This window comes from Neorhizobium sp. LMR1-1-1.1, assembly GCF_040675795.1.
Lineage (GTDB): Bacteria > Pseudomonadota > Alphaproteobacteria > Rhizobiales > Rhizobiaceae > Neorhizobium > Neorhizobium cellulosilyticum.
In genome coordinates this window covers 169,587-277,976 of record NZ_JBEGHE010000047.1, presented here as the reverse complement: position 1 = coordinate 277,976, position 108,390 = coordinate 169,587, and the positions used below count along the sequence as shown (strand labels likewise).

General features: G+C 58.9%; 124 protein-coding genes and 1 other annotated feature (2 of these 125 running past the window's edge). Of the genes, 50 read left to right on the top strand and 74 right to left on the bottom strand.

All coding sequences use genetic code 11. From position 1 onward, the window contains the following. The 7 genes in view from MRBLMR1_RS24680 to MRBLMR1_RS24650 are tightly spaced (at most 49 nt apart) and all read right to left on the bottom strand, a layout consistent with a single transcriptional unit that may run on beyond the window. A protein-coding gene (locus MRBLMR1_RS24680) for a hypothetical protein (RefSeq protein WP_500066850.1) crosses the window boundary here: on the bottom strand, positions 1-110 show its start. It extends 193 nt beyond the left edge of the window; only the first 110 of its 303 coding nucleotides appear in the window; it begins with the start codon at positions 108-110; its stop codon lies off the left edge, out of view. Continuing rightward, a complete protein-coding gene (locus MRBLMR1_RS24675; RefSeq protein WP_500066849.1) occupies positions 92-517 on the bottom strand; it encodes a hypothetical protein in 426 nt (141 codons plus the stop codon). The genes MRBLMR1_RS24680 and MRBLMR1_RS24675 overlap by 19 nt, the downstream gene beginning before the upstream one ends. Then, positions 514-1,266 (bottom strand): lysozyme, encoded by a 753-nt coding sequence (locus MRBLMR1_RS24670; RefSeq protein ID WP_500066848.1) that lies wholly within the window; start codon positions 1,264-1,266, stop codon positions 514-516. The genes MRBLMR1_RS24675 and MRBLMR1_RS24670 overlap by 4 nt, the downstream gene beginning before the upstream one ends. A gap of 49 nt (positions 1,267-1,315) precedes the next feature. Then, positions 1,316-1,615: a hypothetical protein gene (locus MRBLMR1_RS24665; RefSeq protein ID WP_500066847.1), complete on the bottom strand. Its 300-nt coding sequence runs from the start codon at positions 1,613-1,615 to the stop codon at positions 1,316-1,318. 22 nt (positions 1,616-1,637) lie between these two features. Then, on the bottom strand, positions 1,638-2,780 hold the full coding sequence (locus tag MRBLMR1_RS24660; RefSeq protein WP_500066846.1) for a phage late control D family protein: 1,143 nt from the start codon (positions 2,778-2,780) through the stop codon (positions 1,638-1,640). Between the two features lies 1 nt (position 2,781). Further along, complete coding sequence (locus MRBLMR1_RS24655) at positions 2,782-2,994, bottom strand: tail protein X (protein WP_500066845.1); 213 nt, start codon at positions 2,992-2,994, stop codon at positions 2,782-2,784. A gap of 3 nt (positions 2,995-2,997) precedes the next feature. After that, positions 2,998-3,447 carry a phage tail protein gene (locus tag MRBLMR1_RS24650; protein ID WP_500066844.1) on the bottom strand — a complete coding sequence of 150 codons (450 nt, stop codon included), beginning with the start codon at positions 3,445-3,447 and terminating at the stop codon, positions 2,998-3,000. A gap of 89 nt (positions 3,448-3,536) precedes the next feature. On the opposite strand from MRBLMR1_RS24650, the gene MRBLMR1_RS24645 reads away from it, so the two are divergent. Next, complete coding sequence (locus tag MRBLMR1_RS24645) at positions 3,537-4,313, top strand: DUF4339 domain-containing protein (protein WP_500066843.1); 777 nt, start codon at positions 3,537-3,539, stop codon at positions 4,311-4,313. Positions 4,314-4,317: 4 nt separating this feature from the next. Here MRBLMR1_RS24645 and MRBLMR1_RS24640 read toward each other — a convergent pair whose 3' ends face one another. The 32 genes from MRBLMR1_RS24640 to MRBLMR1_RS24485 form a co-directional block, all read right to left on the bottom strand. Next, positions 4,318-6,438 (bottom strand): phage tail tape measure protein, encoded by a 2,121-nt coding sequence (locus tag MRBLMR1_RS24640; RefSeq protein ID WP_500066842.1) that lies wholly within the window; start codon positions 6,436-6,438, stop codon positions 4,318-4,320. 127 nt (positions 6,439-6,565) lie between these two features. Next, the gene (locus MRBLMR1_RS24635; RefSeq protein WP_500066841.1) at positions 6,566-6,832 is read right to left on the bottom strand and encodes a phage tail assembly protein; all 267 of its coding nucleotides are present in this window, start codon (positions 6,830-6,832) and stop codon (positions 6,566-6,568) included. Positions 6,833-6,856: 24 nt separating this feature from the next. Next, complete coding sequence (locus MRBLMR1_RS24630; protein ID WP_500066840.1) at positions 6,857-7,366, bottom strand: phage major tail tube protein; 510 nt, start codon at positions 7,364-7,366, stop codon at positions 6,857-6,859. 13 nt (positions 7,367-7,379) lie between these two features. After that, on the bottom strand, positions 7,380-8,843 hold the full coding sequence (locus tag MRBLMR1_RS24625; protein WP_500066839.1) for a phage tail sheath C-terminal domain-containing protein: 1,464 nt from the start codon (positions 8,841-8,843) through the stop codon (positions 7,380-7,382). A 94-nt stretch (positions 8,844-8,937) separates the two neighbouring features. Beyond that, a complete protein-coding gene (locus MRBLMR1_RS24620; RefSeq protein WP_500066838.1) occupies positions 8,938-9,414 on the bottom strand; it encodes a hypothetical protein in 477 nt (158 codons plus the stop codon). Next, complete coding sequence (locus tag MRBLMR1_RS24615; protein ID WP_500066837.1) at positions 9,411-10,439, bottom strand: hypothetical protein; 1,029 nt, start codon at positions 10,437-10,439, stop codon at positions 9,411-9,413. Before MRBLMR1_RS24615 ends, MRBLMR1_RS24620 begins: the two co-directional genes overlap by 4 nt. Positions 10,440-10,448: 9 nt before the next feature. After that, on the bottom strand, positions 10,449-13,691 hold the full coding sequence (locus tag MRBLMR1_RS24610) for a DUF4815 domain-containing protein (RefSeq protein ID WP_500066836.1): 3,243 nt from the start codon (positions 13,689-13,691) through the stop codon (positions 10,449-10,451). Next, positions 13,691-14,812, bottom strand: a complete 1,122-nt coding sequence (locus MRBLMR1_RS24605; RefSeq protein ID WP_500066835.1) for a phage tail protein — start codon at positions 14,810-14,812, stop codon at positions 13,691-13,693. Before MRBLMR1_RS24605 ends, MRBLMR1_RS24610 begins: the two co-directional genes overlap by 1 nt. Further along, positions 14,812-15,693 carry a hypothetical protein gene (locus tag MRBLMR1_RS24600; RefSeq protein ID WP_500066834.1) on the bottom strand — a complete coding sequence of 294 codons (882 nt, stop codon included), beginning with the start codon at positions 15,691-15,693 and terminating at the stop codon, positions 14,812-14,814. Before MRBLMR1_RS24600 ends, MRBLMR1_RS24605 begins: the two co-directional genes overlap by 1 nt. 15 nt (positions 15,694-15,708) lie before the next feature. Then, on the bottom strand, positions 15,709-16,083 hold the full coding sequence (locus MRBLMR1_RS24595; RefSeq protein WP_500066833.1) for a GPW/gp25 family protein: 375 nt from the start codon (positions 16,081-16,083) through the stop codon (positions 15,709-15,711). Next, the gene (locus MRBLMR1_RS24590) at positions 16,034-16,246 is read right to left on the bottom strand and encodes a hypothetical protein (protein WP_500066832.1); all 213 of its coding nucleotides are present in this window, start codon (positions 16,244-16,246) and stop codon (positions 16,034-16,036) included. Before MRBLMR1_RS24590 ends, MRBLMR1_RS24595 begins: the two co-directional genes overlap by 50 nt. Before the next feature lie 5 nt (positions 16,247-16,251). After that, positions 16,252-16,788 carry a phage baseplate assembly protein V gene (locus MRBLMR1_RS24585; protein WP_500066831.1) on the bottom strand — a complete coding sequence of 179 codons (537 nt, stop codon included), beginning with the start codon at positions 16,786-16,788 and terminating at the stop codon, positions 16,252-16,254. Beyond that, positions 16,766-17,338 carry a hypothetical protein gene (locus tag MRBLMR1_RS24580; protein ID WP_500066830.1) on the bottom strand — a complete coding sequence of 191 codons (573 nt, stop codon included), beginning with the start codon at positions 17,336-17,338 and terminating at the stop codon, positions 16,766-16,768. The genes MRBLMR1_RS24585 and MRBLMR1_RS24580 overlap by 23 nt, the downstream gene beginning before the upstream one ends. Before the next feature lie 565 nt (positions 17,339-17,903). Further along, complete coding sequence (locus MRBLMR1_RS24575) at positions 17,904-18,119, bottom strand: hypothetical protein (RefSeq protein ID WP_500066828.1); 216 nt, start codon at positions 18,117-18,119, stop codon at positions 17,904-17,906. Between the two features lie 29 nt (positions 18,120-18,148). After that, positions 18,149-19,177 carry a major capsid protein gene (locus tag MRBLMR1_RS24570; protein ID WP_500066826.1) on the bottom strand — a complete coding sequence of 343 codons (1,029 nt, stop codon included), beginning with the start codon at positions 19,175-19,177 and terminating at the stop codon, positions 18,149-18,151. A gap of 14 nt (positions 19,178-19,191) precedes the next feature. After that, positions 19,192-19,563, bottom strand: coding sequence for a head decoration protein (locus tag MRBLMR1_RS24565; RefSeq protein WP_500066824.1), 372 nt, complete (start codon positions 19,561-19,563; stop codon positions 19,192-19,194). A gap of 15 nt (positions 19,564-19,578) precedes the next feature. Then, on the bottom strand, positions 19,579-20,628 hold the full coding sequence (locus tag MRBLMR1_RS24560; protein ID WP_500066822.1) for a head maturation protease, ClpP-related: 1,050 nt from the start codon (positions 20,626-20,628) through the stop codon (positions 19,579-19,581). Positions 20,629-20,638: 10 nt separating this feature from the next. Then, entirely contained in the window at positions 20,639-20,902 is a 264-nt protein-coding gene (locus tag MRBLMR1_RS24555) for a hypothetical protein (RefSeq protein WP_500066820.1), read from the bottom strand. Then, a complete protein-coding gene (locus MRBLMR1_RS24550) occupies positions 20,902-22,542 on the bottom strand; it encodes a phage portal protein (RefSeq protein ID WP_500066818.1) in 1,641 nt (546 codons plus the stop codon). The genes MRBLMR1_RS24555 and MRBLMR1_RS24550 overlap by 1 nt, the downstream gene beginning before the upstream one ends. Continuing rightward, on the bottom strand, positions 22,539-24,671 hold the full coding sequence (locus MRBLMR1_RS24545) for a terminase gpA endonuclease subunit (RefSeq protein ID WP_500066816.1): 2,133 nt from the start codon (positions 24,669-24,671) through the stop codon (positions 22,539-22,541). The genes MRBLMR1_RS24550 and MRBLMR1_RS24545 overlap by 4 nt, the downstream gene beginning before the upstream one ends. After that, positions 24,668-25,291: a hypothetical protein gene (locus tag MRBLMR1_RS24540; protein ID WP_500066814.1), complete on the bottom strand. Its 624-nt coding sequence runs from the start codon at positions 25,289-25,291 to the stop codon at positions 24,668-24,670. The genes MRBLMR1_RS24545 and MRBLMR1_RS24540 overlap by 4 nt, the downstream gene beginning before the upstream one ends. 222 nt (positions 25,292-25,513) lie before the next feature. Then, on the bottom strand, positions 25,514-26,092 hold the full coding sequence (locus MRBLMR1_RS24535; RefSeq protein WP_500066812.1) for a hypothetical protein: 579 nt from the start codon (positions 26,090-26,092) through the stop codon (positions 25,514-25,516). Between the two features lie 125 nt (positions 26,093-26,217). Next, a complete protein-coding gene (locus MRBLMR1_RS24530) occupies positions 26,218-27,021 on the bottom strand; it encodes a hypothetical protein (protein ID WP_500066810.1) in 804 nt (267 codons plus the stop codon). A gap of 311 nt (positions 27,022-27,332) precedes the next feature. Then, positions 27,333-29,162, bottom strand: coding sequence for a DNA primase family protein (locus MRBLMR1_RS24525; RefSeq protein WP_500066808.1), 1,830 nt, complete (start codon positions 29,160-29,162; stop codon positions 27,333-27,335). A gap of 9 nt (positions 29,163-29,171) precedes the next feature. Then, positions 29,172-30,401 carry a DUF7146 domain-containing protein gene (locus MRBLMR1_RS24520; protein ID WP_500066806.1) on the bottom strand — a complete coding sequence of 410 codons (1,230 nt, stop codon included), beginning with the start codon at positions 30,399-30,401 and terminating at the stop codon, positions 29,172-29,174. Between the two features lie 130 nt (positions 30,402-30,531). Further along, positions 30,532-30,861, bottom strand: coding sequence for a hypothetical protein (locus MRBLMR1_RS24515; protein WP_500066804.1), 330 nt, complete (start codon positions 30,859-30,861; stop codon positions 30,532-30,534). Continuing rightward, a complete protein-coding gene (locus MRBLMR1_RS24510; RefSeq protein ID WP_500066802.1) occupies positions 30,858-31,079 on the bottom strand; it encodes a GIY-YIG nuclease family protein in 222 nt (73 codons plus the stop codon). The genes MRBLMR1_RS24515 and MRBLMR1_RS24510 overlap by 4 nt, the downstream gene beginning before the upstream one ends. Positions 31,080-31,081: 2 nt before the next feature. Further along, positions 31,082-31,528: a hypothetical protein gene (locus MRBLMR1_RS24505; protein ID WP_500066800.1), complete on the bottom strand. Its 447-nt coding sequence runs from the start codon at positions 31,526-31,528 to the stop codon at positions 31,082-31,084. Continuing rightward, positions 31,525-34,137: a DNA methyltransferase gene (locus tag MRBLMR1_RS24500; protein ID WP_500066798.1), complete on the bottom strand. Its 2,613-nt coding sequence runs from the start codon at positions 34,135-34,137 to the stop codon at positions 31,525-31,527. The genes MRBLMR1_RS24505 and MRBLMR1_RS24500 overlap by 4 nt, the downstream gene beginning before the upstream one ends. Continuing rightward, the gene (locus MRBLMR1_RS24495) at positions 34,137-34,478 is read right to left on the bottom strand and encodes a helix-turn-helix domain-containing protein (RefSeq protein ID WP_500066796.1); all 342 of its coding nucleotides are present in this window, start codon (positions 34,476-34,478) and stop codon (positions 34,137-34,139) included. Before MRBLMR1_RS24495 ends, MRBLMR1_RS24500 begins: the two co-directional genes overlap by 1 nt. Beyond that, on the bottom strand, positions 34,478-34,675 hold the full coding sequence (locus tag MRBLMR1_RS24490) for a hypothetical protein (protein WP_500066794.1): 198 nt from the start codon (positions 34,673-34,675) through the stop codon (positions 34,478-34,480). Before MRBLMR1_RS24490 ends, MRBLMR1_RS24495 begins: the two co-directional genes overlap by 1 nt. A 4-nt stretch (positions 34,676-34,679) precedes the next feature. Beyond that, a complete protein-coding gene (locus MRBLMR1_RS24485) occupies positions 34,680-35,183 on the bottom strand; it encodes a hypothetical protein (protein WP_500066792.1) in 504 nt (167 codons plus the stop codon). A 186-nt stretch (positions 35,184-35,369) separates the two neighbouring features. Here MRBLMR1_RS24485 and MRBLMR1_RS24480 point away from each other — a divergent pair, with 186 nt between their 5' ends. Beyond that, positions 35,370-35,636 (top strand): immunoglobulin domain-containing protein, encoded by a 267-nt coding sequence (locus MRBLMR1_RS24480; protein ID WP_500066790.1) that lies wholly within the window; start codon positions 35,370-35,372, stop codon positions 35,634-35,636. Between the two features lie 5 nt (positions 35,637-35,641). On the opposite strand, the gene MRBLMR1_RS24475 is transcribed toward MRBLMR1_RS24480, so the two are convergent. Next, the gene (locus tag MRBLMR1_RS24475; protein ID WP_500066788.1) at positions 35,642-35,869 is read right to left on the bottom strand and encodes a hypothetical protein; all 228 of its coding nucleotides are present in this window, start codon (positions 35,867-35,869) and stop codon (positions 35,642-35,644) included. 48 nt (positions 35,870-35,917) lie between these two features. Between MRBLMR1_RS24475 and MRBLMR1_RS24470 the strand changes: the two genes are divergently transcribed. From MRBLMR1_RS24470 to MRBLMR1_RS24375, 20 genes are all read left to right on the top strand, one after another. Beyond that, entirely contained in the window at positions 35,918-36,625 is a 708-nt protein-coding gene (locus MRBLMR1_RS24470) for a LexA family protein (protein ID WP_500066786.1), read from the top strand. A gap of 103 nt (positions 36,626-36,728) precedes the next feature. Beyond that, a complete protein-coding gene (locus MRBLMR1_RS24465; protein ID WP_500066784.1) occupies positions 36,729-36,959 on the top strand; it encodes a hypothetical protein in 231 nt (76 codons plus the stop codon). Positions 36,960-36,962: 3 nt separating this feature from the next. Further along, positions 36,963-37,148, top strand: coding sequence for a hypothetical protein (locus MRBLMR1_RS24460; protein ID WP_500066782.1), 186 nt, complete (start codon positions 36,963-36,965; stop codon positions 37,146-37,148). Positions 37,149-37,152: 4 nt separating this feature from the next. Then, the gene (locus tag MRBLMR1_RS24455; RefSeq protein WP_500066780.1) at positions 37,153-37,842 is read left to right on the top strand and encodes a hypothetical protein; all 690 of its coding nucleotides are present in this window, start codon (positions 37,153-37,155) and stop codon (positions 37,840-37,842) included. Beyond that, entirely contained in the window at positions 37,839-38,105 is a 267-nt protein-coding gene (locus tag MRBLMR1_RS24450; RefSeq protein WP_500066779.1) for a hypothetical protein, read from the top strand. Before MRBLMR1_RS24455 ends, MRBLMR1_RS24450 begins: the two co-directional genes overlap by 4 nt. Beyond that, positions 38,105-38,257 carry a hypothetical protein gene (locus MRBLMR1_RS24445; RefSeq protein WP_500066777.1) on the top strand — a complete coding sequence of 51 codons (153 nt, stop codon included), beginning with the start codon at positions 38,105-38,107 and terminating at the stop codon, positions 38,255-38,257. The genes MRBLMR1_RS24450 and MRBLMR1_RS24445 overlap by 1 nt, the downstream gene beginning before the upstream one ends. Continuing rightward, positions 38,257-38,598, top strand: coding sequence for a hypothetical protein (locus MRBLMR1_RS24440; protein ID WP_500066775.1), 342 nt, complete (start codon positions 38,257-38,259; stop codon positions 38,596-38,598). The genes MRBLMR1_RS24445 and MRBLMR1_RS24440 overlap by 1 nt, the downstream gene beginning before the upstream one ends. After that, positions 38,598-39,092, top strand: coding sequence for a single-stranded DNA-binding protein (locus tag MRBLMR1_RS24435; RefSeq protein ID WP_500066773.1), 495 nt, complete (start codon positions 38,598-38,600; stop codon positions 39,090-39,092). Before MRBLMR1_RS24440 ends, MRBLMR1_RS24435 begins: the two co-directional genes overlap by 1 nt. A gap of 12 nt (positions 39,093-39,104) precedes the next feature. Then, positions 39,105-39,461, top strand: coding sequence for a YfdP family phage-associated protein (locus MRBLMR1_RS24430; RefSeq protein ID WP_500066771.1), 357 nt, complete (start codon positions 39,105-39,107; stop codon positions 39,459-39,461). 28 nt (positions 39,462-39,489) lie between these two features. Next, positions 39,490-40,404, top strand: coding sequence for a DUF2303 family protein (locus MRBLMR1_RS24425; protein ID WP_500066769.1), 915 nt, complete (start codon positions 39,490-39,492; stop codon positions 40,402-40,404). A gap of 53 nt (positions 40,405-40,457) precedes the next feature. Then, on the top strand, positions 40,458-41,558 hold the full coding sequence (gene dnaN / locus MRBLMR1_RS24420) for a DNA polymerase III subunit beta (RefSeq protein ID WP_500066767.1): 1,101 nt from the start codon (positions 40,458-40,460) through the stop codon (positions 41,556-41,558). Between the two features lie 11 nt (positions 41,559-41,569). Then, positions 41,570-42,376: a hypothetical protein gene (locus MRBLMR1_RS24415; RefSeq protein WP_500066765.1), complete on the top strand. Its 807-nt coding sequence runs from the start codon at positions 41,570-41,572 to the stop codon at positions 42,374-42,376. Next, positions 42,373-43,479 (top strand): DNA cytosine methyltransferase, encoded by a 1,107-nt coding sequence (locus tag MRBLMR1_RS24410; RefSeq protein WP_500066763.1) that lies wholly within the window; start codon positions 42,373-42,375, stop codon positions 43,477-43,479. The genes MRBLMR1_RS24415 and MRBLMR1_RS24410 overlap by 4 nt, the downstream gene beginning before the upstream one ends. Next, the gene (locus MRBLMR1_RS24405; protein ID WP_500066761.1) at positions 43,476-43,700 is read left to right on the top strand and encodes a hypothetical protein; all 225 of its coding nucleotides are present in this window, start codon (positions 43,476-43,478) and stop codon (positions 43,698-43,700) included. The genes MRBLMR1_RS24410 and MRBLMR1_RS24405 overlap by 4 nt, the downstream gene beginning before the upstream one ends. Continuing rightward, positions 43,697-43,909, top strand: a complete 213-nt coding sequence (locus tag MRBLMR1_RS24400; RefSeq protein ID WP_500066759.1) for a hypothetical protein — start codon at positions 43,697-43,699, stop codon at positions 43,907-43,909. The genes MRBLMR1_RS24405 and MRBLMR1_RS24400 overlap by 4 nt, the downstream gene beginning before the upstream one ends. Positions 43,910-43,997: 88 nt before the next feature. Further along, complete coding sequence (locus tag MRBLMR1_RS24395; RefSeq protein ID WP_500066757.1) at positions 43,998-44,468, top strand: ASCH domain-containing protein; 471 nt, start codon at positions 43,998-44,000, stop codon at positions 44,466-44,468. Then, on the top strand, positions 44,461-45,021 hold the full coding sequence (locus MRBLMR1_RS24390) for a DUF1643 domain-containing protein (protein ID WP_500066755.1): 561 nt from the start codon (positions 44,461-44,463) through the stop codon (positions 45,019-45,021). The genes MRBLMR1_RS24395 and MRBLMR1_RS24390 overlap by 8 nt, the downstream gene beginning before the upstream one ends. Continuing rightward, the gene (locus MRBLMR1_RS24385) at positions 45,018-45,200 is read left to right on the top strand and encodes a hypothetical protein (RefSeq protein WP_500066753.1); all 183 of its coding nucleotides are present in this window, start codon (positions 45,018-45,020) and stop codon (positions 45,198-45,200) included. Before MRBLMR1_RS24390 ends, MRBLMR1_RS24385 begins: the two co-directional genes overlap by 4 nt. Further along, positions 45,197-45,502 carry a helix-turn-helix domain-containing protein gene (locus MRBLMR1_RS24380; RefSeq protein ID WP_500066751.1) on the top strand — a complete coding sequence of 102 codons (306 nt, stop codon included), beginning with the start codon at positions 45,197-45,199 and terminating at the stop codon, positions 45,500-45,502. The genes MRBLMR1_RS24385 and MRBLMR1_RS24380 overlap by 4 nt, the downstream gene beginning before the upstream one ends. After that, a complete protein-coding gene (locus MRBLMR1_RS24375; RefSeq protein WP_500066749.1) occupies positions 45,388-46,563 on the top strand; it encodes a tyrosine-type recombinase/integrase in 1,176 nt (391 codons plus the stop codon). The genes MRBLMR1_RS24380 and MRBLMR1_RS24375 overlap by 115 nt, the downstream gene beginning before the upstream one ends. A gap of 288 nt (positions 46,564-46,851) precedes the next feature. Here MRBLMR1_RS24375 and MRBLMR1_RS24370 read toward each other — a convergent pair whose 3' ends face one another. The 7 genes from MRBLMR1_RS24370 to MRBLMR1_RS24340 all read right to left on the bottom strand — a co-directional run bounded on the left by MRBLMR1_RS24370 (position 46,852) and on the right by MRBLMR1_RS24340 (position 52,085). Further along, positions 46,852-47,334 (bottom strand): BA14K family protein, encoded by a 483-nt coding sequence (locus MRBLMR1_RS24370; protein ID WP_183827118.1) that lies wholly within the window; start codon positions 47,332-47,334, stop codon positions 46,852-46,854. 116 nt (positions 47,335-47,450) lie between these two features. Further along, the gene (locus tag MRBLMR1_RS24365; RefSeq protein ID WP_183827121.1) at positions 47,451-47,987 is read right to left on the bottom strand and encodes a MerR family transcriptional regulator; all 537 of its coding nucleotides are present in this window, start codon (positions 47,985-47,987) and stop codon (positions 47,451-47,453) included. Positions 47,988-48,319: 332 nt separating this feature from the next. After that, positions 48,320-48,658 carry an integration host factor subunit alpha gene (locus MRBLMR1_RS24360; RefSeq protein WP_139673127.1) on the bottom strand — a complete coding sequence of 113 codons (339 nt, stop codon included), beginning with the start codon at positions 48,656-48,658 and terminating at the stop codon, positions 48,320-48,322. Positions 48,659-48,776: 118 nt separating this feature from the next. Beyond that, complete coding sequence (locus tag MRBLMR1_RS24355; protein ID WP_148145325.1) at positions 48,777-49,748, bottom strand: beta-ketoacyl-ACP synthase III; 972 nt, start codon at positions 49,746-49,748, stop codon at positions 48,777-48,779. Between the two features lie 19 nt (positions 49,749-49,767). Next, positions 49,768-50,814, bottom strand: coding sequence for a phosphate acyltransferase PlsX (gene plsX / locus MRBLMR1_RS24350; protein ID WP_206826334.1), 1,047 nt, complete (start codon positions 50,812-50,814; stop codon positions 49,768-49,770). A 145-nt stretch (positions 50,815-50,959) separates the two neighbouring features. After that, positions 50,960-51,526 carry a YceD family protein gene (locus MRBLMR1_RS24345; RefSeq protein ID WP_500066745.1) on the bottom strand — a complete coding sequence of 189 codons (567 nt, stop codon included), beginning with the start codon at positions 51,524-51,526 and terminating at the stop codon, positions 50,960-50,962. A 19-nt stretch (positions 51,527-51,545) separates the two neighbouring features. Then, a complete protein-coding gene (locus MRBLMR1_RS24340; protein ID WP_500066743.1) occupies positions 51,546-52,085 on the bottom strand; it encodes a ubiquinol-cytochrome C chaperone family protein in 540 nt (179 codons plus the stop codon). Positions 52,086-52,304: 219 nt separating this feature from the next. On the opposite strand from MRBLMR1_RS24340, the gene MRBLMR1_RS24335 reads away from it, so the two are divergent. Further along, on the top strand, positions 52,305-52,820 hold the full coding sequence (locus MRBLMR1_RS24335) for an outer membrane protein assembly factor BamE (RefSeq protein ID WP_500066916.1): 516 nt from the start codon (positions 52,305-52,307) through the stop codon (positions 52,818-52,820). Between the two features lie 72 nt (positions 52,821-52,892). Here the strand turns inward: MRBLMR1_RS24335 and MRBLMR1_RS24330 are convergent, their stop codons facing one another. The 4 genes from MRBLMR1_RS24330 to ribH form a co-directional block, all read right to left on the bottom strand. Further along, complete coding sequence (locus MRBLMR1_RS24330; RefSeq protein ID WP_500066741.1) at positions 52,893-55,034, bottom strand: sodium-translocating pyrophosphatase; 2,142 nt, start codon at positions 55,032-55,034, stop codon at positions 52,893-52,895. A gap of 188 nt (positions 55,035-55,222) precedes the next feature. Continuing rightward, positions 55,223-56,446, bottom strand: a complete 1,224-nt coding sequence (locus MRBLMR1_RS24325) for an MFS transporter (protein WP_500066739.1) — start codon at positions 56,444-56,446, stop codon at positions 55,223-55,225. A 13-nt stretch (positions 56,447-56,459) separates the two neighbouring features. Next, a complete protein-coding gene (gene nusB / locus MRBLMR1_RS24320; protein WP_148145332.1) occupies positions 56,460-56,933 on the bottom strand; it encodes a transcription antitermination factor NusB in 474 nt (157 codons plus the stop codon). Continuing rightward, positions 56,933-57,394 carry a 6,7-dimethyl-8-ribityllumazine synthase gene (ribH, locus tag MRBLMR1_RS24315; protein WP_148145333.1) on the bottom strand — a complete coding sequence of 154 codons (462 nt, stop codon included), beginning with the start codon at positions 57,392-57,394 and terminating at the stop codon, positions 56,933-56,935. Before ribH ends, nusB begins: the two co-directional genes overlap by 1 nt. Before the next feature lie 288 nt (positions 57,395-57,682). Between ribH and MRBLMR1_RS24310 the strand changes: the two genes are divergently transcribed. After that, on the top strand, positions 57,683-58,837 hold the full coding sequence (locus MRBLMR1_RS24310) for an HD domain-containing phosphohydrolase (protein ID WP_500066736.1): 1,155 nt from the start codon (positions 57,683-57,685) through the stop codon (positions 58,835-58,837). Between the two features lie 12 nt (positions 58,838-58,849). Here MRBLMR1_RS24310 and MRBLMR1_RS24305 read toward each other — a convergent pair whose 3' ends face one another. The 5 genes from MRBLMR1_RS24305 to MRBLMR1_RS24285 all read right to left on the bottom strand — a co-directional run bounded on the left by MRBLMR1_RS24305 (position 58,850) and on the right by MRBLMR1_RS24285 (position 64,355). After that, a complete protein-coding gene (locus MRBLMR1_RS24305) occupies positions 58,850-59,464 on the bottom strand; it encodes a riboflavin synthase (protein ID WP_404945258.1) in 615 nt (204 codons plus the stop codon). Next, entirely contained in the window at positions 59,464-60,552 is a 1,089-nt protein-coding gene (gene ribD, locus MRBLMR1_RS24300) for a bifunctional diaminohydroxyphosphoribosylaminopyrimidine deaminase/5-amino-6-(5-phosphoribosylamino)uracil reductase RibD (protein WP_500066734.1), read from the bottom strand. Before ribD ends, MRBLMR1_RS24305 begins: the two co-directional genes overlap by 1 nt. Continuing rightward, positions 60,549-61,040, bottom strand: a complete 492-nt coding sequence (gene nrdR / locus MRBLMR1_RS24295) for a transcriptional regulator NrdR (RefSeq protein WP_148145335.1) — start codon at positions 61,038-61,040, stop codon at positions 60,549-60,551. Before nrdR ends, ribD begins: the two co-directional genes overlap by 4 nt. A 9-nt stretch (positions 61,041-61,049) precedes the next feature. Next, positions 61,050-62,339: a serine hydroxymethyltransferase gene (gene glyA, locus MRBLMR1_RS24290; RefSeq protein WP_500066732.1), complete on the bottom strand. Its 1,290-nt coding sequence runs from the start codon at positions 62,337-62,339 to the stop codon at positions 61,050-61,052. A 687-nt stretch (positions 62,340-63,026) separates the two neighbouring features. Further along, entirely contained in the window at positions 63,027-64,355 is a 1,329-nt protein-coding gene (locus MRBLMR1_RS24285) for a L,D-transpeptidase family protein (protein WP_148145337.1), read from the bottom strand. A 517-nt stretch (positions 64,356-64,872) separates the two neighbouring features. Between MRBLMR1_RS24285 and MRBLMR1_RS24280 the strand changes: the two genes are divergently transcribed. Continuing rightward, entirely contained in the window at positions 64,873-65,073 is a 201-nt protein-coding gene (locus tag MRBLMR1_RS24280) for a hypothetical protein (protein WP_148145338.1), read from the top strand. 147 nt (positions 65,074-65,220) lie between these two features. Here MRBLMR1_RS24280 and ldtR read toward each other — a convergent pair whose 3' ends face one another. Further along, positions 65,221-65,733, bottom strand: a complete 513-nt coding sequence (gene ldtR, locus MRBLMR1_RS24275) for a transcriptional regulator LdtR (protein WP_148145573.1) — start codon at positions 65,731-65,733, stop codon at positions 65,221-65,223. 233 nt (positions 65,734-65,966) lie between these two features. Beyond that, complete coding sequence (locus MRBLMR1_RS24270) at positions 65,967-66,410, bottom strand: DUF6163 family protein (RefSeq protein ID WP_500066729.1); 444 nt, start codon at positions 66,408-66,410, stop codon at positions 65,967-65,969. Between the two features lie 124 nt (positions 66,411-66,534). Between MRBLMR1_RS24270 and hemB the strand changes: the two genes are divergently transcribed. From hemB to MRBLMR1_RS24235, 7 genes are all read left to right on the top strand, one after another. Continuing rightward, a complete protein-coding gene (hemB, locus tag MRBLMR1_RS24265; protein WP_404945256.1) occupies positions 66,535-67,545 on the top strand; it encodes a porphobilinogen synthase in 1,011 nt (336 codons plus the stop codon). Positions 67,546-67,625: 80 nt separating this feature from the next. Next, entirely contained in the window at positions 67,626-68,084 is a 459-nt protein-coding gene (locus MRBLMR1_RS24260; protein WP_148145341.1) for an RDD family protein, read from the top strand. 145 nt (positions 68,085-68,229) lie between these two features. Continuing rightward, positions 68,230-69,000, top strand: coding sequence for an arginyltransferase (locus MRBLMR1_RS24255; RefSeq protein ID WP_183827150.1), 771 nt, complete (start codon positions 68,230-68,232; stop codon positions 68,998-69,000). A 9-nt stretch (positions 69,001-69,009) separates the two neighbouring features. Continuing rightward, positions 69,010-69,882 (top strand): DMT family transporter, encoded by an 873-nt coding sequence (locus MRBLMR1_RS24250; RefSeq protein WP_500066727.1) that lies wholly within the window; start codon positions 69,010-69,012, stop codon positions 69,880-69,882. Positions 69,883-69,940: 58 nt separating this feature from the next. Beyond that, positions 69,941-70,162, top strand: a complete 222-nt coding sequence (locus MRBLMR1_RS24245; RefSeq protein ID WP_500066725.1) for an AbrB/MazE/SpoVT family DNA-binding domain-containing protein — start codon at positions 69,941-69,943, stop codon at positions 70,160-70,162. Then, positions 70,162-70,551 carry a type II toxin-antitoxin system death-on-curing family toxin gene (locus MRBLMR1_RS24240; protein WP_500066723.1) on the top strand — a complete coding sequence of 130 codons (390 nt, stop codon included), beginning with the start codon at positions 70,162-70,164 and terminating at the stop codon, positions 70,549-70,551. Before MRBLMR1_RS24245 ends, MRBLMR1_RS24240 begins: the two co-directional genes overlap by 1 nt. Before the next feature lie 75 nt (positions 70,552-70,626). Continuing rightward, positions 70,627-70,869 carry an AbrB/MazE/SpoVT family DNA-binding domain-containing protein gene (locus MRBLMR1_RS24235; RefSeq protein WP_312403352.1) on the top strand — a complete coding sequence of 81 codons (243 nt, stop codon included), beginning with the start codon at positions 70,627-70,629 and terminating at the stop codon, positions 70,867-70,869. A gap of 52 nt (positions 70,870-70,921) precedes the next feature. Here MRBLMR1_RS24235 and parC read toward each other — a convergent pair whose 3' ends face one another. Continuing rightward, a complete protein-coding gene (gene parC, locus MRBLMR1_RS24230) occupies positions 70,922-73,177 on the bottom strand; it encodes a DNA topoisomerase IV subunit A (protein ID WP_500066721.1) in 2,256 nt (751 codons plus the stop codon). Positions 73,178-73,370: 193 nt separating this feature from the next. Here parC and MRBLMR1_RS24225 point away from each other — a divergent pair, with 193 nt between their 5' ends. After that, positions 73,371-74,561: an aq_1923 C-terminal domain gene (locus MRBLMR1_RS24225; protein ID WP_500066719.1), complete on the top strand. Its 1,191-nt coding sequence runs from the start codon at positions 73,371-73,373 to the stop codon at positions 74,559-74,561. Positions 74,562-74,615: 54 nt separating this feature from the next. On the opposite strand, the gene MRBLMR1_RS24220 is transcribed toward MRBLMR1_RS24225, so the two are convergent. The 4 genes from MRBLMR1_RS24220 to aspS form a co-directional block, all read right to left on the bottom strand. Beyond that, positions 74,616-76,097: a SulP family inorganic anion transporter gene (locus MRBLMR1_RS24220; RefSeq protein ID WP_500066717.1), complete on the bottom strand. Its 1,482-nt coding sequence runs from the start codon at positions 76,095-76,097 to the stop codon at positions 74,616-74,618. A gap of 67 nt (positions 76,098-76,164) precedes the next feature. Beyond that, positions 76,165-76,222: a sequence feature (sul1 is cis-regulatory element that is thought to sense ions involved in sulfur or methionine metabolism; They are found in Alphaproteobacteria), on the bottom strand. Between the two features lie 116 nt (positions 76,223-76,338). Then, entirely contained in the window at positions 76,339-76,659 is a 321-nt protein-coding gene (locus tag MRBLMR1_RS24215; RefSeq protein ID WP_148145350.1) for a DUF1236 domain-containing protein, read from the bottom strand. Positions 76,660-76,832: 173 nt separating this feature from the next. Then, entirely contained in the window at positions 76,833-78,938 is a 2,106-nt protein-coding gene (locus tag MRBLMR1_RS24210) for a methyl-accepting chemotaxis protein (RefSeq protein ID WP_500066715.1), read from the bottom strand. Positions 78,939-79,136: 198 nt separating this feature from the next. Next, the gene (gene aspS / locus MRBLMR1_RS24205) at positions 79,137-80,927 is read right to left on the bottom strand and encodes an aspartate--tRNA ligase (protein WP_148145351.1); all 1,791 of its coding nucleotides are present in this window, start codon (positions 80,925-80,927) and stop codon (positions 79,137-79,139) included. A 246-nt stretch (positions 80,928-81,173) separates the two neighbouring features. Between aspS and MRBLMR1_RS24200 the strand changes: the two genes are divergently transcribed. The 4 genes from MRBLMR1_RS24200 to rnd all read left to right on the top strand — a co-directional run bounded on the left by MRBLMR1_RS24200 (position 81,174) and on the right by rnd (position 84,724). After that, complete coding sequence (locus MRBLMR1_RS24200; RefSeq protein WP_148145352.1) at positions 81,174-81,545, top strand: hypothetical protein; 372 nt, start codon at positions 81,174-81,176, stop codon at positions 81,543-81,545. A 44-nt stretch (positions 81,546-81,589) separates the two neighbouring features. After that, a complete protein-coding gene (locus tag MRBLMR1_RS24195; RefSeq protein WP_500066712.1) occupies positions 81,590-82,048 on the top strand; it encodes a DUF411 domain-containing protein in 459 nt (152 codons plus the stop codon). A gap of 211 nt (positions 82,049-82,259) precedes the next feature. Then, positions 82,260-83,498: an MFS transporter gene (locus tag MRBLMR1_RS24190; protein ID WP_183827174.1), complete on the top strand. Its 1,239-nt coding sequence runs from the start codon at positions 82,260-82,262 to the stop codon at positions 83,496-83,498. Between the two features lie 80 nt (positions 83,499-83,578). Beyond that, positions 83,579-84,724, top strand: a complete 1,146-nt coding sequence (gene rnd / locus MRBLMR1_RS24185) for a ribonuclease D (RefSeq protein WP_500066710.1) — start codon at positions 83,579-83,581, stop codon at positions 84,722-84,724. A 26-nt stretch (positions 84,725-84,750) separates the two neighbouring features. Here the strand turns inward: rnd and MRBLMR1_RS24180 are convergent, their stop codons facing one another. Further along, the gene (locus MRBLMR1_RS24180; RefSeq protein ID WP_148145355.1) at positions 84,751-85,158 is read right to left on the bottom strand and encodes a DUF2000 family protein; all 408 of its coding nucleotides are present in this window, start codon (positions 85,156-85,158) and stop codon (positions 84,751-84,753) included. Between MRBLMR1_RS24180 and MRBLMR1_RS24175 the strand changes: the two genes are divergently transcribed. Both MRBLMR1_RS24175 and MRBLMR1_RS24170 read left to right on the top strand, forming a co-directional pair. Continuing rightward, on the top strand, positions 85,157-86,050 hold the full coding sequence (locus tag MRBLMR1_RS24175) for an AraC family transcriptional regulator (RefSeq protein WP_500066707.1): 894 nt from the start codon (positions 85,157-85,159) through the stop codon (positions 86,048-86,050). The two genes, MRBLMR1_RS24180 and MRBLMR1_RS24175, sit on opposite strands and share 2 nt — an antisense overlap. 131 nt (positions 86,051-86,181) lie before the next feature. Continuing rightward, positions 86,182-87,540, top strand: a complete 1,359-nt coding sequence (locus MRBLMR1_RS24170; protein WP_500066705.1) for an esterase-like activity of phytase family protein — start codon at positions 86,182-86,184, stop codon at positions 87,538-87,540. Between the two features lie 60 nt (positions 87,541-87,600). Here the strand turns inward: MRBLMR1_RS24170 and MRBLMR1_RS24165 are convergent, their stop codons facing one another. Continuing rightward, positions 87,601-88,545, bottom strand: coding sequence for an EamA family transporter (locus tag MRBLMR1_RS24165; RefSeq protein ID WP_500066703.1), 945 nt, complete (start codon positions 88,543-88,545; stop codon positions 87,601-87,603). A 305-nt stretch (positions 88,546-88,850) separates the two neighbouring features. Here MRBLMR1_RS24165 and MRBLMR1_RS24160 point away from each other — a divergent pair, with 305 nt between their 5' ends. Continuing rightward, a complete protein-coding gene (locus tag MRBLMR1_RS24160) occupies positions 88,851-89,294 on the top strand; it encodes an SRPBCC family protein (protein WP_148145359.1) in 444 nt (147 codons plus the stop codon). Positions 89,295-89,345: 51 nt separating this feature from the next. On the opposite strand, the gene ppx is transcribed toward MRBLMR1_RS24160, so the two are convergent. The 4 genes from ppx to MRBLMR1_RS24140 form a co-directional block, all read right to left on the bottom strand. After that, a complete protein-coding gene (gene ppx / locus MRBLMR1_RS24155) occupies positions 89,346-90,866 on the bottom strand; it encodes an exopolyphosphatase (protein WP_500066701.1) in 1,521 nt (506 codons plus the stop codon). 5 nt (positions 90,867-90,871) lie between these two features. Beyond that, the gene (locus MRBLMR1_RS24150) at positions 90,872-93,070 is read right to left on the bottom strand and encodes an RNA degradosome polyphosphate kinase (protein WP_500066699.1); all 2,199 of its coding nucleotides are present in this window, start codon (positions 93,068-93,070) and stop codon (positions 90,872-90,874) included. 62 nt (positions 93,071-93,132) lie between these two features. Continuing rightward, a complete protein-coding gene (gene hdaA / locus MRBLMR1_RS24145) occupies positions 93,133-93,840 on the bottom strand; it encodes a DnaA regulatory inactivator HdaA (protein WP_500066697.1) in 708 nt (235 codons plus the stop codon). A gap of 6 nt (positions 93,841-93,846) precedes the next feature. Continuing rightward, positions 93,847-95,013: an AI-2E family transporter gene (locus MRBLMR1_RS24140; RefSeq protein WP_500066695.1), complete on the bottom strand. Its 1,167-nt coding sequence runs from the start codon at positions 95,011-95,013 to the stop codon at positions 93,847-93,849. A gap of 197 nt (positions 95,014-95,210) precedes the next feature. Here MRBLMR1_RS24140 and purM point away from each other — a divergent pair, with 197 nt between their 5' ends. The 4 genes from purM to MRBLMR1_RS24120 all read left to right on the top strand — a co-directional run bounded on the left by purM (position 95,211) and on the right by MRBLMR1_RS24120 (position 97,681). Next, positions 95,211-96,284, top strand: a complete 1,074-nt coding sequence (gene purM, locus MRBLMR1_RS24135) for a phosphoribosylformylglycinamidine cyclo-ligase (RefSeq protein ID WP_500066693.1) — start codon at positions 95,211-95,213, stop codon at positions 96,282-96,284. Positions 96,285-96,310: 26 nt separating this feature from the next. Then, positions 96,311-96,976: a phosphoribosylglycinamide formyltransferase gene (gene purN / locus MRBLMR1_RS24130; RefSeq protein ID WP_500066691.1), complete on the top strand. Its 666-nt coding sequence runs from the start codon at positions 96,311-96,313 to the stop codon at positions 96,974-96,976. Between the two features lie 70 nt (positions 96,977-97,046). Then, positions 97,047-97,280, top strand: coding sequence for a type II toxin-antitoxin system Phd/YefM family antitoxin (locus MRBLMR1_RS24125; protein ID WP_500066689.1), 234 nt, complete (start codon positions 97,047-97,049; stop codon positions 97,278-97,280). Next, entirely contained in the window at positions 97,256-97,681 is a 426-nt protein-coding gene (locus MRBLMR1_RS24120) for a type II toxin-antitoxin system VapC family toxin (protein WP_500066687.1), read from the top strand. Before MRBLMR1_RS24125 ends, MRBLMR1_RS24120 begins: the two co-directional genes overlap by 25 nt. Before the next feature lie 11 nt (positions 97,682-97,692). On the opposite strand, the gene MRBLMR1_RS24115 is transcribed toward MRBLMR1_RS24120, so the two are convergent. The 3 genes from MRBLMR1_RS24115 to MRBLMR1_RS24105 form a co-directional block, all read right to left on the bottom strand. Beyond that, positions 97,693-98,862: an alpha-D-ribose 1-methylphosphonate 5-triphosphate diphosphatase gene (locus MRBLMR1_RS24115; protein WP_500066685.1), complete on the bottom strand. Its 1,170-nt coding sequence runs from the start codon at positions 98,860-98,862 to the stop codon at positions 97,693-97,695. A gap of 98 nt (positions 98,863-98,960) precedes the next feature. Further along, positions 98,961-99,572 (bottom strand): NUDIX domain-containing protein, encoded by a 612-nt coding sequence (locus MRBLMR1_RS24110; RefSeq protein ID WP_183827243.1) that lies wholly within the window; start codon positions 99,570-99,572, stop codon positions 98,961-98,963. Between the two features lie 40 nt (positions 99,573-99,612). Continuing rightward, positions 99,613-101,745: a molybdopterin-containing oxidoreductase family protein gene (locus MRBLMR1_RS24105; protein WP_500066683.1), complete on the bottom strand. Its 2,133-nt coding sequence runs from the start codon at positions 101,743-101,745 to the stop codon at positions 99,613-99,615. Positions 101,746-101,828: 83 nt separating this feature from the next. Between MRBLMR1_RS24105 and MRBLMR1_RS24100 the strand changes: the two genes are divergently transcribed. Then, positions 101,829-102,698: a 23S rRNA (adenine(2030)-N(6))-methyltransferase RlmJ gene (locus tag MRBLMR1_RS24100; protein WP_183827249.1), complete on the top strand. Its 870-nt coding sequence runs from the start codon at positions 101,829-101,831 to the stop codon at positions 102,696-102,698. A 15-nt stretch (positions 102,699-102,713) separates the two neighbouring features. Here MRBLMR1_RS24100 and MRBLMR1_RS24095 read toward each other — a convergent pair whose 3' ends face one another. Next, positions 102,714-103,697, bottom strand: coding sequence for a lysylphosphatidylglycerol synthase domain-containing protein (locus MRBLMR1_RS24095; RefSeq protein ID WP_148145370.1), 984 nt, complete (start codon positions 103,695-103,697; stop codon positions 102,714-102,716). 134 nt (positions 103,698-103,831) lie between these two features. Here MRBLMR1_RS24095 and MRBLMR1_RS24090 point away from each other — a divergent pair, with 134 nt between their 5' ends. The 4 genes from MRBLMR1_RS24090 (at position 103,832) to MRBLMR1_RS24075 (ending at position 106,689) form a co-directional block, all read left to right on the top strand. Continuing rightward, a complete protein-coding gene (locus MRBLMR1_RS24090; protein ID WP_500066680.1) occupies positions 103,832-104,530 on the top strand; it encodes a ribonuclease T2 family protein in 699 nt (232 codons plus the stop codon). A gap of 21 nt (positions 104,531-104,551) precedes the next feature. Beyond that, complete coding sequence (locus MRBLMR1_RS24085) at positions 104,552-105,148, top strand: glutathione S-transferase family protein (protein ID WP_148145371.1); 597 nt, start codon at positions 104,552-104,554, stop codon at positions 105,146-105,148. 160 nt (positions 105,149-105,308) lie between these two features. Then, a complete protein-coding gene (locus MRBLMR1_RS24080; protein ID WP_281388851.1) occupies positions 105,309-105,437 on the top strand; it encodes a hypothetical protein in 129 nt (42 codons plus the stop codon). 262 nt (positions 105,438-105,699) lie between these two features. Next, positions 105,700-106,689, top strand: coding sequence for a Bug family tripartite tricarboxylate transporter substrate binding protein (locus MRBLMR1_RS24075; protein WP_183827251.1), 990 nt, complete (start codon positions 105,700-105,702; stop codon positions 106,687-106,689). Positions 106,690-106,763: 74 nt separating this feature from the next. On the opposite strand, the gene MRBLMR1_RS24070 is transcribed toward MRBLMR1_RS24075, so the two are convergent. After that, positions 106,764-107,402, bottom strand: a complete 639-nt coding sequence (locus tag MRBLMR1_RS24070) for an outer membrane protein (RefSeq protein ID WP_183827255.1) — start codon at positions 107,400-107,402, stop codon at positions 106,764-106,766. Between the two features lie 582 nt (positions 107,403-107,984). Between MRBLMR1_RS24070 and uvrC the strand changes: the two genes are divergently transcribed. After that, positions 107,985-108,390, top strand: the start of a protein-coding gene (gene uvrC, locus MRBLMR1_RS24065; protein WP_500066676.1) for an excinuclease ABC subunit UvrC. 1,661 nt of this gene lie beyond the right edge of the window; only the first 406 of its 2,067 coding nucleotides appear in the window; it begins with the start codon at positions 107,985-107,987; its stop codon lies beyond the right edge, outside the window.

Sequence of the window (108,390 nt, the reverse complement as noted above, 5' to 3'; positions counted from 1 at the left end):
TCACCCTTGGCGACAGCTGCCTGTTCGGCGCGCCGTTCGAGCGTTTGGCATCCGTCTGCGCTCATCAGGAGGAGCGCGATCGGCACAAGCATCAATGCCTTTCGTACCATTTCAGCTCCTCCTCGCTCCATCCGGGCAGTTTGTCCTTAGCCGCCTGCTTTTGCAGACGGACAATCTCAGCGTCAGCGATCCGTCGCTCGACCTCGATCGCATCGGCACGCTCCTGCGCCAAAGCACTTGCAACCTGCGCGATGATCCTTTCGCGGCGTTCCTTTTCGAATTGCGCTTGAAGAGCATCGAACTCGAACTTCGCCACCATGCCAGCAGTCGCAAGTCTGACCTGCTCATTAGCATAGCTATGGGCGCGGCCGGTCGTGAGATCGCCGAGGATCGGGATCGAGGCCAGATAAGGGACGCGGGATGCACCGGGGATACCCCAATCATAGATCCAGAGGCCGAGGAATGCGCAGCCGCCTATCCCGATAGTTCGGATGAGCCAGGTGAAAAGGACGGTCACGTTAGCCCCTTCATGCAAAGAGCCTTTTCCCGATTGCGACGAAGAGTAAGCCCCCGGATTACGCGCTGACCCGCTTTGTTCCACCAGGTCAGCGCATCGCAGCCGCCGGCGATATCACCGGCATTCAGGCGCTTGGTGGCAGTGCTATTGCCGATCGCGGCAATCCCTGCATTGAACGCGACCGACGTGTAGCCAGCATCTCGCCACGGCGTCAGGTAATAATTGATCGTGTACTGCCTAAAAAACCGGTGAAGCCCGGCTCGATATTCGGCCACTTCCAAACGGAGAAGCGCCCGGCATTCTTCCTGCGTCTTGCGCATGCCGAGCTTCACGCCCCGCGTCGAGCCCGAGCAGATCGTCGGAACGCCGACAATGTCGAGGTAGGCAACAAGCCGCTCCCCTTCCTCCTGCGCGATGAAAGGGACCGCCACGGCGAGCGTCTGCTCTTCAGAGGGAGGCGCAGCACGCACGGTCGTGGCAAGTAGCATGGCGAGAAGGAAGATAACCACGGCAACGCCGCCGATCCGAACCCACTCCCTCCATTTGGAAGTGCCTTGCTCATAGAGCCGGCCAAGAATGCCGGCGACGAGGAGCAGAACGCCGAGCCACCAGAAGAGGACAGGATCAGAGTCCTGACCGGTCCAGGCGAATTTTAGTTCCGGCCAGATCAGGACCAGGAGGCCCGCAACCTGCATCCAGAAAGACAAAGAGATAGCGACAACACGCCGCCAGTTCGGCACGAGGTTCATAAGTTTCTCCGATGTAAAGGAAATCAATCAGTGCGGCCGCGGCTGCGCGTCAGGCGAGGATGACCGCGATCTTCTGGCCTTCCTTGGCCGCATAGGTGTATGGGATGCCTGCGCAGAGAAGGCGTCCGCTTGTTGCGGTGACGGTCGGGTTTTCCGCGAAGTGCACACGCACATTGGTATCGAATGCAAGTTCCCAGAAGTCGTCATCGCTTTCGGCGACGATACCGAGCAGCTGGCCGGTATTCGTCAGCGTCACATCGAGGGGTCCGGCCTTCGCCTGCGCCTGAAGCACCGGCATGGGAACGGAGCCCCCGCGTCGCTTCGAGAGGGTCACTGTACCTTTGGGCATAAGAAGCTCCTGATTTTAGAGGTTAGTTGTCGTCGATGCGGCCATAGCGCCGCGTATCGTTCCATTGCGAAGGCGTTGCAGGGGTTCCGGCCGGGGCATTCGGCGCGATCTTATCGGAGGGCGTGTTGCCCGTATCGGCCTCACCGTCTTCACCCCCACCGCTCTTTCCAGACTTACCGTCATACAGCTTGGCGCTGATGGCGGTCCGATAGCCTTCGGTTTTCGAATACGAATGGGTGGCGGTATCGATAATGTAGGGAACACCATCGAGGCCGGGGCGCACCCCCTGAAACAAGAGAGGGGCACCAGCGCAGATGGCGGTATCGCCGACAACAGTCACCGACGCGGCACCTTCGCCGCGCTTCAGGTCCTTTGCCTTCGCCTGCGCCGCCTTGTCCGCCTCGGCCGCGTTCGCATATGGCTCAGGTATGCGATAGACGCTGTCACCATCCGCATCAGATTCCGCCTCGATCTCGACGCGCTGCGCCTGGTCGCGATCCTGATAATAGGCCACGACTTTCGAGTATTTGGTCCGGTCGTTGGCCTCGAATTCACATGAACCGAGAATGATGCGGGATGGCGACACAACGACGGAACCAAGGAAAGCCCCGGAAGCCGAGTTACCCGAACCCCGTTTCGAGAACACCAGCCGGCCGTCCTTGACCTTGAACAGAGCATTATGCCGCTCTGCCAAGCGCCGCAGGAGATGGACGTTGGTTTCGTCCTGCTGACCGAACCAATCATATTCGTGCTCACCGATCTCCGGGTCGACAGACGCCGAGAGCCCCACTTCGGATGCGAGATCATAGACAATGTCCTTGACCTTCGCCTTGTCCCAGTGCCGCTCTTGACGTTCCTTGAACTTGCCGTCGCGCATATCTCTCGCCTTGCCCGATATGGACATCGAATATGGCAGGCACTTCGGCTTCACCTTGTCGACGACAAACTGGCCGAGAGAGCGCGCCGCACCGTAGCCAAGACGGATATCGACGACCGCGCCTTTGCGAGGGATCGCAAGATATTGAGGCGGCCCATCATCCAGAACCATGTCGAAGGTATCGGAGGCGAAGCCCTCCTTGTCGGTGATAGAAACCGATATGAGGCGTTCATAGAAGGAACCCGCAACGGGCTTGCCGTCGATTGTGATTTCTATTTTCGGCTGCATCTTAATCCCACAGGCTGATCAGCGGGGCCGCCGCAGTCGACAGTTCAAGATTCGGCATGACAATCGTTGTGCCAAGCGGCAGGACGACGTCGAGCAATGACAGATCCGGGTTGGCATCGAGGACCGCTTCGACAGCGTCGCGCGTGCGGCCATAGTGGTTCCAGCAAGCGATATCGACCGTCTCGCCCTGCTTCGTTGTGTAGATTTCAGACATGGCTCACCCGAACAGACTGAGGATCGGCACAAGGTCTGCGGCTACGCCGGCATTTCCTTGGCCGTAGCGCTTCAGCGAGATCGAATAGGCGTTGCGCCGAGGCGCACCCCTGGCGTCATGGTAACTCCGATCCTCATCGACCGACTGGACGGTATAAGTCCCATGAATAACGCCCTGCACGTCATTGCCGGATACCAGCATGAGCGGGACGCCCCCCAGTGCCGAGCCGATCAAGCCATCGAGCGAAGCCTGCCCGCCGAATTCTACCGGAAACAAGACGCCTTTGATCACAACCTCATCCGAGGTTGGCCCGGTCCACTGCTGCTGGTTTAACGTCTGGGCAACGGCGATTTCCGCCCACGGAGTTTGGACGCGGCGAGAAACGCCGTCGTAGCCAAAGCCAATCGCCTCAAAGGCAAACGGCCCAAGCGTCATAGGAACAGGACCTGACATCGTTTCACTCTTAGCAACTTGAGAGAGCAATCGACCACTTTTCCGAGCTGTGGGATTGCGATAGATAAGCCAAAGGCTCGGGGGACGTGATGACTGATTGGCACTACAGCGCGAACGGACGGAAGTTCGGACCATTTAGGCGGGAGGATCTAATGTCCCTTTTCGCGGATGGTCGAATTACAGGCACAACGCTTGTTTGGACGCCGGAATTTGGTCCTGCCTGGAAACAATATTCCGATGCCATCATGGATCATCAAGGGAACACACCCCCACCACTTCCCGCATCAGCGGTCAGTGATTTCTGGGCATGGTGCCTCACCATTGTGCCAATTGCCGGCGCCTTGGTCAAACTGGTGCTTCAGCCTGGCGAAGAAGCGCTGACCTTCATCTTAATAGCCTACGCGGCGGTCAACGGCTTAATCGCCTTTGCTGACCAAAAAGCATTAGAGAACAGCGGGAGGAAGCTAGCACCCATTTGGGCAGCCATCCTCATCGTTCCTCTCTATTTATACCTAAGAGCCAGACGGTTAGAAAAAAAGCAGATCACGCTTGCCGTATGGTGCCTCTCGTTTGCCACCTCGATCTACGTGACGAACGGCTTCCAAAACCCTTTGAATGGCTTTGGAGTGCCATCGTGTTCAGCTAAGATCTCAACACAAAAGGTGTCGGAACTATTCCCTCAAATCCCAGTGAACTTTGTAAAACTTCAGGTGAAGGAACTCAGAGACATTCGTGAATTGTCCAATGCCAATGGGACGAGAGAATGCACCGCGCAGGTGTTGTCTAGTAAAGACTCTATCCACGCGGTGAGATTTACGATCGAGAGCCGGGGCGCGGAATTCTATTACATGCTCTACCTGAACTAAGCGATCAGTCTGTGTCAGCCGCATCATAGGCTGACCGCACCGCATCACCGAGCCGCGCAGCAGCGGCGGCCGCTGCAGCTTGTGGGTCGGAAACACCGGTGATCGAGATTGGGGCATGTACAGTGAGGTTCGGAGGTTGAGGGTTCGTCACCCTTACATCCTGTGTACCTGCCGGCCGCGACATCTCGGCGATGCTCTGAGCGTCAATTCGAACGACATCATCTGCGGCCTTGCCGGGCAAGGCGTCCGTCGTGCCACCGCCGAAACCCATCGCCCTTGATCTCCGCACGTTGTCGAGAGCGAGAGTATCAGCCACCCCAGGAACGGGCGACGACTGCCCCCATGCCCAGAGATTTCCAGCCTTGTTCAGGGCATCCGTCGGGCTGGGCAGCAACGCCTGTCCACGGGCGTAAGGCGTATCTCCGGTGTATGCCTCGCGTCCAGCGATGACGCCACCAGCTAGCGCCATGCCGCCAACGCCGAGCCTGGTTGCTCCGAGGAGCCTTGCCGCAAGACCACCGGTACCGATGGCAGCAGCAGCACCGCCGACGGTGGCGCCGGTCGCAGCCGAGCCGCCGCCAACCAATGCGGCGATTGCCCCGACCGTCTTCAGAGTACCTACCAGTGCCGAGGCGCCAGAGAGGACGAAGAGAGCCCCGGCCAAGCTGCGAACCGACCCGGCAAGCAATCCTATCCCCATCGACCAAGCAGCAATCTGCAAGCCATAAGGTGCAATATCCCCAAGGAACCGGCCAATCGGGTTCTCAGCGATGGCGCGCGTCAGATACCCGACATCGTCCCCCCATTCGCGGAACTGTTGGAAGATCTGACCGGCCTGATCAGCCGCCTTGCTGCCGTCCTCGACACCGAAGATGAAATCCCGCCACTCTTTTGCGATCGCGGTAATTTCACCATCCTTGAAGCCCAGCCCACTGACAAAGCCTTCGCTCGCGATCCGGACACGGTCGAAGACTGTGACACGGCTGTCGAGCGTGTTGAGGACGTCGGCCACATACGAGGCGGCGTCGCCGACGGGCTGCAACAGGCGACTGCCTATCGACGTTCCAAGGTTGGAAATCCCGATCTGGAATGCTTTCACCTTTTGGTTCGCGTCATCCATGCGGCGCGCATAGGCATCCGCGATCACACCGTTCGCCCGGTCCGCCTCGCCGCGAATTCTGAGATAGTCTTGAAAATCGGCAAGCATTGGCCGGACGAAACTCAGAACCTGTTCATCGCCAAAGATCTGGCTGACCAGGTCGCTGCGACCGCCCTTGGTGACCTTGTTCAGCACCTCGATAAAGTGCTGGATAGGCGAAATCCCCTTCTTGTTCGCCTTCTCCAGTTCCTTGGTCACATCGACACCGAACTTCTTGAAGTTCTTCGATGTCTGCGGGCTGATGATCTTGCTCATGAAGTTCGACAGGTTCGTCGCGGCCGAGGAGGCATCACCAGCGCCACGACGGGCGATCTGCAGGGCTGCAGCCATGTCGTTTACGGCCGGTACGCCTCGCATGCCGAGCGCACGGGCAGACGCCGTCAGCTGCGGAAAATACTGCGCCATGTCGCGCATCTCGAATGCACCGGCATTACCCGCTTGCGCCATGCCTTCCAGCATCTGCTGGATCTGCGCCGGCATGACGTTGAGGTTCTGCATGGCCGAGACAGAAGCGCCGGACAGGTCAGCGATCGCGGAGCCGGTCGCGGTCGCCGTTTTGCCGATCGCCGGGATAGCACCGGCTGCTTCCTGCGCCGACGCGCCCATCGTGGTCATCACGTCGACGCCTGCGAGCAGATCGGTCGTGGTCTGGTTGACCTGCGGTGCGAGAGCTTTCAACTGAGTCTGCAGCCGGCCGAGTTCATTGCGCGAAAGATTGGCCTTGATGCCAACTTCCGTTAGAGCCGCCTGCGTATCGGCTGCAGCCTTGTAGGTTCCCTGAAACCCGCCCGTCACGCCCATGTAAGCGCCGATCAACCCGCCTGCCTGAAGGGTCAGCGACCGCAGCGGGTTGACGAACTGTGTGCTTTGCGCGTGAAGGCCCCGCAGCGAGCCGGTGATCGCCTTCGCCCGCTTACTGACATCGTCGAGCAGCGAGACGCGAAGGGTAGACTGTAGCGTTGCCATCAGCGTTTTCCGTATAGGGCCTGCCGCAGCTCGTGCGCGGACTGATAGTAGGCCAACAGCTTATCGGGGGACCACCGCTCGATCACATCGAGCGGTGTGTGCAGGACGTGGGCCACGAAGCTGGCGATTATTCGCCAGTCGTGTCCGGATCGTTTCCCATCAGTTCCTTGATTTCATCGTCTCCCATGATCCGCTTGAGGTCGCGGACCTTGAGCTTTTTCATGGCAGGGTAAGGTGTGTCGCACATGGCCGCCAGCAAGGCGAGCGCCTGCGCGTTCGGGCCGACATTGCTTTCGGCGGCGATGACGTCACCGGCCTCGGCCTCACGGAAGGTCAACTTCGACACCTCCGCGTCGCCGACGGTGATCGGCTTCAAAAGAGTGATAGTTTTCATGATGTTTCAACTTCCGACGAAAGGTTACAGGAGAAGGGCGTTTCGAATGTCGCCGTACTGGGAGACGCCACCGACCTTGAAGTCGAAGTCGTCCATTTCGTAGATCTCTTCGCCGTTGATCTCCAACTTGTAGTAGTTGACCGAGACGGCGTAGTCGTTTTCAGCGAGATCGCCACCCTTCCAGGTGCCGTGGTCGGGCCGGTAGGGAACTCCTCGGATCGACATCACGGCGGAATGTGTCGTGCCATCCTCGTCGACCAGGGCGCCGGTGATCATGAACGGCGCTTCCGTTCCCGGCTTCAGGCCATGAAGCCTCAAGACTTGAGGGTCGAGACCGGGCATCTTGAAACTGAAGTCCATCGCCTCATAGCCCATGGAAACCTTACGGGGCTTGATCATTCCCGAGTTTCGCATCTCCTCCATTTTGGCCGCCGGCACGGGAGGTGTGATATCACCGATCTGGCCGAGCTTGCTTTCGCGGTCGGCCCAGAGCGTGCATTCGCGCAGCAGCATGCGGGGAAGGTTGCTTGCCATTGATGGGTTCTCCTTACGCCGCTACCGTGAGCGGGCCATTGTCGATCGCGCCACGAACCTCATCCAGCAGCAGCTGGTAATAGAGGATGTTGCGGTAGGTGGTGATGTTGATCTGTTCCATGAGTCCGACCGGCTCGAACTCGATGTTCAGGAAAACCTTGCCGGCAGCGTTGAGGATCGGCGTGTTGGTATCCGCCAGCCAGACCTTGCCGCCGAGGATATCGTTGTTGTTCTTGAAGACACGCAGAGCGGCGTTGCCGTCCTCGATCATCATCTTCAGGTTTGCCTTGGTGAATTTCTTGTCCACGTAGGCAAAGTACAGATCTTCCAGAGCCTCGTTGATCATGTCGGCCGAGGCGCGAACGCTGTCGAACTGCCAGAGTTCGTCATCGGTTGCGAGGCGCGAACCCCACGTACGCAGTCCGCCGCGCTCGTTGATGACAGTCGAGACCTGGCGCTCGTTCAGATAGTTGCTGTCGGCTGGATACTGGATCGTCCGCGCCACGCCGTCGAGCGTGCGAATGATTTTGTTGGATACCGAGCCCGAAACACCTTCAGCCGAGGCCACCACGCGAGCACGCACACCGGCAAACACTGGAGCAATCGGGACAGTGACAGGCAGACCGTCGACATTCTTGATGCCCTTCGGATCGATGACGAGGATGCGCCCGCCGTTGATCGTGTTGCGGAAGCGAACGGCCTCGGCATTCGTGGTGTTCGGACCAGCGATGTAGGCCCGCGCCCGGATCTGGGGCAGAATGACATTGAGCGCCGAAACGAACGGGTTTGCGACATCGCCGACATTCGCGATCGCCGTCGGCAGCACCTTTCCTGCATCGCTACCGCCGCCCGAAAATGCGATGGTCGGAGGCGTCGAGAGCTTTTCGCCGGCCGTGAGGATCGTGATCTCGACAACCTTTCCCGCGTTGGCGCCAGTGCCAAGGACCGCCTGCGCAGTCGGCAGCACCTTGTCCGGATCGGACCCGCCACCCGAAAAGGTCACGGTCGGCGCGGCCGTCATGTTCGAGCCATTGCTGCCAATCGTGACGGACACTAGGCCGTCGTCGATCCATTCGCCGGTGTTGCCGGCCGTGACGATGACGCGAGGCTGAAGACTGAGATGCGATTTCGCACGCAGAGCAGCGTAGAGGCCTGTGCGCTGCTCGGCGTCACCGATCAGATTTGAGCGAAGGATCGCAGCGTCTGCATCGTGAGCAACACGGTTGACGATGACCATTGAGGCACCCTCGCCAAAGATCGTCTTGAGATCGTCAGGCAGCGTACCGCCTTCACCAAGGCCAGCGGCGGCAGTCACCGAGGTGACGAGGGTCGGAACGTTGAGTGGAAAAAGCGCAGCATCGGCGTTCGGCGCGGCGCCATTCAGGAACGTCACGCCGAAATTGCTGACGCGAAGCAATGCCGGGGCATCTGCGCTCTCGGCAAGATTGACGCCATGGTAATAGGATAGGTCGGCCATAGAGGTCTCCATGATGGGCAGGTTCAGGATGTTTGGATTGATCGGAGGCGCTCGATTTCGATGAAGGTATGAGCGCCTCATCCCCGAGGGGAAATCAGGACGAAAGGGCTTGAGACCACATGCCGTCTATTTGCTCCTGACTGATAGACAGGGCGGACGCGATGGAGTTGAGGGTTGGCGAAACTCGCTGGAATTCATGGGCATACTCCCATTCGATCAGCGCTTCGTCCTTCTGAGTGCCTTCAGGGAGACCGGAAATTGCGGCATCGACCGAAGAGAGAGAAAAGCCGTTACGGACAAGTGTGAGGCGAAGCTGGCGTGCCGAAACGTTTGGCATGGCTGCGCGGCGCTGCTCGTCTGTAAGCGGAGGCGGAGGGACATATGGGCCAATCTCCGATGCATGCTCGGCGATCCAATTTGCGAGGAACGCACCGACTACCCCCGCATAAGGATCGTTCGGACGATAGACGTTGCTTACGGTTTCTAGGCCAGCCTCGCCAACCACCAGGAGTTCGAAAAAGACCTCATCTCCCTCTCCATATGCGGCAGATTTTACGAGAAGATCACTCATGTCAGAGTCCTCTGAAACACAGCAACGCCGTTGCCTATGTAGCCACGGCAGCGCCAGATCCCTGACAATGCTGCGCCCGATCCGCCTATCCGATAGTAGACGTTACTATCGGGATTAAGTCTGATTGTTGCCGAGGCATTCCGGTCGATCTGCCCCCCCGTATCCGCAACATTGATGTAAGAGCCAACGGGAAAGTTGGTGTTACCCGCCGACGAGCCGGTATAAAAAAGGTCGGAAAGTTGCAGGGTTTCAGCAACAGCAGCAGTCACGAAGGCAGTGGTAGCGAGGCGGGTCGAGTTGTTCCCCACGGCCTGCGTTGGTGCCGTCGGGTTTCCGGTCAGCGCCGGAGACGCGAGAGGAGCCTTTGTGGCAATAGCCGCGTTTAGCACCGCCTCCGAAGCATCAACGACTGCCTGAACGAACGCCGTCGTCGCGATGCGCGTCGACTTATCTGTCGCTACTTGCGTCGGAGCCGTCGGAGTTCCTGTAAGAACAGGAGACGCCAACGGCGCTTTCGCCGCCAGACTATTGGTCATAGTCGTCGCGAAATTCGGGTTATTCCCCAGGGCTGTCGCAATTTCCGCCAGCGTATCCAAAGTGGCAGGGGCGGCCCCAACCAAGGCGGAAACCTGAGCCGCGATAGCAGCCGTCAATCCGACGATGTCGGCTACGGCGTGCTGATGCTGACCTAGAACAGCCGCCGCAGAAGACGGCACCCAAAACCCCTGCGCGGTCTTGGCGAGGATGTAGTTCGTCGCTGCGTCGGTCGCGCCTCGAACGTCGAGGAGATCGTCGAGCTTGAAAATCTCGCCGATCCCCATTTTTTCTGCGAGAGCCTCAGTGAGCCCCGCGATGTCAGCCATACCATGGCCGTGGAGGGCGGCAGCCTTTTGCGACAAGGAGACAAGAACGCCGGCCACAATCGCGTCCACCAGATCCCACGCCTCGCCGAGACGAAAGAATTCCTCGTCGACTTGTGCGTCAGGATCTGGCTTGGGAATGCTCAGATTAGCGGTTACTGGCATGTTGGTTCCTTAGAAGATGCCGGCGCCAAGATCGCCAATGATGAGCCTTGCCGCTGGGCCACCGCTCGCCATGATACGGAGCCTCACGAGAGCACCTGTCTGATTGGTGATTTCGTATTTCCGCTCTGTCCACAAAGGGAACGAGAGGGCGTCGGTTTTTGTCAGCGTCAGGTTCTGCCACGCGGCAAGATCACGCGAGATCGCAACGGAGGATATCGACGCTCCACCCGGTAGATACGCCTTGAAGTAGGCCGCCACGCGGACAGCTTCACCCAAGGTCATCGATCGAGTGATGTAGGTGAGAGACGTGTCGATCTTGCCGGCGACCAGCTGGACTGGCGCATATAGGATCGGAGACAGTTTCGAGGTACCCTTCAAAACAGCTCGCAGCTGAACCGTTTCAGTGATGAATTCGGTTAGCTGCAACACCTGAAATGGCAGGAGCTTGTAGATCGTGCCATTCGGTCGCTCGATTTCGAAGACGACGCTGCATCCGGAGCTAGGCAATTCCACAGCTGCCCGGACCTGAAGGTCAGAGGCCTGCGTCAATGCGAAGGTGCCCAAGTCCACGGTTTTGGTCGTGACCGGATATTTCACCGCAATAACGCTGAAGGTTAGAGCCTCGTCCTGGTGTGCTGTCCACGTCGCAGCATTGACGCTGTCGAACCGGGGTCCAGTCACATATGGATGCGACGTCACCTTCTGCTGACGGCTGGCGTCGAAGCCACCAAGTTTCGCCAGAGACACAGAGTGCTCGTTGTCATCGGTCTTGATGACGAAAGCATGTTTCCGGTCGGAAGGCGTGGTGACAGGCAGCGGGTATCTCGCCGACTTCCACCCGAGGACGGCGTTTTTCATCGAAACCGGGATCTGAGCAACAACATCCGTGGTCGGATACCCGTTATCTATCGTCACCTGGTTGATCAGCAGCCCCTTGTTCGGATCGCCGATCTTGCAGAGACGGAAATCGACACCGATGACCTGACGCAATTCCGGAACCGCAAACATCTGCGCCTGCGGATCGCTGTCATTGTTTCCACTCCCGCCATCGTTATTGCCACCCCAAGGATTGGGAGGCCTGACGTTCGGGGTGGAAGGCGGCATTTGCACGAGCTGCGGCTCTGTCCAAGACTCTATCGTCGTCACGCGCCGCATGACATCGACTTCGAGAGTGCCTTGCCCCGTGAAGAGCGCCGAGGCGGTCGTACCGCCCTGACCCTTCGCGCTGACAACCTTGCTACCAGCCGTGACATTGGCGGGTATCGTGAAATTCCCGCTGATGATCCCGTCGGAGTTTGCCGTCTGCGTTCCCGGAGGCTTCACATTCAACCCGTCGAAGGTCAGGGTCTGCAGGATCTCGCCGGGCGAAAAGCCGCTGATGCGAAACACGACAGCAATCTGTCTTAGGAACGTCAGTTGCTCGACACGATTGTCGACCAACTGCTCATCCGTCGAACGCGTTTCCAGTGGACCACCGTCAGTGCGAACACCGCGATTGAACTCTTGTGTTTGCGGAGAAAGCCACGTGGTTTTGCTTTCCGTCCAGAAGTCGACGGCCGGCGTTAGCTTCAATGCGCCAGGCAGCGGAAGGAAGTTGGCGTAAGGGTTGATCTTCACACAGCCGGTTACAAGGGGCTGCGATACGATCTCTTCCTCGACATAATCGAGCATGACAGCATCGACCAGTGTTGTCGTGTAGAAGGTCGGCCGGATGGCCAGCTGCAACATTCCTTCACCGATCGACCCCGTCTGAGCTGACCCGGCATCGCGATACGTATCGTCGAGGAAGGGATCAACGAACATCCCTTTCTTGGCAACCGGTTCTTTCGAATCTATCGCACTCTTTCCGCGCTCCAGCTGAACCAGCCGGTCGAGATCAAGGATGCGATTATAGAAACGCCATTCCTGTTCCTTCGTCAGAGCCAGGACTAATTCGTTGGTCACGATGGGATCGGATATCCAGTCATTATAGATCTGGCAGAGCTTCAGCGCATCGGACGGAACGGCCGGAGGCATGGGCCCAACGCGGGCCGGGATGCCGTTGATGTAGATCGGCGACCCGTCCTGCTGGAGGCAGAGCCGATCCACCCGAGGAAGCTTGCGCGTGTAGGCAATGATCACATCGCCGCCAGTTGCACCACCCGAAACCTTGAACGTCGTATTCGTGAATTCGTCGGCCGTCACAAGCGCCCGATACCGATAGGTAACGGAGTAGGTCGATCCGGCCGCAGGCTCGGCACCCGCTGCGGCCCAGTCGATATTGCCACTGATCAGGCTGTAGCTGGCAGGCGAAGCAAAGACCGTGCCGCCCTGCGAAACGTTCGAGACCGAAACGATACTCGAGTCTGGCAACGCATCCGCACCATTGACGATGGCACCGCGGGTCAGGGTAACGGTCTTTTCCTTCGTCAGGAGAATTGAGTTGATCACGCCGATCGGCGCCTGGTCGACGGTGAAGGTGTTTGAAGCGCCACCGGTATAGGTTTTGGTTTCTCCGGGAATTGCGAGTTCTTCCCACTGCATCTGCTGGCTATGGCGGATTGCCGCCAGGCGCGTCCGCTTGAAACCGAAGATATTCGCTTCGCCCGCTTCAATGGAAAAAAGCTGCTGACCGGAATTGGTGCCGAGGAAGGTCACCCGGCAGCCAGACACAACGTAATTGCCATTCGGGCGGTCGTAGGACGCAAGAGCCTGCATGGCAGGTTCGAGGATCGACGGACCCGTCTGGTCGAGGATCGTACCGTCCAACAAAGCATAGACGCTGAAGAAGTCGCCTTCACCACCGTCGCCTTCCAGAGCCCATGCGATCGAAGCCACTTCTCTGGCGGCACCCGGCTCACCTTCGGCAAGAGATCCGGGGACGAGGCCGACCAAAGACGGATCATCCTCATGGGTAAGGTAGGTTGTGGTAAGGCGCACGCCGATCTCGACGCGACCAGTCATTGGAACGTCAGTCAGAACAGCAGCCGCAACCGGCATGATGTCGCCAGCGACGTAAATGCTGCCCTCTGTGAGAGCCACCGACTGCGCTTCACCATCGACGACGGCATCCGCCCGTTCGATCCGGTCACCGTCCCCGGCGACAAGACGGCCGAGACGATCATGGCGCCCCCGGATGATCGCCTGCATGTCGTTCATCTCGGCGCCCTGAATAAAGGGACGCTCGCCATAGAAAACAACAGACTGCTGCTCGGGCTTGCCCGATGCGCGATCAAACGCAAACGGCAAGCCGCTTTCGTGTTCGTGAGCCATTAGAACCTCAAAAGAATTTTTACTTGGTCGCGAACAGTTTTTCGCAATGGAAGAGAGACAGCACCGAGGGCGAGCGAAGATCCGCCTACCAACTCGTCAGGCGAAAGCCAGAGCTTTCCGGCCTTCACTCCGGATGACAGCGTCGGCCCGATCGTTAGCTCGATCGACGCGGCGACAATGTCCGAGGCATCCCCAAAGTCGGTCATTGCCTCGATGTAGACATTCGGTCCACCCGCCTCAGGGCGATAAGAGTTGCCCTCGATCGAATACAGGCCTTCGCTAGACTCTCGCACGACGCGGTTTGCACGGGCACGGCGATGGCCGATAACGGCGCCAGCCACCGTCTTGAACGTCAGATAGATCGCCCGCTGCGGAAACCATGCGGCCATCAGTGCTCGACGCTGAGACGCCGGATTATTTGCCCACTGAAACGTGGCGGTCACCCATGGATATTGCATGGATGCCCACATGAGGCCGGTATCGTCGACCGGCGCAAGCCAGTTCCCGAGCGCAAGACCTTCCTGCTCGGTAAGCATGTGGACCATCTCGGTCTGCCGGCCGAATGACCACAAGGTTTCCGCGTTGGTCGCGACAACCCCGCTCTCACGATCGAGCATGCACCCATCAAAAAAACTGCGGTCAGCCTCGCAAGCCCCGACGTCATAGCCGTGCACCACCCGACGTAGATGCGATCGCAGAGGCAGCGAAAGGCGGGTTATGCCTTCGATCTGCTCAAGATCAGGACTATCTCTGGAGGGTAACGCGTCCAGCGTCAGCTGAGCGCTATTCCAGAATGCCCGGCCGTGCCAAGCATCCTGAAGAGTTCCGGACTGCGAGATCCAGCCGAGCCCCTTCGAAACAGCAGCTGGTGTCCCGCGCAAACGCTGCCAGTTCACGCCCTCACGCTGAATGATCAGCGTGTAGAGGTTCGAGATATACGGCGTCAGCTCTCCAAGCCCGTACTCGTAGATGAGAAACGGAAGAAATGAGATCGGTGGATCGAACTTGATACCCCGAACCGCATCCGCACCCTCCGCAAGGACAGCCCAACGAGGCTCGATCGACGCTTCTAGCGTCAGCTCGAAAATATCCGAGCTTTGAGAGGGGAGAAGCGAGACCATCAGAATGCACGACCTTTGTTCGTAAGTACGACAGTGCCGATGGAAACAGCCGAGGCAGGCGGAACGACGATATCGCCGACCGTGGTCGCCTTGACCTTATGGACGCCCGCGATCATCAGCTTCGAGGTCCACCAGCTCTCCGTCAGATCCCGACCCAGCGCGCGAGCAGTCGCCCATGCAGAACGGAGATTTTCCTCAGCTCTCGCGAGCGTATCGGCATCAGCATCGGGCAGAAGCCAGATGTCGGCCGAAAGATTGACAACGCTGAGAACCGCACTTTCGACCTGAATGGTATCATTGACCATCCGGACCGCCGGGTCCTGCAGCGCTGCATCAACCTTGGCAAGCAGGTCCGCCGACGCGACCCCGTTGGGATCGGTCGAGTAGACCGCCACATGGATCAGCGGGCTACGCCCGACCACATAGACGATGACATCCCGAACGCGCAGATCCGCCGCCATGGCGACAGCCTGATATCGCTCCGCAGTGCCACCGGTAGAACGCCCTTGCAGGGCAAGGATGACGCGAGTGAGGAGCCGATCATCCAACTCGCCAGGAAGACGGACCACGTCATAAAAAGCCGCGAGGTGATCAAGGTCCCCCCCGCGTGCAAATGCCAGCAGGTTGGCCTTGCCGACCTCGTTGATGCGTGCCCGCAGCAGCCTCTCACGATAACTTTCCGCCTGGTTGCCGATCACAATCGGATCGGTTTCCAGCATCAGGACGTCATAGTCAGGCAGGTTCAGCGATGGATTGGCGTCCCTGACCGCTTGCCAGAGAACGGCGAAAGTCGCCTTCTGCCGGCCTACAATGGTTTCATAATCCAGCACTTCGACGATGGTCGGAGCCGGAAGCAATGACAGGTCGAGGCTGCCACTCATGACCGCTCCCCAAATTTATCGAGTAAAAAGGACCCTCGCGGTGCGATCTTCGGAAACTGAATAGTCCCCCAGATGCCCCCTTGGGAAATAGACGCCCGTGACGACCAGGTGCAGAAGCCCGCCCGCGGTCGCGCTCAAGACCTGACCTCGCTTCATCCGGAAGCGCGGTTCCCATTTTTCAATTGCCGTGGCGGCCGCGGCGTAGACGGCGAGAATGTTTCGCGGCGTCATCTTTTGGTCGACCAGATCAGGAAGGTCGGAGCCAAAGTCGCGCCGCATCACGCGAGCGCCGATCGGCGTCTTCAGGATCTTCCCGATAGATTGCTCGACGTGCTGCCAATCACTCAGGCGCTTTCCGGTTACGGCGCTTACGCCGAGCGAGCTTGCCATCAACTTCATCCTTGTCGCCGGTTATCAGCTCGACCACATGACCGAAGGGCGGCGCCAGTTCCTGCGCCTGCCGGTCAGTCAAAGAAATGGTCGCGCCCTTCTCTCTCCAGACGCCCGCAACCTCGCCGGCCCGGCGCACCCGATAGTCTTTGATCTCGCTCATGCTCTTCAGCCTTTTGGTGGACCGGTGAGCGAACCGCCGCTCTCGACGCCGGTGTGTTGATGATCAGCACCGATATTTCTGTCGTTGTGGGTAAGGATCGCGCCGGTAATCTCGACGTCGCCATCGATCTTAAGGCGTCCGGACTTCAGCGTGATCTCATCGCCGCTCATCTCGAAAACCGTGCCCCCGATCTTGACAGAGAAAGGCGCGCTCGAATTGGTGCGAGGGTTCTTGTCGGAGTAGGTGCTCAAATCGATCTGAGCATCGGTCAGGTCGCCGCTTTCCGACACGACATCGACCTGCTCATCCTTCGAGAGAAGCACGTCGATCTTGACTTGTCCCGCCCCCAACTGCCGGGGCTTGATCCAGCCGGTAAGAAAAGGCGTTTGCCCTTGTTCCGAGAGCCTGACCCGATAGAGACCCTTCTCATGGTCGATCTCGGCCACAGTCCCTGTGCGCCTTCGGTTGCGGCCACGACGCTCAATCTCGGCAATCCGATGATAGATATCGGCAATCTGTTCAGGCAGAAACTTCGGTATCATTTTTGAAATCATCGACCAGCATGGCCGACCCCTCATCCTTCGTAAGACCGTAGCGACGCGAGGGCGTTCCCCAAGCTGCAGGATCAGGGTTGATCTGGGATTTCATCGCAGCGATGTATTTGATCATCGTCGGGTCGATCAGCTCGTCCGCCTTGGCAAAGAAGCGCGCCATGGCCGACGTGGGCTTCAACGCCTCGCCAGCAACCGGGTCGTTTACCAGCAACGCCGTAACCTTCATTTGCCGACCAGCCAGGCGGACACCCTGATCGGTCCCGCCAGTCCTGGCATGCTCGATTTTTTCGAAACGCTGGATGAGGAGGCGGAAAATCTCTGCCCACTCGTTGTCCTTATCAACAAGGATATCGCCGATCTGGCGTGTCACCATGTCGAGACTAAACTCGAAAGAGCGGTCCGTGGCCGGAACCCCGACGCCGATCAGCACCGAAGCATCGGTGTCTGGATCAGTATCTGTCATCGCGGCGGTTACCCCCGCCTCAAACAAGATTTCGGTCGCGCCGTTCACCGCGAAACCGCGCAGCGATATGTCCATATCCCGCGTCGTCGCCGCATCGGTATAAACGCTGATGAAAGGAGCATCCTCGTCTGTGCGAAGATTTCCATCAGCGTCGACCTGGAGCGTGCCGATCTCGCTGTCCAGGACGTTATCGCCGAACAAGGTGCGCCCGCGGATAGCCTCGATCGCAGCAATTCGGACGGCAATCCTGACGATGCTCATTTTTCACCCAAAGCTATGATGAGGCGGACGTGGTTTCGATCGTCCACCGCGAGGACCTCGAATGCAGGTTCTCCGGCGCGGCTCGTCGCCCTCACTGCATCGCCCTTTCGCAAGACAACGTTCGGATACTTGACCCGGTCTATATGCAACTCGGCAGTACCGGCCGTGAGGCTACTCCTCCATGACCGGCTTCGCCCACCTTCAAGACTGCCGCCTTTGCTGGCACCAGTCCGGAGAATGGCGTCGATGGTGGTCTGAGGCCGATCCGCATCAGGGCCACCACCTTTCATGGGTGATAGCCGCACGGGCTCGGCGAGCTTGTCGTCGACGGTGGCGACCACCCTATTTCGAAGCTCGTGAAACCGTGCGGCTACCGGCATCAGGAATCGCCTGCAGCTTCGATGGCAAAGATGATCTCCGCCTTCGTCTTGCTTGGATCGACTTCGACATTCCGGGCGGTGGCTTCGGCGAGAAGCTCGTCCTTGTTCATGCGGTCGAGTTTCTTTTCTTCCACCTCGTCGGACCCGTAGGTCTGACCAGGCTTGAGAAACTTGCCGCCATAGAACCCGGCCTCGGTCACTGTCTTCAGGGGCATGTCCGTTCCCTCGCTTGTTGGGATTTGCGTTACTGCGACTTGGCGCGCAGTAGCATCTCGGGCCGCGTGCAAATGAACAGCGGATAGCTGTACAGTTCAACACGATCCCACTCGTCGCGGCCCGAAGGATCGGTAAGCACCAATCCATAGAATTCCTGACCGCGCTTGTTGAGATAAGGCTTGAACTCGCTTGCCGGCGCCCAACCAACCTGGAAGGCATTGCGAACACCGATCGGGAAAAAACGAGCTTTCTGGCTACCGATGGCGATCGTCGTGCCATCATCGGTACCCTGATGGTTGATGAACGTGATGCCTTCCACCTCGATCGAGGAATATCCCTCGATGTTCTCGAGAACAGGCGCCCGCTCCGTGCCGAGTTTGGTTTCTTTGATCTGCGGGTGATTGACCAGCATATCGAAAAATTCGTCCCCGACGAGCGCGCCCACGCGAGCGTTGGGGGCCCAAACGCCCTTCGCCGCCTTTTTCATCGCCCGCTTGACGTCACGGCACTTCTTGCGCACGTCTGTCGTTTCGACATTGAGGGCGAAGTTGATTTCGGCCGGCTCGGCGATACCCCAGAAACTGTACCAGTCCACCAGCACCGTCGTACCGTCGGCGTCCATGACTTTGCCCTGGATAGCGCCGAAACGCATGTTTTCCCAGGTCAGCTCCATATCTTCTTTGATGTCACCGGTGCGATTGGTGACCTCGTCAGATACCTCGACCGTCTGCTCATCGAACGGCAAAGCAAGAATGCCGGCCAGTTCGATTGCGTAAATCGTGGACCCCTTGGCGAGACGTACAGCCTCCATCGTCCTGACCTTGGCACCCTTCGGAATGAGCTCTTCCGGCGGGGCGCCGTTCGGGGAGGTCGGAATAAGCATCCGAGATCCGTTACGGTCGACGATGGCAATGGTGCGCGAACGCGAGTAGATCGGCGAAAACAGACCAAGGGTGCCGAGAAGCTGCGGCTTGAAATCGACGCGTTCGACGATCTCCTCCTGCACCTCGATGACACCCCAGGCGTTCTGGTTGAAAATGTCAGCAACAATTGCCATAGAATTGCCCCTCCTTAGCGGGCTGCAATGCCGAGCGCAGCAAGCTGGGCAAGCGCGGCGGTTTTCTGGACATCGGTGACGCCGGCAGGCCAGACCAGAACGGCAGCCTGCACTTCAGCATCGCGCGAGGTGATAGTGCGCCGCACATCTGCGGCTGTTGCATCACAGGCCTCAAAGAGAATGGCAGCGGCGTTTTGAGAACCATCAGACGCGGCCGGCGCAATCGGGACTAACTTTTTGCTGGCGGTGATACGGCCGAGCACGAGGCCGGCTTCGCATTTTCCGCTTCCCGTTGCGATGAGGCCGGTATCGCGTGACCGGTATCCGTTTGCTTCGGAGACGAGGTAATGACCAGTGGGGCGAAGCCCCTGAGTAAGTGTCGGCATGTGTCAGGTCTCCAGTTAGCGACGCTTGTTGGCGCGTTCGACGGAAGCGGAAAGGACTGAACGATCGCCCTTTTTCGGCTTATCGTTGCCAGCGCCATTCATCCCCTGAGCATTCATTCGGCGCAGCGGCTGGAACTCAGGCTCGTCGTCGCCGGGCTCTGCAGCAGAAGCTTTCGGCGCGACCGCCAGGGTGGCCTTGATGGTCTCGACGGTCATCTCCGTCTCGTCGATGAGATGCTCAGCGAGCGCCTCACGCCCCTTGGCCTCATCCAGCGCCATGACCGCCTTGCGGCGACCCTGATAGGCAGCGACGGCGGACTTTCCGGCTTCGGCCTTGGCCTTCTCGATGTCGGCGGTGTCATCCCCGCCGTTATTTTGACCAGACATATTTTTCTCCATGGTCGGTGGTCGGTGGGATGCAGCGGCCGGGGCCGTGCGGTTTTCTGCGTCTGGGAGACGCCAGTTCTTGCGAGCAGCCAACGCGGTCAGTCGCTTCGGCGCATGCGCGTAGGCGCGATAATCGAAGGCCGCGACCGGAACGGCCTTGTCCTCCGTTGTGTCGTCAGCAAAGCCCTCTTCGACCGCCTGTTCAGGCGTGAACCAACGCTCGGCTTTCATGATCGCCCGGCATTGATCAGGTGTATTTCCGGATTTGGCGGCATAGACTCGAGCATAGGCGGTCGCCAAAGCTTCGAGCGCCTCGATGCTCTTGCTGTGATCGCTGGAAGTGCCGAAGGTGTAGCCACTTGGATCATGGATCATCATGACCGCACCAGCTGACATGGTGACGGTCTCGCCCGCCATGGCGATCAACGATGCGGCGGAAGCTGCAATGCCTTCGACAACAACATTGGTGGTCCCGGTTCGTGCCGAGAGGAGAGCATGGATCGCAGCGCCCTCTGAAGCGACGCCGCCGCCTGAATTGATGTGAACGTCGAGATCGGCATCATCATCAATCTGCGCAAGAGCGAGCACAACATCAGACGAGGTAAATCCGTCCTCGAAGTAATAGTCGCCGACATAGCCGGAAAGCCGAAGCTTTCCGTCTTCAAGTATTGCAGCCATAATGGAGACCTCAGTAAGGGCGCATAATCCCGCGAGCGGCAAAGCGAATGCGCGCCGGTTTTTCTCCGCGGGATATCTGGCAGTTTCGGATTGCTTCGTTCAGCGCACGCTGCACTTCGACAAGGCTAGCATTGGTATATCTGCTCATATCCTCACCGAAGCGTGCTTCGGTGACCATCTCGCCAGACAACAGAGCCTCTTCCACCTTGCGAAGCTTAATGGCTCTTGCACACCAATCCACGGCAATAGGATCAATCGAAAGCTCGTCTGCCATCACGCAGCCTCCTTCGCGGGATCTCTGTTACCTTCGACGGCTGCGCCCTGCGGTCCGCCACCACCTTGGGTGCGCCCGAAGGGTGCAGGGACATTCGCGTTGTCGAACATCTTTTTCTCACGGCCGAGCTGCGCGATCTGCTCTTCGCCGTTTTTGCCGCGACGCGCACAGACATCGAAGAAGCTCGATATGCCAAGCTCCAGTTCGATCTTGTCCGCCATCGCAGTTTTGTAGTCATCAGCTGATGGCGCAGCTGGCCCCTGCCATTCAGCCTGGAAGACGCTCTCGCGATCACGCTGGAATGCGACGTAACCGCCCTTGAAAGCGATTCTCTTGCGGAAAATCATTTCCTCCAACCAGCGCTCAAACACACCCTGCATAAAAGGTGCAGCAATGCGCATTCGGCGACGAAGTACGATAGGCCAGATGCTGGCGACGGCCATGCGCACCGACGAATAGGTGGCATTGCTGTGATCCATTGATAGGCTTTCGAAGGTGACGCCCAGGCAACGGGCCACTTCGCGAAGTAGGTTCTGGAAGAACGGCAGATATTGCGACCCCGGCGTCGCGGCCGTGTGCATCTGAAATTCTTCGCCTGGACCAAGATGATTGATGCGTGCAGAATCTGCCATCGAAATGCCTTTGTCCTTCAAGGCATTGATGCGCATATCCCATACATCGAGAAGGTCCTGCTGAAGGCCGCCGATAAAGGCCCCCCATCCCTCCGTATCACCTTCATATCCCGCTGGAGCAGGCATTTCACTCAACTGCTCTATAGCCTGAAAAGCGTCAGCGCTCGGTTCCGGGCTCTTGATCGTGGCAGCAAATATCGTTTGCATCAGCGCGGTTGCCAGTGTTGCGTCTGCAAGTTGATCGGACTGTGCGATGACCTTCAAGGCAGGTGCAAGAACCGAAATTCCTCTTGGGCTATTGAGGTTTTCACCACGGTCCATGACGTGGATCACATCGGCCGCGTCGATATCACGGTCTTCCTCGATGCCAGCGTTTCGTACCCTGAAACGATACTTCAGCGCCCGACCATATGCATCATGGAAGATACCTTGCTCCAGTCCTTCAAATTCGTTGGACTTGCGCGGGCAGCGATGCGAGGCGATCAGGGACACCTTTGTCCCGGTCTCAATTCCCAGCCTGCGCTGCTCACTCAGGGGCAAGTTGTCGAGAACGCCAAACCCTTCACCGGTAACAAGGTCTGATCGAACGATTGCGTCGACCATCTCGGCAATGGTCGCCTTGCCAGCAAGGTCGCATTCCTTCGGGTTCCATGCCCAGCGCCGCCATTCTTCTTCGACATTGCGGCACCAAGCGGATGCTTCCTCTTCGCTGTAACCAAACTTAAGAAGCTTTGCGCGGCAATTGAGCTTCAACTCCTCGCCGATCGTGTCGCAGAGGATTTGCTGCACCACACCAGCAATCCAGCCGGAGTTTTGCAGAAAATCGGTAGCGAGAGCCGAAGCGCGTTCTGCAGATTCCCTGACATCGAGTTTCGCATCACGGGTAATCGCCCGCCGCATGCCAAGTATGCCGGCTCTATCACCTCGCAGATAGCGCATCACGGCTTTGCCGTGGCGCGCCTGCTGCTTGCCGCGAAAGCGGTCGATGAACCGGGCGATAGCGCTCATTGATAGGCGTTCCACTTTTTGCGGGGCCGAGGTTTCGGCTGGTCAGTGCCATCCCTCCGCACTGTCGGTGAGGGTGGCGGCTTCACGAACGGGTTTTGCTCTGCAACCTCGAAGAGATCGGCCGGCGGTTGATTGTCACCATGCAGATCACGGACGAGGTCAGCCCACCGGTCTGAGGTCAAACGGCGTTTGTTCTGCAGGTGCCAGGCGAGCGCAAAGGCATAAACGGTGGCGTCAAACCAGTCGTTCTTGCGACCTATAATCTTCATCCACTTCTTGCCGGCCTTGGGCTTGATCATTCGCCGGGCGCGACGATTGATGCTCGCCCTCGCCTCCTCCTCGGCGTCAACCAGCTTTTCGCCCGTCAACTCCATGGCGAATTCCTGATCGCAAAGATCGGGAGGAAGGTGGATCGTGTTGCGAGGCCACTGATCGTTTTCCTTCGATCGACCCTGCACCAAATTGGCCATGGCGGCAGTCACAGCCGTCTTCACGTCGTAAAGACCGACTGGGTAAAGCAGAACCTTCGACACCACGCGCTTGCGCTGGTCTTTGATATCCCTTTTCACGGGTGTCCCGAGCCAAGGCAAACCGACAGGCTCTCGACCATCGAGCGCATAGACATTGGCGCGACCGGAACAGAACCGGTAAACGCGGTCGGTTGCCCAACCAGAGTCTACGCCCGAAAGGTCGATCCCCTTTTCGCGGTGGCCGCTCTCGGTCGGGTATGTCCGGGACAACGCGTCGGAAAGGGCAATCCACGGTTCGTCATCCTTGTCGGGAGCGCCCTCAAACACCTCTCGATCGACGAGCTGTATCTGGTCGCGTGGGCCGATCGCATACGTGACCCACTTGATGCCGTAACCCTGAACGTCTGCAGCTGACACCAACAGCGCCGCCCAGGATGGCACGACGCCAGACGGAACCTGCCCAAGTTTTGCAGCCTCGACGATCTTTTCCCATTCGACGGTAACGCCAGCCGGATCGTATGGCCGCGCCAGATCCTGTTGGAAGAACGTTCGTTCCTTTGTCGTGTCCCCCTCGGCGTCAATCCACCTCTGCCAAATCTCAGACCACTTTTCGCGGGGCGCGTAAGCAGCCCATAGATCGTAACTCGGCTCCCAATCGCGGCACCTGCCCTCTTTTGGACGGCAATACCAAGTGTCGATTTCTGCCGCCGGAATGGCGAGCGGTACAGGATCCGCCCCTTCATGAACACGCCTGGCTATCCATTTCGCCCGACGCTGCATCTCCGGCTTGTGGCCATCGAGGATGACACCGTCGCAAGACATGCACCGCATGTGAACCGGCAGGCCGGCCTCGGCGTCCGGACCTCGCATATTGTCGAAGTCGAAGGCCTGAAACGTATCGCAGTGCGGGCACGGCACATAAAAGAACCGCTGGTCACCGCTCTCAAAATCATCCGAGATCGCACATTCGCCAGCCATGCCCGGCGTCGATCCCTGCCATTCCTTGGCAAGATCACCGTACATCTTCTGTCGAGCGCGTGCCTGATCGCGAGGTGAGCCGCGACCATCGACATCTTTCGGGTAGCCGGTCACCTCGTCCATTGCGAGGTACTTGATCGACACCATCTGCAGGCCTTTGGAGGAACCGGCATTGACGATTTGGCAGAAGCCACCAGCGTATCGCTTGAACGCCGTGGTCGATCCCTGTTCATCGCGGCTCGACACCGGCTTGACCTTATGCTCGATCCTCGGTGAGGCGTCGATCGTCGGCTGCAACTTGACCCGGTTGAACTTCGTCGCCTCGTCCAGTGTCGGGAGGATGATCATCATTGATCCAGGTGCCTGATCAACGATGAAGCAAAACCAGTTTTCCACCATCGTCGACTTACCGAGCTGAGCCGCCCAACGGCAGGTAACACGCCGCGCCGGATGATCCGGATGCAGGCAGTCCTGCGGCTCCCGCAAATACGGGACGCGATCGGTGAAGAAATCACCCGGCCATGGCGATCCAGATTCTGCCGAGACCTTGCGATAACGGTCAGCGTGCTCGCTGATCGTAAGGTCTTCGGCGGGCCGACTGGCGACGGCCATGCCGCGCAGGAGCGCCATCGCACCGTTCGGCAGATGCGGGAAACGCAGTCGCGTGTCGTGGATGGTCATTGCAGCAGCGATGATTGCTCTTCGTGTGTCGGATCGTCGTCACCGGCATCGTCCTGCCGGCGCATGGCATCCAGTTTTTCTAGGACCAACCGATTGAAAACGGCCAGTCCAGCCTTCGAGAAATTCTTCAGGGCCAAGCGAATGACCCGCTCTTCCCACCCGTATTTGAGCGAGAGCGTTTGCGCCTCGTTCTCGACCGCCCGTTCGAATGCGCTTTGCATCATGGCAACAGCATCGCGGCCCGCCTGGTCAACCTCTGCGTATGGCGTCAGCTCCTTGCGGCGTTCCGCAAGATCCATCTCGCGCATCTCAGCGTCCGCCTGCGCCTTACGAGCAGTGCCATCCGACTGAGATCCGGCAAACCGTCCTGCGGGAGATGTGCCGCGAGAGGTAGACGAGGCGACTGTGACGGTGGGAGCCGTGGTCCTGATCCTGATGTTCTCACCACGGTGAGCGACTAGTGCGACGAAGTCGACAAGGTTCGATTTCCCGTCAGGCTTCAGCGGCAATGCTTCGGCATGCTGCTTCAGGTATCGGGACAGCGTCGACCGATCGACACGGTCACCGGCATTCGTCAACCGGGACGCGGCTTCCGTGATCGAAATCCATTCCTCGTCCATCGTGCAAGGTCCCGTGCATCGTGTGCGTCAGCACGTGTATTCGTGTACCGCTTGCGAAGAGGCACACTGGTAAAATCCCGCAGTCGCGCGCTTCCGTTCCGGTCGAAAACCGGGGGTACGGTCCCTGAATGGGGGGGTACCCCTACCCTCGGGGTCGAGGGGTCGGAGGGTCGAGGGCGACGGCGCAGCGTTGGCTGACCTCGCCTACCCGCTCGCATGCCTTCAGCTCAACAGCTTGGCAGCCAGCGCTTCAATCCTCTGCGGCAGCGTCGTTCTGACTTCGCCCTGGAAAGCCTGAGCCGTCATCCCTTTGATCATCTCGGCGGGAATGAACACACCGGATCGTGCAAAGGTGTAATGCCTGCCGCTACTGCGATTGCGGAACATGACGTGGCCGTTGAATGCTGGCACGTTCTTCCGGTTCGGGAATACCCCACCGCGCATGAAAGCGCCGGGATAGAGCGTTCGCTTACCGAAAGGCTTTGCCACGACGCCCGCCTCGGTCTCTCTCGGCTGGAGATATTTCAGCCTGACGTTCCCGCCTCTCGATCGAAGATCATAGGCCAGCTCACCGGTGAAGGCTCGCTTCGTCTGGACTGCCCTACGGATAACCGCGCGCTCCAGGCCTGTGGCATTGGTGAGTTCGCGGACAACTTTCGTTCGCGCCCTGTCACCCACCTGGTTCATCAGCCGAGGCAAGGCCTTGGGAAACTTTTCATTGAGATCGCGCAGTTGGCGCTCAAAACGCCTAATACCGCGAACATCATCCCATGTGACGACAAGGTCCATGCCTGCAGCCATCACGCAAATCCCAGAAATGCAAAACCCGCCGTGCGTTTCCGCCAGCGGGTCGATTTTGAACCTTTTTCAGTGTGGTTAAGATACGTCAATCAACTGCCGCAACGCAAGAGGGTCGACCGAAGATTTCACGAAACGTTTTCAAAGGCTTGCAAATCCGCATGCATTTTTCTCTGCCTCACCCATGGCTGCCTATCCGGGCGGAAGGGCTGCAACTCGAAGCGCTTGAGTTGCGCCGGGAGTGCTTCAGAGAGCGAGAACAGCGCATCCTGCCATAGCTGCCAGTCTAAACGAGCCTGTGCGACGCCGGTCACGACACGATCCATCTCGAATTTCCGGTAAGCTCCGGGCATAGGCCTGCCCTTCTTGCGATCATAACCGTCAGCTTCAAACTCGTAGACGCGATTGAGACTGTCCTTCCGCTTCTGCTTCACGAACCAAGCTGGCTTTCCCCGGCGCATCTGCGTCGTAACCACAGGCATCTCACCGGTGAAATTAGGACCACGGCCAAGGACAGCATGCCGAGTGACCAATGTCACGACATACCGGCCCTGAGAACTAACCGCCCGGAACAAATCAGCCGCGATATCCGCCTCTGCCGCCAAGAGCGCCTGTCCGATCTCATCGAACTCGCCGGCCCAATCCAGAAACGGGTTCCAGCCAGCCGGGATATCGAAGTTCCCTCGCGCAGCAAGCTCCTGCACGGCCTCACCGACGACAAGCGCATCATGGTGAGGCGCGGTCGTCATGACGAAATCAGGAACAACGCCGTAGCAGTTCGGCGACCGGTCCACGATCTGGCCGAGAATGGCAGCCTCAGACATCATGCTCCAGGCGCTGCTGAACCCTTGGCCCAGAGCTTCCTCAACGCCGACCTTTGGCAGTTCCTGCGTGAAGGCCCAGTTCAAAAGCTCTTCAATCGACTTTTTCATGACAATCCCCATTCAGCGATAGTTTGCGATAGTTCTGCGATAGTTGTTGCGATAGTTTTTATTAATGTTTTCAGTCACTTCGATAGTTGCGATAGTTTTCCCTATTACATGAGGGATTTTTTAATCCCCCTTCCCCCGCTTTTTTCATGCATATAGCGCGCGAAAACTATCGCAACTATCGCAAGTCATTGATTTCATTCACCCCAAACCCCACCCCAACTGTCGCAAAACTGCCGCTAAAACTATCGCAACTGTCGCAAAATTCTCGCCAGTTCAGAGGCCCGCGGCGATAGCGGGTGGGGTTGCGGGGATCACGGGAAGTCATCAGGAAACGGCTCATCGGACGCAAAGCGGCCCGCAGGCGGCTCTGCCGCTTGTCCGGACGCATCAGGCACATCTCGCAGGCGGATGCCGTTGTAGAAGTGCAGACGCTGGCTGGTGTCCTTCTTGAACTTCTTGCCCATCGCGCGCCCGAAGACCGTCACGTTGATCGGCTTGCCGCCCTCGTCCTCGGTAAAGCGGCAATAAGCGGAATAGAGGTATTTTGCCTGTAACGGCTCCGCGTTTTCGTCGCGCACAATACATCGAGCAACGAAAGCCGACGTTCGGTCCATGTCGTCACGATAATCCTGAGTGGCGCTGCGCACAGCATCAGGAATGACTAACCCTTCTTTGAGGTAGATCTTAACTCCCTCGATCAACCAGTTGAGGATGCCGGGATATTCCTCGCGGAAATAGCCGATCATGTCCTCGAATTCGCGCCTCTCCTCGACCGGAACTTTCACGGGCCAATGAATGACCGCCATGCGTCGCCAAATACCATCGTCATTCCCGGTGATCTTGGGATAGCCGTTTCCGCTCATCATGACGACGAAGATCGGATCGAAATCCATGTATCCTGCGAAAAGGTCGCGCGCCGTGATCGTCTCGCCGCCGGTCAGCTCCTTGACAAGGTTCTCTTTCAGGTCCTCGCCTTCAGGAAGCTCCTTCACGCGTAACAGCCGCCGTCCGAGCAACCGGGCAAGGTCCGGTGAGGCCCCACCTGATGATCCGCTCTCGCCTATAAGACTGGTTGCCGGAAGCGTCACGGCCACCTCGCCGAGGATCCTGCAGATCGTCTCCATGTAGACGGATTTGCCGTTGGCACCATCACCATAGTGGAAGAACAGATATTGCACCGTGATCCCGACCAGGCCGAGGCCTGACGACACCTGCACCAAGCGGCGGACATCCTTGTCCGGCAGCATGTTTTCGAGAAAGCGAAGCCAGCGCGGGCATTTTGCACGAGGATTGTAATCCACCGGCGCGACATGCGTGATCAGGTCTGCACGTTTGTGGCCGCGAGAGGCTTTCAGGTTTGCTTCCACGCAGATATCTATGGTTTCCGGTACGTTCGGTGTCTCCTCCCGGCTTACAAATTTCGGGTTATCCCGTCGCTCCATCTTCCGCTCGAATGACAGCGTTGCATTGCCTGTGGCAAACTTCATCCGGTCCGAATTGAAATCATCCGGCGACCGGATCACATGCGGCGCGGCACAAGCGAGCGCCGCATTCATTCGAGCGATGTTCTTCGAGGACACGCCATGGTCCAGGCGGCGCTTCACGCGTTTGCCGAAGGCTTCCAGCGCCTTTTCCCGTGCGGCGATCAGCCGGCGCTTGGCGACATCGATCTCCTCGCCACGTTCATCGGCTTCCGCCGCAAGCTTTCCGGCATCAATATGCGACTGCTCGTCCTTGGTCGGCTTAATGTACAGCCGCTCAAGCATGATCCGGTCGCCGAGTTGCTGAGCGATCGCCAGCGCCTTCGGCCCACCATTGCTGATATCCCAATGAGTGCCGGTCCAGACGGCGAAGAGAGCTGCTTTCGCCTTTTCCTGAGAAACCACAAGCAGATCCTGACCGAAATGCTTCAGCAATCGCTTGCCATTGTCCGTGTCGGAATGGTCGAGACCGGCGCAGAATTCGAGGATCTGCTTGGCTTCCTCACCATCTGGCGGCTGAACATTCCCGTCGTCGACAGTTGAGCCGTCATCGTCGTGCGAGGGTGGGGTTTCGGGGTCATCAAGGCCACGCTGAAGCATAGCTTCCTGCATGATCTGCTTCAGCCCGTCGGGCATTTCTGTCGATAATGTCTGCTGCACTGTAAGTCTCTATCCCCGTTGTCCTGCAAAAAATCCCGCCCAGTCGGCACCTGGCGGCGGCCACCAGATGCCGATCGAGCGACCGTCGCGCGTCGCCCGGGCCTTTGCGCGCGCCATGGCATTGGCCGTAAAAAAGAAATCGCTGTCGCCATCGGCGAGCAGAACGAGGGCGTCGACATGGCCCGGTATCGCCACCGCATCGACATCTCCTGCCTTAGGAACAGGCCCCGGCACCATGACGCGCCGTGGACGGCCATTGCGGTCAGGCTTCACCTGATCAGGATGCGCGATCATCTTTTCGGCCTTGCCGGAAAGATTGCCGAGATCGCCGCCGGCGAAATAGAACGTATCCTCGCGGAACCCCTCGAAGCCTGCCATCGCTGCCACGTTCTCGATTCCTTCAGCACCGACCCAGCGTGCGGCCGCGAGGTCGCCAAGCACCGGAATGAGCGATCCAACCTTGGTGCCGCGCATCTTCTTTGTCGGATAAGCGACACCCTTCTCGTCCTTGCCGAGATCTGGCCGGAACTTCGGGCTGCAGCGCAAATCGATCCAGGTCTGGTGACAACCGGTCACCTGACCTTCAAGATTGATGAAAGGAGCAACCATGGCATAACCCACATATATCTCGGTCTGGTGACCACGATCGTCCTGCTTGTCGCTCCAATAGGTCAGTCTGGGATTGAAGCGGATATTGGAAAACATCGCGTCCGGCATGCGATAGCCGGTCCGGCGGCGTAGATACTCTCTCAGGTCATGATCGCCGTCAGCAGGAGCCTCACTTGCATTGAAATAAATGCCCCGTGCCTTCATCACGGCACGCTCGCGAAAAGCGTTTTGGTCCCGCTCTTCCTTTTCACGGTCGCGCTCGGCCGCTTCCAGCGCCGCCGTCATCCGCGCCTCGCGCGCTGCCCGCTTCTCATCGGTTTCGCCGGCGGCATCATCCGGTATGCTTTCATTCAGCAGAAGGGCGGACGCCTCCAGCAGTTCCGCACGGTCATGCAGGTCAAAGCCCCGCACATGCGCGACAAGCCCCAGGCCGTTTTTGCCGCCACCGCAATTCCGGCAATTCCACACGCCCTTGGTGGGGTTGACCGCAAAACGGTCTTTGCCGCCGCAGCGCGGGCACGGCATGCCGGCATCGAGTATCTTCGGCAGCTTCAGGCCAAGGGTTTTCGCAGCGCTCTTGACCGAGACCAGTGATGCTCGCTTGATGAAGTCGGAAACAACCTCGCTCATCGAACTTCCTCGCCGCAGGCCGCGCAATAAAATCGCTGGCCTTTGATCACCCAGCCGAACATGCGGGCGAAGAGGCTGCGATTGGAACCGCAAAAGCAGAGTTGCTTCGGGCATGTGTGGCAAGTCAGGATCATGGATGCGCGCTCCTGAATTCGAAGCCACGCGCCTCACTGGCGACAGAAAAGGTACCGCGCAAATCGGCGAGATCGCGTTCGTTCGCAATCCTCAACTGCCCCTTTGCAGTGAGCGCGTGTAGTACGAGGTCGAGATCTTCGGGCCAGCGAAAACGGTCCTGCGCGATGAACGGCGTGCCACGGGACCACCCACGCAGGTGGTAAGGGTTCGAGATGAAGCGCATGCGCTCGGATTTTCCAAAATCCAGACCGAATTCCTTGGCAGTCGCGTGGCACAGGAGCGCTGTCGGCGCAATGATCAGCAAAAGCTTCGACTTTTCCCTCATGACGCAAGCGCCTCGAGCGCGTCGTAAGCTGGCTCCGGAATACGGTAGGAGTGGCACTGCTGGGCGCAGCGGGCCATATCAGGGCGGAGGTTCCGCTCGTCGTCGGTCTGACGAAGCCGCTCCTGAATGAGCAACGCCATCTCGGTGCGCGTATGCGGCTGCATCTGCTCAAACTCTTTACGCGTCATCTCAAAATCACCGAAGGCGTGGAAACCCATCGTCAGCTCCATCTCGATTTGGTGGGAAATTTCTTGATTGTCGCGCTCTCGCTTGCGCGCTGTGCGGCCTGCGCCTGCACGAGCTCGTCGAACGTAATCACACCCTCCTGATCCGACATCTCCGCGAGCGCCTGCCGCAGGATCTCGCGTTCGGCCGCGTCACGCTTGTCAAGCCAGTCCGTGACACGGTCGAAATGCCGGCCGAAATCATCATCGAGCTTGACGGCCTGCCGCCGTTCCCGCCAGGTGATCTCCGCCAGCGAGACGACGCCTCGCTTCTGAGACCAGAAAGCCATGCAGGGCGTGCCATCTTCGAGCTTGGCAATCGTCTGCCAGTCGGTCATCACCAGAACCCAGCCCGGCAGCTGCGAAATCGCCATGCCGAAGATGGCTGGCGCGGCACGCTCTGGGCAGTCAGTGACGATGACGAGGCGGATCGGCTGGCTCACTCTGCAGCCTCCAGCAGATCGAACAGCGTCGGCATCGACATTTCGCGTGCAGCCGCTTCGACATATTTGCAGCCATCGAGGAAATAGGCCGGGTTGAGTTCGACGGCCCTGCCCTTGCGGCCGAGCTTCATGGCCCGGAAGGGTACGGTCATAAGCCCACCGAACGGGTCGAAGACGGTTTCCCCCTTCTCCGAATATCGGGCGATGCAGCGGTCGACGATATCGAACTGCAGGGGGCAAAGGTGCATTTCGCGACCCTGCTGCGCCTGGAGCGTGTTCATCGACAACATGCGTGTCACGTCCGTCCAGACATCGTCATGCTTGGAATGCGGCGGCAAAAGCATGAAGGTCGACGGCAACATGCCTCGCTCTTCCAGCGCCTCTGCAATCTTCACATGGTGCTCAAAATCATAGACTGCATCGAGGCTGTAAGCCTTCCACAGTTTGAAGATCTGATGAGCCTCAAGCCCCAAAAGCTCATCGGGCCGAAGCTGGCGATTGCCGGATGACGGCATGTAGGCATGCGCATCAAGCTGCCAGCGAGCGCGGGAATAGCCGTCGTCGTTGGTCCAGCCGGAATTCGGGCCGGATACCCATTCCTTCTTGTCCTTCTTCACCGGCTTGTCAGCATAACCATTCGAGGCATCGGAAGGCGGCTTGCGGAAGATCAGAAGATATTCCGGCAGGCCGTCACCCATGCGGCTGCCGTCCTTGCACTGCTCGGACCAGCCGAGCCGATAGGTCTGGTTGTTTTCCCGCACCACATCGGTGGTCACCGGCTTGCGCGAGATGAAGGCAAACCCATGCTTGCGGAAAGCCACCGTGCAGTCATCAGCGAAAGGATAGACGGTCTGGAAGCCGAGGCCGGTCATACCGCCCGGCACGATCCGGTCTTTCACATGTATGACAGCAACCCGGCCCGGCGCCAAAACGCGGTAGAGTTCGGGGATCAGGAAATCCATCTGTTGCCAGAAATGGCCGTTATCGTCCGTGTGTCCGAAATCAGCGTAGTTCGGCGAATATTCGTACTGGGTTGAGAACGGGATCGAGGTGACGATCAGATCAACACTGTTCTCAGCCATCGACCGGCATTCCGGCACGCAGTCGTTGTTGACCAGGCAATAGCCCTCTCCCGTCACTTCGATGCGCTCGACGCCCATGGCGCGCTGTAGGCTCGATGCCATGGCAGCAGCCGAAAGGCCGTATTCCTTGATGATGTCGGTCATGATGGCTCTCTGCTCGATATGGCGCCGCCATTTGGCCTGCAGGCTGTCTCGCACCGGCCGCTCGGCTTCGGTGTAGATCAGGTCGAGACGCACCTTGTGCGTCTGCAGGAACCGCTGGATGCGGTGCACGGCCTGGATGAAATCGTTGAATTTGAAGCCGATCCCGAGGAAAATCGCCCACCAGCAATGCCGCTGGAAATTGCAGCCTGACCCCATAATCGAGGCCTTGCCGGCAAGCTCCCGGATACGGCCATCGGAAAAGTCGATGATCGCCTGCTCACGCTGGTCGAGGTCCTGCGAACCATAGACGGTCACAACGCTGCGGATCGCCGCTTCAATCGCATGCCGCTCGGCTTCCAGATCGTGCCAGATCAGCCGATGAGCATCGGGATCCTCGGCACGGATTTCCATCATCTTGGCGACGCGAGCCGGCAGGCTCTCACGCTTCTCGCGAGCGGTATCTGAAAGCGACGCGGCCGCGTTGCGCAGCAACCGGCCCTGTCCGTTCTTCTCTTCACCTGCAGAGGCGTGATCGGCCGGGATTTCATGCCAGTTGATTTCCATCTCCGGCAGGTCATAACCCTCATCGGAAAAGCCGATATCGGACGGCTTTTCGACGAACAGACCCCAACTCGCAACCCACAGCCAGAACTCACGCTGCTTGTGCGGATGGATGGTCAGGCTGTCCGCCTTTTCCGAATTGCGCTTGAAGAACCGCGTCTTCGCCTGACCGATGTCCATCACCTCGAGGAACGCGGAATAGGCCAGAAGCTCGATAAACTCGTTCGGGCTCGGAGTGGCAGTCGCCACGAACTTGAACCGCACGCCCTCGAACAAGCGCATGAACTCGCGAAACGTCTTCGATCCACCTAAGCCGCGCAGGCATGAAGCCTCGTCTAGGCTCGCCACACCGAAATCGCGCGGATCGAGCTTGCCGTCGCGCACGGTCTCGTAGTTCGAAAGATAGATGCCGGTCTCGCCCGCCTCGCGGATCGAGCGGATAAACGTAACCGAAGGCACGCGCTCCGGATGGCCTTTCTGCCAGGCCGCAAGTTCTGCTCGCTGCGCATCTGTAATCTTCGGATGATCACCGGTCGCCAGCATTTGGCAATCGCGGCGGAATTCCTGCCGCACACCGAGTGGAATAACGATCAGGCCGCGTCCGCCGAAGCGAGCGAGCACGATGCGCACCAGTTCGATCTGGATGACGGTCTTTCCAAGCCCGAAGGCTGCAAAGATGGCGCGGCGGCCGCCGGCGCAAGCCCAAATGATGATCGCTCGATGATGCGGCAGCATGATCGGATTGATTTCGTAATCGGCGACTGTGAAGCCACCCTCGGGCGCCATCTGGATCTTGTTCGCAAGAAAGCTCTGGTAATCCATCAGGACGCCTCCGCCTGGTTACGCACGAGCTTCCAGCCGCGGCCCCAAATGGTTTCGATCGCGAAACCGTGAGGCGCTATCTTCTGGCGCAGGTGAGACATGAAGACGTCGAGAATATTGTAGCTACAGGGAGCGGCGCGACGATCGGCATAGAGCAGTCCACGAAGCTGGGCGCGGTTTGTGATCTCGCCCAGGCACAGATGACGAAAGATCGCCAGCTCCGACGGCGTAAGATGGCAGCCGGCCGGCGCGGAAATACCTGGGTTGAGAGCTTCTTCAAGCTGCCGCACCTTCTCGCGCAGCGTCGCGTTCTCATCGCGAAGTCGGGCGTTGATATCCATCAGCGGCCACCGCACCGTTTCGCGCCTGCATTCCTGACATGAGCTGCAGATTCGATGACGGCCATGGCGATCACATCCTCGATCGTGCCGTATTCGGTGACCGGGCCATGATCGCTGTCGACCACGTGAATGACCGTGACATCTGCCATGTTGTTTGCCGGATCGGGGTCGACAGGGCCGCGCTGCAGGTTCTGCACCGGATCACTCCCCAACGATCTTGAGCGGCGGCGAGTTATCGCCACCCTTCGCGATCACCTCGGCGTAACGGCTCATCTGCTCGGTAGATTCGTCGATTAGCTTCTGCAGATCTCTCATGCCCTGCCGAGCCTCTGCGACCGTCACCTTCAGATCGGAATAGGCGACCGACGCATTTCGCTGGTACTCGTTGGCGGCAGCGCCGATATCGAGCGAGCCGCGCAGGAGGCAGGTTCCGTCGCCCTGTATCTGTTCGGGGTCGGTAAGCTTGCAGCCGTGGAGACCGGCCATCACACGGGTGACGCAGGGATCGCCGCATTCGGCTTCGAGGCGCAGCACCGCCGGAAGAGGCAGAAGCTCGGTATCGCTATCAGCGTGGCACCGCCCAACCTGACTTTTAGACAGGGAGCAGATGACAGCCGCATCCTCGATGCCGCCGTTTTTCTTGATCAGCAGGCGGTTCGCGGCCTTCAGCTTGTGAAACCAGGCGTTGGTCAATGCTTCCTGCATAGCCTTCTCCAGACAATAGATTTCCCGCGCCGGGAAATTGCCCGCGCGTTTCCCATGGTGGGAAAGGTTCAAGTTTGAGAGTGTCAGCGCATCAGATCACGGCGGACCGCAGCACATGACAGGCGGCTCCAGTCCGCCACCAACAACGATGCGCCGATAGGCTGCTTCGAGACGAGAGGCACAGTTATGACCGATACCACCCTGAATTCGATGATCGCCGGCTTCACCGTGCTGGAGCAGATCGTCATCGACCTGACCCACCTTGTGAGCAGCGAGTTTCACGATGAGCGCAACGTTCGCGCCGGCATCGTCGACCACGTCCGGTTTCGCCTGGAAAGCCTGCAGAGGATCCCCAGCCGGGAAACGCAGTCCCTCGCCTGCATGGCGCTGGAGCATCTCGACCGGCTGGAGCCGCGAATTATGGGAGAGGATGTGAATGAAATTCTGCAATAGGAGCCTCATTCGGCAGCCTCCTTACTCTGCTCGGCTTCAATCCAATCCATAACCCTCTGGTAGGTTTTGATATTGAAGCCGGAGCCATTTCGAACACGAGCAAGGAATTTGCTGTCTCCCACCGAAGCGATACCAATGGCGGAGAGGCTCATCCCTGTGGCGGACGAAAAGTCCTCCGCAACCCGGATAAGGCTTGTCCTCACGTCGCTTTCGGAGATCACAAACTTTTTCATGCGGCTTTTATTCGGGATTTTTCCCGATTAGTCAAGGGACAATTCCCGATGGACGCGATATTTCCCGAAGTGGCAAAATTAGCCATGGAAACATCCCTACAAAAACGCTTAAAACTCCGAATGGACATGCTTGGCCTGAACGCCTATCAGACGGCCAAGAAGGCAGGTCTCGGCGACAGCTTTGTTCGTGACATCCTAAGGGGAAAGACCCGTAGCCCGAACGCCGAGAACTTGGCGAAGCTCGCGGTCGCCCTGGAAACCACGACAGACTGGTTCTACGGCCAAAGCGATGACGACAAGCCCTTGAAACGGGTCAAGTCGGTCGGAGGGCTCGACGTGGTTGGCAAAATACAGGCTGGAAACTGGGTCGACAGAAGCATCATCGACGATGATGTGGAGCGCGAAATCATTCCAGTCGCTCGCGACCCACGCTTTCCACACGCGCGGCAGTACGCTCTGGCCGTAATGGGAGACTCTATGGACAAAGAATTCCCCGAAGGAAGCTACGTCACCTGCGTTGATATGATCGACAGCGGGATGTCGCTAAAAGACGGCATGTTCGTGCATGTCGAGCGGCACAATGGCCCACTCGTCGAGATGACCTTGAAGGCTGTCGAACGCATTGACGGCATCCAGATGTTGGTCCCAAAAAGCTCTAATCCTCGTCATCAGCCCATCAAGCCGGAAGGTGATGACGGAACAGAGATCATCGTCAAAGGGCTGGTGACAGGGACCTACCGCCGAACGCTCTTCTGATTCGAAGAGCGAAGACGCAATTTCGGGATTTTTCCCAAAACACTATTGACGTCGGGATTTTTCCCGAATAACTTTCGCTGCATCCCGAAATGGAGATGCAGCGATGATCCGCTTCCAAAAAATTGAGATTGCCCCCAAGGCACCCGCGCCATGCTTTCGCTCGATCGCCGAGCGCATGGCCGATGACATGCGCGAACTGGCCTTCGCTGGCCAGAACGTATCGCCCGAGACGCTGGCAGCGCGCGGCTATTCCGCCGATGTCGTCAAGCGCATTGGCCCGAAGGCCGTGGCAATGGCCCGCCGCCAGTCGACGCGCCAGATTGCGGAGGCCTGATCTATGGCAACCGCTGTCATCACCGCCCTCAACCCACATCTTCAGGCCCGTCTGCTGCGTATTGAAGCCGATCCGCAGCTGAAATCGCGGATCGTCGAGTGCGTTGCCACCTACAACCGGGCACTTGCCTATGTCATGTCGGCGAGCGTCGTTTTCGCGATCGCCTTCTATGCCGCAACGAAGGTGTGATCCGTTGAACGCACCGGCCGTCATCAATCCTCTTGCCGCCGAACCGGTCTGGAGCTTCAACTCCGACGGTACGGTCTTCGATCTCGCCTCCCCGGCGGCCATAAGCGTCTGCTTCGTCGAAATGGCGAAGGCGCTTGCCGGTATCCGTCGCTTCAATGGGCGAGGCATCCCGGTCGCGCAGCACTCCGTTATGGGCGCGAAGGCGATCCTGAACGAGCGCGGCACGGCAATGGAAGCAGCGCTATTCCTGCTCCATGACGGGCATGAATGGGCCGTCGGCGACATCATCCGACCGACGCAAAAGCTCCTGTCCTGCAGCCTGGCGCATGCCTATGGCCGCCAGCACGCCGACACGATCGATTTCGCGATCGCCGCACTCAAGGCAGCATGGGATACGGCGATCTATAGTGCCGCCAAGCTGCCGCTTCCCGAGTTCTGGACAGCGCGCCAGAAGCGCGTCGTCAAGGACATGGACGATCGCATGTGTCGCGCCGAAGCTATCGACCTGTTCGGGCAGCGCGCCGCCTCGCAATTTCCTCACTCCGAACGTCCAAAGACCGTCGGCTCGATCCGCATCTGGGGACCGGCCAAGGCCGAGGAAGAGTTTGCCGGCCTGCTGCATCAGCTGGCCGGGGCGGAGACCATCGCACGTCATTCCGCCCTTGCGGCGATCAACCGGGGAGCCCGCGCATGAACCTCGATTTTCTCTCCAGGCTCAACAGCCTGCGTGTCGCCCTCGATGCGCTCGAAGTCAAACTCCCCCTGAGGGTCGCCACCAACGATGTCGGCTGCGTGCAGGACGCGGATGGTGAAGACGTGTTCGTCGTCGACGTCAACAATGAACGCGACGACGAGCAGGTGAAGGCTATCAGCACCATCATCGTGACGCTGGTCAACGCCGCCGCAGGTGTGGCGCCCAGCGCGGAAACCGTTCCTGCCGAAAGGAAGGTGGCGTGATGAGCGGCTTCAATTTCCGCGTCCACTTCGAGGACGGTCACAAGCTCAACATCCATGCGAAGGACAGCAGCGAGGCGACGAAGATCGCCAAGCGCAAGTACGACGGCATCATCACGAAGGTGAAGCTCATCCGCGAAAAGGTGGCTGCCTGATGGAAGTTCATGTCACCCCGATCAAGACCTTCGCCCTTTCCGGCAGAAAGCTTTGCCTGACCGATGAAGGTGGCACGCTGACGGGCGGTGTTCGCAAGGATTACAGCCCGCTGGAGCGGACCTTCTCGTCAGGCGCGGTCACCCTGATGGACGCAGACGGTGGAACCGCTGTCGACCCCGTCAACCTCGCGGCCGTGCTCGATTTCTGCGAGCGCATCGTCGAGGGCGACCAGAGGGCCATGACCCAGCCGGGTGCAGGCCTGATGCTGGCCTCCGCCTTCATCGCCATCGTTCTGACCTGGCCGGTTCCCTCCGAGCCTTCATCGACGGAGGCTGCGTAATGGCCGGCTCAGTTAACAAGGTCATTCTGCTCGGTCACTGTGGTGCCGACCCCGAAATCCGCCGAACCCAGGACGGCCGGCCGATCGCCACCATTCGCCTCGCGACGTCCGAGACCTGGCGCGACAAGAACAGCGGAGAGCGCCGGGAAAAGACCGAATGGCACTCGATCGTCATCTTCAATGAAGGCCTTTGCAAGGTCGTCGAGCAGTACGTGAAGAAAGGCTCGAAGATCTATGTCGAGGGTCAACTTCAGACCCGCAAGTGGCAGGACACCAACGGCAACGATCGGTACTCGACCGAGATCGTCCTGCAGGCCTTCAACGGCACGCTGACACTGCTCGATCGAGCCCAAGGCTCAGGCTACCAGCAGGGCGGCAATGGCGCCGAAGATTACGGCTACGACCCGGAACGCGCCGCCGGCGCATCCTCCAGCACGCAACGATCATCGTCCTCCGGCCGCTCGCCGGATCTTGATGACGACATTCCTTTTTAACGGAGAGAGAAGATGAAACTCATTCGAGACGTGCAGTCCCTCATGGGAATGCTGGAGGGCGGCGAGCTCAACGACGAAGCCTCTGCCATGCTTCAGGACATGCTCGCGAAGCTGCTCGAGCTGTCCAACGACCGCCCTAAGACGACATTCAAAGGCAAGATGAAGCTGACGATCAAGCTGGCCGTAAAGGACGGCATGGTCGAGATCGACGCAGAGCTTGCCCCTCCGGAAATGCCGAAGCTGCCGCGCAAGACCTCGGTCTACTGGGTCGTCGAAGGCGGCCGCCTGTCGACCGAGCATCCCCAGCAAAACGACATGTTCGGCGGTCCGCGCGAGATCGATCGCAACCGCTCCACCCTCACCTCCTGATCACTCTCCAGCCTGAAGGATTATCCGTATGGATCAGCTATCCGAAACTGCCGTGAAGGCTATTGCCGACCTCGCCCACCAGGCCGACGTCGTCACCATCAACATCGATCCGCCGGAAGTTCCCGGCCTTCCGAAGTCTATTCCGATCCTTCTCGATTCTACCAACGGCCAGGCGCGCAGCGTCAAGTCTCTGTTTGATGAATGGAGACAGAAGCCGGACCGCAAGGTCGGAACCGCTGTCGTCAACACGCTCGAAAGCTTCATCGATCTCGTCGACCGGCATAAGACCGAGCACAGCGCGATCTTTGCCGACATCGACTGGAAGAAGCCATCCCTGACCGGCGTGATCGACTATCATGACAACGTAAGCGGCGGCCCGGCAAACAACGGCAAACATCGGGTGCACTACCCGTTCCCGCTTTCTGAAGAGTGGCAGACGTGGGTGAAGTTCAACGGCGAGCCGATGGGTCAGGCAGAATTCGCCGAGTTTATCGAAGACCGTATCGCGGAACTAGCCACCCCCCACGAGGCCGAGGCTGTGGACTGGCAGGAAAAGCTCGGCGGCCGTGTCGCTCACCCCAACGAGATCTTCACCTTGTCCCGCGGGCTTAAGGTCAACGCGGAAACCCGCGTGGTCAACCAGGTGACCCTCGCTTCTGGCGAGGCTCAGATCACATTCGAGGAAGAGCACAGGGACCAGAACGGCCAGAAGCTGAACGTTCCGAGCCTTTTCATCATCAGACTGCCGCCGTTCTTCCGCGGCGAGGCCGTCCGCATCCCCGTTCGTCTCCGGTACCGCGTCAAGGCTGGCGCCCTCGTCTGGTTCTACCAGCTCTACCGACCGGATCAGTACATCACCGAGGAAGTTGAGCGCTCGCTTTCGCGCGCAGAAGCCGCAACCGAACTGCCTGCCTTCCAGGGCAAGCCGGAAATGCAGGCCTGAAACCCACTCAGGCGGCGCCCGTCGCGCCGCCTACCACCTCACCGGGGATTGCCATGTTCACCGCCAAGAAATCTGCCATTGCCGATGCCCTCAAGCTGGTGAGCGACGTTGTCGAGCGCCGCAACACAATCCCTATTCTGTCGAATGTTCTAATCGAGAATGCCGGCGGGCAGTTATCCGCACGCGTCAGCGATCTAGACACCGAAGCAACCATCCCATTGCGCGCCGAAGTAATGCCCACATTCAAACCGTTCACGGTGCAGGCTCATCTTCTGAGCGACATCATCAGAAAGCTTCCTGATGGCGTCGATGTCGTCGTAACCGAGGAAGACGACGCACTGAACGCCGTCACGGTGAAGGCTGGTCGTTCGAAGTTCCGGCTTCAGGTCCTGCCCGCCTCCGACTTTCCATCCATGGCTATGGGGGATCTTCCTTTCGTGCTGGAGCTGCCCGCTCAGGCACTCGCAAAGGCCATGGCATCGGTCAGCTTTGCCATCTCGACGGAAGAGACTCGTTACTACCTGAACGGAATCTATTTCCATCCTGCCGAGACCGGCATCAAGCTGGTTGCCACCGACGGGCATCGCCTTTCAAAGCAGTTCGTCCGGGCCGAAGACGTGCCGCAGGACATGCCTGGCATCATCGTGCCGAAGAAGACTGTCGAGACAGTGATGAAGCACCTGCCGAAGGACGGCAATGTCATGCTTCAGGTGTCCGACGCCAAGATCCGCCTGATCATTGGCGACATGGTTCTGTTGTCGAAGCTAATCGACGGCACCTTCCCCGAATATCAGCGCGTCATCCCGTCACACGATCGTTCGATCGAGCTTGAGGCCAAGCCTTTCTCGGCCGCGCTCGGACGCGTGACGACGGTCTCTTCGAAAGGCAGCGGCGTCAAGTTGCGCTTCGCAGAGGGCACTCTGAAGCTCACCGTAAACAATCCTGATGCCGGCAACGCCGAAGACGAGGTCGCCTTCGAGGGCGATGTCGAGATGGAGACCGGTTTCAACGGTCGCTACATGGCCGAAGCCCTCGACCGGCTTGGCGAAGGCACGATCCGGATGATGCTCGGCGAACCGGGATCACCCGCCGTGATGGCTGCCGACGGCGACCACGCCGAAAACCTCATCGTCCTGATGCCGATGCGTGTGTGAGGAGAGACGATATGTTGAAAGCAGCCAAGACTGTTGCGGCCAGGCGCGCCGACACCCTTTCGGTTTCCGATGCATTGCATGGACCATTCTCGGTCGAGGACTATCGTAACGTTCTCGCTGAGGCGAAAGACTACATCAGGTTCATCAATGCCTCCGACTACAGTGTCGTAGTGAGCCACATTGATCTGATCCTGTCCGCACCGCCTATTTTTTTGCCGTCCGACCCATCACCCTCGCAGCATTTGCGGGGCGACCCACTTCGAAAAGCGTTGGAGGAAATAGCCAGTTTTAGAGAGAAGGATGGTTCAGACATCGCAACCATCGAGTGGAACCGCGCTGGATGCTATGCGCGTGAAGTCGCAGAACGCGCCCTCGCATCTCCGTCCTCACCACAATCGAAACCGGAAGTCTGGCGGGACGGGCTTGGCCGCATAACGCCTAAGCCAGAACACGCCGACGCCGTGTTGGAGGATCTGGGTTACGATCCGACGCCCTCACCACAAGTGCCGGCGTTCTACGTCTCGCGCATGCCCGACTTTAAGAACGGCCCTGCCGAAGGCCTGGCGGCGTTGCAGAACCCTTCGCGGCTCGGATCTTTTCCGGCCTATGCCGCGCCCCAGCAACAAACGGACGGCCTGCCTCAGGACGTGATCAACCTTGTCATCGCGGCTCGTGAGTTCTGGGAACTTGCGATGGACGATAGCGACGAGAGTGCCTCGCTCGATGCTGCGCTGGAGGCCTTCTCCAGCCGCGTCCCTTACGACAACGAACCGGACGTGGTTCCATCGACCTCACCACATTTGCGGGGCGAAGAATGATCCGCGTCCTCGATCTTTTCAGCGCCGCGGCGGGCGGATGGTCGCTCGGTATGCATCGGGCAGGCTTCACCACTATGGCCGCTTGCGAGTTCGTCGAATGGCGGCGCGCCCTCTATTCCCAGAACAACCCGGGAGTGCCGGTTTACGATGATGTCCGAACCCTTTCAGCAGATCGACTTATTCGGGACGGTCACGGCCTTCCCGACGCCATCGTCGGAAGCCCGCCGTGCCAAGACATCAGCAGCGCCAACACCAAGGGCAAAGGCGTCGAAGGCGAGCGCAGCGGCCTCTACTTCGATGCGGTCCGCCTCGTCGGAGAATGCCGCCCTCGTTGGTTCGCTTTTGAAAACAGCTCTAATCTCCGAACTCGGGGAGCTGACGCCGTCCTCGCTGCGCTGGAAGCACTCGGCTACGCCTGCTGGACGTTCGTGGTTCGTGCTGGAGACGTTGGAGCCAACCACGAGCGCCCCAGGAGCTGGATCATCGGATGCGACCTCGATCAAGTTGCCGACGCCAATCGCGGGCAACAGTGGCGGCAACAAGGGCGGTGGAGCAGGCAGGGTTGGGCCGTATCGCCCGACCACCAAGACCATGATCCGGCAGAGCATGCTGCCGACCCCTATGGCGTCGGACGGGATGAAAGACGGAGCCGGCGGCGGGGCGGGATCGACCTATCCATTCCGCATGATACTTGCCGAAACCCTTCCGACCCCGACCAAGCGGGACAAGCGGATGGATGCATGGTCGCCAGCTTACGACAAGCGCAAATCACCCACGATGGACGCGGTGCTGGATGGGGCGATGACGGATCGAGCGTCCGACAAATGGCAGTATGCCCGGGAGATCGCGGCAACCCTGCAGAGTGGCGGGCTGACTGGTCAATCGATGAGCTTGCCGGTCACCTACAACTGGATGATGGGCTTTCCGCCTGGGTGGCTGGCACGCGCATTGCGCTCGGCACTCCAAAAGGGACTTCTGCAGCAAGTCTCATCGTCGAAGCGTTCGGAGACGCCGTCGTCCCGCAAATCCCCGAAGCAATAGGGCTGGCGATCCTCCGCACGGAGCGCGCCCTGGCCGAAGTCTATGGAAGGATCGCAGCATGACCGACAACCAGAACCCCGCCCGCCAGACGAGGGAGGTGGGGTCGACGCTATCGCTTTGGTCCGGTTGGGACCAAAGCAATCTGCCGTGGTCTCAGGCGAAGCACCAGGACGAGGTTTGCCGTGCCGTGTTCGGGCCATCATGGGCGATGGAAGATGCCACTGCCCTGATCGGCTTTATCGAACGCACATGGCCGCGAGAACCGGCGGAACCACGGCCATGAGAATTCTCGTTAAAGAGCGCGGCTATTTTCGCGGCACCCACAAAGGCGCAACGATCGAGATCGAGCGCGACCACGATTACCCTCAGCACAAATTCTACATCCGCGTTCGCTGGAAGGATGGCGGGCACCTTTACAACGGCTATTCGCCGGAAGGCGTCAACACCATGGCAGAGGCGAAACGCGAAGCAATCCGAGGAGCATGCCTATGACGCGTCGCCTTTGTAACTGGATAGCAATCTTCGCCGGCTCGATCGCCATGTGGTTCGGGGCGATGCTCTTCTTCTGGAGGATCTGGCTGTGACGTTCCCGTCCGACCTCCCGAAACTGGCCCTGTCGATTCGGCAACCTTGGGCGTGGGCCATCCTTCACGCCGGAAAGCCTGTCGAGAACCGCGATTGGAGACCTTCTAACCCCGGCCTAAAATTTCGCGGCCGCGTCTGCATCCATGCCTCGGCCGGGATGACGCGGGACGAATATTCCGACGCACGCCGGTTCATCTGGAGCCTTGGCATTACCGACGTACCGATTCTCGAGGATCTACAGCGGGGCGGCATTGTCGGCGTTACGACGATCGTCGATGTGGTTTCCGATCTCGACAATCCGTGGTTTTTCGGTCCGCGCGGCCTAGTTCTGCAGGACTCTGAAGCTGTTGACTTCATTCCGGTCAAAGGCGCACTCGGTTTCTTCGACTGGCGCCCTCGCTCAATTGCACCTGCACCGCTTTCCGGAGCCGACGCCTTCCAGCAAAAAGGATTGTTCGATGGTTGACCTATTCGGTCGAGGCCTCGAGCTCGACGCCGTCTTTCATGGCAAGAACTGCCGCCTCTCCCTCAGTCGATCGTGGGGACCAGGCCCGCGGGCCTTGGTTATTGGCTGTAATCCCTCCGACGCAAGCCACCTGAAGGAAGATCCTACATCGCGCTGGTGGACACGATGGTTCACAGAGTTCGGCTTTGGCGGCTACGAAGTGGTGAACCTTTATCCGTTCATCACATCGAGCCCGAAGAAATGCCGCCAGTTAGTGGCAACGATCGGTTCTGGCGCGTGGGACGTTCGAGATGACCTTCATTTTGTAAACCTCCCGCACGTCGTCGCCAAGGCGAAGCAAGCTCATAAGGTGTTCGTTTGCTGGGGAGGAATTGCCTGGGACAGCGACTGGATCAACCACGTAGTTGAGGAAATTCAGTCAGGCATCGCACCGTATCCGGATCTCTGGTGCTGGGGCACTACCGCGTCAGGCGCACCGAAGCATCCGTTGGCGCGAGGCGCTCATCGCATGGCTTGGGATCAGCCGGCCATCATCTGGAAATCAGCGTCATGACGACCGCCACGCCACTTCCATACATCTATCGCTGGAACCGTCAGAGCCGCAAAGGACAGCCCTGCGAGGTCACCGTTCGCGGGACATCGATGAACAGCTGCGCTGTCCGATTTTCCGACGGCTACAGCATGGTCACCAGCCGCAACGCCTTACGCAAAAACAAGGAGGGAAAATTGTGACCGACCTCGATCTTCTTACCCCCTCCGAAGCGGCCGAGATGCTGACGATCAGCGTCAAGGTCTTGCGCGAACACGTCGATGCAGGTGAGATTGCCTTCATTCCGAAGGGCAGCGGCAAGAAAAGGCCGCGTATGGCCTTCGACCGCAAAGATATTCTCGACTTCATCAATCGCCGCAGGATGCGAAAATGTCCGTCTACAAGCCCAAGAACTCGCCGAATTACCACTTCGACTTCCAAGTCGGAGGTCATCGGTTTCATGGAACGACGGGCACAGCTAATCGCCGAAAAGCGGAAGAAGTAGAGCGGGAAGAGCGGGCGAAAGCCAAAGCGCACCAGGCCGCAGCTCGAGACTCTGGCAGCGGCCCTCTCACCCTGAACACAGCGGCCGATCGCTACTGGCTCGAGGTGGGACAGCGTCATGCAAATTCTGACACCACATCCACCGACCTCGCGAGGCTGATTGAGTATTTCGGCCAGGAGAAGCTTCTCCTCGACATCACCGACGCCGACGTTGCTAAGCTCGTTCAGTGGCGCCGCTCCCAGACGGCCTGGGGTCGCGAGAGAACCAAGGACGACAAGCCGATGCGGTTCGTCTCGGCCGCGACGGTCAACCGCTCAACTACGCTTGTGCTGAAGAAGCTTTTTACACGTGCGAAGAGAACTTGGAAGTACACCTTCCCGGGCGAGCCGTCGTGGCGAGATCACTTCCTGTCGGAGCCGAAGGAGAGGATCCGCGAGGTTCACGACCAAGAGGGCCGCGCTCTCGACGCCAAGATGCGATCGGACTACGAGCCGATATTTGCCTTCGCTCGCGCAACGGGCTTGCGTCTCGACGAATGCCTGATCGAGTGGTCCATGGTCAATTGGCAGACTGGGTGGATCACCAGAAGCGGAAAAGGCGACCGATTGGTGAAAACGGCGATCACATCGACGGTGCGCGAGATCCTCAAGCCGCTGATGGGCAATCATCCCAAATTCGTCTTCACCTACCAGGCGCAGCGCGCTCGAAAATCCGACGCTTCCTACAAGGGCGACGGCGAGGCTCGCGTCCGCGGGCAGAGATACCCGGTAACTTATTCAGGCCTGAAGACGCAGTGGAAAAAGCTGAGGCTAGATGCAGGCGTTGTCGACTTGCGCTTTCACGATTTCCGCCACGACGTCGCGACCAAACTCCTGCGGAAGACCGGCAACTTGAAGATGGTCCAGAAAGCGCTCAATCACGCCGACCTGAAGACGACCGCGCGCTATGCGCACGTGCTCGATGAAGAGGTAGCGGCCGCGATGGAGGGCTTGCACGAAAAACAAAAGAGTGACACACAGTCCCGGAAAAAGTCCCGAACACAAAAGCGAGGTGCCGCGTAAACTACTGCTGTGGTTGCGTAATTCGGACTTTGCGTATTTTCCTGGGGGTCAAGGGGTCGTGGGTTCGAATCCCGCCATTCCGACCAATTATCCCCCATCTAAAATCAGTTGGATTTTTCTCTCTTGCGCTTCGCACGATGGCATCGTCGAAGGGCAGGCTCTTGCGTTTTCCGCCTACCTCAACAACAGCTCCTCCCGGTAAATCGCAACTCCCCTTTTTTCAACCCGATAAAAAATGCCGCCCCGTTGGACGGAGCGGCATCGGTAATCGCGGAAAGATCGAGCACCTTAACGATAGGGCGAGTAGCACTGCTGGCGGGGACCATTATAGGGCTGGAAAGTGTTGTCATATGTTCGATATGAACGATAGCGAGCATAGCACCAGTTCACATGGCTGTTGCCGCCGACATAACGGCGCTCCGGCGGAGCGTAGCGAGGCGCGGCCAGTGCGCCGCCGATGATAGCACCGGCAGCAAGCCCGCCAATGATCGCACCTGTATTAGAGCCGCCGTGATGACGATGGTGACGCCAGCGACGGTCACTGTAATACCGGCGATCATCACGCCAGCGACGCTCGTCACGCCAGCGGCGATCGGAATAACGTGGTCCATAACGTCGCCAGTCATGACGGCCTTCACGCCATTGAACCTTCTCAACCTGCTGTGAGGCTTGAACCGAAGGGGCGCGTACCATCGGAAATGCATTGGCCGGTACGACGCCGGTCAATGCGGTAACCGCGGACACCAGGATAATTGCAAGTTTCTTCTTCATTTCATTCTCCTCGGAATGTCTCCCTGAGGTAAATGATCTGATTTGCGTGCTGAACCAGAGGTGAACAGTAAAATTCGGGTGATCACATATAGTTGTGGTGACCGGCGTTGATTGTTTCAGCGTACCTGGTCCAGTAACCGCTTACATTCCAGGAGATCGAACAGCGCTTCCTGCAGCAATGCGCGATCTTCCTTGCCCACACTCGATTTTCCGATCGACACTTCCGGAGTGCCGTCGTCCCCAGATGAACCGAAGCCGAAAAAGCGGCCGCTGGGCTTGACCTTGGGCCGTCCCAGAACCTGATCTTCCTCGGTTGCTCCAACCTTCGGCTCGGCGTGCTTCTCGCTGCTTGAGGCAATAATGGCGTCCATGGTGGCAACATCGCCCGAGGCGATGGCCGCAACGAACTTGTTGCCATTCGTCTTCAGAAGCTTCTGCACGCCCTTGATCGTATAACCGTGATCGTAGAGCAGATGACGGATGCCTTTCAGTAGCTCGACGTCCTCAGGCCGGTAATAACGACGACCACCGCCACGCTTCATTGGCTTGATCTGCGTGAAACGGGTTTCCCAGAAGCGCAAAACGTGCTGCGGCAGATCGAGATCATCTGCGACTTCGCTGATCGTGCGGAATGCATCCGGGCTCTTGTCCACGCTCAAACCTCCAAACAGCGGCCGTGAAGCCGACCCAAGCCACGCCACCTCGCTTCAGATCTGACGCGAGAACAACCGGGTGACGATTCATAATCCTGGTATCGCATGCCGATTCCGGCTTTCGTGACGATGCGACAGACTACGCTCGGATTCCCACTTATCTCAATGGGTTGAGAGCAAGGATTCAAGCATGTTCACAGGAATGAGATAAAACAGGAGCTTATGCAGAGCGTTTCCGCTTCTCTTCAAAACGCTAAATCGCTCTATCTCTTTATCTTGACGCAATTCCGGACGGAAAACCCGTGCCTAGTTTGGCTTCAATTGCTTCAAGCTCAGGCGACCGGAGCCGCAGACTTCTGCTTGGCCTTGCGGCTGGTATGGGACTTCAAGATCCGTTGCTTCAGGACATTGGAAGCCTTGAAGGTCATGACCCGGCGCGGAGAAATCGGCACTTCCTCACCGGTTTTCGGGTTACGTCCGATACGCTCGTTTTTCGAGCGGACCTGGAAGGTCGCGAAGGAGGAAAGCTTTACGACCTCGCCGCGAATGATCGCGTTGCAGATCTCATCAATTACTGTCTCTACGAGCTCCGCCGACTCAGTCCGGGAGAGCCCAACCTTGCGAAATACCGATTCCGCCAAGTCTGCACGCGTCACTGTCTTTCCGGCCATGATCCCCGCCCAGTTTGCAAATTGATCTCGTCAAAGCCACACAAGACTATTTTGCTTGGCGATCAGGGTCAAGCACCTGTCGCCAATCAGTTATTTGTTCCGGAAGGCCGTGGCATTCCTACCAGCGAACGAGAACAGAACCCCAAGTAAATCCACCGCCCATCGCCTCGAGCATCACCAGATCGCCCTTTTTTATCCGGCCGTCCGAAAGCGCTACTGAAAGTGCGAGCGGGATCGATGCAGCGGACGTGTTTCCATGAAGATCCACAGTCACGACAACCTTCTCTGGCGGAATGCCGAGCTTTTTGGCAGACGCATCAATGATACGGCGGTTGGCCTGGTGCGGGACAAGCCAGTCGATATCCTCGGCTGTTGTTCCAGTCGCTTCGAACGCGCCTTCGATAACGTCCGTGATCATGCCGACAGCGTGCTTGAAGACCTCGCGGCCTTCCATGCGCAGGTGGCCAACCGTTCCGGTCGAGGACGGCCCACCGTCGACATAGAGTTTTTCCTTGTGGGAGCCATCAGAGCGCAGCTTGGCCGTCAGGATGCCACGATCACTCATGGTCCCCTCGCCTTCCTGGGCCTCGAGCACGAGTGCGCCCGCACCGTCGCCGAACAGAACGCAAGTCGTGCGATCTTTCCAGTCTAGGATACGCGAGAAGGTCTCAGCGCCGATTACCAGCGCGCGGCGTGCCATGCCGCCGCGAATATGCAGATCGGCCGTCGCCATCGCATAGACAAAACCGGTACAGACGGCCTGCATGTCGAAGGCATAACCGTGTTCCATACCGAGACGGCGCTGGATGTCGACAGCCGTTGCCGGGAACGTGTTGTCCGGCGTCGAGGTCGCAACCAGGATGAGATCGATGTCGTCCGTTGTCAGGCCGGCATTGTCGAGCGCTGCGCGTGCAGCCTGCTCTCCGAGCGAGGCCGTGGTTTCGCCTTCGCCAGCGATATAACGCTGCGTGATGCCGGTGCGCTGGACGATCCATTCGTCGGTCGTATCGACGATGTCTTCCAACTCACGATTGGTCACTACCCGTTTCGGGAGCGCTGCCCCATAACCGCGAACTACTGATCGGATCATTCTCAATCACATCCTGTCGTCATGCAGCTTCAGGACCAGCCGGAGGCTGATGCTTGGCATGATAAAGTGTCAAATCCTGCGCGATCTTCGCGTTCAGGTCGTTGCGCGCCATGTCATAAGCGACATCGATCGCCGCGGCAAAACCATCGGCAGTGGTGCCGCCATGGCTTTTGATAACGATGCCGTTAAGGCCAAGGAATACGCCGCCATTGACCTTGTTCGGATCCATCTTCTCACGCAGCCGGTCAAACGCGGGTTTAGCCAAAAGATAGCCGATCTTGGCAAGTAATGTGCGGGACATCGATTCGCGAAGCAGCGTCGCGATCTGCTTGGCAGTGCCTTCAGCTGTCTTCAGCGCGATATTTCCGGTGAAACCTTCAGTGACGACCACGTCGACCGTACCCTTGCCGATATCGTTTCCTTCGACAAATCCGTGGTAGGCGATCGTCGGAAGGTTAGCCTCGCGCAGTAACCGGCCGGCTTCCTTGACTTCTTCCTGTCCCTTCACCTCTTCAACGCCGACATTGAGAAGGCCAACCGTCGGGCGGTCGATCTCGAACAGGGCGCGCGCCATGGCGCCGCCCATCAAAGCGAAATCGAGAAGCTGCTGGCTGTCAGCACCAATCGTCGCCCCAATATCCAAAACAATGCTTTCGCCTTTGAGGGTTGGCCAGATGCCGGCGATTGCCGGGCGCTCGATATTGGCCATCGTCCTCAGACAGAACTTGGCCATGGCCATCAGGGCGCCGGTGTTTCCAGCAGAAACGCAGACATCCGCCTCTCCGAGTTTCACCGCCTCGATGGAGCGCCACATGGATGAAACGTAACGGCCGCGCCGCAGAGCTGCGCTCGGTTTTTCGTCCATGGAGACGGCGACTTCGCACTCGTGAAAAATCGAGCGGTCGCGCAGTTTCGGATACTTGGCCAGCAACGGCTCGCATTCGGCCTTCAACCCATAGATGATGAAGGTCGCCTCGGGGTGCCGTTCGAGAGCCTTTGCAGTACCGGGTATGACAACCTCGGGACCGAAATCACCCCCCATGGCATCCACAGAAATTCTGATCACGCGTATCTGATCCTTATCTTCGACCGAACGGACCGGCCATTAAACCCGTCCAGCGGTCGTCGCCGGCGTTCCGGCCATGCTCATGCTTGGCCCTGTCGGCGAAATCGTGGCCAAAATATAGTTTTCGCCGCCGCTTACAACAGGCCTAGTCTTTTTTCCAGTCCTTGAGCGCCGCGAACGGGTTCGGCCGATCGCTCTTGGCATCAGCCGTGCTCTCGATATGGTCCGAAAACTCGACGCCCTGCTTGCGCGGATAGGGATCGATCGCCAGTGCCGCAAACTCGGTGATCGCCTCGCCGATATCGATCGTGTCTCCGGCGAATTCCTCAGGAAGATCGGGACCGTCCGGATCAAGCACCATCTCGGCCGCGTCCTTGGCGACGACGCGAGCGAGCTTGGATCCCTCGGGAACGAATATCTGCTCGAAATCTTCATTGATGCGCGATTCGACCGGCTCCAGCGTCAGCACGCAGGCCTGGATGATCTCGGCCTCGACGCGCCCCTTGACGCGCACGCCGTCCTTCTTCCAGCGCGACAGATAGACTTCCGCCTGCAGCGACTTCACCTCCAGAACCTGCCATATCTCGGCAAGATCCTTGCGCTCACGGTCATCGGCAGACACCTTGACTGTAACGGCATTGGCCGAAATGTTTCCGACTTTGACCGGATAGGAGAATGGCGGCTTTCCCGCCGAATTGTTGTCGTTTTTCATCTTTCCTCACTTTCCCGTTTCAGCCGGCCAAGGGCTGCGGGATAACCGCGTTTCCGCGGGCGATATCGTCTTCCGGCGTTACAGCGAGATGCCGCTCCGCCTCGGCCATCCATGCGGCCAGCCGCGCCATATCAGGCGCAGACTGGTTTTCCGGATATATGTTGCGGGCAAGGCCTTTCGCCAGCTCTCCAAGATCGCCCGCATCGAGCGCCTTGGCATAGGTCTCCAGCCGCCCGTAAAACATGCCGGCGAGTTTTTTCATGCGTTTGGGAACGCCCTGATCACCGATCCCGAGCTCGCGGATCGAATGGTCGAGATCCTGGAAAAACGCATCCACAATTTCCTGCGCCAGTTCCTGCCCGCTGGTCGGAGACTTCGCGGTCCGGCGAAAAAACAGGATCATTGTGATCGACAGCATTTCGTAGCGGCCCATGACCGTGTCGGGCACACCAAGATCGGTGTAGAACACAGGCGCGCGGGCAGCCGAGGTAAGGGCCGCATATTGCCGGTCGACAATGACCCGATTGTGTTTTTTCTTTTTGAACAGCCCGAAGATCATCGATAAGTCCCGCGAATGTCCGGGCCCAATGTTGCATGGAGACGAAAGCTGGTTTACCGAAGCAGGCGCGAATTGCAATGCCGTTCGGCCGGGGCCGCAGACGGGATGCGTTCGATCCGTAAAAGGTTTGGCATTGCAGGGTTCTCTTCCCCGGAATAGCCACAATGGTGATGAACAGCAGAAGTCCGGTCTCAAGCGCCGGTCTCGTTTACCTGGGGGATCCCGTTGAAGAAGCGGACTGTCGAGTACGGTATGAATTTTCTGAATAAAGCCGCCATCAGCCTTGTGCTTGTCGCTTCCGTCACCGCCGCTGGCTGCACGTCGATGGATATCGGCGACACCATGTATAACGGCTACGTGATCGACCAGAAGTCGCTTGCCCTGATCCCGGAAGGTTCGAGCCGCGAACAGGTGCTGCTGACAATGGGCACGCCATCGACAACGGCGACCTTCGATTCGGAAGTGCTCTATTACATTTCACAGAAGCGCGAGCGCGCCGCCGCCTTCATGAAGCCGAAGCTGGTCGAGCAGTCGGTTCTCGCCATCTACCTCAACAAGGAAGGCGTTGTCGCGCGCAAGGCGAACTACACGCTCCAGGACGGCAAGGTATTCGACACGATCTCGCGCACCACGCCAACCGGCGGTCGCGACCTGACCTTCCTGCAGCAAATCCTCTCCGGGGGGTCCGGGCCCGGCGCAGGTGCGGCGGCAATGCGCAGCTTGCTCAGCAACTAAACAATCATCGAATGCACAGAAGCCCGCGGATCGCTCCGCGGGCTTCTTTCATTTGAAGAGGTGGCAGGCAGTTCAGCCAGCGAGGATCGCCAGCAGCAGCAAGGCCACGATATTGGTGATCTTGATAGCCGGGTTGACCGCCGGGCCTGCCGTATCCTTGTAGGGATCGCCGACCGTATCACCGGTGACCGAGGCCTTGTGGGCATCGGAACCTTTCAGGTGACGCTGGCCGTCCTTGTCGACGAAACCGTCCTCAAAACTCTTCTTGGCATTGTCCCATGCGCCGCCGCCAGACGTCATCGAGATGGCGACGAAGAGGCCGTTGACGATCACGCCGAGAAGCGAGGCTCCCAGTGCCGCAAAGGCAGACGCCTTGTCGCCCCCGGAGATCAGTAGAACGCCGAAATAGACGACGATGGGGGCGAGGACCGGAAGCAGCGAAGGAATAATCATTTCGCGGATAGCGGCACGCGTCAGAATATCGACCGCACGACCGTAGTCCGGCCGATCGGTACCCTGCATGATACCCGGCTTCTCGCGGAACTGACGGCGAACCTCTTCGACGATCGAGCTTGCTGCCTTGCCCACGGCGGTCATGGCAATACCGCCGAACAGGTAGGGAATAAGACCACCGAAGATCAGACCAGCGACGACGTAAGGATTGGCAAGGCTGAACGAGATCGGCCCTACCCCTTCGAAGTACGGATATTGCTGCGGATTGGCGGCAAAATACTGCAGGTCGTTGGAGTATGCGGCAAACAATACGAGTGCACCAAGACCGGCGGAACCGATGGCGTAGCCCTTGGTGACCGCCTTGGTGGTGTTGCCGACGGCATCGAGCGCGTCGGTCGACTTGCGAACTTCCGGCGGCAGATGAGACATTTCGGCGATACCGCCGGCATTGTCCGTGACCGGCCCGAAGGCGTCGAGCGCGACGATCATGCCGGCAAGGCCGAGCATGGCGGTCACGGCAATACCCGTGCCGAAGAGGCCACCCAGCTGATAGGTAGCGATGATGCCGCCGACGATGACGATTGCCGGAAGCGCCGTCGATTCGAGCGAAACGGCGAGACCTTGGATAACGTTGGTGCCGTGACCGGTAACCGACGCCTGGGCAATCGAATTGACCGGGCGTTTGTTGGTGCCGGTATAGTATTCGGTGATAACGACGATCAGAGCCGTGACGACGAGACCGACAAGACCGCAGACAAAAAGGCTGGTGCCGGTGATTTCCTTGCCGGCAACGGTGCCGATCACACCCCAGCCGACCGTCATCGACGTGGCGATTGCAATGCCAAAAATGGAAAGAACGCCGGTTGCGATCAGGCCCTTGTAGAGAGCCCCCATGATCGAGCCGTTGCTGCCGAGCTTGACGAAGAAGGTGCCGATGATCGACGTGACTATGCAGACGCCGCAGATGGCCAGCGGATATAGCATCGCCGATTCGAGCACCGGAGCGCCGGCAAAGAAGATCGCGGCAAGCACCATGGTCGCAACGACCGACACCGCATAGGTCTCGAACAGGTCGGCCGCCATGCCGGCGCAATCGCCGACATTGTCGCCGACGTTATCGGCAATCGTTGCCGGGTTGCGCGGATCGTCTTCGGGAATGCCGGCCTCGACCTTGCCCACAAGGTCGCCACCGACATCGGCACCCTTGGTGAAGATACCGCCGCCGAGACGAGCGAAGATCGAGATGAGCGAAGCGCCGAAGCCGAGCGCGACAAGCGCGTCAACGACCTCGCGAGAGCTGCTTGCGTGGCCGAGGCCTGCGGTCAGCACCCAGTAATAAATGGAGACACCGAGAAGTGCGAGACCGGCAACCAGCATGCCGGTGATCGCCCCCGATTTGAAGGCGATATCTAGCCCCGCGGCAAGGCTGTGCGAAGACGCTTGCGCCGTACGAACATTGGCCCGGACGGAAACATGCATGCCAATAAAACCTGCAGCGCCGGACAGTACCGCGCCGATTATAAAGCCCAAGGCAGCCGTGCCGGACAGAAGCAGCCATGCAAGTATGGCAACGACGACGCCGACTGCGGCAATCGTCATGTACTGGCGCGTCAGATAGGCTTGAGCCCCCTCACGGATATAGCCAGCAATTTCCTGCATGCGTTCATTGCCCTGGTCGGCGGCCATTACGGAACGCGTCGCCCACACGGCATAGATGATCGACAGCAGACCGCAGACGATCACACCCAAAATGACTGTCATACTATTTTCCTCTCCCTGATCGCCGGGACGAAAAATCCCGGCTGCGCATTTCCCTGCGGATGCTCTCCCCTCCCAAGGAAGCGTTTCCGCCATGCGAAGCGAGATTGCGGTGGAGATGAAATGACGTCAAGCCCTGCGGGGACAAGGGCTCAAATGGACGCAGGTTGTAATATGAGTTAATACTCGCCTTACAGCGACTTCGCCGAAGAGCGCCTGAACAGCAGGGCGGCGATCAAAAGAAGGCAGATCACCGCAACCGGCCAGATCACCATATTGATGAAAGACCAACCCCAGGTGACGAAGACCTTGCCTGAGGAGAATGACGACAATGCCACCGTGCCGAACAGCACGATATCGTGAAACCCCTGAACCTTGTCGGCTTCATGCGGCCGGTAGCTGGATGCGACAATCGCGGTCGACCCGATGAAGCCGAAATTCCAGCCGATGCCGAGCAGGACAAGCGCGCCCCAGAAATTCCAGAGCTCGATGCCGAGATGCGCGACGACGGCGCAGCCCATCATCACGAAAATGCCGATTGCAACGACCTTTTCGGCACCGAAGCGAGAGATCAGCGAGCCGGTGATGAAACTCGGGCCGAACATGGCAAGCACATGCCACTGGATGCCAAGGGTCGCCATTTCGGGCGGGAAACCGCAACCGATCACCATGGCAAGCGGCGCCCCAGTCATGACGAAGGTCATCAGCGCATAGATGCAGATGCCGCAGATCATGCCGGTTAGAAAGCGCTGCGTCAGCACGATCTCTTTCAGCGGCCGTGCCGGCTCAGAACTTTGGGGGGCCGTCTTCGTCTGCGGAAGCTTCAGAAAGGAGAATATGCCGATACCCGCGAGGCAGAGCGGAATGAGCGCGATGAAGGCTCCCGCAAAGGTCACCGGGGCAAACAAGTCCTTCGCCCAGATGACGATCTGGGGGCCGAGAACCGCCGAGACGATGCCCGCGCCGAGAATCAAGGAAATCGCCTTGGGCTTGTAGGAGGACGGCGAAGCATCTGCGGCGGCAAAGCGGATTTTTTGCGTGAAGCCGGAGGACGTGCCGATGAATAGAAGCGCCAGGGCGAATAGCCAGAAACTCTCGCGAAAAAGTGCGATCGCGGCGAAAGCACCACCGGCGGCCCCGATCAGGCAACCGGCCATGAAGGCTTCACGGCGACCGAGAAAGCGCGACAGAATGGCAATGACGACTGCGCCGCAGGCCGTTCCGACATTGAAGGCGGTGATGGGGGCCGTGGCGAGAGACTTATCGTCGCCGAGCAACTGATATCCGGCAAGCGAGCCGATCGCGATCGAAAGAGGCGCTGCGGATCCAAGGATTGCCTGGCTTATAGCAAGTAATGCGACGTTGCGGCGGGCGGCGCGCATTTGCGTCTGAAGGCCGTCCACCACACCGTCCATGTCTGCCTACCTGTTATTTCTTGTCGCCACGAACCTGTTTGGCAATCCGATCGAGAACCGCATTGACGATACGCGGCTCGTCTTCTTCGAAGAAGGCGCGTGCGATCTCGACATATTCGGTAACAATGACCGGAACCGGGACGTCCTTGCGCTCGAGGATTTCGAACGTGCCGGCACGTAAGATGGCGCGGAGCGTCGAATCGAGACGCGAGAGCGGCCAGTCTTCCTGCAGCGAGGAGCGCACGATCGGGTCGATCTTGGTCTGGTCACGCACGACGCCGGAGACGATCGAGCGGAACCAGGACGGGTCGGCCTTAAGATAGGTGTCGCCGTCGAGTTCCTGGCCCAGGCGATGGGCCTCATATTCAGCCACGACCTCAAGCACACCCGTACCACCGATATCCATCTGGTAGAGCGCCTGCACGGCTGCGAGGCGGGCTGCACCGCGCTGGTTGACCGGCTTGATCTGTTTTTCTTCGTTAGACATCAGCGTGCACCGTTCAGCTTTTCGCGCACGGCGATCATTGTCAGTGCCGCACGGGCTGCAAAGCCGCCCTTGTCCTTGTCCGAACGGCGCACACGCGCCCAGGCCTGATCGTCGTTCTCAACGGTCATGATGCCGTTGCCGATGGCAAGCGATTCCGAGACGGCAAGATCCATCAATGCGCGCGAGGATTCGTTGGAAACGATATCGAAGTGATAGGTCTCGCCGCGGATGACCATGCCGAGGGCGACGAAACCGTCATATTCGGTGCCGCCGTTTTCGGAAGCGTCGAGCGCCATGGCGATCGTCGGCGGAATTTCCAGCGCACCGGGAACGGTAATTACATCGTAGGTCGCTCCCGCCTCCTTGAGTGCCGAAGTTGCACCGTCAAGCAGGGCATCGGCCATATCATCATAGAAGCGAGCCTCTACGATCAGGATGTGTGAAGCGGTTTCGAGCGACATGGATCACCTTAAGATACGTGTATTCGGTCCGGCAAGTGGCGGACTTCTAGCATGGGCGCGGTCAAAACACGCCCGGAGGCGCTTGGCAAGCGATTTTGCGGGAACGAGGCCTGCATGCCGGGAATAGGATCGTCTCAAGACGCTCCACAATACTTAATCAATCCCGGTTCGGATCATCTCCATAGCCAGTAATTAATTATCTGTTAAACTAAGCAGACAAAGCGTATCACTCTTGCCACCTTCGTTTTATTAGAGATCTATTATTCGACGCAGAGATGCAGGTGGATAATGGAAAAGCACCGCTTCCAAATGGATGAGATGGACGACCTGCTGCTGAACATATCAATGGCCCGTGGTCTTGAAGAAATCATGACCGTGGTTAGGCAATCCGCGCGCCGCCTGATCGGCGCCGATGGCCTCGCATTCATCCTGCGCGACAAGGACGATTGCTATTATGTCGATGAAGACGCCATCAAGCCGCTGTGGAAAGGACAACGTTTTCCTATGGAGGCCTGCATTTCTGGCTGGGCGATGCAGCATTCCGAAGTGGTCGTCATAGACGACATCACCAAGGACCCTCGTGTTCCGCAGGATGCCTATCGCCCGACTTTCGTCAAAAGCCTCGCCATGGTGCCATTGAGGCCAGGCGATCCGTTTGGCGCGATTGGAGCCTACTGGTCAACCGTCGGCACCCCACCGGACGACAGCGTCTACAGCTTGCAGCGTATTGCCAATACGGCGGCGGTGGCGATGGCCAATGTGGCACTGACCAATTCGCTTGCCGAAGCGCGGGATGAGGCGGCACGCGCCCGCGACGCGATGATCCTAGCCATGGCATCACTTGCCGAAACACGCGACCACGAGACGGGCGACCATATCCGTCGCACGCAACATTATGTCCGCGTGCTTGCCGAGGCACTCAACCGGCGTGAACCGGAAACGACGGGACTCGACGAAGAATTTGTCGACCTGCTCTATAAGTCGGCTCCGCTCCACGATATCGGCAAGGTCGGCATTCCTGACCGCATCCTGCAGAAGCCGGGGCGGCTCGACCGGGCGGAATACGACATCATGAAGACCCATGCCGATCTCGGGCGCACGGCGATCGCCACCGCGGAGCGTTATATCGGATCGAGCAATCCGTTTCTCAGCCTCGCCAAGGAAATTGCCCACTGCCACCATGAGAAATGGGATGGCACGGGCTATCCGCGCGGTTTGAAGGGAGAAGACATTCCGCTTGCCGGCCGGATCATGGCCGTCGCAGACGTCTATGATGCGCTGGTATCGGAACGGGTCTACAAACCCGCGATGAGCCATAACGAAGCCGTCGACATCATCACCGGCGAAAGCGGCAAGCATTTCGATCCGGCTGTCGTCGCGGCATTCGACGAGGTGGCTCCGCAGTTTGCGGAAATCCACCGCCAGTTTTCACAGCCGATCTGACGCTGAAAGACCTCAGGCCTTGGCAGGAAATTCCGCCAGACGGGCTGCATATCGCGCCATCGTGTCCACTTCGAAATTGATGAAATCGCCCGGCTTGCGGTCACCCCAGGTGGTCACAGCCAGCGTGTGGCGGATCAGCAAGATATCGAAATCGGTACCGTTAACGGCATTGACGGTGAGCGACGTGCCATCAAGCGCAACCGAGCCCTTGGGCGCAACAAAACGAGCGAGATCTTCAGGCGCACGCAGGGTGATGCGAACCGCCTCGCCTTCCGCCTCGACCGCCAGAATTTCAGCCTTGCCATCGACATGACCGGACACGATGTGACCGCCAAGTTCGTCACCGATTTTCAGCGCCCGTTCGAGATTGATCCGCGTACCCTTGGTCCACGATGCGATCGTCGTCAGGCGCAGCGCCTCTTCCCAGGCTTCTACTTCGAACCAGCGCTCGTTGCTGCCGTCTTCGGGAAGCGTGGTCACGGTCAGGCAGACACCGCCATGGGCAATCGAAGCGCCCATATCGATCGTCTTCGGGTCGTAATTGGTGGCGATGCGCAGCTTCACGCCTTCATCCAGAGCAGTCAGTTCGGAAACCGTGCCGATATCGGTGACAATACCCGTAAACATCAAAGGCCTCTTTCATATTCGAAGCTGCGGTCTGCGCCGAAACGCTCCTGCCGCACGCACTGAAATCCTGCTGGAATATCGGAAGGCGTTGCCGGTGATTCAATCCCACCTGCACCGACAACCAGCTCGGACTGGGCAAGCACGAGACGATCGACCAATCCGGCCTCAAGGAAGCTGCGGCCGACACGGGCTCCGCCCTCGACCATCAACGAAGAAATTCCGCGCGTGGCGAGATTGGCCAGAAGGTCACGCAAGCTGCTTGCCTGCAGAACTTCGACGCCTGCAGACATCAGGGCGCGCAGGCGTTCTTCATTGGATGGATGCGTTTCGCAGAAGGGATCCGTGACAGCAACGACCGGGACGGTACCGGTCGATTTCACCAGCTTGGATGTCAGCGGCAGTTCCAGACGACGATCGAGAACGATCCTCAATGGCGAGCGGCTTTCCAGTCCCGGCAGGCGAACCGTCAGTTCCGGATCGTCTACCAGTGCCGTGCCGATGCCGACGAGAATGGCATCGTTTTCGGCGCGCATCATATGCACCTGGGCGCGCGACTGCGGCCCGGTGATCAGCAGTTCCTCGCCGCGACGGCCAAGCATGCCGTCGGCGGAAACTGCAAGCTTGAGAGTCACATAGGGCAATCCCCTCGTCTGGCGCGAGAGGTAGGCCGAAAGCACGCGACGCCCCTCGTCCTGCAGCAGCCCGGTCTCAACGACGATACCGGCTTCGCGCAGGATGCCGAAGCCGCGACCGGAAACGCGAGGGTCAGGATCGTTGAGGCAAACGACGACACGGGCGACACCTGCGGCAACCAGGGCGTTGGCACAGGGGGGCGTGCGGCCGTAATGGGAACAGGGCTCGAGCGTGACATAGGCCGTTGCTCCCCTCGCCCGCTCGCCGGCAACCGCAAGCGCCTGCGTCTCGGCATGGGGCCTGCCGCCAACGGCGGTAACGGCCTGACCGACGATCGCACCGTCCTTGACAACGATGCAGCCGACGGAAGGGTTGGTTGCCGTCAGACCGGCATGCCATCGCGACAGCCGCAGGGCGGCTGCCATGAAGCGCCGGTCTTCGGCTGCGCTCGTCAAGCGCCCTCTCCAGATTCCAGCCCCGGATCACGGGCAAGCTTGGCGTTGATTTCCTCGATCACCTTCTCGAAATCCTCCGCATGAGAGAAATCGCGGTAAACCGAGGCGTAACGAACGAAGGCGACGTCATCGAGGCTTTTCAGGGCTTCAAGCACCTGCAGACCGATCTGCTCGGACGAGATTTCCGCCTCGCCGGAGCTTTCCAGCCGGCGAACGATGCCGGACACGGCACGTTCGATGCGATCGGCATCCACCGGCCGCTTGCGAAGCGCAATCTGGAAGGAACGCACGAGCTTGTTGCGGTCGAAAGGCGCCTTGCGGCCGGTCTTCTTCAACACCATCAGCTCGCGCAACTGGACGCGTTCGAAAGTGGTGAAACGACCGCCGCAATCCGGGCAGATGCGGCGCCGGCGGATGGAGGTGAAATCCTCCGCCGGGCGACTATCCTTAACCTGGGTATCTTCAGAGCCGCAGAATGGGCAGCGCATCTGCTCTCCTTAGAGGTAGGGGTACATCGGGAAACGATCGGTCAGGCCGACGACCTTTTCACGAACGGCAGCTTCGACAGCTGCATTGCCCTCGTCGGAATTGGCAGCCTTCAAGCCATCGAGAACTTCGACGATGAAGTTGCCGATCTGCTTGAACTCAGCTTCCTTGAAGCCGCGGGTCGTGCCGGCTGGCGTGCCGAGGCGGATACCCGAGGTAACGAAGGGCTTTTCCGGGTCAAAGGGAATGCCGTTCTTGTTGCAGGTGATGTAACCGCGGCCGAGAGCGGCCTCGGCGCGCTTACCGGTGGCGTTCTTCTTACGCAGGTCGACCAGCATCAGGTGGTTGTCGGTACCGCCCGAAACGATGTCGAGGCCACCGGCAACCAGCGTCTCCGACAGTGCCTTGGCATTCTTGACGATCTGGGCTGCGTATTCCTTGAAATCGGGCTGCAGTGCTTCACCGAAGGCAACGGCCTTGGCGGCGATGATGTGCATCAGCGGGCCGCCCTGCAGGCCGGGGAATACGGCCGAGTTGAACTTCTTTGCCAGATCCTCATCGTTGGTGAGGATTACACCACCGCGCGGGCCGCGCAGCGACTTGTGGGTCGTGGTTGTGGCAACGTGGCAGTGCGGGAACGGCGACGGATGCTGGCCACCGGCAACGAGACCGGCGATATGGGCCATGTCGACCATCAGGTAGGCGCCGAATTCGTCAGCGATCTCGCGGAAACGCTTCCAGTCCCAGATGCGGGAGTAAGCGGTACCGCCAGCGATGATCAGCTTCGGCTTGTGTTCGCGTGCCTTGGCGGCAACATCGTCCATGTCGAGCAGGTTGTCGTCTTCACGCACGCCGTAGGAAACGACATTGAACCACTTGCCGGACATGTTGACCGGCGAACCGTGCGTCAAGTGCCCCCCGGAATTCAGGTCGAGACCCATGAACGTGTCGCCCGGCTGCAAGAGCGCGAGGAAGACGGCCTGGTTCATCTGCGAACCCGAGTTGGGCTGAACGTTGGCGAAGTTGACGCCGAACAGCTTCTTGGCGCGCTCGATGGCAAGCTCTTCGGCGATATCGACGAACTGGCAGCCACCGTAATAGCGCTTGCCCGGATAGCCTTCGGCATACTTGTTGGTCATGATCGAGCCCTGGGCTTCGAGCACGGCGCGCGAGACGATATTCTCCGATGCAATCAGCTCGATCTCGTGACGCTGACGACCGAGTTCCTTCTCGATCGCGCCAAAGATTTCCGGGTCGGTTTCGGCGAGCGGGCGGGAGAAGAATGCTTCGGTATTCGACATGAGCAAGGCTCCTGGGAGAGGTAAGAAAGCGGTGTGACGCGTCTTAGCGCTCTGCCCGTTGAAGGGCAAGACAAAGAGCGACATTTGCACGCTCCGGCGCGGTGTAGGAGACACTGTATCCCACCTCTTTCCATTCATTCAGGCTTCAAGGCCGAGAAACTGGAAAGCGGACGTCGGCTTGAAACTCTTTGTAACATTGCTCGAATAGATGTGATCCTGATTTGAGCCGAGATCGGGCCTCAATGACCTTGCCCGTATCGGCCGAAAGATCGATCGCCTTGAGATCGACCCAGAAAGTATTCGACGTCAGAGCGGGGTCGAAGAAATGTCAGGCTCTTCAGCCCAGAGGGAAGGTAAACGTTGCGGATAACGCTGAATACGCTGGCGAGAGAGCGGTTCTGGTCTTCGAAGTTCGACATGGGATCGACGTAAAAGGAGGCACGGGCAAAGCGGGCCGCAACCGAGGGACATTTCAGCAACGAGGCGGCTGGCGCCACGGCAACACCTGCGGCAAGCAACAGGCATCTGTTAATCCGCGGTCTCCGCACCCATCGGAAGCTTCAGATTAGCGCCGCCTCAACTGCAAACAATAGAAAAACGGAGCGGTCGAATTGGTTGCTGCGATCGTGGCAACGTAAAAAGGCCGGGCAATACGACCCGGCCTTTCATCAAGATATTTCCGTCACTTTACTGCGGCAGCATGTCACTTTCGGTAAGCGCCCCTTGCCGCTGTTCAATGCCGGTGGTCGTCTGCAGCGCCAGTTCCTGATTGCCATCCTTCTGGTAGATGTCGTCGCGAAACTGGACAACACGGTCCTTGGCCGACCATGCGGTGATGTAGACGATATAGACAGGCACTTCCTGGGCGAGCTTGATCGGATTGTTCTGCCGGGTCGAGATGACGCGTTCAATCTCCTGACGCGACCAACCTGGCGTATCACGCAGCAGCCAGGTGATCATGTCGCGAACGTTCTGGACGCGCATGCAACCGGAGGATTCGAAACGCATCAGCTTGTTGAACAGGCCCTGCTGCGGCGTATCATGCAGATATTCGTTGTTCGGGTTATGGAAGTTGATCTTGGTCGAAGCCATGGCATTGATCTTGCCTGGATCCTGACGGAACATCAGGTTTGGTGCCTTGGGTGCGTTCCAGTCTACGGTTTCCGGCGCCACTTCCTGGCCACGACCGTCGAACAGTCGAATCTGGTTGCGGGTCAGGTAGGTCGGGTCCTTGCGCATCAACGGGACAATATCTTTCTCGACGATCGAGCGAGGTGCTGTCCAGTACGGATTGAGAATTACTTCATAGATCTTGGAGTTAATCGCATGGGTCGGACGGTCGATACGGCCAACAACGGCATTGGTGCGCAGGGCAACACGGTCGTTTTCTACGGCCTCTATATACATGGCGGGGATATTGACCATGAGATAACGCTGGCCGAGATCACCTGACATGGACTGAAGCCGCACGAGGTTGGTCTGCAACTGCATCAATCGCGTCTGTGCCGGAACGTTGAGCGCCTTCACAGTGAATTCGCCAAGTACACCATCTGCCGGGAGACCGTGCCGAGCCTGGAAACGTTTCACGGCGCCATCGACATAACTGTCGAAAGCCGTCGACATGCCTGCACCCTCGTCAAGGTCTCCGGAAATGGTGAGGCGCTGGCGAAGCTGCTGAACGCTCGAATCGGCGACGCCGAGCTGCAGGCGGGTCGACGGACGCACTTCCGGCCAGCCGCCGTTGGAAACGATCGACTGGTAGGTGTAAATTGCCTGCTGGATATTTGCAGGACCTTCGGTGCCCAGGATCGGGTTGTTCGAGACAACACCAACAGCAGTGCGCGAGCCCCGCGCATCGAACTGATCGTCCCAACTGCCGCGCCGCGGGGCATTGATGAGGGAATCAATCGGGCTCTGTGCAAGCGCCGGTGCGGCCAATGCCGCGGCACCTGCCGAAACAGCAGACCGCAGCAGCGCGCGGCGAGACAAAACTTCAAGTCCGATTTTCTTCGACATCATTCAATCCATCTGATCCCGGTCAACAGAACAGCGCTACAGGGATATGGTTAAAAAGGCGCAAAAGCCAAGCAGGTGCCCTTTTCGGCCCGCTCTGCCTCAATCGGCAAAGCCCCTTTTTACCGATTGCTTGAACATGCCCGGTCCCATAGCAATATGGCCAATTCGTGTCACCAGGCGAAGGGTCACAAGCCTGTGTTGCGCTGTGACTTTTCTGCCGTATCGCAAACGCAAAAAATCACCCATCGGTTGGGCGCATGTGGCAACTGGCTGGATCTTCGTTTGGCCAGGAAATTCGCCGTAGCCTGGAGGCACCCGACACAGGAGCATCAAGCGTGCACGCCCATTTTACAGTCTTGCCCTTTTAATCGCTTTCCGCAAAACAGGCGACCATTGAAGAATCACCCTCGGCACGAGCAATCGCTCGAGCGAGCAATTTTCGCAACAAAGCGCCAGTTTCAAGCAAGGCGACAGCAATAAATTCTATGACTTATAAATATAGGGGTGGAGAAATTAAATGCAGTGGAAGCCGGTAAACACTCTCATTCCAAACAAGCTGGTCTTTCTATTGTTCGATCATCTTGAGAGCGCTCAGTGGGTCGGTTACGTCAACGAAGACGGTATTTGCGAATGGCCTGACAAAGTCCGCGGATATCGTCCGACAGGCTGGCAGGAAGTGATTGTGGACCTGACCCGCATCAAGGCCATCGGCGGCTGAACTCTCCACCATTTCCGGATATAAAACGAGCAAACCGGAGCGTAGGCCTTACGCTCCGGTTTGCTTTTGTGCGTTACCGCATGACTGGAGGCAATGGGGAACGCCAAGCCCTTAGTGGTTTAAAGGCAGATCGCGGTTCCGGTCCGATTACATCCGGTAAGCGATCGAGTCGTTCCAGAAACGATCCAGGCGCTGCAGCAGGCGGTTCATCTGTGAGAATTCGCCTTCGCCGATGCCGCCGACCTTTTCGATCGAGCCGATGTGGCGCTCGTAAAGCTTCGCGACGGTTTCGGCGATTTCTTGGCCAGCAGGCGTCAGGCTGATGCGAACCGAACGGCGGTCGATGCGCGAACGGGCGTGGTTGATGAAGCCCAGATCGACCAGCTTCTTGACGTTGTAGGAAACGTTGGAGCCGAGATAGTAGCCGCGGGAGCGGAGTTCACCGGCCGTCAGTTCGGAATTGCCGATGTTGAAGAGAAGAAGAGCCTGAACGGCGTTGACGTCGTCGCGACCCTGACGGTCGAACTCGTCCTTGATGACGTCGAGGAGACGGCGGTGGAGACGTTCCACCAGGTGCAGCGATTCCATGTAAAGTCCACGGATCGTGTCTTCGTGCGGATCTGCGACTGCCGGTGCCTGCGGCTTGAGCTTCGTGTTCATCATAACTGCCTCACTGTTTTGTTTGGCGGTGTGTTTGTTTCTTCCCGCCTTGAGACAGACCCTATCGAATGCGCATAAAATTCGACTTAAAACACTTGCTTAACAAAAGCCTACCGGCATTTTCGGATTTTGTCGGCACTGTGGCGAAGACCTTCCCCGCAGTTTTTCTGCCTATAAAAATCAATATCTTAGCTCGAAAAAATCACTAAAATTCGAGCTAAATGCCTTTAGGATCAAGGTGAATCAATCCTTACCTTCTCCTCTTTGCGCCTGCCTTCCAGCCATAATGCGAGACGAAATACGACATAAAGGCTGGCCACAAGGACGTTCAGAAGCGGGACAAGATGGTTCTCGCCAAAAATTTCGGGCCAGACGACATACATGAGAATTTGGATGATAGCCGCCATTGTCCACAGGACAGCGCCCCAGGGCACGGCAAGCCACAAACCAAGAGAAGCAACCGGGAAAAGAACAGCAAGAGCCGGAGCGGTAACTCGCCAAGGCAAGTCCAGCAGATCGAAGCGAGCCCTGCCTTCGAGCGAATACCCGACGAGCATCGCCCAATATTGCATGCCGAACCAGAAACAGGTGGCGGCAATCATCCTCATGAAGAAGACGAACAGGAGCTCAGTCAGCGTGCGCCGTGGCGTCGTGGGTGAATCAGATTCCATGGACATCGATATATAGGCGCATCAGGCCAGCCGCCAGCCACACGCATGGCAGCAATGCTTGATCCTGACCATTCATAAACAACTTGTCGCATGCTAAGGACCGGCCAACAAAAATAATGGAGACACCGTCATGGATAAGACGCATCTCGTCGACGAGATCACCGGGCACCGCAGGATGCGGCGCAATCGCAAGGCGGACTGGGTCCGCCGCATGGTGCAGGAAAACCGGCTGACCGTTGACGATCTGATCTGGCCGATCTTCATCACCCACGGCACCGGCATTTCCGAGCCGCTGGCGGCCATGCCGGGCGTCAACCGGATGAGCGTCGACAAGGCGGTAGAAGCGGTGAAGGAAGCGGCTGATCTCGGCATTCCGGCCATCGCTCCGTTCCCGGACATCGAGATGGAACTGCGCGATCCGACCGGCTCGCATATCCTCGATGCCAACAACCTGATGAACCGGTTCATTCGCGAGACCAAGAAGGCCGTGCCTAATATTGGCCTGATCACTGATGTGGCGCTCGACCCGTTCACCAGCCACGGCCATGACGGAATTCTGCGCGAAGGCATCATCGTCAATGATGAGACCGTCGATCACGTAGTGAAGGCCGCCGTCATGCAGGCGGATGCGGGCGCCGACATCATCGCACCGTCGGAAATGATGGACGGCCGCATCGGCGCCATCCGCCGCGGCCTGGATGCGGCAGGCCATCAGGATGTCGGCATCATGTCCTATGCGACGAAGTTCTCGTCGGGCTTCTACGGTCCCTATCGTGAGGCAATCAATACCGGCGGCCTGCTGAAGGGCGACAAGAACAGCTATTACATCTCTCCGGCCAACGGCACCGAAGCCCTGCGCGACGCCGCACTCGACGTCGAGGAAGGTGCCGACATGATGATGATCAAGCCCGGCCTTCCCTATCTCGATATCTGTTGGCGCGTGAAGGAAGCCTTCGGCCTTCCGACCTATGCCTATCAGGTGTCCGGTGAATACGCGCAGATCAAGGCGGCTGCCATGAACGGCTGGATCGATGGCGACCGGGTGATGATGGAAACGCTTCTCTGTTTCAAGCGCGCAGGATGCGATGGTATCCTCACCTACTTCGCCGTCGACGTGGCCAAAAAGCTAGCCAAGGACTGAGACCGGGCATTTGCGCCGAGACTTGCTAAGGTTGCAACGTCTCCCCATATGATTGGGGAGAAACAGGAGACTGAGTATCAATGAGCCTCGACCCGAACCCGACCTATGCCGCACCGGAAGACTGGCGCGCCTATAGCGGCGTTCTTTCACGCCGGGTGTTCGCCTTCATTCTCGACTATCTGATTGTGCTTCTGCTCTGCATTCCGGCGGCGGTGATCGTCTTCTTTCTCGGCATCATCACGCTCGGCCTCGGCTTTATGCTTTATCCGGCGCTGTTCGTCATCGTGGCGCTTCTTTATTTCGGCATGACGCTGGGCGGCCCGTCGCAAGCCTCGCCCGGCATGCGCGCCATGGGCATCACACTGATGCGGACCGATGGGAGGCGATTGGATTTCATGACGGCAATGGTCCACACGGTGCTGTTCTGGCTGATCAACTCGATCCTGACACCGCTTATCCTGCTTGTCGGCCTGTTCACCGAAAGGTCGCGGCTGGTACATGATATGCTGCTCGGCACGGTCATCGTCAGGACATCCTGACCACTACTCCAGGTGCGGCCGGTTATCCGATTTTGGTGACTGGCCGCGCTTAAAACCAGGCCCCGAAAAGCGCATGGTTGACGTTTTCCATTTATGCGCCATGGTATGACATTTCTCACTCCATGACGGGATTGGCCATACCTCCATGAATACCCAGACAACGCCTTCCCCGCAGTTTTATCTGACGGCTCCGGCAGTTTGTCCTTATCTTCCGGGTGAAATGGAACGGAAGGTGTTTACCCACCTCGTCGGCCCCCGTGCAGCGGAAATGAATGACCTCCTGACGCAGGGTGGCTTCCGCCGATCACAGAACATCGCCTACCGACCAGCCTGCGAGGCCTGCCGCGCCTGTGTGTCGGTGCGCATACTTGCAGGTGAGTTCGAGCCGACGCGTTCGATGAAACGCGTCATTTCGGCAAATCGCGACCTAATCGCGACCGTTCAGCCGGCCCAACCGTCGACCGAGCAGTTCGCGCTGTTCCGACGCTATCTGGACGACCGCCACCAGCATGGCGGCATGTCGGACATGTCCGCCCTCGATTATGCGATCATGGTGGAAGACACGCATGTCAACACGCGGCTGATCGAATACCGGATCCGCGAGCCGGGATCCGGTCTCAGCAAACAGCCGCAGGGAGAATTGATTGCCGTCGCGCTCACCGACATGATGAGCGACGGGCTTTCGATGGTCTATTCCTTCTTCAACCCGAAATACGAGAAGCGATCGCTCGGGACATTCATGATCCTGGATCACATCAACCGGGCGCGTTCGCTCGGCCTGCCGCATGTCTATCTCGGTTACTGGGTCAAGGGATCACCGAAGATGGATTACAAGACCCGCTATCAGCCGCAGGAACAGTTGATGGCGCGCGGGTGGGAACGGTCTCTGCCTCCGGCAACAGATAGCGACGATTAGCGGCCGTCGATGAACAACCATCGACGCGGACTTGTTGTAACCATCACCGGAGGCATCGCGCTCTCTTTCGACGTGCCGCTGGTGCGGCTGGGCGGCGGAGAGCTCTGGCAGACACTGGCGCTACGCTCGCTTTCGACTTTCGCGCTGGGCGTTCTCATCTGGGCCCTGCTCTCCCGGCTTCAACCAAGCAATCCCGTCCTTCGCCCCGGAAAGGCAGGCCTGCTTGCCGGTATTTTCTACGGGTTTTCGACAATCACCTTCCTTGGCGCCGTCTTCAATACAACAACGGCGAATGTCGTCTTCATCGTCGCCTTCACACCGATGTTTGCCGCGCTGTTTGGCTGGCTGCTGCTCCGTGAAAGCCTTTCACGATCGACATGGATCACCATGATCGCGATGATCGTCGGGGTTGGGATCATCGTCTCCGGAGGCCTGTCCGGCGGCGATTTGCTTGGCAATATGCTCGCCTTGACAACTACGCTTCTGCTTGCAGGCGCGATAAGCATCGGGCGCAAGACGAAGGTCGATCTGGGACTGGTGCCGCTCGCCGCGACCATCATCCCCGCAATCGTCGGCCTGGCGATGATGCAGTCGGGCGGATTGGCATCGGTCCCCTCCCCGTCGTGGGTTCTGCTCGACGGACTGGTGATGCTGCCCGTCGCCTTCTGGTGTCTCGCGACCGGCCCGAAATATCTCACCGGCGCTGAAGTCGGCATGTGCTACCTGCTTGAAACGGTCCTCGCGCCGATCTGGGTCTGGATGATCTTTGCCGAGGAAATGGAGGCAAGGACGATGCTGGGCGGAGCGATCCTGATCCTTTCTTTGATCGGCCACGCACTCTGGCAGATGCGGCGCGGCAACCAGCGTCTGCGTCTCTCCTAAGCAATTTGCCGGACGGACCGTCCCATGTTATAACGTCGTTAGAACACGAGGATCGGCCATGAAAACGACCATTCGAAAGATCGGTAATTCCGAAGGCGTCATCATCCCCAAGGAGATTCTTGACCGGCTGGGCCTGAAGGCGGGCGATAGCGTTGAAATCAACGAGCAATCCGGTCAACTGATGCTGAAACCGATGGAAGACGATTTCGCGCGACAGCTGCAACATGCCGAAATCTTCATGGACAAATACAAGACAGCACTCAAGAAACTGGCTGAGTAATGTCCATACGCTTCTCGAGAAAACCACTGGTCGAGAAGTTGCACCACCGCCAAATAGAGCGATTTGGCGGTTCTTACGGCTTGCGCGATGGGGGTATTCTTGAGTCCGCGCTGATGCGCCCGGTCAACAAGGCGGCTTACGGATCGACGGATATCTTAGAGCTTGCCGCTGCCTACCTTTACGGCCTGATCAAGAACCATGCCTTTATCGATGGCAACAAAAGGATCGCAATCGTTGCCGCGGGTGTGTTCCTGATGGATAACGGCTTTGCCATCGAAACCGATGAAGCAACCCTGTTCACCTTCGTCCTCTCCCTCGCCGCGGGAGAGATAGACGAAGAAGGCGCAACTCGTTTTCTCCGCGACCACTGCGTTCCCTACCCCGCGTAACTTCGGCCTCAGCCGAAACGATATCGCTTGCCCTGAAAACATGATATCGTCTCAGCTCAATCCGTGGAGGGCGGTATGGGCGAGACAGTGACGATCCAGAGGATCGGGGACAGATGCGGCATCATGTTGCCGCAGGAGCATCTTGATAAGCTAGGTTGGAAGGAAGGGGATCGTATCGAGATCCGCTCCGATCAGGTTCATCTCGAATTCATCGCACCGCATGACGAGGAAAGCGAGGAGCCTAGATCCTTTTCCCTGACGAATGGAACCGCGATGAGAAACTACCTCACGGCACTCAAGGAACTGGCCAGACATTAAAAGCGCCGCCCATCAGGAATGATGAACGGCGCCAGATTTCAGTGGGTTCACATCAGCCAGCAAATTTTCCGCTGCGTGGAAAACCCTTTGGAACGGTACGTCCGGCCGAAGCGCGATCACCCATCCATTCGAGCAGCTCGTCCTTCGTGCGATTGAACGCGCGGCCGGCGCTATCTTCCCAGGAAAGACCGGCGTCCATGGCAAAGCATTTGATGTCGGAAACGCCGCCATCCTTGTAGCGCTGCAGGCGCACGCCCTTGCCGCGGGTCATTTCCGGCAGCTGCTCCAGCGGGAAGACCACCATCTTGCGGTTCTCACCCACGATTGCGACATGATCGCCAGAAACCGGCACCACGAGCTTCGTCTCGTCGGGCATGCCAACATTCATCACCTGCTTGCCCTTGCGGGTATTGGCGACCATCTCGTTTTCGGCAACGACGAAGCCATAACCCGACGTCGAGGCGATGATCATCTTGCGGCTTGCATCGTGGACAAAGGCGGTCAGGATGTCCTGATCGTTTTCCATGTCGACAATGATGCGGATCGGCTCGCCATGGCCGCGGCCGCCGGGCAGCTTGTCGCCACCAAGCGTGTAGGCCTTGCCGCCGGTCGTGACGAGCAGAAGCTTGTCAGTCGTCTGGGCCGTAAACGCGATCTTCGGTCCGTCACCTTCCTTGAAGGTGAGACCCGACGTATCGGCCACATGCCCCTTGAGCGCCCTGATCCAGCCCTTCTGCGAGATGATGACGGTGATCGGCTCCTTCTCGATCATCGCCTGCTGGATGGCTTCGATGTCGGCTTCCGGCGCTTCGGCAAACTGGGTGCGGCGGCGGCCGAGTTCGGTCGCCTTGGCATAGGTCTTCTTGACGTCCTGGATCTCGACCTCGATCATTCGCCACTGCTTGTCGTCGGATGCGAGCAGTGCCTCGATGTCTGCCTTTTCCTTGGTGAGCTTGTCGTTCTCGGTGCGGATCTCGAATTCCTCGAGCTTGCGCAAATTGCGCAGCCGCATGTTGAGGATCGATTCCACCTGGAGATCGGTCAGAGACCAGCGCTCGACCATGACCGGCTTCGGCTCATCCTCTTCGCGGATGATGCGGATCACTTCGTCGATGTTGAGATAGGCGATCAGCAAGCCGCCCAAGATCTCCAAACGCCGGTCGATCGCGGCCAGACGATGACGCGAGCGGCGAACGAGCACGTCCTTGCGATGCGCCAGCCATTCGATCAGCACCTCGTTCAGCGCCATGACCTTGGGCACGCGGCCCATCGACAGAACGTTCATGTTGAGCGGAATGCGGCTTTCAAGCTCGGTCAGCTTGAACATCGATTCCATCAGGAGCGTCGCATCAACGGTACGGCTCTTCGGCACGATGACGATGCGCACGTCTTCGGCTGATTCATCGCGGATATCGTCGAGCAGCGGCAGCTTGCGGGCGATCAGCAGTTCGGCGATCTTTTCGATCAGACGCGACTTCTGCACCTGATAGGGAATTTCGGTGACGACGATCTGGTAGCCGCCGCGGCCGAGATCTTCCACTTCCCACTTGGCGCGGACACGGAAACCGCCGCGGCCGGTCTTGTAGCTCTCGATGATCGATTCACGGCTGTCGATGATGATGCCGCCGGTCGGCAGGTCCGGACCGGGGACGAAATCGACCAGCTTCTCGACCGTCGCATCCGGATGCCGGATCAGGTGGAGCGCCGCGTCGCAAAGCTCGTGGGCGTTATGCGGCGGGATGGACGTCGCCATGCCGACAGCGATCCCGGTTGCGCCATTGGCGAGCAGGTTCGGAAAAGCGCCTGGAAGAACCGTCGGCTCCGAATTGCTTTCGTCATAGGTGTCGCGGAAATCGACGGCGTCCTGATCGATCCCTTCCAGCATGAGTTCGGCCACCGACGTCATCTTGCTTTCGGTGTAACGCATGGCGGCGGGGCTATCGCCGTCGATATTGCCGAAATTGCCCTGGCCGTTGACCAGCGGATAGCGCAGCGAGAAATCCTGCGCCAGGCGCGCCAGCGCGTCGTAAATCGACTGGTCGCCGTGCGGATGATAGTTACCCATCACTTCGCCGACGATCTTGGCGCATTTGCGGAAGGCGGTGTTCGGCCGGAGGCCCATCTCGCTCATCGCATAGACGATACGGCGATGGACCGGCTTCAGTCCGTCACGGACGTCCGGCAGCGCGCGGTGCATGATGGTGGACAGCGCATAGGCGAGATAGCGCTCTTCGAGCGCTGCCTTGAGGTCCACCGGTAAAATATTGTCGCCGCCGTCGTCGCCGGGCGGATTCACGATCTGTCCCATGGGCTTTGACTAGCTCAAAGCCCGGTTTTCAGCAACAAAGCCGGGGATATCAGCCTGTGGAGAAACTAACGCTTTGATAAGGGCGTCACAAAAATGGCTCAAGCCCTTCGTCACAAAGCGATGGACGTTTCATCCGCCAGACCTATAAATGCGATTGATTTCACGGGCAGTTTTCTGCCGCAGGAGGCTTTTCATGCGTTATTCTTCCACAATCAGGCTGCTTGCAGCCGGAACGACCCTCATTGCACTCGGCACACCTGCCCTGGCGCTCGATGGAAACGATCTGGTCAAGAAGCTCAACAGCGCTCTCTACATGCAGCAGGGCGAAGGCATCGTGCCGGGTTCCGTGGAGGTCAACGGTTCCAACGTCACGCTTCGCAACAGCCGTTTCGAAGCCGGCGCCAGCCAGGGCAGCCTGCCGCTCGGCACGATCGAGATGGAGGGCGTGGAAGAGGATGCCGGCGGTTACACGATCGAGACCGTGACATTCGAGAATGTCGACCTGCGACAGGACAAGACCGAGATCAGCGCCTCCGACATCGTCATGAGCGGCGTTACCGTGCCGGCGAACACGACCGGCAATTCTTTGGACTCGGTACTGCTCTACGACGAGGCGACGACCGGCCCGATGGCGATCAAGGTCGACGGCAAGAGCGTCGCATCGATCGGATCCTCAAAGCTGACCACCGACGTCTCGGACGACGACAAGAAAATCAGCTTCGATCTGCAGGTCGCGGACATCAAGGCTGATCTCGCCACGATCGACGATCCGGCGACGAAACAGACGATCTCCGATCTCGGCATCACGTCGCTCGACGGCAAGGTCAGCATGACCGGAAGCTGGGACCTGGAACCCGGCACGCTGGCAATCGAGGAATATGCGTTCGACTTCGCCAATATCGGCAGGCTCGACATGGCATTCAGCCTCTCCGGCTACACGCTCGATTTCGTTCGTTCCGCCAATGAGACGGCACGTGCGATGGAAGCCAATCCGAACAAGGAGCAGGCAGAACAGGCCGCCAACCTCGCAATGCTCGGTCTGATGCAGCGCCTGACCTTCAACAGCGCAATGATCAGCTTTGCGGATGACGGAATTACCGAAAAGGCACTGGATGTCGTCGGCAAGCAGCAGGGCACGAGCGGCGACCAGCTCGCCCAGATGATCAAGGCGATGACACCGATCGTGCTTGCCCAGTACAACATTCCGGAATTGCAGAACGCGCTCAGCCAGGCGGTCAACACCTACCTGGACAACCCCGGCAGCCTGACGATCACCGCCCAGCCGCCGAGCCCGGTTCCCTTCCCGATGATCCTCGGTGCCGGCATGGGCGCCCCGAACACACTGCCGCAGGTGCTTGGCGTGACGGTGAAGGCGAACGACTGATATCATCGCCTCGGAAATCGAAAAGCCCGGCAGGTGACTGCCGGGCTTTTTCCGTCAGTGCGCCGGAGATGGCGCGAGAGAGGCATGTTCCTTGTCGTGGAGAGCGAAGCGATCGATCATGCTGGCACTGGCCTCATTGGCTCCCCTCACCTCGACCTCGGCACCCCGGCGGCGGAATTTCAGGACGATCTGGTCGAGTGCATCGACCGCTGAAATATCCCAGAGATGAGCGCGGCTGACGTCGATCGCCACACGCTCGAGTTTCTCTTCAAAATCGAAGGCCTGAAGCAGGGAGTGGGTCGAGGCGAAGAAGATCTGTCCTTCGACTTCATAGATACGCGTGGCGTCCTCCAGCCTGGACGACACCTTGAACATACGCGCCACCTTGCCGGCGAAAAACACGCCCGACAGCAGCACGCCGACGATCACGCCCTTGGACAGATCATGGGTGAAAAGCACGACGGCAACTGTCGCCAGCATGACGATGGACGATGTACCGGGATGGCGCTTCAGATCGACGATCGACTTCCATGAGAAGGTGCCGATCGACACCATGATCATGATCGCCACCAGCGCCGCGACCGGCACGATGCGCAGGATATCATCAAGGACCAGAAGCAGGATCAGCAGGAAGGCACCGGCAACGAAGGTGGAGAGACGTCCGCGGCCGCCCGAAGAGACATTGATTACCGACTGCCCGATCATTGCGCAGCCCCCCATGCCGCCGAACAGACCGGAGACGATATTGCCCGTGCCCTGCCCGACGCATTCGCGGCTCTTACTGCTGACGGTATCGGTCATATCGTCGACGATCTGCGCGGTCAGCAATGACTCCAGCAATCCGACCGCAGCAAGCGCCAGCGAATAGGGGAAGATGATCTGCAGCGTCTCGAATGTCAGCGGCACCATGGGAAGCGCAAAGACCGGCAAGGCGGTCGGCATTTCGCCGAGATCGGCAACCGTCCGGACATCGATGCCAAAACTCAACGTCACGATCGTCACGACGACGATGGCGACAAGCGGCGATGGCACGGCCTTGGTCAGATAGGGAAAGAGATAGATGACCGCGAGCGCCAGCGCGATCAGCGGATAGGTGACTGCGGGAACCCCGATCAGCTGCGGCAGCTGCGCTGTGAAGATGAGGACCGCCAGCGAATTGACGAAGCCTGTCATGACCGACTTGGAGACGAAGCGCATCAACCGGCCGAGCTTCAGCATGCCGGCGATGATCTGCAGCACGCCCATCAGGAGCGTTGCGGCAAACAGATATTCGATGCCGTGCTCCTTCACCAGCGGCCCCATAAGGACGGCCGTTGCTGCGGTTGCGGCGGAAATCATCGCAGGGCGACCGCCGGTAATGGCGGTGGTGCAGGCGATCGCTACGGAAGCGAAGAGACCGACCTTCGGGTCGACACCGGCAATCACGGAAAAACCGACAGCTTCCGGGATAAGGGCCAGAGCGACGACGACGCCGGAAAGGACATCGCCACGGATGTTGGAAAACCACTCGCGGCGGTAATTGGTCAAACTTGTCATGGAAAATCGCACACATTCGCGCATCGCCGCAGGAAATATCCGGGGTGTGAAAACGGCTGATGCTTTGCGTTGTCCGGCGGATCGGCGGCCGGAAGAGCCACCCGGGAGTTTCACCCGAGTCCTTGTGGTGTGTGCTGTTTAGACGCGGCTGCGAGAAGCAGCAACAAAAAATGACAAAGCCCGGAAGGCTTCAACCTTCCGGGCTTTGATTTCCGTTCAATCTGAAACGGTATTATCGATTTTACTCGAGAACCTGGATCACCGTGTGGGTCTGGGGATCGACGATCACACGTCGCTCATTGACGATGGTGTAACCGTAATTGTCATAGCCCTGAACCGGGCGAACTTCGACCGTATCGGGCAATACCCGCCCTACCAGTACATCGCCCTCGTAAGGCACGGATTCGATCGGCTGTTCCATTACATAGGTACGGACTTCACCGGGCAGCACGACCGTGGAATTGGTGGTCACCGGATCCTGGGTGATCACGGTGGTTTGGGCGAAAGCCACACCGGAAAAAGCCATCGAGGCCGCGGACACGGCCAGCAGGAACTTACGCATGTTGTTTCTCCCTTGCTTCTGCTGGCAGTAACAACACGGTCGGGATGAGATGGTTCCGCATTTTTAACTGCCTTAATTGTGGCAGAAACTATGGCAAAACTGCAGCAATACATACGCTCCTGCCCGAACGAGTATTTCGAACAGTCTGAACTTCGCCGGAGACTTGGATACGGTCAGGCGGCGCGGCTGTCGAGACGCCGATCCATTTGCTGCTTGGGCGTCAGGCGGAACATGCCGACGAGTTCGCGCAGCCGCTGTGCCTCGGTCATCAGAAGCGCACTGGCAGCATTGTTTTCCTCGACCATCGCCGCGTTCTGCTGCGTGCCCTGATCGAGCAGATTGACGGCACTGTTGATCTCCCCCAGCCCAACCGACTGTTCCCGAGCGGAAACCGCTATCGCCTCGACCTGAACATTGATCGCCTCGATGCGGCTGCTGATTCCGGTCAGTGCTTCGCCGGTATCACGCACGGAACGGACACCATCCTTCACCTCGTCCGCCGAAATCTGAATGAGCTGCTTGATCTCGCGTGCGGCATCGGCCGAGCGGCTGGCGAGTGCCCGCACCTCCTGCGCCACGACTGCGAAGCCGCGACCTGCATCCCCTGCCCTTGCCGCCTCGACACCGGCGTTCAGCGCCAAGAGGTTGGTCTGGAAAGCGATCTCATCGATCACCCCGATGATACCGGAAATCCTTGCGGAGGATCCTTCGATACGCTGCATGGCTTGTAGCGCATCCGAGACGAGGCCCCGCGTATGCTCCGCCGCCTTGTTCGCCTCGCTTGCAAGGCCATGTGCCTCCTGCGAGCGGTGCGACGAATTGCCGACATTGGCGGTGATCTCATCCAGAGCCGCCGCGGTTTCCTCAAGCGAAGCCGCCTGCTGTTCCGTGCGGCGGGAAAGATCATCGGCACTGCCCGCGATTTCGCGGCTTCCGCCTTCTATCGAGCCGCTCGCATGGGCGATCTCCGTCATCACATCCGCAAGGCGTGCCACGGTCTGGTTGAGGTCGCTGCGCAGCGCTTCGAAATCGGGAGCAAAAGGCTCGGAGAGTGTGAACGAAAGATCCCCCTCGGCCAGGCGTTGCAGACCACCAGCCAGACCGCGTGTCGCCTGTTGCAATATCCTGCGCGCCTCGGCTTCAGCTTCCTCGTGCATGCGCTTGCGTTCGTCCTCGGCATTTGCACGCGCCGCCGCGGCCTCCTGCTCAAGCCGCATGTTGGCAATCGCAGCCTCACGGAAGGTATCGAGTGCCTCAGCCATTGCACCGAATTCATTGCGACAGTGCAGTGCCGGGATGGTGATATCCGTCTGGCCATCGGCCAGCCTGCGCATGGCTCCCGTCATGGCGACGACCGGACCGGTAATGGAACGCCCGATCAGCCAGACGCCCGCGGTCAAAGTGGCGATGGCGCCAAGAAGAAGTGCTGCGACGATGAAGAGATTGCGTTCCGCAACCAGCTCGTTCTCGGTCAGCGTTTCAGCCCGCTGCGTCTCATAAGATGCTCGGACGGCTGCGACCTGCGGTTCGAGCGCCCGGTAGGCTTCAGACACGTCAGCTTCCGACTTTGCTTCCTTCAAGCTGCCATCGGCATAGAGCTTGAAAGCCGTCCGATAAACTTCCAATGCATCCATGACGCGGCTGCGCTGCGCGCCCGGACGAAAGGCCTGCTTGACCAGAAGGGTAAAGGTCTCCGCCTCTGCTGCATGCTTTTGGAGATAGCCAGCATCTCGACGCAGGATGAAATCCTTCTCGTGTCGCCGCATCATCAACATACTGGCGCGAATGGCTACATCCTCGACAGACTGAAGGCGTTCCTCGATCGAGTGCACGGCGGAGCGCATGGCGCCCTCAAGGCCGTTATTCTGGTCTAGTCCGAGATCCTGATTGTCTTTTACCAGCGTCGCAAAGGCGGCCTCATAGGCCGCAAGCCCCTCACCCAACCGGTCAAGATTGGCAGTAAGCTCACCGGTCGCAGAAGACCTCAGTCTGTCGAGCCGGGCGTGAACGCCGGCAATCACCGACTGAAACTTCTCTACAGCCACGATGTCCTTGTTCAGCAGGAAATACTGCTCCCAAAGCAGGCTGTCGCTTACGCCCGCGGACATCACCGAAACTTCCGCCTGTCTTTCCGTCAGCGCATCCGCTGTCGCCCGATATCCCCTCTCGATCTGCCGTTGACCGAGAAAGATTGCCGAGATTGCGACGATACCGACCAAGGCGAGGATGGCGAGCAGCAGCACACGATGGGAAATGCGCAGATTAGAGAAAAAGGCCAAGTCAAAAAATCCCGTGGCAGATGAATATGCCCGGATAACTGCCTGTCAGGGTTTAAATAAACCTCAATGGGAATGTTAAAATTCACAACCAGTTTTGCAATGCAGCAATGCAACTTCGCATTGCACAGCTATGCAAAACGGCGACCCGAGGGCCGCCGTTGAACTTGCTTGAAAATCGACGGGTCGAAAGACTGAAAATCAGTCTTTCTTCACTGGCGGGATCGGACGGATCGCCAGTTCGCGTAGCTGGGTCGGCGTGGCTTCCGAGGGAGCGCCCATCAGAAGATCCTGTGCCTGCTGGTTCATCGGGAACAGCGTGATTTCGCGCAGGTTCTTGGCACCGGTCAGGAGCATGACGACGCGGTCGACGCCGGCTGCCATGCCGCCATGCGGAGGCGCACCGTACTGGAAGGCGCGGTAGAGGCCACCAAAACGATCTTCGACGTCCTGCTGGGAAAGGCCGACCATTTCGAAGGCCTTGACCATGACTTCCGGCAGCTGGTTACGGATCGAGCCCGAGGCGATTTCGAAACCGTTGCAGACCATGTCGTACTGGTAGGCCTTGATCGTCAACGGATCCTGGTTCTCCAGAGCTTCGAGGCCGCCCTGCGGCATCGAGAACGGGTTGTGGGCGAAATCGATCTTCTTGTCTTCTTCGTTATATTCGAAGAACGGGAAGTCGACGATCCAGCACAGCGCGAACTGGTCCTTGTTGGCCAGACCCAGTTCGTCGGCAGCACGGTTACGGGCTTCGCCTGCGAACTTGTAGAACTTCTCCGGTTCGCCGGCGACGAAGAAGCAGGCATCGCCCGCTTCCAGACCGAGCTGTGCCGCAATAGCTGCCGTGCGCTCTTCGCCGATGTTCTTGGCGAGCGGACCGGAGCCGACAACCTTGCCTTCTTCTTCCTTCCAGAAGATGTAGCCGAGGCCTGGCTGGCCCTGCTGCTGCGCCCAGGCGTTCATGCGGTCGCAGAATGCACGGGAGCCGCCGGTCTTTGCCGGGATTGCCCAGACTTCAACCTTCGGGTTCGAAGCGATCATGCCGGCGAAGACCTTGAAGCCGGAACCGGCGAAATGCTCGGTAACCGCTTCCATCTCGATCGGGTTGCGCAGGTCCGGCTTGTCGGAACCGTATTTGCGGATCGCGACGTCATACGGGATGCGCGGGAATTCCTTGGTGACCGGTTTGCCTTCGGCAAACTCTTCGAAGATGCCGCGCATGACCGGTTCCATCGTTTCCCAGACTTCTTCCTGGGTGACGAAGCTCATTTCGAGGTCGAGCTGGTAGAATTCGCCCGGCAGGCGGTCAGCACGCGGGTCTTCGTCGCGGAAGCACGGTGCAATCTGGAAGTAGCGGTCGAAACCGGCAACCATCATCAACTGCTTGTACTGCTGCGGCGCCTGCGGCAGGGCGAAGAACTTGCCGGGGTGGATACGCGACGGCACGAGGAAGTCGCGTGCGCCTTCCGGCGAGGATGCGGTCAGGATCGGCGTGGAATATTCGGTGAAGCCACCGATCGTCATTTCGCGGCGCATGGCGGCGATGATCTGGGTGCGCTTGACGATGTTTTTGTGCAGCGTTTCGCGGCGAAGGTCGAGGAAGCGATACTTCAGGCGCACGTCTTCCGGATATTCCGGCTCACCGAAGACCGGCAGCGGCAGTTCCTTGGCAGCCGACAGAACCTCGATTTCCTTGGCGTAGAGTTCGATCTCGCCCGTCGCCATGTTCTTGTTGACGGTGTCTTCCGAACGAGCCTTGACGGTGCCGTCGATACGGATGACCCACTCGCCGCGCACGACTTCAGCCGTCTTGAAGGCCGGGCTGTCCGGGTCGCAGACGACCTGGGTCATGCCATAATGGTCGCGAAGGTCGACGAAGAGAACGCCGCCATGATCTCGCACACGATGGACCCAGCCGGAAATGCGGACATTGGAGCCGACATCCGACTTGCGGAGGGCTGCACAGGTGTGGCTGCGGTAACGATGCATAACTTCAATCCTGGACTGATGCTTGGGAACGGCTTTTTCGGCGTGCAAGGCACGGCCGCCGATCGCATGGAAAATCGGCGCGAAAAGCGCATGTGTGCTCCGATTTGTCAAGGTTGCAATGGCTCGGCAGGACCGCTTAGCACATGATAGTCGGTATCCGCCAACCTTCAGGCCGCCCACGGGCTGCGTGCTTATGTCCCTTCATCCCCTCTTCATTGTGCAAGCGAGGGGTGCGAATATGGCCCCATGGTCAAGTTTGTTCGGGTGATACTCATGCTTCTGGCCGCGCTGTTTCTGGCGCGAGGGCCGGTCGCTTATGATTCACAGCCGGCACCGGGCCATATTCATGTCAGCCATGTCGAAATCGCCCTGCATCGCGGGCAGACGCCGGTGGACGGCCGCCAGATCGAGACACAGTGCTCGAAGGCAGGATGCGCGCTTGCATCATGCCAGGTGCAATCGGTCACTGCCGCCATCCTCCCAGATTGCCCGTTAGCTATACAGCCATCTCGTTCATCGGCTTACCCACTGCCGGACGACGTAGCACCATCCTCGTTGCGTGAAGAGCCCGCCTCGCCTCCCCCCAAATCTCCGATCGGCCACTCACTGGCGGCGTGACCGCCCGAACCGAAATATTCGTTCGCCGATCCAAGGAGATTATCGTGAACAGACAGACATTTGCGGCGAGATCGCTCGCCTTCGCATTGATGAGTGCTGCATCATTCATGGCCACCGGTGCCATGGCCGCCGAGATGGTGGTCTATGAAAGCCCCTATTGCGGCTGCTGCGAAGCATGGGCCGAGGCGCTCACCGCATCCGGCATCGTGCTTCGCATGGAAAATGTCGAGGATATGGACGCATTGAAGGCCGGCTACAAAGTGCCGGAGGACGCCTGGAGCTGCCATACGGCCGTAGCGGACGGCTATGTGTTCGAGGGCCATGTGCCGCTCGAAGCCGTCAATCGTGTGCTGGCCGAGCGTCCCGACATTTCCGGCATCGCCGTTCCCGGCATGCCGAGCGGCTCGTTGGGAATGGGCGAGGATCCATCGGCAGCCTATGACGTGATTGCGTTCAGCAAGGATGGCAGCCAGTCAGTCTATATGGAAATCCGGCCGGAATAACCGCCTTCGCGCCCTGATCCCCCGGCGTCCGCCATCCGCTCCTGCTTGCTGTACAAATGCCAAGAGCGGGTGGCATTCAATATTTCCAAACCACGTTTTCCGAGGCGGCGAAGTTTTCGCATCACACGGCCTGCTTTAGCCATTTCCAGTCTGTCGTTTCCATGCGCAGCACGCTACAGCTTTTGCGACACCCCCGCGCAAAGATTCCCCCATGTCCCATATACGCCCCCTCGTGCCCCTTCTCGTCACCGCAGGCATCCTGATCGGCGGAAACGGGCTTCAGGGCACCTATATCGCGCTGCGCGGCACAGCCGAGGGTTTTTCCCCCACGGTAATCGGTATGATCGGTGCCGGATACAGCGTCGGTTTCGCCGTCGGCTGCATCTACGTTTCGCGACTGCTGCGATCGATCGGCCATATCCGCACATTTGCCGCGATGGCCGCAATCGGGGCCTCCTGTTCGATTGTCATGGCGCAGGTGATCGATCCCGTCGCATGGGCATTCCTGCGCTTCCTGATCGGCATAGCGGTCGCCAGCCTGTTTGCCACGGTCGAAAGCTGGATCAACGCAAAGGTCACCAATGAAAACAGGGCGAGAACGCTGTCGATCTACCGTTTCGTCGATCTCGGCTCGGTCACTTTCGCCCAATATCTCATCCCGACAGTCGGCATAGAAGGACAGGCGCTCTTCGCCATCATCTCGATCGCCATGACCTTGTCGCTGGTGCCGATTTCGGTCGCCGACAAATCCAGCCCCGCACCGCCGGATGCCGTGGCATTCGATCTAAAGGCCGTCTGGCAGATCTCACCGCTTGCCGTCGTCGGCGTTGTCGCCGTCGGCCTCTCCATGGCCGCCTTCCGCAATATCGGGCCGGTCTATGCGCATGAGATCGGCATGGATATCACCTCGATCGCTACCTTCATGAGCGCCGGCATCATCGGCGGCGTGGTGCTGCAATATCCGCTCGGGCTTTATTCCGACAAGCTGGACAGGCGGCGCGTCATTGTCTGGGCAACGATCGGCTCGATCCTGACCGGCGGTTATCTCTCCTTTGGTGCAGGCACGAACGAGACGGCCAATATCATTGCCGTATTCCTTTTCGGCGCATTTTCCATGCCGCTCTACTCGCTGTGTTCGGCACATGGAAACGACCACGCCAAGCCGGGACAATATGCGCTGGTTGCCGCCGGTCTGCTGTTCTTCTGGTCGGTCGGCGCGATCGTCGGCCCGCTGCTGGCCGCGACGCTACTCCAGTATCTCGGCCCACGCGCATTCTTTGCCTATACGTCCTTCATCTTTGCCGGTTTTCTGATCTTCACCATCATGCGCATGGGGGTAAGGCCGCCCGTGCCGCCATCGGAACGGCATTCCCGCTTCCGCGCCCTTTTGCGCACATCCGCCTATTTCAACCGGCTGGCGGCACCGCCTGAAAAAGATGACAGGGACTAACGCCTTAGCGAGCCTCTCCCGGTCTTGACATGCGCGGCTCAAAGGGAAAGGAAGGTTGAACACCGCACGTGAACGGACCAATGATCGAAACAACCGCAGCTCTTCAAGACGCCTGCGCCAAGCTGGCGCAATCGGATTTCATCACCATCGACACGGAGTTTCTGAGGGAAACGACGTTCTGGCCGGAACTCTGCCTCATCCAGATGGCAAGCCCGGACCTGGAGGTTCTCGTCGATCCGCTGGCAAAAGGGCTTGATCTTGCGCCCTTCTTCGAGCTGATGGCGAACTCCGCGGTGGTGAAGGTTTTCCATGCCGCACGGCAGGATATCGAAATCGTCCATCACCTCGGCAAGCTGGTGCCGCATCCGATCTTCGATACGCAGGTGGCAGCCATGGTCTGCGGTTTCGGCGACAGCGTCTCCTATGACCAGCTCGTCAGCCGCATCAAGAACGTCCATATCGACAAGTCATCCCGCTTCACCGACTGGAGCCGCCGGCCGCTTTCGGAGAAGCAGCTCGATTATGCGCTGGCCGACGTCACCCATCTCAGGGACGTCTATCTGTTCCTGAAAGAACAGTTGGATCGAGAAGGCCGTGCCTTGTGGCTGACCGAGGAAATGGCGATCCTCGAAAACCCGTCCACCTATGACCTGCACCCGGACGACGCATGGCAGCGGCTTAAAGCCCGCCTGCGCAAGCCGACCGAACTTGCCATCCTGAAATTCGTCGCCGCATGGCGCGAGCGGGAAGCCCGCAGTCGCAATGTGCCGCGTTCACGCGTCTTGAAGGACGATGCGATCTACGAAATCGCCCAGCAACAGCCGAAGGATAACGAAGCCCTCGGACGCCTGCGCACCATCCCCAAGGGCTGGGAGCGCTCGGCATCGGGAACCGCCATCGTCGAAGCGGTCAATGCCGCGCTCGCATTACCGAAGGCCGAGATGCCGCATCCGCCCAAGCACACCCACGTGCCCGAAGGCACGGCCGCCGCTGTCGAACTGCTCAAGGTTTTGCTCAAGCTCATCTCCGACAAGCAGGGAGTGGCAGCGAAGGTCATCGCCAATACGGATGATCTCGAAAAGATCGCTTCCGAAGGCGAGAATGCCAACGTGGCCGCTCTCTCAGGCTGGCGGAAAGAACTTTTCGGCGATACCGCGCTGAAGCTGATCGAAGGCGGCGTGGCGCTGCGCTTCGTCGACAAGAAGGTCGAGGCGGTCGAGCTTTAAGCTCTGACGCTTGGACACTCCCGCCATCAGGGATGCATCTTCGCTCCCTTGGTGATCTTGTCGACCAGCTTCCTTTCCGCTCTCAGCGCGATGCCGACCAGCTTGGCATCGTCAGGGCCAAACCGCGAGAAGACCTCGCGATTGGCAGCATCGTGACCGGTCGCGAACATCTCTTCGATGTAGGCTGATGTGATGACTTCGCGCTCCAGAGAGCGCTTGTGGATTACACGCAGCGTCTCCTGATCGGAGCCAAGCACAACAATCGGCTGGATCGATAGCGGATTATAGACATTATCCACCATGTCCCGGTATGCTTCGCCAATGATCGCCGGTGACTGAGCGATAATGCCGCTTGTCAAAAATGCGGTAACGTTAAGCTTCTGCCAAGTGGCAAGGTCCTCGCGGACAACAATCGCGATCTTGGTATCGAACATGCAGGAAAACTCCATTCGGGGTATCGAAAGAGCAGAACACTTAGCGGCTGCCGGTGCAGGCGGTCTTGAACGTTCGTGCAAAGGGCAATTTCGCGACGGCATGCGCGTTGCCACGCCGAGCCGGGGCGTCGAACGTATCGAGGCGCGCTTTCACGGAAACGGCTTTTCACCACACCGCCACGATACTTATGCGCTGGGACTGACGCTTCATGGCGTGCAGACTTTTCGTTATCGTGGCGCGGAACGTTTCAGCAATCCGGGCAATGTCATCGTACTGCATCCCGACGAAGTGCACGACGGTGCGGCCGGTACCGATGACGGGCTGATCTACCGGATGATCTATCTGCCGCCCGAACTGATCGGGGCCGTTGGCGGGCATCGAAGCGCCCTGCCTTTCGTCGGAAATCCCGTCGTCGCGGATGCCGGCCTCTGGCAAGCGCTCGCCGATATTCTTGGCGATCTGGATCATGAACCGGATGACCTCGCGCTCGACGACGCGGTGATGCGGATCGCTACCGGTCTCACGCAACAGGCAAGCATACCCCGCAAGGGAGTGACTGCTACGGCTCGGATTGCGGTCCTCTCCGCCCGCGATTTCATTGAGGATCGCTGCAGCGAGGCGGTGCGTTCGGAGGATCTGGAGGCAATTACCGGCATCGACCGCTACGAACTGGCTCGGCAGTTCCGCCGGCTGCTCGGCACCAGCCCGCACCGCTATCTCGTCATGCGCCGACTGGAACAGGCCAAAAGGCTGATGTCGATCGGTACCGGGCTTGCCGAAACAGCAGCCGCCGCGGGATTTTCCGATCAGGCGCATTTTACCCGGCACTTCCGCAAGGCCTTCGGCATGACGCCGGGCCGCTGGAACGAATTACGCACCGGATCGCGATAATCGCGTGAAATCTACGGCGATTTGACCCGTCAAGAACTCCAGTCATCAAATCTTCATCACATCATCACCTGCCCGTCACGCGCGCATTCTATCGACGCTCGCATGTTTAATGCGAAACGATCAGGTGTTTCATGACCAAAACCTTTATCACTTCCGTTGCCATGGCGGCTCTGCTTGCCGGCTCCGCCTTCGCGGACGACAAGGAGTTTCCGGCCAAGCTCGCCGGCCAGGCGATCCTGCCCGCCAACACGATGACGACTGCTCCGTCAGATGCACCTGCGTTTCTGAAGACCTCCGGCAAGTTTACGACAGCGGGCAAGCGCGTCGAGAAACTCGGCACGGTTGACGGCAAGGACGGCGCTCGTGTTACCGATGTGAAGCTGCCGCTCGATGGCCAGCCGATCCAAGGCTTTTCCGGCATCAAGGCAATGGCTGATGGCACATTCTGGACACTGTCAGACAACGGCTTCGGCTCCAAGGCCAACTCTTCCGACGCCATGCTCTTCCTGCATCAGGTAAAGTTCGACTGGGCCGCCAACAAGGTGGACGTCGTCAAGAATATCTTCCTGTCCGACCCGAACAAGATTGCTCCCTTCCCGATCGTCATGGAAGGCTCCGAGAAGCGTTACCTTACGGGCGCCGATTTCGACATCGAGTCGATCCAGCCGGTTGCCGACGGTTTCTGGCTCGGCGAGGAATTCGGCCCCTACCTGATCAAGGTCGATGCGCTCGGCCAGCTGACCGACGTTATCGCCACAGTTGTCGATGGCAAGCCGGTGAAATCTCCTGACAATCCGACGCTTTCCATGCCGGCCAATCCGGCCGCCAAGATGCCGGTCTTCAACCTGAAGCGTTCTGGCGGTTATGAAGGCATGGCAATGTCGAAGGACGGCTCCAAGCTTTACGGCCTGCTGGAAGGCCCGCTCTTCCTCGAAGACGGCAAGGTCGAACAGGTCGATGGCCGCACCGCGCTTCGCGTCATCGAATTCGATATCGCCTCGAAGAACTGGACCGGCCGTTCCTGGCTCTATCCGCTGGCGGAAAAGGGCGTTGCGATCGGCGACTTCAACATGCTCGACGCAACGACTGCTCTCGTCATCGAGCGCGACAACGGCGCTGGCTCGAAGGACAAGGCCTGCGCCGATCCGAAACAGCCGAAGCCGGATTGCTTCGATGCCCCGGCCGAATTGAAGCGCGTCTACAAGATCGAGTTCAACGATGCCAATGTCGGCAAGGCCGTCCGCAAGATCGGCTATATCGACCTGCTGAATATCCAGGATCCGGACAACAAGAAGAAGGTTGCGGGCGGCAAGGCCGGCATCTATGACATGCCCTTCGTGACGATCGAGAATGTCGATCAGGTCGACGCCACGCATATCGTCATCGGCAATGACAACAACCTGCCCTTCTCTGCCGGCCGTGCAGTCGACAAAGCCGACGACAACGAGTTCAGCCTGCTGGAAGTCGGTGAATTCCTGTCTGCAAAGTGACGGCGTTCGACACACTGATTGCAAAGGCGTCCGGTCAAACCGGGCGCCTTTCGCCGTTCGTCAATCCTGGATCACCATCTTCTGCTTCGCAATACCAGCCCAGCTCAAGCCGTAAACGCAGATCACCACGACGACGAATGCCGCAATCTGATAGACTTCGATCCGGTCCCCCAGAACGACAAAGGCGACAGCCATTGTCAGAGCCGGCCACGGGGTGGTGATCGAGCTTGCCAGCGACACGTCGATATGGCGTACGGCGTAGAACCAGATCATCAGCTCCAGGTAATAGACCAGTCCCATCAGGATCGAGATCGGCTGGAACAGTGCCCCCACAAGATTGCCCATTCCGGGCACGGTGTTTGCCGGGATGAGGATCAGGGCCAGGAAAACTGTTGAAATGGCGACCCGGAAAAAGGTTACCTGTGCTGGCGTTATCGGTGTTCGTCCCAGTTCCTCCTTGATCAAAACATGCGCGATGCTCCACAGAAACGGCACGCCAAGCGACAGCAGAAACCAGTAGGATATCCCCGCCATCCGGAATGTGCCCGCGGTGGCGATATAATAGAGGGCGATGCACAGCGCCGATGTCAGGCCCAGTTCAAGCATGTTTTTGCGGCGGCCGAGGAAGATCGTTTCAACGAGGATTGCAAAAAGCGGGTAGGCCTGCAGCGCTATGGCAGCATTAGCGGCACCGGCCTTTTCGGTACCAAGCACGTAAAGATAGGTGGAGAGCCCGAACATCATGCCCGTGATCAGGCCGACGACAGCGACACGCCTTGCCTCACGCGGCGGCATGCTTGCGCCGAAAATACCCTTTTGTCCGCTTCTTCTTTCAAGCGCTAAAACAGGCGCCGCGAAGATCGTTTGCCAGAGCGACAGGGCGAAGGCAAAAGTCAGCGCATCGATGGCGACAGGGCGACTATTCGAAATGACCGGCATGATGCCCAAAAGAACAAGGCTGCCGAATGATAAAATCACCCCCTTGGCCGCAGACCGCTGAAACATTCCCTCAACCTTTGAAAAAGCATAGTGGCCGAAAATCAATGCACCCTTTGGTTAATTCAAGAAAATGGAATTGCCGATCCCGGCCAATTTGCCGCTGCACTAGGCATATCGCCGTCATCCGCGGCGACGTTTTCCGAGATCGTCCACTACTCACCGATGCCGTGCATGTTGTCTCCTCTCTGCCGCCGCCTATCATCACATGTCGTTCCGATACCTTTTTTGGCTGCGGGACGAATTGACTGTCGCAATCCGTCCTTCCCGTGCGTCCTTCGGGCATCGATCCGGCAAAACAGGAGGAAACGAGCATGCCAAGCACGATCAAATTACACCGCGTCCTGGCAACCAGCCCGGAAAAGGTCTATCGGGCCTTCATCGAGGCTGATGCGCTGACCAAATGGTTTCCGCCGAACGGCTTTACCTGCACCGTCCATCACCTCGATGCAAAAGTCGGCGGCACATTCCGAATGTCCTTCCGCAACTTCACTACCGGCCAGAGCCACTTCTTCGGGGGCGAGTTTCATGAACTCGTTCCCGGCGAGCGCATCCGTTACACGGACAGGTTCGAAGACCCTAACCTGCCGGGCGAGATGCAGGTGACCATCCTGTTGAAAAAGGTCTCGGTCGGAACGGACCTCGATATCACCCAGGCGGGTGTGCCAGACATCATCCCGGCGGAAGCCTGTTACCTCGGCTGGCAGGAATGCCTGCGCAATCTTGCAAGGCTGGTGGAGCCGAATATCGAAGAGTGATCCCGGCTGCAAACGAGGTTGGCGACAGATATCTCGCCGACCTCGCCTTTATTATTCGAACTTGAAAGCCAGCCGCTTGCCGGTCAGCTTCGCCAGTTGCTGGAGGCGTCCGTCCAGACGCTCGCCGGCAAAATTGGCATATTCGTGTGGAACAACAAACTCGAGATCGAGATCCGGCGTTGCCGATTGGCGGAAGGTCAGGTGGTGGACGAGGCCCGGCATGGATGCCGAGAACAGGTAGACCACGCGCAGCAACCCACCCAACAGCTTGGCAAGGTCCAGCAGGCGCGGCGTCGCAATCGTCGCCAATGCACCCGTATCGCCATTATCGCCGACGCCTTCAAAGCGGTAATAGTTGGCGAGAGCCAGATAGGCGCGGCCCGGATGAGTGATGCCGACGAAGGATGAATGGGCAATGACGTTCATCGCCTGCGCACCGCGATAATCCGGATGAGCGCGCCAGCTGATATCGGCCACGAGGCAGGCGGCCCGCCGATAGCGGCCTTCCTCTTCCGTCTCGCTGACACCGAAAAAGGGAACCATGCGGCCGGTCCAGTCGGCAAGTTCACGTGCGTGTTCCGGCGAGCGGGCACGCAGGATCGCGAGCTGGTCGGCAGCAACCAAAAGCGGATCAGCGTCGCGTTCACTGTCCGGCAGACGGGAATAAAGATACCCTTCGCGAACGCCCTGCGCGGAAAACGTAATCTTTGCAGGCTTCATGACGCTCAGCACTTCCTGCATGGCGATCGCGCCATAGGGGAGAAGCGAGCGACGGTTCTTGGAAACCGCCTGCCATGCGCCTTCCTTCGAGTCCTTGGCTGCGATCACCTCGTCGAGGAATTTCTGCATATCCTCGAGCGACAGTTCGTAGCCCTGCATCATGTGCAGCGGATAATTGGTCATCTCCATGTGGAGCTTGGCGATGTTACGCCATGTACCGCCAACGGCGTAGAAGGTCCGGCCTTCGCCCTTTTCAAGAAAACGGGCGGTATTGACCTGCTTGCGAGCGAAACTGCGCGCCTTGGCGAGAGAGTTTCCGGAGGATTCCGACAGTCTCAGGCCACCAAGCGGCAGGGTAATTCCACGGCCGAATTCATGGCCCCTGATATCGATGAGCTCAAGCGATCCGCCGCCGAGGTCGCCGGCAATGCCATCCACATCGTGGAAACCGCTGATGACACCAAGCGCAGAATACTTGGCCTCTTCCTCGCCGGAGAGAACCTGGATTTCCTGTCCGAGAATCTCTTCGGCATTGCGGATGAAATCAGGACCGTTACTCGCTTCACGCGCTGCCGCGGTCGCCAGAACATAGATATCCGCGGCACGCGCCTGGTCGGAAAGCGCCTTGAAGCGCTTTAACGCAACTAGGGCGCGCTCGACGCCCTCGTCATCCATGCGACCATTCGCGCCAAGGCCTTTGCCCAACCCGCACAGAACCTTCTCGTTGAAAAGGACCGTCGGAGCCCGAGTCAAACCCTCGTAGACAACCAGACGAACGGAGTTGGATCCGATATCTATAACGGAAACGGGGGCGATGCCCGGGAGCCGCCCCTGAGCTTCAGAACTTACCATACTGCCTATTTCTTACGGCCGGACATTACTCCGGCAATCAGTTTCGGTGCGCTTGACTTCAAGGCTTCGCCGCGGCCGGAAAGGCTTGGGTTGGTCATGAAATAGTGCTGGGCGTTGAAAGGCTCCTCACCCTGCCGCACCTCCATGCGCCTTGACGTTCCGTCGGGCAGTATCTCGTAGCTCTGCTGGTTGTCAATCAGATTGCCCAGCATAATCTGTGATAGAACCTGTTCATGCACCGTTGGGTTGAGCAAGGGCACCAGCGTCTCGACCCGGCGGTCGAGGTTGCGCGGCATCATGTCGGCCGAACCGATATAGACAAGCGCCTTATCCGATGGCAGGCCCTGGCCGTTGCCAAAGCAGAAGATGCGGCTGTGTTCGAGGAAGCGCCCGACGATGGACTTGACGCGGATTTTGTCAGACAGTCCGGGGACCTGAGGACGAAGGCAGCAGATGCCGCGCACCACCAGTTCGACGTCCACGCCGGCATGGCTTGCGCGGTAAAGCGCGTCGATGATTTCGGGATCGACCAGCGAGTTCATCTTCATCCAGATCGCGGCCGGACGACCGGCCTTGGCGTGAGCGATCTCTTCCTCGATATGGCGGAGAATGCGCGGGCGCAGCGTATAAGGCGACACCGCCAGCTTCATGCTCTCCTTCGGCTCACCGTAACCGGTGATGAAGTTGAAGATGTTCGCCATGTCATGGGCGATCTTCGGGTTGCAGGTGAAGAAGGACAGGTCGGTATAGATCTTGGCGGTGATCGGGTGGTAGTTGCCGGTGCCGAGGTGGCAATAGGTGCGCAGCTTGCCGTCTTCACGGCGGACGACCATCGACATCTTGGCATGGGTCTTCAGTTCGATGAAGCCGAACACGACCTGCACGCCTGCGCGCTCTAGGTCGCGCGCCCAGCGGATGTTTGCCTCTTCGTCGAAACGCGCCTTCAACTCGACCAGCGCCGTTACCGACTTGCCCATTTCAGCCGCATCGATCAGTGCTCGGACGATCGGGCTGTCGTTGGAGGTTCTGTAGAGGGTCTGCTTGATGGCGAGCACGTCGGGGTCGCGGGCGGCCTGCAGAAGGAACTGCACAACCACGTCAAAGCTTTCATACGGATGGTGGACCACCATGTCTTTTTCGCGGATGGCAGCAAGGCAGTCGCCAGCATGGTCGCGAACCCGCTCCGGAAATCGGGCGTTATAGCTGTCAAAGCGCAGATCTTCGCGCGGCGCCTTGGTAATCTCCGACATGGTGTTCAACGCGAGAAGGCCGGGAAGAACGGCCACGCGATTGTCCGGCACGCCGAGTTCCTGCACGACGAACTGGCGCAGCGAGGCCGGCATTTCGCTGTCGGTCTCGATGCGGATGACCTTGCCGCGGCGGCGGCGCTTCAATGCCGTCTCGAAGAAGCGAACCAGATCTTCCGCTTCTTCTTCGACTTCCAGATCGCTGTCGCGAATGATGCGGAACGTACCAGCACCCCGGACTTCGTAGCCAGGGAACAGCCGGTCGGTGAACATGCCGACGACATCTTCCAGCGTGATGTAGCGGATCGTCGTGCCGTCATCTGGCAGGCGCACGAAGCGATCGAGCGTGGTGGGCAGGCGAAGCAGGCCGGTCATCGGCTCCTTGCCGTGGAGGCTGTGCAGCTGGAGGCCCATGGAAAAGCCGAGGTTCGGAATGAAGGGGAAAGGATGCGCCGGGTCGATCGCCAGCGGGGTCAGCACCGGGAACAGGTCTTCCTCGAAATCCGTCGCCAGCCATGTGCGGTCTTCGGCGGAGAGCGCATTGGGGCGTACGATGAGGATGTCTTCCTGCGCCAGATATTGCTGCAGCACGGCGAGCGAGGCCTGCTGCTCCATCTGGAGATTATCGATTTCCTGCAGGATCGAGTCGAGCTGCTCGGCCGGCGTCTTGCCATCGGGGCTGCGGATGACGATACCCTGACGGACCTGACCTTCGAGGCCGGCAACACGCACCATGAAGAATTCGTCGAGGTTGGCAGCCGAAATGGACAGGAACCTGACACGCTCCAGAAGAGGATGCGCTGTATTCAACGTTTCTTCCAGAACGCGGCGATTAAACTGCAGCCAGGAGAATTCGCGGTTGATGAAGCGGTCGGAGCTTGCAAGCTGCTCCTCGAAGCTCGGGATCGCGTCTACAACAACTTCCTTGGTTTCCGACGTTCCGGCGATCTGGTCCATGAGCTCCATCCTCAGTTTAAGCCTTTCGGCCGTATAATGTTTTGACGACGGAACTGTGACAGTCAATCTCCTGCGTCAGTCTGGCCGAAACTCTCCAGCACTTCCGAAGCCAGCGCCCGGTTGATACGCGTGCCGCGGGAAAGCGCCAGATGATCCAGCTGCTCAACGACGCGCTGCGCCGTTTCGAGCGAACGCTCCATCCGGTTGACGATATAGCTCACCAGTTTGTCATCAATATTAAGCTGCCGATCGGAAAACAGCTTTATCATTACCTGGGCGAGAAGCTCCTCGTCAGGCTCGCCGATTTCAACGACGGTGGCTGCCTTCAGCCGCGACTTGAGGTCCGGCAGGTCCACGGCCCAGGAAGTCGGCCAGAGCCGGGACGTCATCAGCAATGTCTGTCCGTGCTGACGCACGGCATTGATGACATGGAAAAGCTCGGCATCGTCAAAGCCGCGCCGGTCGGCATCCTCGAACAGGACCGGGCCGCCTGCGGCGATTTGCGATGCGTTGGAACCAACGACGGGATGGATTTCCTTCCCCCCCGACAGCTCGCGCCAGATATGGGCGAGATGGGATTTTCCCGATCCGACCGGGCCTGCCAGCACGACAACCGGTGAAGGCCAGTTGGGCCACTCGTCGACGATAGACACGGCAGCGGCCATACGTTCGGACACCATGAGGTCGTCGCGTCCGCGGGCGGCATCGTGGGAAAATTGCAGGGGCAGCTGTTCGCCCTTGCCTTGCGGGCGGTCCATAGGGTCAGTCATAAAATTTCAGTTATTCTCAGGAGCTTCGATTTCACGCGCGGCGGTCTTGTGGTCGACGGCGTGGGCTGCGCCTTCCTCCCAGGGGAGTTCGGCGGAGCGGCCATAATAGATATCGCTGTCAAGATATCGTGCCAAGGCGAAACGGACAAGCACGCCAACCACCGCAGCCGCGGGCACGGCGATGAGAAGGCCGACGAAACCGAACAGCGCGCCGAAGGCAAACAACGCAAACATCAGCCAGACCGGATGCAGGCCGACGCTCTGGCCGACCAGTTTCGGCTGCAGGATATTGCCCTCGAGGAACTGGCCGGAGAAAAAGACGGCGGCTACGGCGAGGATCCAGGGGAAATCCGGCCAGAACTGTACGAGTGCCACGCCAATCGCCATCACCAGTCCGATGAGCGAACCGATATAGGGGATGAACGAGATCATGCCGGCGACAAAGCCGATCAGCAGGCCGAAATTCAGCCCGACGAGCGACAGGCCGACTGCGTAGTAAATGCCGAGGATCAGGCAGAGCGAGCCCTGGCCACGGATGAAGCCGGCAACCGACTGGTCCATATCGCGGGCGATCTGGCGCACGACCTGCACCTGATCCCGAGGGATCCAGCTATCGACCTTGCGCACCATGCGATCCCAGTCGAGCAGGATGTAGAAGGCGACGACCGGGGTGACGACCAGCAGCGACATGACGTCGACGATCGCCTTGCCGGAATTCCAGATCTGCGCCAGCAAGGATCCGACAAAACCTGCCCCCTGGCTCAGCACCTGGGAAAAGTTCTCCTTCACCGTTTCGATCTGGGCCGAGACCCAGGGAGGCAGGAAGGATGTCTGCGGGCTGGAGATGATCTGCTGCAGTTCTGTGATGTAGCCTGGAAGCGCCGCCGCAAACTGGGTGAACTGGCTGATAATGATCGGGATGACCAGCATCAGTGCCAGCACGAAGATGGTGACGAAGCAGACAAGGATGACGATTGTCGCCATGGTGCGGCTGAGGCCCCGGCGCTCCAGCCAGTCGGCAACCGGATCCAGGAAATAGGCGAGCGCCATGCCGGCCACGAAGGGCAGAAGGATGGACGAGAAAAACCACAGGAAAAGAATGAAGCCGACAAGCACGCCTAGCCAGAACAGGATGTGGCGCTTCAGGCTTGCGCCACTGACGTGATACGGCATGTCTGCTCCTTGTCGATCGCTATTCGCGTTTCCATGGCATATGAGGGGCTTGCCGGACGAGGTCAAGTTCACATCCCGGTTAGCGAGCATGCCTGTGAAATGCCTTCAAAACATGGCCGAAACGCTTGCATATCCGGGCGCGTCGTGCAATTGGCGGCAGCTTATAGTTCCCTTTGGGTCCGGACTGGAGATGGATTATGAGCGAGGCAGGCAAGAACGGTCTCACCTATAGCGATGCAGGCGTCGATATCGACGCCGGTAACCTGATGGTCGAGAAGATCAAGCCGGCGGTGCGTTCCACCCGGCGTCCCGGCGCAGACGGCGAGATTGGCGGTTTCGGCGGCCTGTTCGACCTGAAGGCCGCGGGTTTCAACGACCCGATCCTGGTTGCGGCCAATGACGGTGTCGGCACCAAGCTGAAGATCGCCATCGACGCGGATTTCCATGACACGGTCGGCATCGACCTCGTTGCCATGTGCGTCAATGACCTCGTCGTTCAGGGTGCGGAACCGCTTCTGTTCCTCGATTATTACGCTACCGGCAAGCTCGATCCCGATCAGGGTGCTGCGATCGTCAAGGGCATTGCAGCGGGCTGCGTCGAATCCGGCTGCGCGCTGATCGGCGGCGAGACGGCCGAAATGCCGGGCATGTATTCCGACGGCGATTACGACCTTGCAGGTTTTGCAGTCGGTGCTGCCGAACGCGGCCAGCTTCTGCCGGCCGGCGATATCGCGCCCGGCGACGTCATCCTCGGGCTGACCTCTTCCGGCGTTCATTCCAACGGTTTCTCGCTGGTGCGCAAGATCGTCTCGCTTTCCGGCCTCGGCTGGGATGCCGCTGCCCCGTTCGCGGCAGACAAGAAGCTCGGCGAAGCGCTGCTAACCCCGACCCGCATCTATGTGAAGCCGCTTCTGAAGGCGATCCGCGAGACGCATGCCTTGAAGGCGCTTGCCCACATCACTGGCGGCGGTTTTCCGGAAAATATTCCGCGCGTCCTGCCGAAGCAGCTTGCTGCCGAGATCGAGCTCGGCAACATCCCAGTTCCGGCTGTATTCTCCTGGCTGGCGAAAACCGGCGGTGTCGAGCCGAAGGAAATGCTGCGCACCTTCAACTGCGGCGTCGGCATGATCGTCGTCGTGTCTGAAGAAAACGCCAAGGCGGTGACCGACGTGCTCTCCGCCGAAGGCGAGACGGTCGTACAGCTCGGCCGCATGGTAGAGCGCGCGGAGGGCGGTGCCGGCGTCATCTACAAGGGCACGCTCGGCCTGTAATTTCTCAATGTCTTGAGGATGAGATCATGAACTCGGCCAAAAAGCGCGTCGTCGTCTTCATCTCTGGCGGCGGCTCCAACATGGTATCGCTGGCCGATACCTGTGCGGAACCCGGTTTTCCGGCCGAGATCGTCGCCGTCATCTCCGACAAGCCGACTGCGGGTGGGCTCGCCAAGGCCGAGGCGCGCGGCATCAGGACTTTTGTCTTCGAGCGTAAGGCCTATGCCGGCAAGGCCGAGCATGAGGCGGCAATCCTCGATGCGCTTGCCGATATCAACCCGGACATCATCTGTCTCGCCGGTTACATGCGGCTGATCTCGGGCGATTTCATCCGCCCCTATGAGGCCCGTATTCTCAATATCCACCCGTCCCTACTGCCGCTCTTCCCCGGTCTGCACACGCATCAACGCGCCATCGACGCCGGCATGAAGATTGCCGGTTGCACCGTGCATTTCGTCACCGAGGGCATGGACGAAGGCCCGATCGTGGCGCAGGCGGCCGTGCCGGTTACCTCCGACGATACAGCCGATACGCTGGCCGGCCGCGTGCTGACCGTCGAGCACAAGCTCTATCCGATGGCATTGAGGCTGCTTGCAGAGGGCAAGGTGAGGATGGAAGGTGGCAGGGCTGTGTTTGCTTCCGGAAATGACGCTGCTATTTCCGATCAACGTATCGTCTCTGCTGGCCTGTAGGCTCAAATCATCGCCCAATTGACCCCCGTTTTCGCTGGCCTTATCCTCAAAGAAAAGGTGGAGCAAAACGATGACGATCACAGTCAATATCGGCGACGCCGATCTCAACGAACTGCTTGCGAAAGTGGAAGCCGGCGAGGACGTTATCCTTGCGCGGAACGGCAAACCTGTGGCGCAGATGACAGGAGTATCCCAGCCGAGCAGTAGGACAGAGTTGATAGACACCATCCTCCGCGAACGGGAAGGTCGTAAGCCGGTTACTCAGGAAGAGATTGCAGAATGGAAGCAGATCGGACGCCGATAAACGGTTTTGTTCTGGACGCCTCCATAGCTCTTGTCTGGTTTTTGCCTGATGAAAAAAGTTCTGTTGCGGACACCACTCTGAAACGTCTGGATGGCGCCAAGGCAACAGTGCCGGATGTTTTCTGGCACGAAATGCGAAATGTCCTGCTGACGTCCTACCGACGTAACCGTTTGTCGTTGGCGGAAGTCTGGCATTCTATGCATCGCCTGGGCCAACTCGGCATCATCACTGCCGCCGGGCTTAACAACAATCATATCCTAACACTTGCCGAGCGCCATAATCTCACAGCGTATGATGCAGCCTATCTAGCTGTGGCCCTTGAGACCAAGTTGCAGCTCGCGACGCTCGACAAGCAGTTGATCGCCGCAGCGATGCAGGAAAACGTGCGACTGCTCACGTGACGTGGATACCCTCAGGCCGCCATCATCTGCAGCGGATGCAGGGTTCCGTCACTATAGACAAAACGGCCGTCGCGGAAGGTGGCGCGGATGCGGTGGACGTCGCCGGTCTCGACAGCCACGAGATCGGCGCGCTGGCCGATCGAAATCTCGCCGCGATCGGTGAGACCAGCGGCACGGGCAGCGTTGGATGTTGCCATCGCAACTGCCTTGGGCAGGCCAATGGTCATGATGTCGGAGAGCTTGAAGATTGCAGGAACGAAGGCGGCCGGATGATAGTCCGCCGCGATCGTGGAGAGAAGGCCGGCGCTGGCTGCGTCGAGTGCGCTCAAATTGCCCGACATCGAAGCGCCACGCAGGGCATTCGGCGCGCCCATCAGCGTGTGAAGGCCACGGCGAATGGCTTCCTCGGCAGCTGCCTTGGTCACCGGGAATTCGCTGATCGTCACGCCGAGTTCGAACATCTCGATGACCTTCTCGACGCTGTCGTCATCATGCGAGGCGAGCGACAGGCCGTGTTTTTTCGACAGCGCGACGATTTCCTTCAGCCGCGTCTCGATTTCCGGGTTGCTGCGCATCTCGATGCGCTTGTTGATCATCTCCTGCGCAGTCTCTAGCGAAATCGAGCGGCGCTCGGACATGCTCAGCACATAGGCTTCGATATTGTTGTACTGGCCCTGCCCCGGCGTGTGATCGGTCAGCGATACCATATCGATCTCTCCTGCCTCCAGCAGCCGCTCCAGCGTTGCTGCTGCACCGACATTGGTGATCTCGTAACGGGCATGGACGCGATGGTCGATCAGGAGATCCTCGCGCAGCCGGTTGATGCCCTCGATCACCGCTGAGGTCGTTTCCAGCGAACGGACATTGCCGTAGACACTTTCGGTGGCGAAGGAGACGGCGGCATAAGCAGTCGTCACGCCATGAGCCGCAAGTTTCTTGTCCAACTCATGGATGCCGAAATCGATCGGCATCTCCGCCTTGGGGCGCGGGGAAATCTCGCGCTCGATCATGTCGCCGTGCAGATCGACGAAACCCGGCATCAGATAACGCCCGCCACCGTCGATCACCGCATCGGCAACCGCTTCATCACGGATTTCGGCGATCGCGCCGTCCTCGATCCGAACCGATCCGCCTTCAACGATCTGGTCCGGCAAAACGAGGGTGAAATTGCCGAGCCACATGATCATCTCCTAATGCTTTCGGTCTGTCGGCTGGAGCCGTTAGGCGCGTTTCGTGACATTCGTATGAAACCGCGAAGATTTCACAAAGAGCGTGCGTCTCAGGCCGAAGCCAGCTCCGCACGATGCAGCATTGCCCACTGCAATGCGATGATCGTCTTGGCATCGGTGATTTCGCCGGTGGCGATCATCCGGTAGGCGTCGTCGAGGCCGAGTGTGACGACTTCGATATCCTCCGCCTCACCTGCAAGGCCGCCGCCGAGACCGGTCCGCCTGTCCGCATCGACGCTGGCGATGAAGAGCGACAGCTTTTCCGTCAGCGCGCCGGGGCTCGCATGGACATCACAGATATAGCGCGCCTTCTCTATGCTGAAACCGGTCTCTTCCATCGCCTCGCGGACCACGGCTTCGGCCGGGATTTCACCTGCATCCACGAGGCCCGCCGGGATTTCCAGCATGTAGGCCGGGTCGCCATTTGCAAATGCGCCGGAGCGGAATTGGCGGACGAGAGTGATGGTATCGTCGACTGGATTATGCAGAAGGATGGCAGCGGCACTACCGTGATCATGGACCTCGCGATCGACCGTAACGACGCGCCCGTCCGGCATGCGCTGTTCGAAGGTGAGCATCTCCAACGTCACGAACCCCTTCCACAGGGTCTTTCTCGATACGAGGCGCACCCGCTCTGCTTCGGAAGTGTCGATGTCGATCATGTCCGTTCCTGTACTTCTGATTCTTGTCGATGATGCAGGATCAGCTCTTGCGGAGCCAGACCTTGTTGTCGTGAACGGCGGCACCACCGAAGGGAGCGACAGGATCGGCGCCGGTCAGGACGTTGATCCCCTCCCCATCGAGATGTGCGTCGTTCGGCCACAGACCTTCGGCGATCAACACCCCCGGCTTTGCGCCCGGCACCAGCCTCGCATGAAGGCGGATCTCGCCACGTAGATTGCCAAGACAGACGATATCGCCATCGACGACGCCCAGACGTTCGGCATCGGTCGGTTCGATCATCACTTCCGGCCGGCCTTCCTTCTGGATCGAGCTTTTCGTCTCGGCAAAGCTGGAATTCAGAAAGCTGCGCGATGGCGAGGTCGCCAGCCGGAACGGATGTTCGGCATCGACCGTCTCGATTACCGCGACATGGTCCGGAAAACGCGGCAGTTCCGTGTGTGGGCCGAGCGGACCGACGCTATCCGGTGTGCGGTCGGGCGAAGGGCCGTTTATCCAGTCCGGCGAGAAGCGGAATTTTCCATCCGGATAACCGAAACCGTTGATGTAATGGGCGGTATCGAAATCCGGCTGGGCGTCGATCCACTTGTCGGCCTTCAGATCCTCATAGGAGCCCCAGCCACTATCTTCGAGAATGCGGTCTATATGGCTGCGCTCATCCTTGCCGAAACCGGCAAAATGATAGACGCCGAGGCGCTTTGCCAGTTCCTCGATGACGAAGAGATTGGTGCGTACGGTCGATGGCGGCTCGACCAGCTTGGGGCCGAGTAGGATATGCTGCTGGCCGCCGGCGCGATATAGATCGTCATGTTCGAAGAACATGGTCGCCGGCAGCACGATATCGGCCATTTTGGCCGTATCGGTCATGAACTGTTCGTGCACGGCGGTGAACAGGTCGTCGCGCAAAAATCCCTGTTTCACGAGGCGCTGCTCCGGCGCGATGTTCATCGGATTGGTGTTCTGGATCAGAAGCGCCGTGACCGGGCCCCGATGACGCAGAGCCACCGGATCGCCGGTCAGCACGCGGCCGATCTGCGACTGGTCGAGCATGCGGATCTCGGGGTCCATATAGGCCGTGCCCATCAGCTCGGACTTGTTCAGCCGAAAGATCTCGCCGTTGTTATGGAAGGCGCCGCCGCCTTCGTATTGCCAAGAGCCGAGAACGGTCGCGACGGACAATGCGGCATGCATGGCCGCCGTGCCGTTGCGCTGGCGGGAAAAACCGTAGCCGAGGCGGAAGAAGGTTTTCTTCGTCGTGCCGATCAGACGAGCGAAATCCTCGATCTCCTCGACCGAAAGGCCCGTAATTTCAGAGGCCCATTGCGGCGTGCGAGATTTCAGGTGCGCTTCGAGGCCTGCCGGGTCATCGGCATATTTCGCCATATATTCGCGGTCGGCATAACCGTCGCGGAAAGCGATATGCATGAGGGCACAGGCGAGCGCGGCATCGGTGCCGGGGCGCAGGACGATCTTCACGTCCGCCTGTTTCATCGTCGGGTTATCGTAGATGTCGACGACGACGATTTTCGCGCCGCGTTCCTTGCGGGCCTTCACCGCATGGGTCATCACATTGACCTGGGTTGCGACCGCATTGGTGCCCCAGATGACGACGCAATCGGACTTGGCCATCTCGCGCGGATCAGGGCCGCGCAATGCGCCTGTGCCCATCACATAACCAGTCCAGGCCATATTGGTGCAGATCGTGCCCATGAAGCCGGAATACTTCTTCGCATGGCGCAGACGCTCGATGCTGTCGCGCTGTACCTGCCCCATCGTGCCTGCGTAAAAATACGGCCAGACGGCTTCGGACCCATGTTTCGCTTCAGCCTTGATGAATGCGTCGGCGATCTCGTCGAGCGCAGCCTGCCAGGAAAGCTCCTGCCAGTTGCCATCGCCCTTCGCCCCTTTGCGGCGCTGCGGCACCATGAGACGGCCCGGATGGTAGATGCGCTCGGAATAGCGCGCGACCTTGGCGCAGATGACGCCCGCCGTATAGGTATTGTCCGACGACCCGCGCACGCGGCCGATCCTGCCGTCCTCGGTCAGATCAACATCCAGCGCGCAGGCGCTCGGACAGTCGTGCGGACAGACGGTATGGCCGACTGAATTGTGGCCGGGCTTGCTTTTGGCAGAGATGGGGGTCGCGATGTTCATGGGTTTTCTATATTGCAAGCTGAGGCGCGCCAAAAGCGCGATTTGGCAGCCATCAATTTTATTCAAGCGAGACACAAGCCCAGATGAACTACCGGCATATCTATCACGCGGGCAATTTTGCCGATGTTCTCAAGCACGCCGTTCTGGCGCGGCTGGTTCGTTACCAGCAGAAAAAGGACAAGGCATTTCGCGTGCTCGATACCCATGCCGGCATCGGGCTTTACGATCTGTCGTCGGAAGAAGCGCAGAAGACCGGTGAATGGGTGGACGGGATCGGTCGGCTGATGGAGGCAGAGCTTCCTGCAGATGTGGCCGAAATCCTCGAACCCTATTTCACCGCGATCCGGGAATTGAACCCCGCGGGCGGCATCAAGCTTTATCCGGGCTCGCCAAAGCTTGCCCGCATGCTGTTTCGCCCGCAGGATCGGCTTTCGGCGATGGAACTGCATCCGGAAGACTATAACCGTCTGCACAATCTGTTCGAGGGTGACTTCCAGGTTCGCGTGACGGAGCTCGATGGCTGGCTGGCGCTCGGTGCGCATCTACCGCCGAAGGAAAAGCGCGGCATCGTTCTGGTCGATCCGCCTTTCGAGGAGAACGGCGAATACGAGCGGCTGGTGAAGGGGCTTGCTAATGCCTACCGCCGCTTTTCCGGCGGCACCTATTGCCTCTGGTATCCGATCAAGAAGGGCGCGCCGATCAAATCCTTCCATGAGGAGCTTCAGGCGCTGGAAATCCCTAAAATGCTCTGCGCCGAACTTTCGGTGAAAAGCGATCGCGAAACGACCGGGCTTTCCGGCACCGGTCTCATCATCGTCAACCCGCCCTTCACGCTGAAGGACGAACTGCATGCGCTACTGCCGGTACTCAAAACCGTACTTGGTCAGGATCGTTTTGCCTCGCAACGCGCCTTCTGGCTGCGTGGCGAAGAGGGCGGACGCGGCGAGGAATAATCGCCCAGAAGCTCTCTAAGCCTTTTCCTGATGCTTGGCCCGCTGGATATCCAGCGGCTCATCGCGGCGAAACTGCGAGCGCTCGAAAACGAAGATCACCACCAGCGCCATGACGAAGGGGATGATCAGATAAAAGAGCCTGAAGACAAGCAGTGCCGCGATGACATCGGCCGGGTTCATGTCCGGAAGCCCCATGACGAAGACCAGTTCCAGGACACCGAGACCACCCGGTGCATGGGAAAGAAGAGCCGCGGAAAAGGAGACGAGAAAAATCCCGAGCACGACCATATATCCGGGATTTCCCACCTCCGGCAGGGCAAAATAGATAATGCCAGCAGCGCCGATCAGCTCGATCGGTGCGATCAGAAGCTGCGGCAGCACGACCCGTGGTGCGGGATAGACGATATTGACCGTCCCCAGTTTCGACAGCCGGAGTGTCAATGGCTTCAGCTTCATGAAGCTCGCGACGACGTAAAGACCGATCAACACCAGCAGCAGATAGCCCAGCGCAGCCGAAGCTTCGACCGGGATCAGGTCACCGAACCGCGCAATCACTTCAGGCTCGATGACAAGAATGATGCCGATCAGCATCAGCGTTCCGAGAATGAAGGTGAAGGAACACATGGCGATAAGGACGCCGATTTCCGCCGGTGTCATGCCCCTCGTCGAATAGGCGCGGTAGCGGACAACGGCACCGGAAACGACGGAGGCGCCAATATTATGCGACAATGCGTAGGTGGTGAACGAACAGACGGTGATGAAAAACCAGTCGATTTTGCGCCCGAGATGCAAGAGGGCTATCCGGTCGTATCCCGCCAAAGCCCAGTAGGCGACGAGGCTTGAAGCCGCGGCCAGGCACCAGTGTGTCTTGGGAATTGCCGCGAGGCTTACCCACAGATCATCGAGCGAAAGCCCCCTCAATTCCTTGTAGAGAAGCCACGCCGAAAGCGCTATCGTAAGGCCGCCAACGGCAGGCCACAGGTATTTCTTGAATGTCATTCAGCTGTTTCGCTCTTTGCTCCCCACCTCGATCACTGCACGCAGCCATCAGCGAATTTGCACTCTATTCGCTTGGACACTGAACATTCAACAATTACAACGCTCTCGTGTTCCAATGGTGAGGATTCGTGATCATGATGAAGAAATCGTCGGCTCTCCGCGAGGTCCTTTTTGCCGCAGCGATCATGCTCGCAACCGCGGTTTCGGCATTGTCCCCGGTCAATGCGCAGGAACGTCGCCAGGATCGGCAGCCGGACCGCGCCGGGAATTTCGATTTCTACGTGCTCTCGCTCTCATGGTCTCCGACCTTCTGCGCCACTGCCAAGGGCGGTCGCAACGACCAGCAATGCGGCATCGACAAACGGTTCCGCTTCGTCGTGCATGGCCTGTGGCCACAATATGAAAAGGGTTATCCGGACTTTTGCCGAACCTCCGAGCCTGAACGGGTACCGCGTACGGTTGGCGAAAAGATGTTCGACATCATGCCATCGATGGGACTTGTCGGCCATCAGTGGCGAAAGCACGGCAGCTGCTCCGGGCTGAATCAGGAGACCTATTTCGACAAGGTCCGCCAGGCTTATGAGCGTGTCGCGATTCCTGCCGACCTGACCCGCGGCGACCGGCCGCTCAACCTTTCCGCGGACGAAATCGAACAAAAGTTCCTCAGCGCCAATCCCGGCATGAGTCACCGCGGCATCGCCGCGAGCTGTGAGGGACGCCAGTTGGAAGAAATCCGCATCTGCCTCACCAAGGATCTCGCATTCCGCGACTGTGCCGAAGTCGACCGCCGAGGCTGCACGATCAGCCAGGTCACCCTTCCGCCAGCCCGCTGACATTTCAAAGAGGAAAGCCTGATGAAAATTCTATATTCCCCAGCATCCCCCTACTCGGCCAAGTGCCGCATGGCGGCGCGCCACCTCGGTATCGAACTGACAGAGGTGAAGACCGATACCAATACTGCGCCGGCGGAACTGACGGACAACAATCCGCTGGGCAAAATCCCGGTACTGATCCGCGACGGTGAAGCGCCGATCTATGACAGCGTCGCGATCATGCATTTTCTCGACCGCAAGTCGGGCGGCAAACTTTATCCAAAAAAGGATGAGAAGCGCACCGAAGCGGAAGTGCTCGAAGCGCTGTGCGACGGTGTGATGGACTGCCTTCTCTCGATTGTCTACGAGCGCCGTTTCCGCGGCGAGGAAAATGCCTATCAGCCGTGGATCGACAAGCAGTGGGCAAAGGTGGTCAAGTCGCTCGACCATCTGGAAAAGAACCTGCCGAAGACCGGCAAGAAACTGCATGGCGGCCATTTCGCGCTCGCCGCAATGATCGGTTATCTCGACCTGCGCTTTAACGGCCAATGGGCCGAAGGCCGCCCGGAACTCGCTTCCTGGCCGGATATCTTTGCCAAGAAGTTTTATCATTATGCGGAGATGAAGGCTGCTGCATAGGCCTGGCCCGGACATTGCTTTTCAATGCATCGGAAACGATCAAGGGGGCCGCTCAGGCCCCTTGAAATTTTGACTTCCGGCCCGGCCTGCAGCAACCGAATGTGCTTGCCATCCGAAGCAATCGGATCGACAACATGTCATCTAGAAAAAGGAGAAAAAGATGGCCAAGGGTCAGGTGCGAAGCAACAAGGAAGTCCGGAAACCCAAAAAGGAGAAGGGCGCCGAGAAGGTCGCGAAAACGCTCGGTTCTCAGGTGAAGAACTCCGAAAGCTCCATCACCAAAAAATAACACAAGCCACCGGACGGTGGCCAGCGACATTGGCGACGACGGGACTTGGCGGGATGACGTTGAAGCGTCTCCAGCAGAAGATGAATTTTCTTGCTGAAGGGATGCTATCTCTCCCTGCAGGCACGAGCCGACAACCCGATCGTTCAACTCTCGATATACTTAGACTTTCCTCCTATATGCCCAAGCACCTGAAATGCTTGCCCTCACCCCTCCCTCCGCTACTATGAGACGAACGGCGGGAGGCCGTGATGGAGGAAATCAGATGACATTCACTGCATTGACGCGGCGTGCCGCGCTTGTTCTTGCCGGAACAGCACTTTCAGCGCTCTCGTTCGGCCATCAGGCGAATGCCCAGACCTTTCCCGACCGGACGATCACGCTGGTCGTGCCCTTCGCTGCCGGCGGCTCCACGGATGTGGTCGGCCGCGTGGTGGCGCAGAAGATGGGCGATATCCTCGGCCAGCAGGTGGTGGTCGAAAACGTTGCCGGCGCAGGCGGCAATCTCGGTGCCGACCGCGTGGCCCGCGCAGACCCGGATGGCTACACGATCCTCATGGGCACCGTCGCAACACACGCCCTCAACCCCTTGATCCTGAAACAGAAACCGTACGATCCGGAAAAGGATTTCTCACCGGTTTCACTGCTCGTCATCGTGCCGAATGTGCTGGTCGTCAATCCGAAACTCGAAGTCAATTCCGTCGCGGAACTGATCGAGCTCCTGAAGAAGGACCCGGACAAATATTCCTACGCATCGTCGGGCAACGGCACGCCGCTGCATCTCTCCGGCGAGCTGTTCAACAGCATGGCTGGCGTGAAAATGCAGCACGTTCCCTACAAGGGTGCCGGTCCTGCTCTCAACGACCTTCTCGGCAACCAGATTTCGATCATGTTCGACAACCTCCCCTCGTCCTCCAGCCATATCAAGGGCGGGACGCTGAAAGCGCTCGGCATCACGACGAAGGAACGCGCGCCCTCGTTCCCTGACGTGCCGACCGTGGCCGAGACCGTGCCAGGTTATGAAACCTACACTTGGAACGCCCTGTTCGCGCCCGCCGGCACGCCTCCGGAAGTGGTCGCCAAGCTCAACGAAGCCGCCAATACGGCGTTGAAGGACCCAGCCGTCGCTGGTCGGATGAAGGACTTTTCCGCCACGATCGTCGGCTCCACGCCGGAAGAACTCGGCAAGCATGTGACCGCCGAGCTCGCCAAATGGAGCCCGGTGGTCAAGGCCGCCAACATCCAGATGGACTGAAGATTTTCGCATACAAAAAAGCCCGCGGCATTCACGCCGCGGGCTTCCCCAGCCTGTTTAGGCTATAGGTCTGATTAGAACTTCACGCCGATACCGACCTTGACGCTGTGATCGTCATAGCCCTTCGAGAAGGAGCCGCTATCGAGATTGTAGTCCTTGGAACCGTAGTCGGTGTAACGGTATTCGAGACGGGCCGTGATGTTGCTGGTGACGAAGGCTTCAGCACCTGCACCGACCGTGTAACCAACGGCAGTCTTGCTTTCCGACGAGGTTGCATCAGACAGCTTGTTGTCCTGGATGGCGACACCGGCCGTACCGTAGATCAGGAAGGGGTTCATGTCGTAACCGACGCGACCGCGCAGCGAGCCATTCCAGCCAGCCTTGCCTTCGAGATCCGGATAAGTGCCGTCCTTTTCGCCGTTGTAGGCGACATCGCCTTCAACACCGTAGACGATCTGGCCGCTCTGCCAGTTGTAACCGGTATAGAGACCGCCACCAAGCTTGCCATCACGATCGCCAGCGCCGAAACGGCCCCAGTCGTAAGCACCAGTTGCACCGAGGTAGTAACCCTGCCAGTTACCGACAGCCGGAGCCGGCTCGTCAACGGCGACCGGCGCCTGCGGGACCTGGTCTACAGCGTCAGCAGCATTGGCCGCGGAAATTGCGATGAAGCTGGCAGCCGAGGCCATCAGAGTTGCGATGAGAATACGCATACATTTTTCTCCTTTTAATGCTGCCGGGAAGGCGTCACATCAACATTGTTGGCGACAGCTTTGTTCCCTGCTCGCTGAGGAGAAATTTGGAGTGCAATTGAGGAAATGAGAGAGCCGAATTGTGAATTGTTTGCGGCAGACAGAAGGCTAAATCTTGATGTTGCATCACCGCAACATGTATTTCATTAACCCTAATACAATACTAATTTGTTGATTAACTGTTTTACATTTCTTTCTTATTTCTTAACAAGCCAAAATATCCAAGTCAATACACACGGTATTTGATAACAATCATCAAGCTGCACCCAAGATGTGCCTGTTGTTCGAGTTTAGATCAAACAGATCGCATCTCGGCTCCTCCCGTTTATGCTTCGAAATACCTGTCTATGCATACCGCTGCTGACCTCACACCGGCACGACCGTCCGAATGCCGCCGCATTTCGTCACCGGCCGCGATTGAGGCGCAACAACCGTGCCTGCTTCCAAACAGGTTCACCGGACACTATCTGTGAGAGCAGAAATCGACTTCGATTCGAGATATGGCGAGCCCGGCGCCTACGCGCGACGTGGCGGAGATATGTAATGAACGACAAGAAGCTGCCGGATGGCGGCGTTCTCTATGACGAGATCGATGATGACGAGGATGACGCAGCGGCGCCTGATACGCCTGCCGACGCGATTGCCGCGACAATCGACTGGAACGAGGCGCTGAAGAGCGAAAGCGGCCTTAAGGGTGCCGATCTGATTGCCGAATTCGTCAAGCACCTGCCGAATACGCCGGGCGTCTACCGCATGTTCAATGAGGCCGGCGATGTGATGTATGTCGGCAAGGCACGCAGCTTGAAGAAACGCGTCGGCAATTATGCGCAAGGGAGGCTGCATTCCAACCGCCTCACCCGCATGGTGCGCGAGACGACGCATATGGAATTCGTCACGACGCGGACGGAAACCGAGGCGCTGCTTCTCGAAGCCAACCTGATCAAGCGGC

Coding starts and splice junctions, on each gene's coding strand:
- MRBLMR1_RS24670 (WP_500066848.1), bottom strand. CDS start 1,266: ATGAACCTCGTGCCGAACTGGCGGCGTGTTGTCGCTATCTCTTTGTCT.
- MRBLMR1_RS24665 (WP_500066847.1), bottom strand. CDS start 1,615: ATGCCCAAAGGTACAGTGACCCTCTCGAAGCGACGCGGGGGCTCCGTT.
- MRBLMR1_RS24660 (WP_500066846.1), bottom strand. CDS start 2,780: ATGCAGCCGAAAATAGAAATCACAATCGACGGCAAGCCCGTTGCGGGT.
- MRBLMR1_RS24655 (WP_500066845.1), bottom strand. CDS start 2,994: ATGTCTGAAATCTACACAACGAAGCAGGGCGAGACGGTCGATATCGCT.
- MRBLMR1_RS24650 (WP_500066844.1), bottom strand. CDS start 3,447: ATGTCAGGTCCTGTTCCTATGACGCTTGGGCCGTTTGCCTTTGAGGCG.
- MRBLMR1_RS24645 (WP_500066843.1), top strand. CDS start 3,537: ATGACTGATTGGCACTACAGCGCGAACGGACGGAAGTTCGGACCATTT.
- MRBLMR1_RS24640 (WP_500066842.1), bottom strand. CDS start 6,438: ATGGCAACGCTACAGTCTACCCTTCGCGTCTCGCTGCTCGACGATGTC.
- MRBLMR1_RS24635 (WP_500066841.1), bottom strand. CDS start 6,832: ATGAAAACTATCACTCTTTTGAAGCCGATCACCGTCGGCGACGCGGAG.
- MRBLMR1_RS24630 (WP_500066840.1), bottom strand. CDS start 7,366: ATGGCAAGCAACCTTCCCCGCATGCTGCTGCGCGAATGCACGCTCTGG.
- MRBLMR1_RS24625 (WP_500066839.1), bottom strand. CDS start 8,843: ATGGCCGACCTATCCTATTACCATGGCGTCAATCTTGCCGAGAGCGCA.
- MRBLMR1_RS24620 (WP_500066838.1), bottom strand. CDS start 9,414: ATGAGTGATCTTCTCGTAAAATCTGCCGCATATGGAGAGGGAGATGAG.
- MRBLMR1_RS24615 (WP_500066837.1), bottom strand. CDS start 10,439: ATGCCAGTAACCGCTAATCTGAGCATTCCCAAGCCAGATCCTGACGCA.
- MRBLMR1_RS24610 (WP_500066836.1), bottom strand. CDS start 13,691: ATGGCTCACGAACACGAAAGCGGCTTGCCGTTTGCGTTTGATCGCGCA.
- MRBLMR1_RS24605 (WP_500066835.1), bottom strand. CDS start 14,812: ATGGTCTCGCTTCTCCCCTCTCAAAGCTCGGATATTTTCGAGCTGACG.
- MRBLMR1_RS24600 (WP_500066834.1), bottom strand. CDS start 15,693: ATGAGTGGCAGCCTCGACCTGTCATTGCTTCCGGCTCCGACCATCGTC.
- MRBLMR1_RS24595 (WP_500066833.1), bottom strand. CDS start 16,083: ATGGCAAGCTCGCTCGGCGTAAGCGCCGTAACCGGAAAGCGCCTGAGT.
- MRBLMR1_RS24590 (WP_500066832.1), bottom strand. CDS start 16,246: ATGAGCGAGATCAAAGACTATCGGGTGCGCCGGGCCGGCGAGGTTGCG.
- MRBLMR1_RS24585 (WP_500066831.1), bottom strand. CDS start 16,788: ATGATACCGAAGTTTCTGCCTGAACAGATTGCCGATATCTATCATCGG.
- MRBLMR1_RS24580 (WP_500066830.1), bottom strand. CDS start 17,338: ATGGACATATCGCTGCGCGGTTTCGCGGTGAACGGCGCGACCGAAATC.
- MRBLMR1_RS24575 (WP_500066828.1), bottom strand. CDS start 18,119: ATGCCCCTGAAGACAGTGACCGAGGCCGGGTTCTATGGCGGCAAGTTT.
- MRBLMR1_RS24570 (WP_500066826.1), bottom strand. CDS start 19,177: ATGGCAATTGTTGCTGACATTTTCAACCAGAACGCCTGGGGTGTCATC.
- MRBLMR1_RS24565 (WP_500066824.1), bottom strand. CDS start 19,563: ATGCCGACACTTACTCAGGGGCTTCGCCCCACTGGTCATTACCTCGTC.
- MRBLMR1_RS24560 (WP_500066822.1), bottom strand. CDS start 20,628: ATGGCTGCAATACTTGAAGACGGAAAGCTTCGGCTTTCCGGCTATGTC.
- MRBLMR1_RS24555 (WP_500066820.1), bottom strand. CDS start 20,902: ATGGCAGACGAGCTTTCGATTGATCCTATTGCCGTGGATTGGTGTGCA.
- MRBLMR1_RS24550 (WP_500066818.1), bottom strand. CDS start 22,542: ATGAGCGCTATCGCCCGGTTCATCGACCGCTTTCGCGGCAAGCAGCAG.
- MRBLMR1_RS24545 (WP_500066816.1), bottom strand. CDS start 24,671: ATGACCATCCACGACACGCGACTGCGTTTCCCGCATCTGCCGAACGGT.
- MRBLMR1_RS24540 (WP_500066814.1), bottom strand. CDS start 25,291: ATGGACGAGGAATGGATTTCGATCACGGAAGCCGCGTCCCGGTTGACG.
- MRBLMR1_RS24535 (WP_500066812.1), bottom strand. CDS start 26,092: ATGGCTGCAGGCATGGACCTTGTCGTCACATGGGATGATGTTCGCGGT.
- MRBLMR1_RS24530 (WP_500066810.1), bottom strand. CDS start 27,021: ATGAAAAAGTCGATTGAAGAGCTTTTGAACTGGGCCTTCACGCAGGAA.
- MRBLMR1_RS24520 (WP_500066806.1), bottom strand. CDS start 30,401: ATGAGCGAGGTTGTTTCCGACTTCATCAAGCGAGCATCACTGGTCTCG.
- MRBLMR1_RS24515 (WP_500066804.1), bottom strand. CDS start 30,861: ATGAGGGAAAAGTCGAAGCTTTTGCTGATCATTGCGCCGACAGCGCTC.
- MRBLMR1_RS24510 (WP_500066802.1), bottom strand. CDS start 31,079: ATGGGTTTCCACGCCTTCGGTGATTTTGAGATGACGCGTAAAGAGTTT.
- MRBLMR1_RS24500 (WP_500066798.1), bottom strand. CDS start 34,137: ATGGATTACCAGAGCTTTCTTGCGAACAAGATCCAGATGGCGCCCGAG.
- MRBLMR1_RS24495 (WP_500066796.1), bottom strand. CDS start 34,478: ATGGATATCAACGCCCGACTTCGCGATGAGAACGCGACGCTGCGCGAG.
- MRBLMR1_RS24485 (WP_500066792.1), bottom strand. CDS start 35,183: ATGCAGGAAGCATTGACCAACGCCTGGTTTCACAAGCTGAAGGCCGCG.
- MRBLMR1_RS24480 (WP_500066790.1), top strand. CDS start 35,370: ATGACCGATACCACCCTGAATTCGATGATCGCCGGCTTCACCGTGCTG.
- MRBLMR1_RS24475 (WP_500066788.1), bottom strand. CDS start 35,869: ATGAAAAAGTTTGTGATCTCCGAAAGCGACGTGAGGACAAGCCTTATC.
- MRBLMR1_RS24470 (WP_500066786.1), top strand. CDS start 35,918: ATGGACGCGATATTTCCCGAAGTGGCAAAATTAGCCATGGAAACATCC.
- MRBLMR1_RS24465 (WP_500066784.1), top strand. CDS start 36,729: ATGATCCGCTTCCAAAAAATTGAGATTGCCCCCAAGGCACCCGCGCCA.
- MRBLMR1_RS24460 (WP_500066782.1), top strand. CDS start 36,963: ATGGCAACCGCTGTCATCACCGCCCTCAACCCACATCTTCAGGCCCGT.
- MRBLMR1_RS24450 (WP_500066779.1), top strand. CDS start 37,839: ATGAACCTCGATTTTCTCTCCAGGCTCAACAGCCTGCGTGTCGCCCTC.
- MRBLMR1_RS24445 (WP_500066777.1), top strand. CDS start 38,105: ATGAGCGGCTTCAATTTCCGCGTCCACTTCGAGGACGGTCACAAGCTC.
- MRBLMR1_RS24440 (WP_500066775.1), top strand. CDS start 38,257: ATGGAAGTTCATGTCACCCCGATCAAGACCTTCGCCCTTTCCGGCAGA.
- MRBLMR1_RS24435 (WP_500066773.1), top strand. CDS start 38,598: ATGGCCGGCTCAGTTAACAAGGTCATTCTGCTCGGTCACTGTGGTGCC.
- MRBLMR1_RS24430 (WP_500066771.1), top strand. CDS start 39,105: ATGAAACTCATTCGAGACGTGCAGTCCCTCATGGGAATGCTGGAGGGC.
- MRBLMR1_RS24425 (WP_500066769.1), top strand. CDS start 39,490: ATGGATCAGCTATCCGAAACTGCCGTGAAGGCTATTGCCGACCTCGCC.
- dnaN (WP_500066767.1), top strand. CDS start 40,458: ATGTTCACCGCCAAGAAATCTGCCATTGCCGATGCCCTCAAGCTGGTG.
- MRBLMR1_RS24415 (WP_500066765.1), top strand. CDS start 41,570: ATGTTGAAAGCAGCCAAGACTGTTGCGGCCAGGCGCGCCGACACCCTT.
- MRBLMR1_RS24410 (WP_500066763.1), top strand. CDS start 42,373: ATGATCCGCGTCCTCGATCTTTTCAGCGCCGCGGCGGGCGGATGGTCG.
- MRBLMR1_RS24405 (WP_500066761.1), top strand. CDS start 43,476: ATGACCGACAACCAGAACCCCGCCCGCCAGACGAGGGAGGTGGGGTCG.
- MRBLMR1_RS24400 (WP_500066759.1), top strand. CDS start 43,697: ATGAGAATTCTCGTTAAAGAGCGCGGCTATTTTCGCGGCACCCACAAA.
- MRBLMR1_RS24390 (WP_500066755.1), top strand. CDS start 44,461: ATGGTTGACCTATTCGGTCGAGGCCTCGAGCTCGACGCCGTCTTTCAT.
- MRBLMR1_RS24385 (WP_500066753.1), top strand. CDS start 45,018: ATGACGACCGCCACGCCACTTCCATACATCTATCGCTGGAACCGTCAG.
- MRBLMR1_RS24375 (WP_500066749.1), top strand. CDS start 45,388: ATGTCCGTCTACAAGCCCAAGAACTCGCCGAATTACCACTTCGACTTC.
- MRBLMR1_RS24370 (WP_183827118.1), bottom strand. CDS start 47,334: ATGAAGAAGAAACTTGCAATTATCCTGGTGTCCGCGGTTACCGCATTG.
- MRBLMR1_RS24360 (WP_139673127.1), bottom strand. CDS start 48,658: ATGGCCGGAAAGACAGTGACGCGTGCAGACTTGGCGGAATCGGTATTT.
- MRBLMR1_RS24355 (WP_148145325.1), bottom strand. CDS start 49,748: ATGATCCGATCAGTAGTTCGCGGTTATGGGGCAGCGCTCCCGAAACGG.
- MRBLMR1_RS24345 (WP_500066745.1), bottom strand. CDS start 51,526: ATGAAAAACGACAACAATTCGGCGGGAAAGCCGCCATTCTCCTATCCG.
- MRBLMR1_RS24340 (WP_500066743.1), bottom strand. CDS start 52,085: ATGATCTTCGGGCTGTTCAAAAAGAAAAAACACAATCGGGTCATTGTC.
- MRBLMR1_RS24330 (WP_500066741.1), bottom strand. CDS start 55,034: ATGACAGTCATTTTGGGTGTGATCGTCTGCGGTCTGCTGTCGATCATC.
- MRBLMR1_RS24325 (WP_500066739.1), bottom strand. CDS start 56,446: ATGGACGGTGTGGTGGACGGCCTTCAGACGCAAATGCGCGCCGCCCGC.
- nusB (WP_148145332.1), bottom strand. CDS start 56,933: ATGTCTAACGAAGAAAAACAGATCAAGCCGGTCAACCAGCGCGGTGCA.
- ribH (WP_148145333.1), bottom strand. CDS start 57,394: ATGTCGCTCGAAACCGCTTCACACATCCTGATCGTAGAGGCTCGCTTC.
- MRBLMR1_RS24310 (WP_500066736.1), top strand. CDS start 57,683: ATGGAAAAGCACCGCTTCCAAATGGATGAGATGGACGACCTGCTGCTG.
- MRBLMR1_RS24305 (WP_404945258.1), bottom strand. CDS start 59,464: ATGTTTACGGGTATTGTCACCGATATCGGCACGGTTTCCGAACTGACT.
- nrdR (WP_148145335.1), bottom strand. CDS start 61,040: ATGCGCTGCCCATTCTGCGGCTCTGAAGATACCCAGGTTAAGGATAGT.
- glyA (WP_500066732.1), bottom strand. CDS start 62,339: ATGTCGAATACCGAAGCATTCTTCTCCCGCCCGCTCGCCGAAACCGAC.
- MRBLMR1_RS24285 (WP_148145337.1), bottom strand. CDS start 64,355: ATGTCGAAGAAAATCGGACTTGAAGTTTTGTCTCGCCGCGCGCTGCTG.
- MRBLMR1_RS24280 (WP_148145338.1), top strand. CDS start 64,873: ATGCAGTGGAAGCCGGTAAACACTCTCATTCCAAACAAGCTGGTCTTT.
- ldtR (WP_148145573.1), bottom strand. CDS start 65,733: ATGAACACGAAGCTCAAGCCGCAGGCACCGGCAGTCGCAGATCCGCAC.
- MRBLMR1_RS24270 (WP_500066729.1), bottom strand. CDS start 66,410: ATGTCCATGGAATCTGATTCACCCACGACGCCACGGCGCACGCTGACT.
- hemB (WP_404945256.1), top strand. CDS start 66,535: ATGGATAAGACGCATCTCGTCGACGAGATCACCGGGCACCGCAGGATG.
- MRBLMR1_RS24260 (WP_148145341.1), top strand. CDS start 67,626: ATGAGCCTCGACCCGAACCCGACCTATGCCGCACCGGAAGACTGGCGC.
- MRBLMR1_RS24255 (WP_183827150.1), top strand. CDS start 68,230: ATGAATACCCAGACAACGCCTTCCCCGCAGTTTTATCTGACGGCTCCG.
- MRBLMR1_RS24250 (WP_500066727.1), top strand. CDS start 69,010: ATGAACAACCATCGACGCGGACTTGTTGTAACCATCACCGGAGGCATC.
- MRBLMR1_RS24245 (WP_500066725.1), top strand. CDS start 69,941: ATGAAAACGACCATTCGAAAGATCGGTAATTCCGAAGGCGTCATCATC.
- MRBLMR1_RS24240 (WP_500066723.1), top strand. CDS start 70,162: ATGTCCATACGCTTCTCGAGAAAACCACTGGTCGAGAAGTTGCACCAC.
- MRBLMR1_RS24235 (WP_312403352.1), top strand. CDS start 70,627: ATGGGCGAGACAGTGACGATCCAGAGGATCGGGGACAGATGCGGCATC.
- parC (WP_500066721.1), bottom strand. CDS start 73,177: ATGGGACAGATCGTGAATCCGCCCGGCGACGACGGCGGCGACAATATT.
- MRBLMR1_RS24225 (WP_500066719.1), top strand. CDS start 73,371: ATGCGTTATTCTTCCACAATCAGGCTGCTTGCAGCCGGAACGACCCTC.
- MRBLMR1_RS24220 (WP_500066717.1), bottom strand. CDS start 76,097: ATGACAAGTTTGACCAATTACCGCCGCGAGTGGTTTTCCAACATCCGT.
- MRBLMR1_RS24215 (WP_148145350.1), bottom strand. CDS start 76,659: ATGCGTAAGTTCCTGCTGGCCGTGTCCGCGGCCTCGATGGCTTTTTCC.
- aspS (WP_148145351.1), bottom strand. CDS start 80,927: ATGCATCGTTACCGCAGCCACACCTGTGCAGCCCTCCGCAAGTCGGAT.
- MRBLMR1_RS24200 (WP_148145352.1), top strand. CDS start 81,174: ATGGTCAAGTTTGTTCGGGTGATACTCATGCTTCTGGCCGCGCTGTTT.
- MRBLMR1_RS24190 (WP_183827174.1), top strand. CDS start 82,260: ATGTCCCATATACGCCCCCTCGTGCCCCTTCTCGTCACCGCAGGCATC.
- rnd (WP_500066710.1), top strand. CDS start 83,579: ATGATCGAAACAACCGCAGCTCTTCAAGACGCCTGCGCCAAGCTGGCG.
- MRBLMR1_RS24175 (WP_500066707.1), top strand. CDS start 85,157: ATGCAGGAAAACTCCATTCGGGGTATCGAAAGAGCAGAACACTTAGCG.
- MRBLMR1_RS24180 (WP_148145355.1), bottom strand. CDS start 85,158: ATGTTCGATACCAAGATCGCGATTGTTGTCCGCGAGGACCTTGCCACT.
- MRBLMR1_RS24170 (WP_500066705.1), top strand. CDS start 86,182: ATGACCAAAACCTTTATCACTTCCGTTGCCATGGCGGCTCTGCTTGCC.
- MRBLMR1_RS24165 (WP_500066703.1), bottom strand. CDS start 88,545: ATGTTTCAGCGGTCTGCGGCCAAGGGGGTGATTTTATCATTCGGCAGC.
- MRBLMR1_RS24160 (WP_148145359.1), top strand. CDS start 88,851: ATGCCAAGCACGATCAAATTACACCGCGTCCTGGCAACCAGCCCGGAA.
- ppx (WP_500066701.1), bottom strand. CDS start 90,866: ATGGTAAGTTCTGAAGCTCAGGGGCGGCTCCCGGGCATCGCCCCCGTT.
- MRBLMR1_RS24150 (WP_500066699.1), bottom strand. CDS start 93,070: ATGGACCAGATCGCCGGAACGTCGGAAACCAAGGAAGTTGTTGTAGAC.
- hdaA (WP_500066697.1), bottom strand. CDS start 93,840: ATGACTGACCCTATGGACCGCCCGCAAGGCAAGGGCGAACAGCTGCCC.
- MRBLMR1_RS24140 (WP_500066695.1), bottom strand. CDS start 95,013: ATGCCGTATCACGTCAGTGGCGCAAGCCTGAAGCGCCACATCCTGTTC.
- purM (WP_500066693.1), top strand. CDS start 95,211: ATGAGCGAGGCAGGCAAGAACGGTCTCACCTATAGCGATGCAGGCGTC.
- purN (WP_500066691.1), top strand. CDS start 96,311: ATGAACTCGGCCAAAAAGCGCGTCGTCGTCTTCATCTCTGGCGGCGGC.
- MRBLMR1_RS24125 (WP_500066689.1), top strand. CDS start 97,047: ATGACGATCACAGTCAATATCGGCGACGCCGATCTCAACGAACTGCTT.
- MRBLMR1_RS24120 (WP_500066687.1), top strand. CDS start 97,256: ATGGAAGCAGATCGGACGCCGATAAACGGTTTTGTTCTGGACGCCTCC.
- MRBLMR1_RS24115 (WP_500066685.1), bottom strand. CDS start 98,862: ATGTGGCTCGGCAATTTCACCCTCGTTTTGCCGGACCAGATCGTTGAA.
- MRBLMR1_RS24110 (WP_183827243.1), bottom strand. CDS start 99,572: ATGATCGACATCGACACTTCCGAAGCAGAGCGGGTGCGCCTCGTATCG.
- MRBLMR1_RS24105 (WP_500066683.1), bottom strand. CDS start 101,745: ATGAACATCGCGACCCCCATCTCTGCCAAAAGCAAGCCCGGCCACAAT.
- MRBLMR1_RS24100 (WP_183827249.1), top strand. CDS start 101,829: ATGAACTACCGGCATATCTATCACGCGGGCAATTTTGCCGATGTTCTC.
- MRBLMR1_RS24095 (WP_148145370.1), bottom strand. CDS start 103,697: ATGACATTCAAGAAATACCTGTGGCCTGCCGTTGGCGGCCTTACGATA.
- MRBLMR1_RS24090 (WP_500066680.1), top strand. CDS start 103,832: ATGATGAAGAAATCGTCGGCTCTCCGCGAGGTCCTTTTTGCCGCAGCG.
- MRBLMR1_RS24085 (WP_148145371.1), top strand. CDS start 104,552: ATGAAAATTCTATATTCCCCAGCATCCCCCTACTCGGCCAAGTGCCGC.
- MRBLMR1_RS24080 (WP_281388851.1), top strand. CDS start 105,309: ATGGCCAAGGGTCAGGTGCGAAGCAACAAGGAAGTCCGGAAACCCAAA.
- MRBLMR1_RS24075 (WP_183827251.1), top strand. CDS start 105,700: ATGACATTCACTGCATTGACGCGGCGTGCCGCGCTTGTTCTTGCCGGA.
- MRBLMR1_RS24070 (WP_183827255.1), bottom strand. CDS start 107,402: ATGCGTATTCTCATCGCAACTCTGATGGCCTCGGCTGCCAGCTTCATC.